Raw genomic sequence first — 83,909 nt, forward strand, 5'->3', positions numbered from 1 at the left:
GGGGGGCCCGCGCCCCCCCCCTGTCCCCCCCACCCCCCGCCCCCGCACAACCAACAAAAACCCGGCCGGCCCCCCCCCCCCCCCCCCCCCCCCCCCCAAGACTCGAAAATACTGCAAGCGCGGGCAGACAGGTTTGCCCTATCCCCCCAACAAATCCTCAATCATCACCGGCAGCTTCCTCACGCGCACGCCGGTCGCGTGATACACCGCGCCGGTGATCGCCGCCGCGATGCCCGCCAGCCCGATCTCTGCGATACCCCTTGCGCCGAGTTCGTTAAAAACGGTATCGGGATAATCGAGAAAGGTGACGTCCATCTTCGGCGTGTCGGCGTTCGTCGCGACCACGTAATCCGCGAGACTGCTGTTCACCGGCGCGCCGCTGCGCTCGTCGTACACCGTGTGCTCGAACAGCGCCATGCCCACGCCCATCACCACCGCGCCCTCGATCTGGTTACGGCCCGCACGCGGATTCAGGATCTTGCCGCCATCGATCACGGTCACGACACGGCTCACGCGCAGCCGCGCCGTCAAAGGATCCCACGTCACTTCAGCGAAGTGCGCACCATAGGAATGGATCGACCACTTCTTCTTGAGCGGATCGTTGAAGCCGCCTTTCGCGCTGCCGCTGCCCGACGCCGCATGCAGCTTCGCCGCCTCGAGAATCTGCGCGTACGGCACGCCGCTACCCGGCGGCTGATCCTTGCGATGCACGTGCCCGCCCGTCATCGCGAGTTCCTCGGGCTTCGCGCCGTTGAACGGCGAACCTTCGGTCTTCGTGGCATGCGTGAGGAGCGTCTTAATCGCGCCGCGCACCGCATCCGATACCGCCGGAATCACCGAAGCCGTCGCCGCCGATCCACCCGACACCGGCCCGAGCGGCAGCGCCGTATCGCCGAGACCGACTTCGATCTTGCCGAGCGCGATGCCGGTATGTTCCGCGACCAGCTGCGCGAGGATCGTATAAGTGCCGGTGCCGATGTCCTGCGTGCCGCACGCAATGCGCGCGGTGCCGTCGGCGCGCAGATCGACGGTCGCGTCCGCCGAGAAGCGCAGGCCCGGCCAGCTGCATGCGCCCAGGCCCCAGCCGAGCGTGAGGCCGTCCCGCTTCATCGAGCCGACTTCCGGCGTGCGCTTGCTCCAACCGAATTTCTCCGCGCCGGTGGTCAGGCATTCCACGAAGTGTCGCGATGAAAACGGCAGGCCGCTGCTTTCATCGACCTTGGGCTCATTGCGCAATCTCAGTTCGACCGGATCGATCTTCAATGCGACGGCCAGTTCGTCCATGGCGCTTTCGAGCGCATACAAACCCGGCACCGCGCCGGGTCCGCGCATCGACGTGGGCGAGCCGACGTTGCGCTTCACCGTGCCGCCCGTGACGCGCAGGTTCGGCACGCTGTACATCGACGGCGTGGCTTCGCCGCAATCTTCCGCGTACTCGTCGGCGAGTGCCGCGTGATTCACGAAGTCATGCTGCAAGGACACGAGCTTGCCGTCCTGCGTCGCGCCCAGCCGGACGCGCTGTTGCGTCGTCGGCCGGTGGCCGACGTTCTGGAACATCATCTTGCGCGACAGCACGAGCTTGACGGGCCGTTCGAGCTGCCGCGTCGCGGCCGCCGCGAGCAGCGAATGCGGCCACATCCACAGCTTGCCGCCGAAACCCGAGCCGAGGTAACGCGAGATCACCCGCACCTTTTCCTTCGGCAGGCCCAGCATCTGCATCAGCGCGCCCTGATGATTCGAAACAGCCTGGCTCGTCTCGTAGAACGTATAGCCGTCGCCGTCCCAGTGCGCGACGGTGGCGTGCAGTTCAATCGGATTGTGCGTCTCGACCGGCGTGACATAAGTTTCGTCGATCTTCACCGGCGCGCTGTCGAACGCCATGTCCGGGCCGCCGCGTTCGCTGTGCGTGTCGAGCTTGCCGCCGTCATCGAGCGCGGCGCTGACGTCGTGCGGCGTCTTGTCGTAACCAACCTTGACCGCTGCTGCTGCGGCGCTCGCGGCCTCGAAGGTATCGGCCACGACGAGCGCCACATACTGCCCGTAATAGCGAATGACGTCGTCTTCGAACGGCGGACGGTTTTCATCGACCATGCCGGTCTCGATCGAACCGCCCGCGAGCCGATAGAAGCGGCCGATATTGCCGCGGTGAAGAATCAGTTGCACGCCGGGCATGGCCTGCGCGGCGGCGAATTCGAGCGACGTGATCCTGCCGCTCGCAATGGTGGCGCCGACCGGCACGGCAATCAGCATGCCGGGCAGATCGACGTCCGAGGTGTAAGTCGCGCGGCCGCAGACCTTCAGCGGTCCGTCGATGCGCGACTGGGGCCGTCCAATGACGGACGGCGTGGTGTCGGGCGCGGTGGACATAGTCAGGTTTCCTTGGTCGGGTTCAGGACGCTTGCGTGACGAGCTTGAGCGTATGCACGATGCAGCGCTTCGAGAGCTCCACCTTGAAGCCGTTCTCGCTTTGCGGTCTGGCATCGGCAAGGGCGGCATCGGCGGCGCGGCGGAAAGTCGCCTCGTCGGGCGCTGCGCCCTGCAACACCTGCTCCGCTTCGCGCGAGCGCCACGGCTTCGTGCCGACGCCGCCCAGACCCACGCGCGCATGTTCGATGCGCCCGTCCTTCAGCGCGACCACCATCCCCGCCGACGCCAGCGCGAACTCATACGATGCGCGATCACGCAGCTTCAGATACGCCGACCGCGCGCCTTGCGGCAGCGGCGGCACGGTGACGTGCGTGATGAGATCGCCGGCGTCGAGCACGTTCTCGCGATCGGGCGTCGTGCCCGGAGTCAGGAAGAACTCGTCGACGGGAATCGCGCGCTTGCCGCCCGTGCCTTCCACGTGAATGGTCGCTTCGAGCGCCTGCAACGCGACGCACATGTCCGACGGATTGCTCGCGATGCACGCTTCACTCGTGCCGAGTATCGCCATCATCCGGTTGAAGCCCTGAATGGCCGAACAGCCGCTGCCCGGTTCGCGCTTGTTGCAGGGCGAGGCGGTATCGCGGAAATACACGCAGCGCGTGCGTTGCATGATGTTGCCGCCGGTCGTCGCCATGTTGCGCAACTGCACCGACGCGCCCGCGAGCACCGCCTGCGACAGCACCGCATAGCGTTCGCGGATCAGCGCGTGATGCGCGAGGTCCGAATTGCGCGCGGTCGCGCCGATGCGCACGCCGCCATCGTCCGTTGCCTCGATGGCATCGAGCGGCAGGCGGCTGATGTCGATGACGCGCATCGGCCGTTCGACGTTGAGCTTCATCAGGTCGAGCAGCGTCGTGCCGCCTGCGAGAAAGCGCACTTCGGCGCCTTGCTGGGCCGTATGCGCGAGCGCGCCGCCATTGATCGCGTCGCGCATGTCGCGCGCGCGGGAGAGCTGGAACGTTTCCATGATGCTCTCCTTATTTGGCCGGCGTCTTGCCGGCGCGCACCGACTGGATCGCCATGACGATGTTCTGATAGGCGCCGCAGCGGCACAGGTTGCCGCTCATCGCTTCGCGCACGTCTTCGTCGTTCGGGCCGATGGGTTCGTCGAGCAGCGCGACCGCCGACATCAACTGGCCCGCCGTACAGTAGCCGCACTGATAGCCATCGCATTCGACGAACGCGGCCTGCAGCGGATGCAGTGCCTCCACTTCGCCGATGCCTTCGATGGTCGTGACGGTATCGCCATCGCATGCGGCCGCGAAGCACAGGCATGAGTTCACGCGGCGTCCGTTGACATGCACGGTGCACGCGCCGCACTGGCCGTGGTCGCAGCCTTTCTTCGTGCCGGTCAGATGCAGATGCTCGCGCAAGGCATCGAGCAATGTCGTGCGCGGATCGAGCGAAAGCGTATGACTGCGGCCATTCACGTTGAACGTGACGCTGGCGGGCGCAGCCGGCGTCCGGACCGGGGCCAGTGCTTCAGTGCGGGCGGAACTGGGCGTGTCTGCGTGAATGGTTTTGGATTGGGGGACAGGGCGTTGTGGCATCGGGCATTCTCCAGGGATAGCGCGTGGAAGCTGCACTGCATGGCAAAGACCGCCCGGGCAGGCGGCCAGGCGTGAGAGAGCGAAGATGGAGCGAGAGCGTGACGGCGCGCGTCAGGCGGAGAGCGGGCAGCCGGGGAAGAGTCTGCGCAGGGCGCGCAGGACTTCATGTGCCGCAGGGACGCGTGTGATGACGCTCTAGCCAACTCAAGCCAGTATAGGCAGCGGACGCGAAACTTTCTCGACTGCAAGCTTGCGCGCGCGGCCGGTCTTGCGCAGGCGCACGAAGCATGCCCGGCGTCGAGCTTCAGTGCGGGAACACGGCGCGAACGAAAAGATAGAAGAGATAGACGCCGACCGTCGTGAACGCAACGAGCGCCACGAGGACGAGGAACAGGCGCACAGTCATCTGCATGGCGTCAGTCCAAAAAAAAGGCCGCTTGCGCGGCCGGAAGGAGGGGTGGATCGGTCAGGCTTCAGGCTAAAGGCGCATTCTTAAGTCAGACTTAAGTGCGCCACTCTTTCGGGCTGGCCGGGCCATTCTCCTTCCTTTGCCAACTCGATGCAGCGAACTTACCGCAACGCTTCGCTATAACGGTCGCGCAGCGGAATGATCGTCAACAGTGCCACCGCGCTGCCGAAGATCACGTAGTAGCAGATCGAAAGCGGGTCGCCGGTGCTCATCGTGAGCCATTGCACGATGGCCGGTGCAAAGCCGCCGAAGATCATCACCGCGACGTTATAGCTCACCGAGATGCCGGTCGACCGCACGCTCGAGGGCAGCAGCTCCGAGATGAACGCCGGATAGCAGCCCTGGAAGATGCCGAGGTAGGTCATCAGCAGCGCCTGGCAGACGATCAGCATCGGCAGGCTCGGATGCGCGGTCAGTACCGCGAAGATCGGATACGCGGTGAGCAGCGACAGCGCCAGCGCGGTCAGCATCAGCTTCTTGCGGCCGATACGGTCCGACAGGCGCCCGAAGAACGGGCAGCACACGAGATACACGAGCGCGCCGATGGTCGAGCTGATGAGGCCGTCGGTGAGCGCCATGTGCAGCACGCGGGTGGCGTGGGTCGGCAGATAGAGCAGGAAGATATACGTGCCGATGGTGCCGAACACCGTCAGGCCAAAGCCCGCGAGCACGGAGGTCCAGTGCTTGGTGGCCGTGTCGCGGATGGGGCTTGAGCTCAGTTCGTTCTTCTGCGCCTTCTCGACGAACACGGGCGATTCATCGAGCTTCGAACGCAGATACAAACCCACCGGCACGATCAGCAGACCGACCACGAACGGCACGCGCCAGCCCCAGCTATTGAGATGCTCGGGGCTCAGCGTGCGTGTCAGCACCGCGCCGAAGAACGAGCCGGCGAGACTCGCGGCCGCCTGCGCGACCATCTGGAAACTGCCGAAGTAGCCGCGCTTGTCGGCGGGTGCGTATTCGACGAGAAAGGCCGTCGCGCAGCCCACTTCGCCGCCCGCCGAGAAGCCCTGGATCAGCCGGCCCAGCAACATCAGCAAGGGCGCGGCGATGCCGATGGCCGCATACGTCGGCGCGAACGCGATGATCGCAATGCCGACCGCCATCAGCGAGATGGTGAGCGTGAGCGCCGACTTGCGTCCGACGCGGTCCGCCACCGCGCCCAGCACGATGCCGCCGAGCGGCCGCGTCAGGAAGCCGACGCCGAAGGTGGCCCAGGTTGCAAGGAGCGAGATGGTGGGACTGGTGGCGGGGAAGTAGAGCTTCGAGATGATGACGGCGAAGAAGCCGTAGACCATGAAGTCGAACCATTCGAGCGCGTTGCCGATGGTCGACACGACGATTGCTCGTCGGCCGGACAGGTTGAGCGCGGCGTTCTGTTCGGCCGCGTGGGCTGCAGGAAGTACGGTGCTCATCGAATGCACTCCGTGGGCGTGGGGCGATTGATCAAATGCCAGACTTTATTGGCCGACGACAGCCGTGTATCCGGCCTGCACCGGGTAGGCGAGCAGGCCGCTGCAACCCTCAAACATTACGCCTGGCTGAAATAAGAAAATATAGAATTTCTGAACTGACACTCAAGGAAACCTGATTGAACGATCGGGTTTGTCCCTAGCCACGATGAGCAACATCCGCTTTCTGCGCACCTTCATTGCCGTCGCGCGCTACGGCTCCTTCGCTGCCGCCGCCGAAAAGGTTGCGCTCACACAAGCCGCCGTGAGCATGCAGATGCAGTCGCTCGAAGACGATCTCAAACGGCCGCTGTTCGATCGCGTGGGGCGGACTAACCGCCTGACGAGCATCGGCAAGCAGGTGTTGCCGCAGGCGGAGCGCATCGTCGCGCTGTACGACAGCATGCGGCACACCGGTCTCGATGACGAGATCGCCGGCTCCGTGTCCATCGGCGCGGTTGATTCGGCCATGGGCGCGCTGGCATCGGTCGTTACGGAATTGAAAGGTCAATACCCGAAGCTCGATGTGCGTCTCTTCACCGGCAAGGCGCTCGCGCTCGCGCCGCAAGTGGAGGCCGGCGAGATCGATGCGGCGGTGATCGTCGAGATGGCGGGCAAGACGCCGGCCAGTCTCAACTGGACGCCGCTCTATTCGGAACCGCTGGTCGTGATCGGCTCGCCGGGCGGCGCGGCCTCGAGTGCGGCCGAGATGCTGGCCAGCCGGCCGTTCCTGCGCTTCGACCGCGCACAGCGCACCGGCGTGTTGATCGAGCGGGCGCTCAGGCACAACCGCCTCGTGGTGAACGAGTTCCTCGAACTGAATTCGCTGGAAGTGATCGTGGAACTCGTGCGGCAGGACGCGGGCGTGTCAGTGGTGCCGCTGCTCGAATACGGCTCGTGGGCAAGCGACCCGGCCTTGCGCGTGATGCCGCTTGCACGGCATACGCCGCGCCGTGTCGTCGGCATGCTGGAGCGCAAGATCCACGACCGGCATGCGGTGATGAGCGTCGTGCAGGAACGCATCCGGTTGCGGTCGCATGGCGCAATGCCGCTCGCGAACGGGACGTGACACCCAAGCTTTGCTTAAGTGACGGACAAGAAATATCAGCTTTCCCTGTGAATTGCGGCCACTGACAATGCTCGGGCAAGCTCGCACGTCCAACCATCACTGAAGAGGAACGCATGTCGATCATTCCCGAGATCGCCGCAAGCCGCGCCACGATTCAATCCATTCGCCGCGATATCCACGCGCATCCCGAACTCTGCTACGAAGAGGCCCGCACCGCCGAACTCGTGGCGCACACGCTCGAAAGCTGGGATATCGAAGTGACGCGCGGGCTGGGCAAGACGGGCGTGGTCGGCGTGTTGAGGAAGGGCAGCGGCAAGCGCGCCATCGGCTTGCGCGCCGACATGGACGCGCTGCCCATCCCCGAACTGAACACCTTCGCGCATGCGTCGCGTCACGAGAACAAGATGCATGCGTGCGGTCACGATGGCCACACCGCCATGCTGCTCGGCGCCGCGCAATATCTGGCGAAGCATCGGGACTTCGACGGCACGGTCGTCTTCATCTTCCAGCCCGCGGAAGAAGGCGGCGGCGGTGCGAAGGCAATGATCGAGGATGGTCTGTTCGAGCGCTTCCCGGTCGATGGCGTGTTCGCGCTGCACAACTGGCCCGGCATGCCTGCCGGTGAATTCGGCGCGCGTGTGGGCGCGACGCAGGCGTCGAGCAACGAGTTCGAGATTCGCATCGAGGGCGTCGGCGCGCATGCCGCGATACCGCACGATGGCGTCGATCCGGTGTTCACTGCCTTACAGATCGGCACGGGCTTGCAGAGCATCGTGACGCGCAACAAGCGCCCGGTCGATGCCGCCGTGCTCTCGATAACGCGCATGCAGGCGGGTCATGCGATCAACGCAATACCCACTACCGCGACACTCGCCGGCACGGTGCGCACGTTCTCGACCGAGGTGCTCGACCTGATCGAGACGCGCATGAAGGAGATCGTCAGCGCGACGGCGGCGGCGTATCGCTGCAAGGCGGAAGTCAGTTTCCTGCGCAACTATCCGCCGACCGTCAACACCGAAGCCGAAACGCAGTTTGCGCTGGGCGTGATGCGCGACATCGTCGGGGCGGAGAAAGTGAATCCGAACGTCGATCCCACCATGGGCGCCGAGGATTTTTCATACATGCTGCTGGAGCGGCCCGGTTGTTATGCGTACATCGGCAACGGCGTCGGCGCGCATCGCGAACATGGGCACGGCATCGGTCCCTGCATGCTGCACAACAGCAGCTACGACTTCAACGACGAACTGCTGCCGCTTGGCGCCACCTACTGGGTGCGGCTCGTGCAGGCGTTTCTCGCACGTGCCTGACCAGGAGAGCGCACATGTTTTCATCGACCTATCGCGAGGCGCGTCAGCGTTTCCTCGACTCCGCCGCCGAACGCCGGCTGACCGTGGATACGCGCGTGCTGGAGGGCGTCGCCGGACTTGAAGGCGAGCTGCTGGCGACGGATGTCGTGCGCATCGGGCCGCGCACGGCGCGGCGCATGCTGGTGCTGACCTCGGCGACGCATGGCGTGGAGGGCTTCTGCGGCTCGGGCGCGCAGATCGCATTGATGCGCGACGACGGACTGGCCGCGCTGATGAAGCAACTCGATGTCGCGTTGCTGCTCGTGCATGCGATCAATCCCTATGGCTTTTCCTTCCTGAGCCGCACGACGGAAGGCAATGTCGATCTGAACCGCAACAGCATCGACTTCGCAGCGCCCTTGCCGCAGAACCCGGGCTATGCGGAACTGCACGAACTGCTGATCCCGGCCAACTGGCCGCCCGACGAAGCCAACGTTCAGGCCATTCGTGGCTATATCGAAGAGCGCGGTGAGTGGGCGTATCAGCAGGCAGTGACGACGGGCCAATACACGCATCCGCAAGGCCTGTTCTATGGCGGTGCGGAAACTGCATGGAGCACGCGCACGATGCGCGAACTGCTGACGGAGTACGGCGAGGGCTGCGCATCGATCGGCTGGATCGACTTCCATACGGGACTCGGGCCGAGCGGTTTCGGCGCGAAGATCTGCGTGGGCGATGTGCCGCGCGCGCGTCGCTGGTGGGGCGCGGACGTGACGAGCCCCGCGGACGGCACCTCGATTGCGGCGGATATTGCCGGACCGCTGCTCGATACCTTGCGGCAGACGTGTCCGCGTTCGGCCAATGCGTCGATCGCGGTGGAATACGGCACGGTGCCGCTCACCGAGATGCTCGACATGCTGCGCGCGGACCAATGGGTGAGGCAGCATGCCGATGCACCCGATGCCGTGAAGCACGCGATCCGCCAGCAGATCCGCGCGGCCTTTTATATCGATGACGATGTCTGGCGCGGCCAGATTCTCGGACAGGCGCGCGCGGCGGTGTTGCAGGGGTTGTACGGCCTGTCGCGCGAGTGCTGATCGAAACGGGCCGCACACGCCGCTGCGGCCCGCTGCATCACAGCGACATGCAGCCCGCCAGGATCACGCGCCAGCCGGGCTGTTCCGGCTCATGTTCGGCACGCTGTCCGTAGATTTGCAGGATCAGCTGGCCGTCCTTGGCGAATGCTTCGAAGCTCGTGACATAGCCGCAATCGGACGGCTTGCTCACGATCCAGCAGCGTTCTATCTGCGCATGCTCCACGTGCAGACGATATTGCTTGTTCATGACGTTGAGGTACTGAGCGTCCTTCATCAGCTTCTCGACCTTGCCCGTCGATATCTGCACGCAGCCCGCATTGCTGACGAAGATCGCGAGGCTCACGTCACGCAGCTTCGATTCCGTGAACACTTCCATCAGCGAATCGGCGGCGACTTCGCGCGCGAGGTCGGGCTCTACGCAGCGATAGAGTTCCTGACGGCTCTTGCCGTGCTTGCGCATCAGGAGATAGAAGTCGTGCGGATCGGTCATCGCACGCCATTCTTCGCTGATCGATTCATTGGACGCGCTGGGAAGGCTATGCGGCATGGCGCGAGGAGAGACCGGTTCAACGCGCGCCGTGACGCTCTCGTCTGCGCATCGATGCCGCTCCACGAGTGCCTTGAACGCCTGCATGTTCGTATCCTGCGTCGCATAGATCTTGTGCACTGCCTTTCCGGCATCGTCGAAGATCTGGATGGACTCGAGCGTACGGTTCGGCTTTTCGTCGCGCAGGAAAAAGAAGTGCTTCCAGTGACGGAAGAAGATCCGCAGATCGAGACCGCCGGGATTGAGAACCAGACCCGCTTCGGCCGATACGCTCATCTGCCGATAGCCGTTCAGATACTGATTCGTGAACACGCCGGTCTGAACGCTGATCGCATGTTCGTTCCTCGTGATGCCGCGCACTTCGCCGCAGGCTTCGAGCGCCGCGATGAACGCCTTCACGTCAGGCACGTTCAGCGCAATGGCATCCATGCCGACGCGTGCGCGCATCATCGTCAACTCGTCGATCTGAATATCCCGGGCGATGTCGTACGCATACTCCTTTGGGATCCTGTCTTTCACTGCATCGATGATTTCGTTCATTGCCTCTCCCTTGGTCATGACGGATGACAACGAGATTACGCTCAAGGCGTGGCTAAGGGTTTCCCTTTAGCGCTTTGCTTGACGAAACTTAAAAGGCTCACGTTAAGTTGCTTAAAGACAAGAAAAGAAGTTATTTCGAAATGTCTCAAACCTGCTTAAAGACTAAGCAATTTGCTATTGATCGTCATTGCGAAGGGCATAAGAATGATTGGCTGAAAGGAAGTTGATAGATGAACTTCTTTAAGCGGCCGCAAGGTCTTCTATTCCCGTCTGGAGCAACTCATGCAGCTCATTTCCCGTCTGATTCGAATCCTTTCCGTGACCGCTACGGCCGGCTCGGCGCTGATGGTCCTGTCCACCGCGCAAGCGAATACGCAGGCTGCCGCCGACGTCGCCGCGCAAGCCGAGCCGCAAGCTCACACGCTCGACATGAAGGCAACCGTCGTGAAGGTTCACGCTGATACGAGCAGCGTCGAGGTGAAGGGTCCGAAGGGACGCGTCGTGGTCATCGAGGTGGATCCCGCCGTCGCGGACGTGAAGAAGCTCAAGGCCGGCGACGAGGTCCACGTGTCCTATCGTGGCGCGCTGTTGATTTCGGCCGATCCGGTGGATCCGAAGGCCGCCGAGTCGCGCGTGATCGCCGACGAAACCTCGCCGGCTTCAGGCGGTGTCGTCGTGAAGAAACACGGCGTGCAGGTGGTGGCGGTGGTGCAGAAGATCGATGCGGCCGCGCGTGAGGTCACGCTGGCCGGTCCGAAGCACACGGTCACGGTGCAGGTGGCGCCCGACATGCCGCTCGACAAGATCAAGGTCGGCGACCGCGTCACGGCCACCTACGTCGCGGCCACCGCCATGAACGTCACGCGCGACGGGCACGTGGTCAAGTAACCGCACAGGGGCGCGTTGCGCCGAGCGTCACATGTTGGTCCAGGACGAGCACCAGCCGCGTCCGGCCACGAGCTTGTCGCCGAACAACGTGCAGCCGCCCCATGCATCCGTCGCTTTGCCCTGGAACAGCGAGCAGTTGGCGCACGTCTGCTCGGCCGCGTAGTTCGCGTACTTCTTCTTGTCGACCTTCGCGGCGTTTTCGGTGTAGCCAACGGCCACCGCGGCCGGGTCGGATTCGCTCAGATGGGCGGCATCGGCCCGGACGCGCGTGAGCCACAGCGCGGGCAATGCGCCTGCGCCGGCAATCATGAAATTACGGCGGCTGATGGGTTTCATGGTGAACCTTTGTATGTGTGGGGAGGTTCCTGCGCGCCAGTTTTTCCTGTCTTTTCCAGCACTTGGCGGCAAGCGTTTGCGAATCATACGGCCGGTCGTTTTTTTGTGAAGGCCTTGAGGCCATTCTCATGCAACGCGCAGGCTACGTCGCTTAATCCGCACGCTGCTAAACCTTTGCGCGCCGCGGCCGTAATCAGGCAGAACGCGTTTGCAACTGCGTGAATCATGCCCGCGGCGCCTTGGCTGCGGATCAATTCGAAGGAGAAGAACCGTGAGTGGAATGGACTGGATGATGGCAAGCGTGTATCTGACGGGACTGGTCGGCAGCACGCTGTTCATGAGTGCGCTGGCGCGGCGCAGCCTGAATCGGGTGGAGGAACACGGCCACTAAGTCTTTCAGTTTGCTTGTGCCAAGCTTCTTCGTTATCTGAATACCGCCTTTGCGCAGGCGGCGCAAGACGGGTCGAGAGATAGTCCCGCACAAGCCGCAAAAACAAACGCGCCGGGCGATCGGCTCGAAAGCCCATCGCCCGGCGCGTCATTCAAATGCTTCCGGCGTCTTAGTGAAACAGCTTGACGGCCTGCGTCAGGGTATTCGTCACGCCCCATGCAAGCGGGATCAGCACATAAGCCCAGAACAGCACCAGCAGTCCCTTGTTCGACGAACCGCCTTGCTGGATATCGTTACGCGAATTCATTGCGAATCTCCTTTCTTCAGTCTCAGCTCGCGGTCTGCGCCGACGTGTTCATGTGATGCTTCTCGTGCACGCGCGTCACGAGCAGGTTGCAGACGAAACCGATCACGAGCAGGACAGCCATGATGTGCAGCGTCATCGTGTAGGCATCCGCGCCGGTGACGCCGTGGGCGACCTGATAGGCGCGCACATAGTTGACCAGCACCGGACCCGCGATGCCCGCCGCCGCCCACGCAGTGAGCAAACGTCCATGAATGCCGCCGACGAACGCCGTGCCGAACATGTCCGCGAGATAGGCGGGGACGGTCGCGAAGCCGCCGCCGTACATCGACAGGATGATGCCGTAGGCCAGCACGAACAGCGCGATGTTGCCGGCGGTCGCGAACTGCGGCACGAGGAAGTACAGCACGGCGCCCAGCACGAAGAACACGAAGTACGTGTTCTTGCGGCCGATCCAGTCGGACGCCGACGCCCACACGAAGCGCCCGCCCATGTTGAACAGCGAGAGCAGCCCGACGAAGCCGGCCGCCGCACCTGCGGTGATCGAGGTCTTGAAGCTTTCCTGGATCATCACCGAAGCCTGGCCGAGCACGCCGATACCCGCCGTGACGTTCAGGAACAGCACGAGCCACAGAAGATAGAACTGCGGCGTCTTGAGCGCCTGGTCGATATGCACGTGGTTCTTCGTGATCATCTTGCTGGCGGTGACGGGCGGCGTCCAGCCGGCCGGTTTCCAGTCCGCCGGCGGAATGCGGATGGCGAGCGCGCCGATCGTCATCGAGATGAAATAGAGCACGCCGAGCACGAGGAAGGTTTCCGCCACGCCCGCGCTGGTCGCGCTCTTGAAGTAGTTCATCAGCGCGACGGAGCCGGGCGCTGCGATCATCGCGCCGCCGCCGAAGCCCATGATCGCCATGCCCGTGGCCATGCCGCGGCGGTCCGGGAACCAGCGGATCAGGGTCGAGACCGGCGACACATAACCGAGCCCCAGTCCGATGCCGCCAATCACGCCATAGCCGAGATACAGCAGCACGATCTGATGCAGATAGACGCCGAGCGCCGAGACGAGGAAACCGCCGCCGAAGCAGCAGGCCGCCGTGAACATGGTGCGGCGCGGGCCGACCTTTTCGAGCCACTTGCCGGCAAAGGCCGCCGAGAGGCCGAGAAACACGATGGCGAGCGAGAAGATCCAGCCGAGCGTCGTCAGCGTCCAGTCATCCGGCGCGGACTTGGTGATGCCGATGATCTTCGTGAGCGGGGCGTTGAACACCGAGAATGCATAGGCCTGACCGATGCACAAGTGAACAGCGAGGGCGGCAGGCGGCACCATCCAGCGCGAGAATCCGGGCCGGGCGATGGTCGCCTCCTTGGAGAAGAAAGTTGTCGGGCCGTGGGCGGCCCCTTGATTGATTGTGCTGTTCATGGTGGTCTCCGTGGCGCGTCATGCAAGCACGTGCGCGCGCATCGTTACTGAGGTGCAGACGCCGGGGTCACCGGTGCAGCAGCCCGCCGTGGTTCATGCAGGCGCGCGATGCGGTTTGCATCCTGCGTCTGCAAGGCCATTTCGCGCCGCAAACATGCTGCGAAAGCACATATGCATGCGGCGCTTTGCCACGGCTGGGCATGAACATAGACAACTGTGAAAGGCTTTGCAATATGAACACTCGTGCCATAAGCGTTTGCCCTCAGCGCAAGGCACTTGCCGGTGTGGCGCATCGCTACAGCCGGGCGCAGGTGTTCTGAATGTGAACAGCACAGGATCGCCCCGTACAAACCCTGAGCACATCGCGCTGAGCCGCATGCCGGCGTGGTCGGCGAACCCGCGATGCGTGCAGCGCGCTCATGGCATGGAACTCGCAAACCAGAGCGACCGGCGCCGGTCAACGGCTGTGCCGGCCCGTTCACGTCGACATGCGAGGAGCACACAGAATGAATCACGCGGAGATGCAGTTCCTGAGCACGGAGTACCCGTACAAGAAGCAATACGGCAACTTCATCGGCGGCAAGTGGGTTGCGCCCGCGGGTGGCGAGTACTTCGACAACATCTCGCCGATCACGGGCGAGCCCTTCACGTCGATCCCGCGCTCGCGCGAGGCCGACATCGAAGCCGCGCTGGACGCGGCGCACGCCGCCAAGGTGGCTTGGGGCAGGACGTCGGTCACCGACCGCTCGAACGTGCTGCTGAAGATCGCGGAACGCATGGAGCAGAACCTGCAGCGCCTCGCGGTGGCGGAATCCATCGACAACGGCAAGCCGCTGCGCGAGACCATGGCCGCCGACATTCCGCTGGCCATCGACCATCTGCGTTACTTCGCGGCGGCGGCGCGCGCGCAGGAAGGCGGCATTTCGGAGATCGATCACGATACCGTCGCGTATCACTTTCATGAGCCGCTGGGCGTTGTCGGACAGATCATTCCGTGGAACTTCCCGATCCTGATGGCGATCTGGAAGCTCGCGCCGGCACTGGCCGCGGGCAATTGCGTGGTGCTCAAGCCCGCCGAGCAGACGCCGGCTTCCATCCTCGTGCTGATGGAAACCATCCACGACCTGCTGCCGCCGGGCGTTCTCAATGTGGTCAACGGCTTCGGTCTGGAGGCCGGCAAGCCGCTCGCATCGAACAAGCGCATTGCGAAGATCGCCTTCACCGGCGAGACCACGACGGGCCGTCTCATCATGCAGTACGCCAGCCAGAACCTGATTCCGGTCACGCTGGAGCTGGGCGGCAAGAGCCCGAACATCTTCTTCGAGGACGTGCTGAACGCCGACGACAGCTTCTTCGACAAGGCGCTCGAAGGCTTCACGATGTTCGCGCTGAATCAGGGCGAGGTGTGTACGTGTCCGTCGCGCGCGCTGATTCAGGAATCGGTCTATGAGCGCTTCATGGAACGCGCGCTGAAGCGTGTCGAGGCGATCTCGCAAGGCCATCCGCTCGACACTAAAACGATGATCGGCGCGCAGGCTTCGCAGGAGCAATTGGAGAAGATTCTTTCGTATATCGATCTCGGCAAGCAGGAAGGCGCCGAGTGCCTCTCCGGCGGCGAGCGCAGAAGCTTCGACGGCGAGCTGAAGAACGGCTACTACATCAAGCCGACCGTCTTCAAAGGCCATAACAAGATGCGCATCTTCCAGGAAGAGATCTTCGGACCGGTGTTGTCCGTGACGACTTTCAAGACCGAGGAAGAGGCGCTCGAGATCGCCAACGACACGCTCTATGGACTGGGCGCCGGTGTATGGACGCGCGACGGTACGCGGGCCTATCGCTTCGGCCGCGCGATTCAGGCGGGACGCGTGTGGACCAATTGCTATCACGCCTATCCGGCGCATGCGGCGTTCGGCGGTTACAAGCAGTCGGGCATCGGGCGGGAGAATCACAAGATGATGCTCGATCACTATCAACAGACGAAGAACATGCTCGTCAGTTATAGCGACAAGCCGCTCGGCTTCTTCTAAAGCCTTTCCGGCAGTCTGTGAGGCCGCCGTCGATTCCGGCGGCGGCCGTTTTCAAGGACGGGGACATCATGAGCGAACAGGACGTGCAGCGCGTGACGGCGACAGCGGCCGCCCAAGAACTGATCGAGAAGCTCAAGGCCGAACATGGCGACGTATTGTTTCATCAATCCGGCGGCTGCTGCGACGGCAGTGCGCCTATGTGCTTTCCGGTGAACGAGTTCATGGTCGGCGGATCGGACGTGAAGCTCGGCGCGATCGGCGGCGTGCCGTTCTACATGACCGAATCGCAGTATGAGTACTGGCAGCATACGCAACTCATCATCGATGCGGTGCCGGGGAATGGCGGGATGTTCTCGCTGGAAAGGCCCTCCGGATTGCGGTTTCTGACGCGTTCGCGCTTGTATAGTGATGACGAGAATGCGTGGCTCGAGAAGCATCCGGTAGAAAAAGTGGAATAGACATGACGATGCGTATCGTCGTCTGTGCTTCACCGCTGGAAGCGACTCCTCACGAAACGAACGCGCACGAAACAATTCCGGTTGCCAGCGATGCCTCGCCCGATTGAAAACTATCGGCTCGGGTTATCGCTTCCTGTTTGATGACTTCGCACTCAATGCTCTGCATCAATAAAGTCATATTCTGATGCAGGCTAAAGGCATATAACTTCCCGACTTCACTATGGGCGTCAGGCGAACTCCGGCTCGCCAGGCGCGTGAAGCATTGCGCTTCTGGTGACGAAGTTGGCGTGCGAGGCTCCGCACTGCAAGCATGAACTTGCTCTCGGTGAGGCCCTTCTCGCGTCGAGACCTGTTTCATCTTCTACGTCAAAGAACGAGATGTCGCAGGCGGTGCCGTCAAGGTTCGGCGTGCCACACCGAGCCTGAATATCCCGAACAGGAGAGGGTTCATGGCTGTGACTACAAGCTTTCCCGGTGTCTATGTAACGGAAGATCAATCTCCAGCGTTATCGGTCGGGACCGCTTCGACCACGGTTCCGCTGTTCAGCATGCACTATGAGTTTTCCGGCACTGCGGTAAGGTTCGAATGCTGGCTCGATGTCGTCAATTATCTCGGAACCGGTCTGGATCTCGAAGATGCCGCAACAGCGGGACTTCGGGCTTACTTCGATGCAGGCGGCGGGCCTTGTTATGCCGTCTCACACGACTACCTCGAAAGGGAGGCTGGCAAACTGTCCTCAACAGTCAATCTGATCGTCGAGAACAGTTTCGACATTCCCCCTGAATTCAAGGATCTGAAGTCAGACGATGGAATTTTTCTGATCCTGGATGGACCCAAGGACGAACTCACCACCGCAGACCGCCCGACGCGCTATGGCAAGAATGCACTGGCGGCCGTCTACTATCCCTGGATCAGAGCGAAGTGGACCAAGGCTGACATAGCGCCAAGTGCGGTCATGGCAGCGCTTTACTGCAAGAATGATAAGAACCGCGGAGTATGGAAAGCGCCCGCCAATATGCCATTGCCCGCAGGTTTCACACCGAAGTACAAAGTATCCGATGATCTCCAGGGGCGGTACATGTCGGCGCCGGCGATCAACATGATTCGTACATTTCATGATCAGAACCCGGTCGTCTGGGGCGCACGTACGCTGGATGAGACCGACGAATGGCGATATGTACCGGTACGGCGTCTGTTCATCAGTGCCGAGCGCGATATTCGAGCTGCGATGAACGCCCTGATGTTCGAACCCAATATGCCGAACACCTGGGAGAAGGTGAGATCGGCTGTCACCAGCTATCTCCGCGGCCTCTGGCAGCAGGGTGGTTTGACGGGCATCTCCGAGGAAGAAGCGTTTTTCGTGCAGATCGGCAAGAACGTCACGATGTCGCAGGACGATATCGAGCAGGGAAAGATGATCATCCGTGTCGGCATGGCAGCGACACGGCCTGCGGAATTCATCATCCTTGAGGTTACGCAGAACGTGCAAAGCGCTTGAGGCCTGTCTACAAACCGGCTGTTCATTGCTTGCGGGCGGGCGCGTAGACGGAATGACCTCTCTTGGCACGCATGACGCACGCCATTAACCGATGTGGAAAATGAAAGATGAATGAGACGACAACTTATCCCGGCATCTATGTGTCTGAGAGTGCATCACCAGCAGTCAGCGTAACCCGCCTTTCATCCTCCGTACCGTTGTTCTGCATGGGAGACGATTTCTCGAATGAACCGGTTCGATTCGATAACTGGTTCGATGTCGTCAACTACCATGGCGGAAACGTCAAGACCGGCGATCAGAAAACGTGGGCGCTTCGTGGCTATTTTGAATGCGGCGGCGGCCCTTGTTATGCAATCAACTTCAGGCATCTGCTGGAGGGTGTAAAAACGCTGCAAGGGAGAATCAGCCTGGTCGTTGCAACCGCCAATGACCTCACGTCGAATATTCAAAGCATCCTCGATGTCGATTCCACTCTCTTCATTATCCTTGACGGGCCATATGAGGAGATCACTGCGGCAGGGTTTGACGCCGGCTATGCAGCCACGTCCCACGCCGCGATGTACTACCCTTATCTGCGCGCAAGCTGGACGACGAGCGATATTCCAGCGAGCGCGTTGGTTGCCGGTCTCTATTGCCGGAACGACGCTACCCGAGGAGTCTGGAAGTCGCCGTCCAACCTCCCTCTGCCTCGGGGTTACACGCCGAAGTTCAAAGTCTCGGACGACATCCAGGGGCTGTACAACCAGGGAAAGGCCATCAACATGATCCGTTCGTTCGGCGACGAGACGCCCGTAGTGTGGGGCGCGCGTACGCTCGACGATACGGACGCCTGGCGCTACGTGGCCGTACGCAGGCTGTTCAGCAGCGTCGAGCGCGACTTGGGGAGTGCAATGGAGCAGATGCTGTTCGAGCCGAATACGCCTCTGACCTGGGAGAAGGTCCGCTCGGCAGCCGTCAGTTATCTGCACGGATTGTGGAAACAAGGCGCACTGGCCGGCACGTCGGAGGATGAAGCCTACTTCGTACAGATCGGCAAGGAGGTGACGATGCTGGACGCCGACATCGCGCAGGGCAAGATGATCATGAAAGTCGGCCTGGCTGCCGTGCGGCCCGCCGAGTTCATCCTCCTCCAGTTCACCCAGAGCATGCCGGGAAGCTGACAGTCACTCCCAGCGCGGCGGCCGCTTTTCAATGAAAGCCTGCGTACCTTCGAGCGTAACGTCTTCCATCATGTTGCACGCCATCGTCTCCGACGCCAGCGCATACGCGTCCTCGATGCCGCTTTCAAGCTGCCGGTAAAACAGACCCTTGCCGGCCGCAACCGCTTCACGCGGCTTGGCGGCAATGCTCGCTGCAAGCTTGCCGACTGCATCATCAAGCTCGCCCGGCGGAGCGACGCGGTTCACCAGCCCGCGTTCCCGCGCCGTGGCGGCATCGATGAATTCGCCGGTCACCAGCATTTCGAACGCCGCCTTGCGCGACAGGTTGCGCGACAGCGGCACGCTCGGCGTTGCGCAGAACAGCCCGAGATTCACGCCCGATACGGCAAAACGCGCATCGCTCGACGCCACCGCCAGATCGCACATCGCGACCAACTGGCAGCCCGCCGCCGTCGCAATGCCGTGCACGCGCGCGATCACCGGCTGCGGCATCTGCTGGATCGCGAGCATCATCCGCGAGCAGCGTGCAAAAAGCGCGTGATAGTACTCACGCGAAGGCTCGGCACGCATTTCCTTCAGGTCATGCCCTGCGCAGAACGCGCGTCCTTCGCGGGCCAGCACGAGCACGCGCGCCTCTGACGACGCCACTTCCCGCAACGCGTGTTCGAGCGCGTCGAGCATGGCTTCGGACAGTGCATTGAAGGCTTCCGGCCGGTTCATCGTCAGCCGGACCACTCCTTTGACGCCATACGCATCGTGTTCCATTCGCACCAGTTCGCTCATGCATCCGCTCCTTCAGAGATTGAGTGCCGCAACCGATCCCGCGCGCTTGCGCAGTTCGAACTTCTGGATCTTGCCGGTCGAGGTTTTCGGCAACTCGCAGAAATCGATCGCACGCGGCACCTTGAAGCCCGCGAGCTTCGACTTGCAATACGTGATCAATTCCTCTGCGCTGACCTGCGCGCCTGCCTTGAGCTCCACGAATGCGCAAGGCGTTTCGCCCCAGCGTGTATCCGGCTTTGCAACGACGGCCACCGCCAGCACCGCCGGATGCCCGTACAACACGTCCTCGACCTCGATGCTCGAAATGTTCTCGCCGCCCGAGATGATGATGTCCTTGCTGCGGTCCTTGATGCGCACATAGCCGTCCGGGTAAGCGACGGCGAGATCGCCGGTATGGAACCAGCCGCCCCGGAACGCTTCTTCGGTTGCGGCCGGGTTCTTCAGATAGCCTTTCATGGCGATGTTGCCGCGGAACATGATCTCGCCGATGGTCTCGCCGTCAGCAGGCACCTGTTCCATCGTGTGTGGATCGCGCACGGTCACGGCGTCCTGCAAGTGATAGCGCACGCCTTGCCGGGCATTGAGATGCGCGCGCTCGTGAACATCGAGCGCGCTCCATTCCGCTTGCTGCGCGCATACCGTGGCGGGGCCATAGACTTCGGTCAGGCCATACACATGCGTCAACTCGAAGCCCATGCGCTCCATGCCTTCGATCATCGCGGCAGGCGGCGCGGCGCCTGCAACCATCGCATGCACTTTCTGGTTGATGCCGGCTTTCCATTCGTCCGGTGCGTTGACGAGCAGGTTCTGCACGATCGGCGCGCCGCAGTAATGCGTGACGCCTTCGCTGCGGATCAGGTCGAGCACGCCTTTCGCGTCGATGCGTCGCAGGCAGACGTTCACGCCCGCGCGCGCCGCGACCGTCCACGGAAAGCACCAGCCGTTGCAATGGAACATCGGCAGGGTCCACAAGTACACGGCGTGCTTCGGCATGTCCCATTCGAGGATATTGCTGACGGCATTGGTGTACGCGCCGCGATGGTGATACACGACGCCCTTCGGATTGCCCGTGGTCCCCGACGTGTAGTTCAGGCAGATGGCATTCCACTCGTCCGAAGGCGGCGACCACTCGGATGCGGGATCGCCGCTCGCGAGCAGCGCCTCGTATTCGATCTCGCCGATGCGCTCGCCGGGGCCGGTGTATTGCGGATCGTCGATGTCGATGACCAGCACGCTCTGCGGCACGTCTTCGAGCGCGCGGCGCATGACGTCCGAGAACTCGCGGTCCACCAGCACCGCCTTGGCTTCGCCATGCGTGAGCATGTAGCCGAGCGTGGCGGCGTCGAGGCGCGTATTGAGCGTGTTGAGCACGGCGCCCGACATCGGTACGCCGAAATGCGCTTCGACCATCTCGGGCGTGTTCGGCAGCATCGCGGCCACGGTATCTCCATGACCAATGCCGCGCGCCACAAGCGCCGACGCGAGCCTGCGCGTGCGCGCATAGGTCTCGGCCCAGGTGCGTCTGAGATTGCCATGCACGACAGCAGGGCGTGCCGGATACACCGACGCGGCGCGCTCGATGAACGACAGCGGCGTGAGCGTCGCATAGTTGGCGGCGGTTTTGGGCAGGCCGTCTTCGTACATGCCGGTGGACATCGTGATCTCCGTGTGCGCAAGGATGCGGGTGATGGCAGTCTCACCCAACTGTATTAGCTGATTGTTATGATGCCCGCGAGCGGCATCGGGCTGATGCCCGACTCGCTCATGGTTTGCCCTGATCAGGCGAGGTCGTCGAGCTTCACCTCGAAGCCGCGCTGCACGCCCGGGCGGGCGAACAGCGTGTCATACCAGCGCTTCACGTTGGGGAAATCGTCGAGGGAAACCTGATGGCGCTCGTGGCGCCAGGCCCAGCCGAGGATCGCGAAGTCCGCCACGGACAAGGCGCCGGCGACGAACTCCACCTGACCCAGGCGGGTGTCGAGCACGCGATACAGGCGGCGGGTTTCATCGGAATAGCGCTTGAGCCCGTAGCGACGATCGCTTTCCGCCTCGACCGCCCGAAAATGGTGCACCTGGCCCGGCATGGGTCCGAAGCCGCCCATCTGCCACATCAGCCATTCGAGCACCGGCACGCGGTCGCGCAGGCTTGCCGGCAGAAACTTGCCGGTCTTCTCGCCGAGATAGAGCAGGATGGCGCCGGATTCGAAGACGCTGATCGGCTGAGTGCCGGGGCCGTCGGGGTCGATGATCGCCGGGATGCGGTTATTCGGGCTGATGCGCAGGAATTCGGGCGCATGTTGTTCGCCCTTGCCGATGTTCACCGTCCTGACGCTGTAGGGCAGCTTCATTTCTTCCAGCGCGACGCTGATCTTGCGTCCGTTCGGTGTATTCCAGGTATGCAGTTCGATGGTCATGGCGGCGTCCTTGTCTTATGTTCAGCTCAGTGCGGGCGCGACATGGCGTTGAAAGCCCGCGCGTTGCGTCACGCCGATGTACCAGCGTTCGAGGTTGGGCAGCGCGGGACGGACGAGTTCCGCGATCCCGAACCAACGGCGGGCATAAGCGCCGATCACGATATCCGCTAGCGTGAACGTGTTGCCTTCGAGATAGTCGCGGTCGCGCAAATGAGTGTCGATGACGCGCCAGAGTTTCTCCACTTCGCTTGCAGCGGCGCCGAGCTGCGCCGTGTTGCGTTCTGCGGCGGGGGTGCGGACGTAGCCCCAGAAGAGCGCGCGTTCGGCGGGCTGCAGGGTGGACAGTGACCAGTCGAGCCAGCGGTCGGCGCTTGCGCGGGTCTTGGGATCAGCAGGATAGAGCGAGTCTTGCGAAGCGTATTGCATCGCCAGATAGCGCAGGATCGAGTTGGATTCCCACAGCACGAAATCGCCATCGACCAGGGTGGGTACGCGGCCGGTCGGATTCATGGCGAGATAAGCGGACTCGTTGTTGCGGCCGTACTGCATGCCCGCGTCGATGCGGTCGAAGGGAAGATTCAGTTCTTCACAGCACCACAAGACTTTCTGCACATTGACGGAGTTGGCGCGGCCCCAGATTGTGATCATCGGGTGGATCTCGTTGAGTGGAGAAGTATCGCTATCTTAGCCGCGTTCGGATCAGCCAGGCTTCGGCCGGCCTCTGCCGGTTCTTGCCAGTACGAAAAGCGCGCCTCGATGTGCTGTTCACTGCTCCAGAAAAAACATGTTGTCGCACCGCACACGCGCCGCCTCAACATGTGAAGTTATCTACAGTTGTTTGCCATTCTTCCGATTCGAATCGCGCCTTCATTACTCGGTATTCGATGCTTGATTAGCGATACTGATGCACTTCGTTTCCGATAACTTCAACCAATAAAACAGCGCCTCTCTCCGTTGGTTTAGATCTATCCGAACGTTCGGTTCGGACGATCGGAGAACGCTTGAAATTCAATCAGCTATCACCCACAGGTGACATTGTAATGAGCGTTAAGCGCCTGCTTCGCGCCGATTCATGATGGCCTTGTACCAACGATCACTCAGCAGAGTGTGCGGCGCGTCACGAAAACAGGAGCTCGAGAAATGGCGACAACTTCGGCACAAATGACTTCGTCCTATCCCATCCCGACTTATCGATTCATCGTGTCGGTTGGGAGCGAGGATATTCCCTTCAACAACGTAACGGGTCTCAACATCACGTACGAGACCATCGAATACAAGGACGGACTCGGCAACTGGTTCCGGATGCCCGGTCAACTTCAGGCTGTCGATATCACGTTGAAGAAAGGCGTATTTCCCGGCGACTCGAGGCTGTATGAATGGATCAACCAGATCGCGCAGAACAAGCTCGAGAAGAAGGATCTGACGATCAGCCTGACCGACACCAGCGGTACGACTCCCCTCATGACCTGGACGGTCGACAACGCGTTCCCGAAATCGATGACGTCGCCTTCGCTGGACGCGACGAGCAACGAAATTGCGGTTGAAGAGCTGTCGCTGATGGCGGATCGCGTGACGTTGAAGATGGCGGCCTGAGCGAGGAGCTTTCCATGACTGTTGATACGAGTTATCCCGGCATCTATATCCAAGAGGACGCGTCTCCGGCGCTGTCGGTCAGTCAGCTTGCAACCGCAGTACCGCTGTTCTGCATGAAGGAGACCTTCGGAACAAGCGTCGTTCGCTTCAGCAGTTATCTGGACATGGAGCGCTTTTTCGCGGGCAAGCCGAATTTCGAGGACGCGAGTGTGTCGGGCCTCCGCGCCTACTTCGAATCCGGCGGCGGACCTTGCTATGCGGTGTCGTTCGAGAGCGTTCTGGAAGCTGCGGATCTGTGGCGGGATTCCATTACGCTGGTCGTGGCCAACGGCAATAACATCACCACGTCGGTGGGCAATATCACGGATCTTGCTGCGTCGCTGTTCGTCATTCTGGACGGGCCGAGCACCGAGATCACCGACGAGAAGGCAGCGAACGGTTATACCGCCACGCCGTTCGCGGCCGTGTACTACCCCTGGCTGACGGTGGCATGGAGCACGGCGGACATTCCGCCGAGCGCTGTCATGGCCGGTCTTTATTGCAGGAACGACCGGTCCCGTGGCGTCTGGAAGGCGCCGGCCAACCTGGCTGTGCCGGGCGGATACACGCCGAAATACATTGTCAATGAAGACCTGCAAGGAATGTACAACACAGGTCGTGCAATCAACATGATCCGCACCTTCAACGACACGGGGCCGCTCGTCTGGGGCGCACGCACGCTGGAGGACTCGGATTACTGGCGTTATGTGCCGGTGCGCCGCCTGTTCAACAGCGTCGAGCGGGATGTCAGAAGCTCGATGAACTCGATGGTCTTCGAGCCCAACACCCCGCCCACGTGGGAGAAGGTGCGTTCGGCCATCAACAGCTATCTGCACGGCTTGTGGCAGCAGGGCGGCCTTGCGGGTGCGTCGGATGAAGAAGCCTATGTGGTGCAGATTGGCGAGGGCGTCACGATGTCGAAGGACGAGATCAACCAGGGAAAGATGAAGGTTCTCGTAGGACTGGCTGCGGTCAGGCCGGCGGAATTCATCATCCTGCAGTTCACGCAGGACATGGCTTGAATTCGCTTCATTCGTCGTAGCCGATTCACGTTTGTCGAGGGAAAGATTCCAATGGCCGAAGTTGTCTCTTATCCGGGTGTTTATGTAGCGGAGGATGCTTCTCCCTCGATTTCTGTTAATCAGTCGGCTACTGCGGTGCCGGTGTTTATTGGTTACGTGTTGAAGACTGACGGCAGCAAGTTCACAGAGTTCGAATGCCTTCGCGTGAATTCATGGTTCGATTTCTGTTCCATCGCTAAAGCCAACGCTTCTGCGAACGTTTCCTTGGACTCCACGTTCGACGAGATGACCGGAGAATACTCGTACCACGTCACCGAAGAGTGGTACCTGTCATTCGTATCAATCGGCATTCAGCACTATTTCGAGAACGGAGGCGGCGCCTGCTATGTCTGCCCGCAATATTCCGAATCCGATGGAAGCGAGCTTCCTGCGGCGATAAAAAGATGCCCGGAAATCACATTGCTGGTGGTGATCGGCGATGCACCTTCTGACCGCGATCAAACGTATGGGTACCTGAACACGCTGCTGGGATCAGGCTCGAACTATTTTCTTATAGCGGAATCGATCGACGGATCAACGGTGCCCTCTACTGTGCCGGAATTCACTGCCGCGTATTACCCGTACCTGAACAGGGACATTCGGGCGTTCATTCCCGGTTACGCTGAAATCCCGGTCACGGGTTATCAGGATCAGGCAGGCAACACAGTCGAAACGGTGGCGGAACTCAAGTCGATCAATCCGGATCTCTACCGGAGAATCTCCGTCGAGATGGCTTCTCATTTGCCGACGGAAATCGCAACCACTCCTGTCGCAGCAATGGCCGGCGTCTACTGCTCAGTAGACCGGGCGCGCGGCTGCTGGAAAGCACCGGCGAATGTTCCCCTGTATGGCGTGCTGTCACTGAACAAAGCAGTCACCAACGCCCAGCAAGCCACGATGAACTGCAAAGGCATCAACGTAATCCGCGAAGTATCAGGCCGCGGCATTACGCCATGGGGCGCACGCACAATCGCCGGCGCCGACTCCAATTCCGACACGAGCTGGCGCTACATCCCCGTTCGCCGCCTGTTCAACAGCGCCGAGGCGGACATCAGAAAGTCGATGCAGACCATGATGTTCGAGCCGAACACAGCGCCGACGTGGGAAAAGGTGCGCGGCGCGATCGACAGCTATCTGTTCTCACTGTGGCGCAACGGCGCGCTGGCCGGTACCGCGCCTGAAGAAGCGTACTTCGTGCAGATCGGTGAGGGCGTCACGATGAGCGACACCGATATCGCCGCCGGCAAGATGATTGTCAAGGTCGGCATGGCGGCGGCCCGGCCCGCTGAATTCATCATCCTGCAGTTCACGCAGGACATGGCTTGAGCATCCGGCATCCGTCGCAGCCGTATTCACATTCCTATAGGGGAAGATTCCAATGACCGAAGTTGTCTCGTATCCAGGCGTTTATGTAGCGGAGGATTCTTCTCCTTCGATCTCCGTGAATCATTCGGCCACTGCGGTGCCGGTTTTTGTCGGCGATGTAAAGAAGATCGACGGCAGCAATTTCACGGAATTCCAATGCTTTCGCGTGAGTTCATGGCTTGACTTCTGTTCCGTTGCCAAAGTCAACGCTACCGCGAGCGTGGCTTTGACCTCCACGGTCGACGGGGGTAACTATTCGTATGTCGCGAACTACACGAGTAGCCTGCCTTTATTCTCAATCGCCATCAAGCATTATTTCGAAAACGGGGGCGGCGCCTGCTATATCTGCCCGCAGTACGACGTATCCAAAGGAAGCAAGCTCCCGACCGCGATAAAGAACTTTCCGGAGATCACGTTGCTGGTGGCGGTCTGCGACGAGTCTGCCGACCGCGATGCAACGTATTCAAATCTGAACGCGCTGCTTGGCTCAGGCTCGAACTATTTCCTGATTGCCGAGTCGGCCGACGGATCGGCGACTCCCTCGACCAAGGGCGAGTTCACCGCGGTGTACTACCCGTCCCTGATCAAGGATATCCGGACCTTCGTACCCGGAGACGCGGACATTCCAGTCACGGGCTACAAGGACCAGTCCAACCACGCTGTCAAGAACGTGGCGGAGCTCAAGTCGGTCAACCCGGACCTCTACAAGACGGTTTCTGCCTCCATCGCTTCGAGCCTGCCGACGGAACTTGCGATCACGCCGGCCCCCGCCATGGCCGGCGCGTATTGCGCGGTGGACCGCGCGCGCGGCTGCTGGAAGGCGCCGGCCAATGTGGCCATGTATGGCGTGCTGGCCCTCGACGCATCGGTCACCAATGACCAGCAAGGCACGATGAACAGCAAGGGCATCAACGTGATCCGCGACCTGCCGGGCCGTGGCATCACGCCATGGGGCGCGCGCACGCTCGCCGGCGCCGACTCCAACTCCGACACGAGCTGGCGCTACATCCCCGTTCGCCGTCTGTTCAACAGCGCCGAGGCGGACATCAGAAAGTCGATGCAGACCATGATGTTCGAACCGAACGTCGCGCCGACCTGGGAGAAGGTGCGCAGCGCCATCGACAGTTATCTCTTCTCGCTGTGGCGCAGCGGCGCGCTGGCCGGTATGGCGCCGGAAGAAGCGTACTTCGTGCAGATCGGCAAGGGCGTCACGATGAGCGACACCGATATCGCCGCCGGCAAGATGATTGTCAAGGTGGGCATGGCGGCGGCCCGTCCCGCTGAATTCATCATCCTGCAGTTCACGCAGGACATGCCGGCCTGAGCCATTGCGACGACCTGTGCGCATCTGAGGAGAGTGTTTCCATGAATGGCATCGAACAGCCCGGCGTGAGCTACAGCGCGGAAGTCCTGACCGGGGAGCCCGCGCCGGAAGATACCGCCGTTCCCGTCTTTATCGGGTACACCGAGAGCGGGCCGCAATGGTCGCTCAAGGCGATCAATTCGCTCGCCGAGTTCCAGGCTGCCTATGGCGGCCCCGCGCCCGAAGGCTTTGTTCTTTGTCATGCGGTCCGGCATTACTTCGACAACGGCGGGAGAACGGCGTATGCGCTGTCGCTCGGTCCGTATTCCAGCCTGACCGACTTGAGCCGCAATGCCTTGCTCGACGCACTCTCGGACGAGCGCATTGTCCGCTGCGTCCTGGAAGAGGAGCGCATCACGCTGGTCTGCATGCCGGAAATGATGCGCCTGTCCGATACCGACACGGATGGCTGGGCAGAGGCGTGGTCCGCCGTGTCGCGGATCGTCCAGGCGCGTCGCGGCCTGTTCGGCATCCTGGACACGCCGGAGGACCCGGCCATGGCGCGCGCGTGTCTGGACCGCTTCGTCAAGCAGCAGGCGGACGCGGCTCAATGGACCGGCGCGTACTGGCCGCGCTTGCAGACGGACTACGTCGACGACGCGGGTGCTGCCATCACCGTGCCGGCCTCGGCGGCCGTCGCGGCGGTGATGGCGGTGGTGGACGACGAATACGGCGTCTGGTGCGCGCCGGCCAATGTCGCGCTGTCGCGTGTGGTCACGCCGACGCGTCCGTGGCTGCAATCTTCCGGCTTGTTCCAGACTTATGGCGCGTCGATCAACCTGATTCGCAGCTTTCCCGACGATGCCGTGCGCATCTGGGGATGCCGCACGCTGATCCAGGATGCGAGTTCGCCCTGGCTATACGTTCACATCAGGCGGACCTTGTCCTGGATCGAAGCCGAGGTCCAACAGATTGCCCGGCCGTTCATGTTCGAAGCAAACATCCTGCTTACCTGGATTCGCTTGCGCGGCATCGTGCATATCTGGTTGCGGGAGTTATGGCTTGAAGGCGGACTCTATGGCGAACAGGAAAGCGACGCCTTCTTCATCCAGATTGGACTTGGGGAAACCATGAGTCAGGATGATATCGATCAGGGGCGGATGATCATGAACATCGGCGTGGCCGTCGCCTATCCGGCGGAATTCATCGAGGTGAGCCTCACGCTCGATACCCGGTCGTCGCTTGTTTCCTCACTGGAGAGCATCTGATGGAAGGGCGCTTTTACGAACCGTCGCTTTCGCATCATTTCTCGGTCCTGTTCTTTCTCAACCGGATACCGATTCCCGACATCTTCGACATGAGATTTCAGAAAGTGGGCGGCCTGTCCCGCGAACTGGGCGTCATGACGCACAACGAGGGCGGTGAGAACCTGCGCAACCAGTACTTCGCCGAAAAGCTGACGCACGGCTCGCTGGTGCTCGAGCGCGGCGTCATGACGCTGACGCCCTTTACTGCGTTGCTGAGCGCTCAATTCGCCAGCGGCAAGATCATGTATCTGAACGCCGTCATCACGCTGTTGCATCCCGGGATCATGCCGCTCACGAACTGGCTGGTGACCAAGGCGGTCCCGGTGCGCTGGCAGACCGGCGACCTCAACGCGAAAGGCAATGAAGTGCTGATCAATACGTTTGAACTGCGCTACCGCGACATGATTCCGCTGGGAGTGAAACTCTGATGCTTGAAATTCGCGAGTTGATCATTCAGGCCCGGGTCACGGCGGGGGAGAGCGGCGAGGCGGAAAGCGAGCCGTCGGGGCGCGATTTGAGCGAGCGCATGATCGAGATCATTGCGCGGCGAGTCGTGGAATTGATGCGGGAACGTGAACTGGAGCGGCTGCAATGAGTCTTCGACCGAAGAGGCCCGTCAAGCTCAAACTCGAATCCTTCAACAACCGGGATGGCGATGGGCCGTCGCTGCACTTCCAGGCGATGTATAACCCCGATTCGGTGAGTCTCGGATTTCACACGAACTTTGCATCGGACACTTTCATCAACTCGAACTGGAAGAACAACCGGTTCGTTCAGACCAAGCCTGGCGGGCTGTCCCTCGAATTGCTGTTCGACGCAAAGATGCCGGGCAAGCGGATCGACATCGACGGGCAGCTGCACAAGCTGCGCAGGCTCTGCTATGACGTGGACGAGACGCACTGTGAACCGCGCTACATCAAGGTGGTCTGGGGCGAAATGAAGTGGAGCGGCTCCGGCTATTTCTTCGGGCGCCTGCAAAGCCTCTCGGTGCGCTACACGCTCTTCGAAAGAGACGGCACGCCGCTGAGAGCCACGGCGACGCTGCAGCTCGCCGAGGATCAGAGCTTCAAGAAACAGCTTGCCCAGGCGATGAAGAATTCGCCTTCGAAGGCGGTCGCCGCCGCTAAGGCGGCCTCCTCGCTAGCCTCAATAGCGAAGAAGGTGTCGGGCTGGATGAAGAAAAGCCCAGGTTATCTGAAGATCGCCAAGGACAACAACCTTGACAGCATCGATGGCTTCAAGGCCGGCGACAAGCTGAAGATCGAATCGGACAAAGGGAGGCACTGATGCGCGCGAGCCCTACGGTCAAGGTCCGGGTCGGCAGGTGGAATCTGCGGTTCCTCAAGCTCAGTGCCGAGCGCGTGGAGATCCTGCATCGCATCAACAGCATTCCCAGCGCGCGGGTAGTACTGACAGTACAAGGCAATCCGCTTCAGGAAATCTTCAAGGACGAGATACTCGAGCTGGAAGTCGGCCGGTGCGTGGCCGGTCAACCTGTTGAACTGACGCTGGTGGACACGGACAAGAAAGAGCATCTGATGTTCAAGGGCGTGATCGAGCAGCGGACCATGAAGGCTGGCCGGGAACGCACCGAATTGACGCTCCGGCTTCGGCACAACCTGGAGAAGCTGCGCAATTCCCATCGGTCACAGGTGTTCCAGAACATGCCGGAGGCGCTGGTGATGACCAGTCTGCTGGCCTCGCAGCAGATGCTCTCGGTTATCAGCGACATGGATCAGCTGTGCGAGCAACTGGTGCAGTTCGACTGCTCGGACTGGCGTTTCATCCGCGAACGTCTTAGCGCCAACGGCGTATGGGCGTTTCCGGCTCCGGACCGTGTCGTGATAGCGGCTCCGAAGTTCTCGGCGCCCACGCTCACGATCAGACAGCATGCCGCGGTGGACGATGAACACGTGCTGATGGAGGACGCAACCTGGACTTTGAGTGAGCGAGCTCAGCCGGAAAAACTGAAAGCGTCCACTTGGGACGATCATCAGCAGCGTCTCGACACCGTCACTGCCGATGACCTCTCTCTCGGCACGGGCGCCTTCGACAGCACGCGCGGCAACACCATCAACTCCGCATCGTGGCAATTCAACTACAGCGCTCCGCTAGGGCTGAAACGGACGACGGCGCTTGCGCGCGGACTGTTGCTGCGCCTGCAGGCGGGGCGTGCGAGCGGCGAGTTCAAGATCAATGGCACGGCCAAAGTCGTCCTGGGCGATACGGTTTCCATTGAGGGTTACGGAAGTTCCTTCGATGGCAAAGGCATCGTGACTGCGGTCCGGCATCACATCGACAGAGAGGCAGGCTGGCGCACCACGCTGACGCTCGGATGCGACGACATGAGCAGCGAGGACGTGCCGCCTGCACAGGTCAATGGATTGCACATCGGCGTCGTCAAGAACTTCAAGAAGGACATGGGCGGCATGAACCGGCTGCAGGTTCATCTTCCCGTCCTCGGCGACAAGAGCGACCCGTTGTGGGCGCGTCTCGCCAAACCCTACGCAAGCGACATGAGCGGCTTCTGCTTCTATCCGGAACCGGGCGATGAAGTGATCGTCGGCTTTCTTGATGGCGATCCGAGTTTTCCCGTGATCGTCGGCTCGATGCATAACCCGAAGAACCGTGCGCCAATCGATCTGGACGCGAAGAACGACGCGAAGGCGCTCATCGTCGGCAAGCAGGGCATGTCATCGCAACTGCTCTTCGATACCGGCGAACCGCGTATCGAATTGAGTTCTCCGCAGGAGCAGCTTGTCTTCAAGAAGGGTTGCAAGATCATGTCGACAAGCGGGCTTGCGCTGACGAGCAATCAGCTGAAGCTTTCAGGGGCAAGTTCGGTCTCCGTCGAGAGCATGTCCGTCAACTTCGACCAGAAGTCGACGCCGCCTAAAAAGTCCTAGTTATCCAGAGGTGATTTGCATGATTGATGACTCTGTACTGACCAGCATCTTTGGTCGCGGCTGGGCGTTTCCGCCGGCGTTTTCGCCCGAGGAGGGCGTGGTCATGTCGGAGGGCGTCGAGGACGTCAGGCAAAGCTTGCGCATCCTCTTCGCCACGGAGCCCGGCGAACGGATCATGCGGGAGGAATACGGATGTGCTCTGTATGACGTGATGTTCAAGAACATCGACAGCGAGCTGACCAGCGAGATCAAGCGGCGCATCACGGATGCGGTCCTGAGTTGCGAGCCGCGCGCGAATCTCACTGACATTCTTGTCGTGCAGGCGGAGAGCAATCGAAGCGCGGTTGAAGTGGGCGTGACATATCGGCTGCGCGGGAGCGAGATCGATGAATACATGTCCGGAACGCTGGATCTGAATCAGGCCATGAGGGGAGACTTCCTGTGACGACGCCAATCGTGTGCGATGGAGATCAGCTGATGTTCGAGCCGATGTTCGGCCCGCGCCAGGTGGTGCTTTCGGCGCCGGCCTCGATTACCGGCACGGGGATCGCGATGATCGGCAAGCGGCGCATCTGCGTGACCGGCGATGAAACGCGCGCGCTGTGGACTGCGCAGTATTTCATGCCCGGTCATAGCCCGGGCACGGGCACGGTCCGGATAGTGAAGCTTGACTCCAGTCAGAGCGCGCCGTTCGTCAAAGGGCGCACGCCTTTTATCCTCAAAGGAATGCAATTCACGGCGCAGTTCACGCCGACCGTGCCGGCCGTTCTCTCCTCGCCGCCCGGAACGCCGGATTCGACCGCGCCCAGCAGCGGGCGTGGCGTGTTCATGCCGCGCCAGTTGTTCGGGTGCGCGTGATGCAAACAGGATGAAGCGAAAGAGCAAGGAGGATGTCATGGGTAAGACGACGGTGAACGGGCTAAGGACAGGACATGGCGGACATTAGTCATCTGACGAACAAGCTTGTCCCCTGTGGGGCAGGCGAACGCTTCCGTCTCGATGGACGAAGCGACGAACAAGTACTACAGCAGTTGAAGGACTACGCTTCGCTGATTCCTTTCGATGCGTCGCATAGCTGGGCCGATGTGCTGTTCACAGCGGGCGCGACGCCGGCATCGCTGGCTGAAGTCTTCAGCCAGCCAGAGAAAGCCGATGGCAAGTTGGGCCCTCAGCAGGCGTTCATCCTGGCATTCATGCAGATGCTCAAGACGCCGCGTGCGCTGCTCAATGCATTGCCATACGCGCATCGCGAGATGTACTACCGTGACCTGCTGGGTCTGAAGGAAGCGCCGGCGCGCGCCGACAGCGTGGCGCTCGGCTTCGCGCTCAGCCAATCCGCGCGTGAATGTTTTCTGGAGGCAGGCACGCAGTTCGACGCCGGCGAGATCGATGGCGTGAAGCTGCGCTATGCACTCGATCGCTCCTTGCTGGTCAATCCGGGTGTCTGGACGGATTTGCGCTGGAAGATCCCGGGCGAGGGCAGCGCGGCGCAGACGTGCATTGCTTTCGATCAGACCCAGGCCGACTGGAACGCCAATGGCGTGCGGCTGTTCGATCCGGAAGCCACGCAGACGCCGGTGTTCGAGGGCCGGCTCGTGGCGTCGGGCGCGCTTGCCGCGCCTGCGGGAAAGCGCACCTTCACGATCACGTTCGAGAGCGCCGTGAGCGCGACTGTTGTCGCGTCCGCTCAGGTGAGCAGCGAGGACGGATGGCTGCCTTTGAACTTCTCGACGCTCTCCTCGGACAATTTGACGATGACGTGGTGGCTGGGCGACGATCAGCCTGCCATCGTGGCGCCGCAGGACCTCGACGGGCTGACGTTCGATGTCGCCGTGCTCAGGCTCGGCAATGACGCCGGCGCTCAGGTGCCGGCTGTGAAGTCGCTGAGCCTTGTTGTGGAGGGGGACAGCGCGCTCGCTTACGGCACCGACACCGGCGCCGCTCCGCTCGATGGGGCGAGCTATCCGTTCGGCACGATGCCGGTTACGGGCGCGGGCTTCAATCTCATCGCGCCGGATTGGTGCGGTCAGGCTGCGTCCGCCACGCTCACCGTCACGCCTCGCTGGGTGGGTCTGCCTACGACCAACTTCACGAAGTGGTACACCAATTACAGTGATGCGCCTGAGCAAAATGGCGACTTCAAGGTCCAGGCGCTACTGATGTCGGGCGTCGAACGTGTCGTGCTTTCCTCCAGCCCGACCGATGCGAGCAAGACCGCGCCACAGTCGCTGTTTACAGGCGGAAGCGAAGCAGCGCCAGTTGCGGCTGCGCTCGCGGTTGCAGTACCAGCGGGGCTGGCCGCGCTGAGTGACGCCACATCGAATCCCACCGACTGGCCGCGCTGGATTCGCTTCGAACTCTCCGGACGCGATTTCGGTCACCAGGACTATCAGAAGCTCGCGGGCAGCAAGACGCTCAATCCGCCTTATACACCGCAGATGAACGGTGTCGGGGTCGAGTGGAAGATCCAGGTCGCGGAGTTTGCGCAATACGTGCTGACGCCCTTCGGTTATGACGGCTCTCCGGATGCCGCGTCCACGGAAGCGGCGCAGGCGTGTCTTTATCTGGGCTTCACGGATGGAACGCCGGGTGAAACGATTTCGCTGTATTGGGAGATCGACAGTCCACAGGGAGTCGAACCGGAATGGCAATACCTGAATCAGCAGAATGACTGGGTGAGCCTCGCCGATACGCTCGTCGACGGGACGAACGGTCTGCGCGACAGCGGCATCATGAGTGCGATTCTGCCGCACGACGCGTCGGACGCCGCTGCTCAGATGCCTTCGGGACGTTTTTGGCTGCGGGCGCTGGTGGCGAAGCCGACGTTGGATATGAACGGCGGTGAGGTTGTGGAGGAGGCTGCTGATGAACCCACGACGGATGCTGATGCGGACGCCGGGACGGATGCTGCAACGGATCCTGCTGCTGACGCATCGACAGACGATGCCGCTGATGCCTCAACAGATTCTGCTACGGACCCCGCTCCCGAACCGGCTCCCGAACCGGCTCCCGAACCCGCCCCAGAACCCGCCCCGGAGCCCGCCCCTGCACCCACGCCCGAATACGCTTACGTGTGGCTCAAAGGCATTCTGGCGAACGGCATGACCGCGTCGCTCCAGTCTCCCGAGAGCGCGCCGGCGAGCCACTTTCTTATCCCACTCGCGGCATCGACGATTACCCGGCCAGTGCAGCCTGTCGCCGAGCTGGCGCCGATTGTTCAGCCCTGGCCATCGAGCGGTGGCAAGGCAGCGGAGACGCCGGCGCAGTTCATGTCGCGCAGTGCGGAACGTCTGTTTCATCGCTCGCGCGCGCTGACGTGGCACGACATGGGCTCGCTCATCAAGGCCCGGTTCGACAACGTGTTCGAAGTCGCAATCCCGCCAGTGGACAACATCACCGACCTTCCCGCACCCGATCCCCTGAACCTGCTCATCGTGCCCATCACGGAGCGAAAGGATAACGACGATCCCTTGCGGCCGCGCCTGAGTCAGTCACATCTCAATGCGATTCAGGCCTATGTGCAAGGCATGGCTTCGACGTGGGCCAGGATCGCGGTCGTGAACCCGACTTATCGGGACGTGCTGATCGCCTACGACATCTCCTTCAATGTCAATTCCGACTACGGTTATCGCCAGCTTCAGGAGAAGCTCGAGAGCCGCTACATGCCGTGGATGCAGGGCGGTCAGCGCGGCCTCATTCTCGGCAGCACGTTGGACTTTTACGACATGGTTGCCTTCATCGAAGCGCAGCCGTTCGTAACGGAAGTGGTGAACATGACGCTCGATGGCGACTGGCTATCTATTCATGCTGCAACGAACGAGGTGCTGATCCTGACGTGGACGGGTACGACGCAAACGATGCCAAAGCTGGCGAACCATGGCAGGAGGAATAATGCTATCGAAGCGTGATGTGTTTGAACTGGTACAGGACGACATCCATTTCGATTCGCTCTGGGAACGGGCGAGGGAGACCGTCGAGCAGTTCGGCGGTCAGGTCTGGACTGACACGGGCGAGCACGATCCGGGCGTGACTTTCCTGCAGGGCTATGCGTACGGCGCATCCGACCTCGGTTACCGGCATACCTTGCCGCTGGTCGATCTGCTTACGCCGCCGCTGGCCGAGCAGACCGAAGGGGGCGGCGTGTTTCCGGCGGAGTTCGGTCCTCATCAGGCGCTGACGTGCGGGCCGATCACGCTTGAGGATTACCGCCGCGCGCTGCTTGATCTGACGGACAGTACTGGAAGCTATTTCTTGTTCCGCAACGTGCAGTTGCTTCCACTCGATTCGGATGGGTCCGATGCGCGGCAGCAGGATTATCGCTACTACTACTCTCCGCAAACTCTCGAGTTCAGCTTCAAAGCGCCGAATGATAAGGCTGCCGTCAAGTACTGGCTTCGCGGTAACTATTCCCTGCGGTTTGAGCGAACACGCGAAGCGCTGGTTAATACCAGTGAACCGGATAAGCAGTTGCACGCGTTCTTGACTGACCACCGGAACTTGTGCGAGTCGGTTACGCACACCATTTGTGAAACATGGCAGAAACTCAATCCGTTAGTCGAGATAGAGTTGAACGAACACGTGCAGGATTACGCGGCTGTTTTTGCAGAACTTTATCGCACGGGTGAGGATTATGTTTCGCCGCGCGTGTCGCATGAAACTGCCGATACACTGGAAGGCCGAGGCGCTTCAGCAACTGAAATCTACGATGGTCCCTGTTTGTCCCATGGCTGGCAAAGCCGGCTGCCTCCGGCAACGGATTACACAGTCCATATTTCCGTAAACCTTAGTGGTCTTGCCGCCCGCTGGACCCGAATAGCGGGCGTCAAGAGTGTCCGGTCGATAAGAACCGAGCAGGCAACGAGTGATCCCGGGTGGGAGTGGCGATCCGACGTAGGATACTATCCGCTGCTCTGGGGCGACGACCCGCTGACCAAGATGACGAGTTCCGTCAAGCTGATTACCGCGGACGGACGATATGTGACAGCAACGAAAGCAGAGATCGAGGCAAAGCTTGCATCGACGCCGGTGGAAGACAACCCGCCGAAGGTGCTGCCCTACGGAAAGGTACGCGACGTCGCGCAGTATCACCCTGTCACCGACAAGATGCCTGCCTGCTACAACCTGCAGTTGCCGCTGAACGCGGGTGGCCCTCAGGCGCTGTACCAGTTTCTGCTGCCTTTCGAACAAGCGATGTCGAACAGTTGCCGCCAGTTGGCCATGCTGCCGGCATTGCTCTCGTTTATTCGCCAAGGCGAGACGACGTGGGGTGCGCAATGGCCCTATGCCGAAGGCAGTGCGGGTGACGGGGCGCATTCCGCGTACAAGACTGACCTGATTGAGCACAGCGCGTCTGCCGCGGTCGACGGGGTGCAGGAACGGAAGCTGATCGATCATCTGCTCGGCTACTTCGGCACTGAAGCGGCTTCCCCGATGCTGGACACGTCCAAGAGTGAGTTTCTGACGATTCAGCAGTCCGCGTTGAGTCAAATCACTACGCTGGCCTATCAACGGGCGAGCATACGCGTGGATCAGGTGTCTGCGTTGCAGAAACGAATCGCTGCGCGCATGGGATGGGGACAGGCACTGTTCGACGATGACGTCGACATGGGTGCGCTGCCGTTCTATCTGGTCGAGCATCGTGCGCTTCTGCCGCAGAAGCCTTCGTCCCTCTACGACAGCCCCATGACGCCGGAGCAGCTCACGCTTTCCGCCGACAACCGGATGCTGACCGTCGTTTGCAGCCACGAGCATTCGCTTGACCAGATGCTGAAGGGACAACTGATCGAGTTCACCTACACGAACGAGAGCGGTACGCACGTGGCACAGGGTGGGATCGTGGATAGCTACGATTCTCACGCTTATACGTTTTCAATCGATCTGACGGCGAATCCGTTTCTGAGAGTGGTGCTTGAACCAATCCTGACCGCACAGGACAACAAGAAACTCACTTGGAATAACGCCGCGTCGTGGCTGAAAAAGATCGTCTATCCGCTGCGATATGGTCCCGGCACATCGGAAACGCCGGGCCCCGAAGTCCAGTTGACGATTCCGGACGACTTCCCGTTTCCTTCCTGTCTCCAGAAGGGGGACACGGTTTCGATCAACTCGATTACTCAGCTGGGTATTGAACCTTGGTCGATGAAAGTTGAGGTCGTGAGCGTGGACCGGCTTGCCGGGATGCTGTCGATCAAGCCTGTGGTCGGCGAGCAACAGGCGTTGCCGGCGGTATCGGCGCAAGAAAGCTATGCCTGGCACGCGCTCGACAGTACCGACCGCTTTTCGATGATCGTGAGCCTGGTGCTGAATCGCAACATGTTGCCGCAGAACGGCGACGTCTACGCGACCGAAGCGTGGATCAAGCGCTGCGTGCAGGCGGAGTTGCAGGCGCATATCAGACTGATGATTCACTGGCTCGATGAGGACGAAAGCAAACCGCAGTCGTTCGGCAGCTTCGCGTTGAGCTATGCCGCGTGGCAGAACGCGCAGACAGTGACGAGCACATCGACTTTCCAGATCACGTGGAAGCTTGGGCTGGGGCGACCGCCAGCCGGACTTAATACCGGCATCGGAGCTCTCCGAATTGCGACGCCGGAACAGAGGGACGCCGTGCTCGGGCCGGATGGCGACCAGTGGAATATCGACGTGCTATTTGAGAACGCGCTGTTCTTTGTTCCAGAAGATGTTTTCGGAAAACGGAATGGTTTCAATTGAGGTTTAAGGCACCATGGAAAACGAAACGAACGAACTGACAGGTGATTCAGTCTCCGACAGCAATAGGATGACTACCGCTGAACTGAAGGTCCGCTTCGAAGCCGGATCAGTACCGCTGAACACGGACTTTGCTGCACTAATCGAAATGTCCGAGTGCGGACGCAGGGCTATCGGTAAAAGTGCTGATCAGACCAGCAATACGATTGGAGTGGGTTTGCAGATCGCCGTGGATAGCAATGCCGCCAACAAGGGCAAGCTCTCAGCGAAGCTGAGAAAAGGCCTTCTTTTCGACAACGGCAGCATCAGGGCGGGTGATGAGGCCGCAATCCACGTCGAAGGCAGCACCATGAACGTCAAGGTGGGTATCGGTGCCGGAATCGCCAACGACTCCGTGAGTGTGAAGGCCGACAAGTACATCAAGGTCAGCTCGTCCGGCGTGAGGGTCGATACCGACGCACTGCTTCCGCGCGGCATGATCTTGATGTGCTGCGGAACACGACGCCGGAAGGATGGCACTTCTGCGACGGCTCCAAGGTGACTGTCGCCGATGGCACTCAGGTTGCGTTGCCGGACCTGCGGAAGCGCTTCGTTCTGGGATCCCAGACGCTTGGTGATTTGCTGGCTTGAATAAGGGAGGCGCAAATTGGGGGATTCGGGCTATCAGGTGACAACGACTGCTAAAGCGTGCGTGTGAGCGTAGAAGATCACGTTCTGTCACGGTGAACCCAACCTACTGCCAACTTGCCTACATCTTGAAAGTGTAGCAAGGCGACGTGATGAGTACCTTCATCCAACGAAGCCCGTTACTTGTCGACACACCCTTTGAACAAAAATAAAGCGCCGCGTGCCAGCCGAATAGCGGACGCATAACACGCTGATGTTTTTCCAAATGGATCCGGACGACAGCGACCCCCAGTCGTTCGGCTGATTCGTATTGAGCTATGAAGTGAAACGAACTTAATTGAGGAATAAGGTACTATGGAAAACGAAGCTAACCAACTGCCAGGCGACTCAGTTTCCGATAGCAACGGGACAACCAGCTCGGAACTGAAAGCCCGCTTCGACGCCGGATCGGTACCGCTGAACACCGACTTCGCTGCGCTGATCGACATGGCAGAGTGTGGGCGCAGGGCCGTGGGCAAGAGTGCTGATCAGACTAGCAACAAGGTGGGACAGGGTTTGCAGATTGCGGCGGATAGCGACGCCGCCAACAAGGGCAAGCTATCCGTGAAAGCGGACAAGTACATCAAGGTCAGTGATTCCGGCGTGACGGTCGACGTCAATGCGCTCTTCCCGATGGGCATGATCGTGGCGATGAACGTCGTTAATGAAAGCGATATTCCGGCTGGTTGGGCACTCTGCGATGGCCGTGCTGTCACGATGAGGAACGGGAACACCTGGCACACTCCAGACTTGCGGGACAGGTTCATCATCGGCGGCATGCCGGGACAGATAAGCAGAAAGGGTGGGTCGGCTTGGAATTGGGCGGATTCCAATAACACGGCAGGATCTTTCTCTTCAACTACAGATTCAAATACTTCGAATATCGAGATCGGAGACCATACTCTTAAAACGGAGCATATTCCCCCCCATGTGCACGAGTTATCCTTGCAGCTAGGCACACTCCATTATCAGTACAGCGATATGGGCGATATGAAAATGTATTGTGAGGGCGGCCCGCCCATTTTCACTGGGGCCACCGGAGGTGGGGAATCCTTCAGCCACCATGTAACGGACAGCAAGCATTCGCACACCGTTTCCGTGACTCCGCCTTTCCAGGTGCTCGCCTACATCATGAAGCTCTAGCCACCCGGCTCTCGCTCATCCGATCCTGATTACCATGCGCACGACCATCCAGAGCGTCTCGCTAATCGTGGACACGCGCCACGATATCCACGCTGCGGTGACGGACCGTTGCGCAAGGCTGTTTCGCGGCTCGTTAAAAGAGGATATTTCCAACCTCGTGAATGAGTACTTTCATCGCGAGAATGATATCCAGATCGCCGAGTTGCATCTGGATATCGGAACCCTGCGGCGCGACGAGATTGACACGGTCATGCCGAAGCGGATTCTTGCGGAATTGCGGCAGGCGCTTGCCGGACATGCTATAGCGGAACAAATCCACGCGGCCGAGTCCATGGAATTCGAAGAAGCGCGCAATCCCCCTATTGACGTCTTCGCCCGCGAAGGAGAGCGGCCTGCGCCATCCGATACCGAGCCAAGCGCTATCGACTTGCCACAGCACGACATCCCCTCGCAAGAACGCGTGCTGCAATCCCACTCGGTGACTCTGGCTTTGCTCGAACAACACCTTGCGTCCTTGGGCCAACACGAGCCGCCCGAACGAATCCTCACCTGGCTGGCTCCAGCGTGCCTGCATCGCGAATCGCGGCAGTTCCTGCTGGAACGCGCCAGGACGATGCCTGAAGCTGCTCATGCACTGGAAGTGCTATCGGGCGAAACGGAGGCTACAGAACTAGCGATCTTCCTCAAGGCTCTAATCTGGCTCCGAAACAATCCGTCCTTCATTCATTCAAGCCAGGTTCCCGAGTTACCGGACATTCATGAACTGAAAGGCGCGCGCTTAAGCGAAACGCTCGCATTCATGGAAAAGTCCTCACACGCGGAGATACGCAGCTGGCAAGCCAAGCTATGGCGCCATGAAACCGTGCGCGCCAGCCTACGAAAAAGTCTCACGCAAGCGGAAACGCGACGGCTGGAGCGCCTGGCGCGCGCCTATCCCGAACGCCGCATCGCACAGCGACCCGAAAACGAAAGCGCGACATCAAAAGTGCAGTCCGTAGCCGGCGCAGGCCTGATCGTTCTGTGGCCTTTGCTGCCCGATCTTCTTCGCAGTCTGCACCTCTGGGACGGTGAACGATTCGCAAGCACTGACGCGCAGGAACAGGCAGCCGCATCGCTCGACTGGCTCGTCTGGCAAGACGCCGGAATCGCGCTGCGCACGCATGGCTTTGCTTACCGTCTGTGCGGCCTGGCAAGTCTCACCGATGAAGAAGACGACGACCCACCCGAACCCCCGGAGGAACAGACCAGGACACTGCTGGAAAACTGGCTTTCCCAGCTGCCGATGAAACTGCCCAGTTGGAAATCCCTTCAGCCGGAAGACATCCGCGCGCTGTTCCTGCAGCGTCCGGGTCAACTATCCACGCAAGGCCCCGTGCCCGTGCTGACGATAGAACCGCAACCCTTCGACATCCTGTTGCGGGATCTGCCGTGGCCCTTGTCCACCGTGGTGCTCCCGTGGCTCCCGAAGCCGATTGACGTGAACTGGCCGATACCGAACCTCGATACGAGGATGTTCTGATGACTTCACCGCTCATAGTCGACCCTGTGGAACGGCAGCGTTCCGCCGATGCCTGGAATAGCCTGATGCACGAAGTCGAGCGCATCGACTTGTTGTTGCAGCGCGAATATCACGTGCGCATGGAGCGGATGTGGTCGGGCGACGTGTGTCTTTCGCGTCAGGATATCGAGGCGCGACTCGACGCCCCGCGCGGCATTCCGTGCTGGATGGAAGCGGAAGATCTGGCAAGCGAACGCTCCTCCGGCGTCAGCGTGCTGTCCGAGGCTGACGCGCCGCTCGACCAGCTCGTAGCGCGCTTCGGTCTAGACCGGTTCGAACGCGAGATCATCCTGCTCGGCGTGCTCCCGCATCTGGACACACGCTATCAGACCATGCTGGCGCTGCTGCAGGGAAAGGGGCGTCACTATCCCACCGTCGAGCTCGCGCTGAACCTGTTCTGTTCATCGTGGGCCGAACGCCACGCCGCGCACAAAAGCTTCCTTCCGCAAGCGCCGCTGCATGAACATCAACTTTTGGTGCCCGTCCATCCCGGCGATGCCGCGCGCGATGGCTGGGGCCGCACGCCGCTCTGCACGTCGCTGGAGGTGTTTCACTTCCTGCAAGGCAATCGTTTGCAACCGACAGATTTGCAATCATTCTGTCGATGGGAACAAGCGCTCTCCGCGCAAGCCGGCGATGCACGCATCACCGCGCTGATCGACGTCCTGCGCAACGCGATCTTCGATAGTTCGTCGCCGGCCGTGGTGACGCTGCGCGATGCCGTCGAGAGCGAGGTAGTCAGTGCACTCGCTGCCTACCGGTGCGGCGCGCTCATCATCGATGTGCAGCGCCTGCCGACGGAGGAAGAGCCCGCGTCCTTCCGCTTCGCACAGGCCCTGCGCAACGCGCGGCTGCATGATCGTGCAGCGGTCATTCGCGGTCTGGAAGGCGCGGCGGCAGCCGTGCGCGACACACTGCTTGCGCAACTCGCGGCCTGCGCGCGCGGCGCGGCGGTGCCGATCCTGTGTCTGGAGGACCGTCGCGCAAGCGTGCTTCGTCTCTCCGGCGTTCCTCACGTCACCTTCGACATGCCGCCGCGCACGGCACAGGAACGGGCCGCGGCGCTCGTCGAGCAGGTCGGCGACGCAGCGATCGACGCACTGGCTCTCAGCCGCCGCTTTGCCTTCCAGCCGGACGAACTTGCGCAGATCGGCTGGGAAGCGTCGTTCTATCGAAGCCGGCGCGCGCCGGATGCAGAAACCAGCCAGAGCGACTGGACCGAAGCACTGCGCCATCGCGCGCGGCAGAACTTCGGCAACCTGGCGACGCGCGTCGAACCGCAGCGTACTCCCGCTGATCTCATCGTCACAGCCGACATGCGTCTTCAGCTTGGCGAGATCGTCGCGGCGGTACGGCATCGTGAAGCCTTGCTCGAGCGAGGCTTCCTCGAAAAGATTCATTACGGCACCGGCATCAGCGCGCTGTTCCATGGCCCCTCCGGAACCGGCAAGACGATGGCCGCGGAAATCCTCGCCGGACAGCTGTGCACGGATCTCATCAAGGTGGATCTGTCGAGCGTGGTGAACAAGTACATCGGCGAAACGGAAAAGAATCTCTCGCGCATCTTCGACATGGCCGAGGCCGACGCAGGCGTGCTGTTCTTCGACGAAGCCGACGCACTGTTCGGCAAGCGCAGTCAGGTCAAGGACGCACACGACCGTCACGCCAACATCGAGGTGTCGTATCTGCTGCAACGCCTCGAAGCCTTCCCCGGTCTCGTGATTCTCGCGACCAACAATCGAGGCCATCTGGATGAAGCCTTTATCCGGCGCTTCACCTTTGTGACACGTTTCGTGTATCCGGACCCGGCGCTGCGGGAAGTGATGTGGCACGCCATCTGGCCGGCGCAGATGAAGGTGGATGACGGCATCGACTTCGCGGACCTCGCCAGACGCATCGACGTCACTGGCGCAAGCATCCGCAACATTGCTCTGCTGGCGGGATGGCTCTCGATGTCCGAGGACTCGCCGGTAGTCAGGAAACATCACATCGAGCAGGCCAGCCTGCGTGAACTCGCCAAATCAGGGCGCTTGAAGATCTAAGGAGCAGTTTCATGGCAGACATCATCGCGTCCGATACAACCATCCTCAACCTTAACCAGGCCATCTACGATGCGCTGGCCGAGTATGTTCCCGTCGATGTCGATTCAGGCGTGTCGATCATCTTCGATCTCCCCAATGTCGACAATCCGCCATCCGAGCCCACGCTGAGCGTGTTTCTCTATCAGATCTCCGAAGACCTGCAGATGCGCACGTCTCCGGGACGCATGACTTCCTACAACGCGGAGACGAAGCAGTCCACCGTCGCGCCGGGATGGGTGAACGTGTGCTGCAACTACATCATCACGTACTGGGACATGGGCCAGAACGAGATCATCAGCCCCGGCAGTCCCGGCAGCGCGCCGGACAACCCGTCGCTCAAGGTCATGAATCAGGTGATCAACGCGCTCATCAACAATCAGGAGATCGGCGGCATGCCCGGCGCCTATGCGCGCATGATTCCGCCCAAAGCCGAGTTGAACAGTCTCGGCAACTTCTGGCAGTCGCTCGGCAACAAGCCGCGCCTTTCGCTGAATCTCTCGGTGACGGTGCCCGTCGTTCTGACTGACAAGCAGAAGATGGTCGCAAGCGTGCAGGAGACGGAAGTCAAATCGCAGCAGCCGCCGTTCGACGAGGCGGTCTGACGGCAATGAACGTTCGGCGGTGAGCATCGCGGATGCCGGAAGGGACGTGATCATCGCCTTCATGCATCCAGCGGGGGCTATCGATGCTCGTTTCAGAAGCAAACGTCTTGCGGAACCGGAGACCTTCAGGGCATTCGCCGGCCGCGAGTGCGTGGATCGTCGAACATGGGGAGGAGGACGCAGACGAGCCCGTAGCGGCCGCCGCCAGCGAGAAGCCCGAGGCCGCGCTGGCGGGGATGCTGGAACGCTTGCTTGTTCCCACGGTGATGCAGATCGCTGGAGGCGTATTCCAGCATGCGTTCGTCGCGAATTGCGCGCTGGAGCAACTGGCGGAAATCAGGAAGAGCGACGCGCCATGGGATCAACAGCTTCTTCAAACCGCGCGGCTCGCCACATCGTTCGAGGAATGGCTGCCGTCTTCCGTCAGGCCAGGCATCAAAGGCATGACGCAGCGACTGGAAGATGCCATGCATCTCTGGCAGGCGTTCCGGCGTGTGCTCGCCAGCCTGCAAGCGCTCGATGACCCGCGACGCCCATGGCTGCAAAGAGCCGAAGACTGCATCGGCGTGCTCGACCGCGATGCGGACTGGCTTCCTTCCAACGTCCAGCGTACGCTCGGCCCGCTCAGAAGGGTTGTTCAGTATGGAAAGGCGATCCAGGAACTGCGCTGCCTGTTGCAAACGACGTCCGATGAGGTCTTGCTCGAAGCGGGCGGCTCGCGCCTGGGACTCGACGCAGTCCTCGACGAGCTGGCTGCGCAATTGCCCCCCGTTCTTGCGAGCCGGCTCGAGGCGCGCCGTGAGGGCCGCGACGCGCTGACGTTCTGCCGGACCGAGACGGAGCGCGCGTGTCTTGCTTATCAGCAGGTCAGTCAGAGCGGGACTTGGGAGGAGACCTTCGCGGCCGTCGGCGGCTGGCTGGGGAATGACGCATCCGATGATGGCGACGCGCTCGCCACGATCCGGCAACAGCTTGATGCATTCCGCTCCGCCTACGACGACGTCTGCGCGCTCCTGTCCGGCTCGGCGAACTTCGAACTGCGTCTGCTACGCCTGGCGGACTACCTTCAGTCCGTGAATGACAGTGTCTCGCGAACGTTCCTGGCGGAGCGGCTCCATCCTGCCATCGACGCATTGACGGGACTATTGCGCACCTCCGCCGCGGCGAGTTCGTTCTATCAGGCGTTCCTGGCCATTTACCGCAATGACTCGCCCTGGCAAGGCAAATTGCAGAACCTGCGCGACCTGATGGAGCAGTTCGCCAGCGCCGGCCTTGCCGATTGTCCTGCTTCAGTGCAGGACGTCTTCGGGCAGATGACCAGCGTCATGCACATCTTGGCCGAGCTTTCGTCGCTCGGGCAGGCATCCGGTGCGCGCGAGGTAATTGGACGCGTGGCATCCGTCGTGAACCGGCTCGAAGCGCTTCTGCCGGCTTTGGAGGCTTCACTGCCCGATGGTGCGATGGCGCGAGTGGATGGCATCTTCCGCACCGTCGAGTGGTTGACCCGACAGATCCAGACGCTGTCCGAGCTTCCCGAAGACGCGACCCTGGCCGATTACCTGACGCGCTTGTTTCAGGAGGGCGATGCGCCGTCGTGGCTGCCGACGTTCATGCAACCCTTGTCGGCGTTCGGGCATCAGCTCGGTGAAGCGCTGCAAGCCTATGAGGACGCGCAATGCCCGGCTTTCCCGCGTTCGGGGCCGTTGAGCGAACAACTGAACTGGGTCATCGCAGCGCTTCAAAGCGACAAGCTGACCGATGCGACCGTGAAGCTTCTGCCCGCCAGCCTCGCGCCGACGGTGCGCCTGAGCCGGGGCTTGCTGATGCGCGTGAATGCGTTTCCGGTTGAAGCTTCAGCGGTCGAACGCGCCAGCTGGCTCTTGACCGAGCTTTCCGGACCGGATGTCCGGGCGCTCCTGAATGACCACGGAGGCTCGCAGTCGGGTGTGCTGGGCGAATACATCGCAGATGAGGATTTCCACAAGTGGCTCGACCTCCTGCACCATCTGATGAAGGGAAGACTGGAGGCGGGCTGGTCGGGCGGCTTGATGGCGGCGATGCTGGAACATTGGCGAACTATCGGATCGGCTCTTTGCTCGGTTGCCTTGCGTTACGTCCCGGGCGGCTTGTTCATCAAGCAGGTTCGTTCCTGGGTACACCGGGTCCGGCCGCAAGAGGACTGGATGGCGACGGCGGATGACTTCATCAGGATCGTCGCAAGCGATATCAGGGAGGACGTGTCGAGCGGCCGTTTTGCGATGCTCCAGCTCTTTCCCGGCGCGACGGCGGAAGGTCTCGACCATGCAGCCAAGGCGATCCGGCACTTCACGCTGGATTCGGAGCAATGGGACTGGAACGCCCTGACGCAGGAATATGCCAGGGACTCTGCCCAGCAAGTGCTCTTCGATGCACTCCTGCTGGTACGGCTGACGTGGTCGCTGCATCGGCTGGCGACGTCGGACCCGCTGATCCGGGATGCAACGCTCCAGAGTTTGCAACGAGACGTCGAGCATCTTCGGCTGTTGGGCTGGCGCGGCATGACGTCGCTCGAGCACCTGCTGCCGCTGGTTCCCGACCTCTGGGCCTTGCGCGGACGAATCAATCTCGAGTCAGCGAAGACCAGCAACTGGTTCGAGTGGGCCGCCGCCGTGTGCGGGGCGCTCGCGAGATACGACACACCCGCCATACAGCGTTTCAAGCAGAAGCTCGAAGAGCAGACCGAGGCCCTGCTGGCGAACGCGCTTCAACAGACGCTGGCATCGTTGTCAGGCGGACTGTTCGCGGAGCACATCGCTGACAGCCCTGATGAGATGCGGTTGTCGGTGATTCCTCCGCAACTGGCCCAGCGGTGTGCGGTCGCGGAAGAGGAGGATCAGGAAGGCTTCGTCGTGAGCGAGGAGCGCCGCTATGTCCGCGACGATGGCCGGCTCTATCTCGTGCGCTGGGATAGCGACGAGCGTGCCTGGTCGGTCGTTACCGGCGACCGCCTCAATGATCGCGCCACGGGCCTTCCGCTTGAGCGGATCATGGGCCGCTGGTGGGTCCGGCCGCGCTTCGCGAAGCTTCCAGGCGGAGGGTTGTTCAGCTGGATCTCGACCACGCCAACAGCAAGCCCGACAGCTGTGTCGTTTTCGACCGAAGCACCTGGCGCCATTCTGGCCGTCAATGCGCATGACAGCGACTCGCCCGATGCATTCGTCTCGAACAACCTCGAATACTGGACCGAAGAGGGGGAAGTCAGACTGCGCGATTTCGTTATCATCTCCGGCGAGAAGGAGCAGTCGAGCGGCAGGGTGAAATGGGCGGTCGGCCTCACGGGCGCATTCCTGTTGTTCCTGACATCCGTCTATGTCTGGAGGGCGTTCCGCAGGGGCGCAGTGCCCCAGCCGACACTCCGGGCCAACGACAGCAGCGCGAGCACGAAGGCCGAAGGCGAAGCGCTGGTGATGGAAGGCGCGCAGGCGTTCGAGATGGTCGAGATGGTCGAGATCGTCGATTCGCAGACCACGGTGGACATCGAACAGCCGATGCCCGGCGTCGAATCCAACGTGGAAGGCGTTCCGGATACATCTGCCGTCGCGGAGCCTGTGCGCGAAGAACGCGCGGCCTGGCGGCCGTCGCGTGGCGAGATGGCGGCGCTTGCGGTGCTCGGCGGCGCGTCGCTCGGCATGATGGGCTGGGCGTCGTTCAACGCGTGGCAAGGCCGCCGCTCGCAGGCGCTGGTGACGGCAGTCGATCTGGACGCGGCACGCGAAGTCACGAGGCGCGAATTCGAAATCGTCGTCGATGCGCCGTTCGACACTCACGCTTCTGAATCCGCCGGACGCGAACGCCGAAGTGCGAATGGCGCGCGCGGCGCGTCCGCGATCGGGCAATGGCCGCTGCCGCGCAACGCGGAGATCGATACCGCCTTGAGTGCCGAAGTCGCGCTGCGCTTCGATCCGAGAGACAGCTATAAGCCACGCCGAGGAGACTTCGGCGCCTCGCATCTCGGCGGGGTGTATTGGGACTCTCCGGGAGCGAAGGCTTATCTCTTCGTGGCGGATCGTTACTGGCGGTTCATATACTGGAGAAAGAAAGGCGAGTATCACAGGGCGTGGATTGAACCCGAGAACGAGCGGAACACATCTCTGGACATCAAGAAGCGGGACGACGGCATGTGGTCGCTCGTGGATGCGACCACAGCCACGCAAGCCCCTGTCGTGCAGCCGGCGACGAGCAGCATCGATGAAAAGGCGCTCGTCGCAATCAAGGCATGGGACGCCGAAAAATCCTTCAAGTACGCCGAGCAGGCCGCGGGAATCGAAGGCCGGGTCTATACCAACTGGGACGGCGCTTATCTTTATGCAAGCGGGAATTACTGGCCAGCCGTAGTAATCCACGAAAACCTGATCCGGGTACTGCAAGAGAAGCGGACCGGGGCACAGGTGCTATACCTCAGGCGTCAGGAGCCGGGTAGTCCATGGAAGCTCGCGAGGGTGGTCAAGCCGGAGAGTCTGCCGGTCAGAATTGCGGTCTCGCCAGATCTCGCTGCGCGAGCCAAGGCGGTGCTCACTGGTGAGCCGTGGACGTCAGCGTGGACACCCGACGAACTTCCGTGCATGTTCCGCAAGTCTGGATCTGAAGCGAAGTACCTGCGGATCGACGACACCCTGTATCGATGCAGTGAAGTCGATACGAAGTGCGTCAGCCATTTTCCGGAGCGGCTCCTGACGCTCGTATGGCGGCTAGAAGCTGACGCGGCGACCATGGCGGCTGTTCCGTTGCTGGCCGGTCAGGACACGAGCGGCGCCTGGCAATCCATCTTGAGCGATCGGGACGGTCGGTATTGGATTGAAGAGCGCGTCAGGTCGTCGAGGGCACTCGAGCGACACGTGGCGTCCCTCCCGGTCATGTCCGGCACGCCCGAAATCTGGCAACTGGCGCCGGTATCGCCGGGGCTCTATGCGACCGTAAATTGGATGCGGTATCTCCGCGTCGGGGGCAGGCTGTATCCCTGCGTCAAACGAAATCTGGATCCTCGGGCATTTGCGAACCAGGCTCCCGAGACGGTGATGGATGTTCAGGGTGCTTATGCAGGTTATGTCTCGGGTCGGGGTTGGGCGCTTTTCCGCACCGGGGCCAGCGGCAAGCTGGAGCTCGTGCAGGTCGAGGATGACACCGCCACCGGCTTCGGCGCGCTCCCTTCAGTCAGCAGTGAACTCGCGCAGCGTGTTGAAACATTCGATACGGCGCACGCGCTTCGCTACGATAGCGCGGGCATGGGGCATGCAGGCGTCATCTATGCGGAGGACGGACAGCTCAGCATCAGCGTAAATGGCCGCTACTGGCTATTCACGCTGCTTTCGCCTCACATGGGGATCATCTTCGGCGATTCATCGGGGCAGGCGTCCTGTGTCGTGACCATCTCTGACGGGCAATGGCAGGCTTACGGCGGCAGCGCGACTTCCCTTGGCTTGCAGGATGTTCTCGCGATCGGTATGTATCACGGGTTTGGCGCCACGCTGGAAGCAGCCGTCGGCAGTGACGCGCCGACCACCTGGTCCCAGACGATCGAACTGCTCGACAACGCGGCGGACAACGCGTTCCATGGCAGTTACCAGAAGCCGGCGAGTCACGAATTCAGTCAGGCGCTGAGTTTGAAGTTCCAGGTTGCCTACCTCAAGTCGATCTCGGATTCCTCCGGGAAGCTGAGAAAGACATTGCCGGCTCCCGACATGAGCGAACTCAACAAGAAATGGGATGCCGAGACCATCAAGCGCTATTGGCCACTCTTCCAGCCGGATCAGGAGTCGCTGACCGATCCCGACTTCACGGAGGTCTGCGCATTGCGCGGCGTGACGCCGTTGCAAGTGGGACAACAAGCGGAAAAATTGAAAGTCCTGAGAGCGGATCTGGTCGACCGGAAGGCACTGGCGGACACGAACGTTGAGACATCCAAGCGGGAGTACGATAATGCCGTCACGCTAGACGCGGCCTCTGTCACCCCTATCCAGGCCTTGCTTACGAGCAACACCGTAAATAATGCGAAGCTTACCTGGGAATATTGGAAGGGTGAACAAGCGCGTCTTAAAGTTCTACAAGACGAGGTTGAGAAACTCGTGCGGGATCAGGATGTGCTGGTCGATCTGTATTTTGAGAACCCGTTCGTCGAAGGTGTCGCTGTCGGCTTTGAAAGAGAGAGGGCAGCGCTCGAAGCGCTCAAACGCCAGGCACCGACAGGTAGTCACTGGCGGTATGGGCTCACGTACACCGATCTGATCGCGAAGCTTACAGCTGAGATGTTCCGTGAATTTTCGCGCGACAGCGAGAGCGGAAAGTTGCAGGTCATTGACGCAGCTCGCCTCTATCTGCAGCAGCAGTGCGCCAGCCTGGACGAATATGCGGCCTTGATTGGGAGATTGTCTTCGGTGTCTCCCAAACAGCGCTCCCTTGCATGGCGCGGAGATTATCGCGACACGATAGCCGCGCAAGATCTGGCCGTCATACTGGTCGACTCCTGCATGAATGCGGTCAATGACGAAGAGCGTGCCGAGGGAGTGCGCGTCATTACCGCCACGCTCTACCATCTTGCGAAGACGGGAAGCGATCCTCTTTCCATTGATGTCGTCTCGCTGGAAACAATTCTCGATGAATTCGAGACGGAAGCCAGAAAGCTGAATCCGCTGCGCACACCCGAGCGTCCCAAAAATTTCCTTTCGTTGTCTCAGTTCAAACCGACTACCTTGACGGATGGTGATACTGCTTTCTACCAGCAGTTCGTCGAGTACGAGACCAGCGGTTCAATCGACTACGAGGCCGCATGGATCTCGAACTTCATGCTGGTGAAGTTGCCATTGACGATTGACGATTTTTACGAGATCAAGCAATCCTATTTCGTCGATAACACCGTCTTGGGTCGTAGCGACATCCTGATCAAGCTGAATAGTGGACAGTGGCTCGTCGCGTATTGCTATCGCGGCGGCCTTATCGATCCGCGAAGTAATGTCTATCTGTACACCGATGATGAGATGAGGCTGATCCAATACTGGCAGAAACTTCCTTCTATCAGCGACGGCTACAGGTGCTCAGCAACCTGGTCAGGTACCAATCTGGTCTTCGAGAAGCCTGTTTATACGCTGAAGCATGAGAGCACCGTACCCCTGAACGCAACAAAAGAGTTGGCGCAAGAACTGGCACGGCTTGGCCGGCAACATCTCGTCCTCGTCAAAAAGGAGTTGAAGGCTGCGCTATACGGACCGGCCTGGTGGCAGCTTTTCGCCAATCTCGTGCCGTTCTGGGAGATGGGCTATGGCTCATGGGTCGATCCGGAATACGAAGTCAGTGCAACACAAGTGATACTGGACGTCGTGTCAGTCCTCTTCGTAGTTATTCCTGGGGGGGCGGCGCTGTTGCGCGCAGGAGCGAAAGCAGGCATTGGGATGATTATCATGCAGGGCTTGCGTCATGGGCTGAAGGGCCGGGCGCTTCTCAACTATGTCGCCCTCCAGGTATCCAAGCTGCTTCCCGCATTCATGCGGACCGGCTTCCTGCTGATGACCCGGATGTTGCTCGAAATCATCTCGCCGATTCCGCTTCCAACGAGGTCTTCGTCCTTCCGGGTCAAGCCCGTGAAGCTCGGCAATGTTGCAGGATCGGGCGATACCGCTTTCGTTCGCAGTCCGAGTGCGATCATACCCACGGAGGCAAACAGACTCGCTTTCACCCCGTTGAATGACGCTTTCCAGATGTCGCCAGTGCAGCGACCTTCGGGCGTGTACATGCCGACGGATTTGCGCGGCAACCACTTCCTGCCGCCAGGCGCGCCGAGTCCCTCTGGAAACCGGCTCATGCTGGAATTCGAGCCCAGCCCGTTGGGCACCCGCTTCCTGCCTCAAGCCGAGGCAGGTCCGTCGAGTGCCGCGCTTGCTCCGAGCTCAGACCTGGGTCTTTCTCTGGTCCGGGAGAACATCGATCAGGCCAAGCCGTGGAAATACGTTCTGAAGATTGACAGGAAAAGCTATGGACTCGTTTTCGACCAACAGTCCAATCAGTTTCGTTTAGTCTATCCAGACGATTGGTCCCAGCCCGGACCTCTTGTTTATTACACCGCCGAGGGATGGCGACAGGCGCCGATGCTTGGCGCCGCGCGCGCGGCCTCCGAAAGCAAGGCTATCCTGCAGAAAGATCCGGGCCTAAGCCTGGTGCGCGCGCGCGTGCTGAGAGGCCAGGTGCGTGCCGGACGCAAGTCGGGACGAGAATCGCTGACCGTGGCGCTGAAAGTCCTGCACGATCCGGAAGCACGCCCCTCAGTGGACAAGCTTCTGGACATGTTCATGGGACAACATTCGCCTGCACTGAAGAGCGAACTGGATATGAAAATGCAGGGTTCTCTAGTCGCGTTGAGACGTCTGAGATCCTCCAAGGACGTTTTTTACAAAGTGACTTATCCAGGTGATTCCAAAGCAAGGATGTCGGTTCCGCGCGGCGGAGAAAACTTTGAGCCACCGCAAGTCCTTAGTACGTCCTGGTACGGCAGAACAACTATGAGTCCGGCGGATAATTTCGGAGGACGCAAGCCTTACATGATGACTGTCTATGCCGGTGGCGCGCAGGAAATGCAGGATCTGGCACATCAAGCTTATCCGCAGGCGTTTGCCCGGACCATGATTCACGAGACTTACCATATGGTGAACAAGTCTGTCATCGACATGTATCCTTCGATGACTCATCGAGGCTATCACGTGGAGGCGCTTGTCGGCAACGCAACGGGTTTCATGAAGACCAGCGATGCCGCTGGAAACGTGGTGAACCTGCCCATCAATGATCTGGTGAGGCTGCCCGAATACGACGGAGCAGTGAAATTCTCACTGCCGTTCCTGCTCGAGAATTACAAGCCCTACGAATATCAATACATGTTCATCAAGCCGAACGGCCATGTGAATGTAGACGATCTCGTAGGCGTCTTCAGAAACAAGTCCGAATTGGGCGATGTCTTGCGGCACGCGAGAGACAATATTTCGCCTGCAATGAAGGAGAACCCCGACAGCTACAGCTTCGTCGTGGAAGGGCTCGAAAAGATCCGTAAGCGGCCTAACGACATCAAGAAGTTCTTCGACGACTACGATCAAATCCTGAAAGACGGGCCAACCGACGAATCCGAGTTGATATGGCCATATTGACGAGGCGAAGCAGTTGAGGAAAGCGTCGTAACGGTCCTTACTTCTGTTTTGCTGCATCGCAAAAGCAAACGGCACGTGCCGCCCCCCTTCCTCGTTATCACTGATTCATTCGCCGCACCCCCCGGTGTTACTGTTCATCGGCAAATCCTTAATTGCTGCATGTGTCTGGCTTGCGTCGCTCCACAAATCGAAAACAACGCGCTTTGCGCGGCCACCGGAAACGTCGCGATTCCGGTCGACAGGAGGCTGATGATGTCCAAGATCAAGACGTGGCGGGGATGCCGTACCGTGGCTGCCATGAGCGCAGTGATTGGAACGGGTCTCGGCGTGTCGCCGGGCACGCATGCGGCGGGGGAGCCGATCAAGATCGGCGTCATCAGCGAGGAGTCCGCGGTCGCGGGCGCTTCCATCAGCAAGGCCGCCCAGCTCGCGGCGGAAGAGATCAACGCCCATGGCGGCGTGGACGGCAGGCAGATCCAGATCATTGCCTACGATGACCACTCGTCGGCGTCCGACGGCGTGCGCGCCTTTCAGCGCGCGGCCAGTCAGGACAAGGTGGTGGCGATCATCGGCAGCTACATCAGCGAAGTGGCGCTCGCCATGGAGCCGTGGTCAGCGCGCCTGAAGATGCCCTTCATCACGCCGGGCGCCGCCAGCAACGAGATATCGAAACGCGTCCACGACGATTACAACAATTACAAGTACACCTTCCACGGCTGGATGACCTCGGCGTTCATCGCGCAGTCCATCTGCGACTTCTCGCACGACATTCTCGTGGGCGAGTTCAGGATGAAGACGACGGTCGTGATGAGCGAAGACGCCGCCTGGACCAAGCCGCTCGACGAACGCTTTCTCGAATGCCTGCCGAAAGCCGGGCTCAAGGTGCTGGACCATATCCGCTTCAATCCGGATACCTCGGACTTCACGCCGATCTTCAATCAGATCGAGGCGAAGCATCCCGATACGATCACCACCGGCATCAGCCACGTGGGCGTGCAGCCTACCGTGCAATGGCATGACCAGCAGGTGCCGATCCCGATGACCGGACAAAGCTCGCAAGCCACCACGACAAGCTTCTGGAAGGACACCAATGGCGCGACCGAGGGTGTTATCACCGCATCAGCGGCGGCGCCGGGCGTCGCGATGACGCCGAAGACCGTTCCCTTCGTGGACGCTTATCAGAGGCACTTCGGCGGCGTGTCGCCGGCTTACGACGGCTTCACGAGCTATGACCTCGTGTACATCATCGCTGATGCCATTCACCGCAATCAAGGTTCGACGGACCCGGACAAGATGGTCGATGCACTTGAGAAGACCGACTATGTGGGCACAATCGGACGCTGGCAGTTCTATGGCAAGAACGATCCGTTCACGCACGCGCTGAAGTACGGCGAAGGGTATATCACCGGCATCAACCTGCAATGGCAGAACGGCAAGCAGGTTGCGATCTGGCCGAAGTCGGTGGCGAACGCCAAGGTCAAGTTCCCGGCTTTCGTCAAGGTGCAGGCAGCGGCGAACTGAGGTCCTCCAAGGCGGACGAACGTGCGCGTCCGCTTCTTTCATGCTTTCCGCGGGGACCGGTTCCACCTGAACATCGATCCGACAAGGACCGCCTATGCTTGCGCTGCAGATCCTCATCGATGGTTTCGCGATCAGTTCGCTCTATGCACTCGGCGCGCTGGGCTTCACGCTGATCTTCGGCGTATCGGGCGTGCTGAATCTCGCGCATGGCGGCGTCATGCTCATCTCCGCGCTGCTCGGCTGGGCGCTCGCGGGCGAGGCCGGCCTCGGCACGTATCTCGGCACGCCGCTGGGCGTGCTTTGCGGAATGATTGCCGCCTACATCACATACTTCATGGTGGTGCGGCCCATTCAGCGCTCCAGCGCCATTCCGCGCGAGGAGAAAGAAATCTTCGTGCTTACCGGCACGCTGCTGTGGGGCATCATGATTCAGCAAGGCATGGCCTGGCTGTTCTCCGACAACCCCGTCACGATGCGCCCGCTGATTCCCGGGGTCACGAGTCTGGCGGGCGTGCGCGTGCCCTATAACGAGATCATGATCGCCGTGGTGTGCTGGATCGTGATCGGTCTGCTGTGGCTGTTCGTGAACCGCACAAAGGCGGGCAAGGCGCTGCTCGCGGCGTCGATGAATCCGCGCGGGCTCACGCTGCTCGGCTTCGAACTGTCGCGCATCTATCTGCTGGCCTGGACGCTGTATGGCGTGCTCGCGGGCGTGGCCGGCGTGCTGCTGGCGTCCTTTCTCGGCGTCAGCACGAACAACGCCGGGCAACTCACGGCGAGCGCGTTTTCCATCGTCGTGCTGGGCGGCCTCGGCAGTGTGTCCGGCTCGTTGCTGGCGGCTTATGTCGTCGGTTATCTGGAGACCGTGACCGCGTATCTGATCGCGCCGACATTGCGTCCCTTGCCCGCGCTGCTGTTGCTCGTGCTGGTCGTGTATGTGCGGCCGCAGGGCTTTCTCGGGCGACGCTGATCATGAAGATTTTCGGAGGCTCGCGTCTGATTGTCGTCGCCGTTGTCCTTGCGGTGATCGCCGCGACGCTGCCGTGGTGGCTCACCGGTTATATCCTCGGCGTGCTGACGGTGGCGTACTACTTCGGCGTCTTCGCGATGTCATGGGACCTGTTGTTCGGCTTCGCGGGCGAGGTCAACTTCGGACCGACTTTCCTGATCGGCCTCGGCGCCTATTCGGCCGCGATTCTCAATGCGCATGCCGCAGCGCCCATTGCCATCTGCGTGATCGCCGGCGGTCTCGTCGCGCTGGTCGGCGGTCTGCTTCTCGCCGTGCCCGCGCTGCGCCTGCGCGGTCCGTACTTCGGTCTCGTCACTCTGGTGGCGGTGCTCCTGCTGCAAAACGCCATCGTGATCTTCGCGGGCATCACAGGCGGTGAGATCGGCATGATGGTGCCTGACGTGATGTCCGTCGATGCCAGCAACAACTACTGGATCGCGCTTGCCTTCCTGATCGTCTGCGCGATCATCCTGTTCGGACTGTCGCGCTCGGCCATCGGGCTGATCCTGCAAGCCAGCGGTCAGGACACGGTGGGCGCACAGGCGCTCGGCTTCAACGTCGTCAAGCACAAGCTCGCGGCCTTCTGCATCAGCGCGGTATTCTCGGGCGTCGCGGGCGCGATGCTCGTGTTCTATCAGGGCACGGCTTCGGTCAGCACCGTGGTCGATATCGGCATTGGCGTGCAGATCATCATCGCGGCCGTGCTCGGCGGCAGACGCACCATTCTCGGCGCGGTGCTGGGCTCGATCTTCCTGATCGTCGCGGGCGAGTTTCTAAGGCCGCTCGGCCAGATCAATACGTTCGTGGTCGCAGCCGTGGCGCTCGCGGTCATCCTGTTCTTTCCCGATGGCCTGCTCGGCAACCTCCTGCGCGTGAGGGAACGCGAATGATCGACGACGCGAACCGCGCGCCTCTGCTTGCCGTGCACCGACTGACCAAGCGTTTTGGCGGTCTGGTTGCGGTGAAGGACATCAGCTTCGACATCCGGCCGGGGGAGATTCTTGGCCTGATTGGACCGAACGGCTCCGGCAAGTCGACGGTCATGAAGCTCATCATGGGCATCGAGCGACCGAATGCGGGCTCCATCCAGGTCGACGGTGTGGAGATGGCCGGCTGGCTGCCGCATCGCATTGCGCGCGCGGGCGTGGGCATCGTGTTCCAGCATTCGCGGCCGTTGCATCGCCAGACCGTGCTGGAACATATCAAGCTGGCGCTGTTGCCCGATTCGCTCGTGAAGCTTGCGGCCGATCCGCATGTCGACCGACGGGCGCGCGAGATTGCTGAACGCGTGGGGCTGGGCGGCGTGATGCATCGGCATCCGGCTACCTTGCCATTCGCGGATCTGCGGCGCATGGAAATGGCGAAGGCGATCGCACGCGATCCGCGTGTCGTGCTCGTCGACGAACCCTTTGCCGGTCTCACTGCCGCCGAGTCCGAAACATTTTCCGAACTGATTCGCGGCTTCCGCGCGGAGGGGCGCGCGGTGCTGCTGGTCGATCACAACGTAAGGAGTCTGGCGGCGCTCGCGGACCGGGTACTCGCGATGTATCTCGGCGAATACGTGGCCGAAGGCACGGCGGACGAGGTGATGCGCAACGAGACGGTGCGGCGCGTCTATCTCGGCGGCAAGATCGAGGCACGCGAGCGTGTTACGCAGGTGGCGAACAGCAGGCCCGAGATTCTTCGGGTGGAGAATGTGGGCGTGCTATACGGCAAGGCGCGCGCCCTCGACAGCGTGAATCTGCACGTTCGCGAGGGCGAGTTCGTCTCAGTAGTTGGGTTGAACGGTGCGGGCAAGACAACCTTGTTCAATGCCATCTCGGGACTGGTGCCGTACCAGGGAACGATACGCTATGGCACGCAGGATCTGAAAGGCATGAGCGGCGCGGCGATCGCGCGCGCCGGCATTGTCCAGTGTCCTGAAACACGTGAGCTATTCGGCGACATGACGGTGCGCGAGAACCTTGATCTCGGTGGTTATCATCTCGCCGACAAGATTCGCGCAGATCAGCTTGAATGGCTCTTCGAGCTGTTTCCCATATTGCGGGCACGCCAGGCGCAGACTGCGCGCACGCTGTCGGGCGGTGAACAGCAGATGCTCGCCATTGCGCGTGCGCTGATGATGCAGCCCAGGCTCCTCATCCTCGACGAACCCACGCTTGGCCTCGCACCGGTGATACTCGAGCAGTTGTCGAAAGCGATGGAGTTATTGCAGAAGACAACGCCGATTACCGTGCTGCTCGGCGAGCAGAACGTCACGTTTGCATTGCCGCACGCGGACCGTGTCTATGTGCTCGAACACGCGCGGGTTGTGTGGGAAGGCAGCCCGGCGCGCTTCGAGAAAGAGATGGGGCACGGCTTTCTCGAAGCTATTCCTTCCGGCATTACGGGTGGCGTGCGAGCGAAGGCTTGATGCGTTGCGCATCTTCAACCTCATGACCTCATCTCCCTCAGCGGTTTAAATTTGACTCGCGGTCCTCTTCGTTCCTTTCCAAACAGAAAGCTATCAGACGCTTAAGTCTGAATCGTCGCATTGTTATATGCGTTAAGTAATCTCGCTGATCCCCTTCATCATGCACGGTGCGCGTCGCGTGGAAAAGTTATCCGCATCCGGATTCGAACCAATCGGCTGAGCGCGTTTCATTGCAAGTGCGGGAGCATGGGTGGATCTGTATTTCGAAGATGAAGGTTTGAGGAATCGCCGGGCGTCATTATTCGACCGGCGCGTTCAAGGTACGGGATGGAGGGTCGAGCACGCCGGGCCGGATGTGATCGAAGAGTCCGAACAGGTCTCGCGAGGCGGTCAGGCCGGCCTCCAGCAGATGTTCGAACAAGTACTGGTTCGCGCCGTGCTGCAAGTGGCGGGGGGCGCTTTTCATCATGCGCTCGCTGCGAAACACGCTTTTGAGGACGTGGAAGCCATCTGGTCGAGTGCCGCACCGTGGGACGAGCAATTGATCCAGCTGGCCGATATGCTGCCGCGCTATGCGGAGTGGCTTCCCGGGTGCATGCAGTCGCGCATTACCGCGACTGCCGATAACCTCAAGGGTGCGATCGGCATCTGGCAATGCGCGAAGAATGTCGGCGAGTCTCTGCGCCGCGTGGACGAGCGCGGCGGATCATGGATGGACAAGCTGGACAGCTCTCTGCGTGCGCTGACACGCTTCGAACGTCGTCTGCCGGCGCGGATGCAGCCCATGCTGGCCAGCCTGAAAAGGATCATGCGTTACGCGGATGCCGTGCGCGAATTGCACGGACGACTTCGCTCCGGAGAAAACGAATCGAGCGAGCGGAGCTGGGTCGGCCCGCTCGCACGCAGTCTTCCCTCCGAACTCTCGCGCATGCTTCTGGAAGACGCGGACTCATCGACGCTGATGCGCGAGGTCGCGCGGGCCTATGAGGCGTTCGAGGCCGCGCGTCGCGGCGCGTCCGTGAAAGAGGTTGTGGAGGCGCTGAAAGACTGGGCGGGCGCGAGACCAAGAGAGACGCTGGATTACCTCGATACCATCAGGCGTCACATCACTGCGTACCTTCATGCCTATGAAGCGATGAGCGCAATCATGAGCCGTCCCACGAGTTTGCGCGCGCGTCTGGAAGGATGCGCCGCCTATATCGCGGAAGAATGCTCTCCGGAGCTGAAGCATTTGCTTCCCGAGCGTGCGTTCCCGGCTATCGATCTTTTCGTTGGCTTGACCCGGGGCTATGCCGCGGCGCGAGGCTTTCATGCATCGGCGATGGCCATTACCCAAGCCGACCGTCCCCTGAATGAGAAGCTGACTGGATTGATGCAGGCGATCGATCGATTTGCGGCCGCTGATCTTAAGCTACTGCCTCAAAGCGCGCGAGACCTGATTTTGAGGGTGTCGCAGGTATTGCGCGTGACGGCTGCGGGTTTCGCCATCGGCCAGGCAGCGAATGCTCAGGAGACGATTCCGCGTTTGCGTGCGATTGTCGAGCAACTCAGGGGCTCGCTGCCGCATTTGCTCGAAGTGCTTCCCGAACGGTCCGGAGACTCGACCGAGTCCGTGGTGCGTGCACTGGACGTGATGGTACGACAGTTCGAAACGCTTTCGCGCCTGCCTGCAAGCCCCGGATTCGAGGATGTCATGCAATCGTTTCTTCAGGATCAGGGCGCGACGTCCTGGCTGCCTGAATTCATGCAACCGCTGCTGCAAGTGGCGCGTCAATTGAGCAGACTGCTGCCGGCATGGAAAAGTTATCCGGATTCCGGATCGCTTGCCGACCAGCTGAGCTGGACCCTGGAAACGCTGCAGAGCGAGCATCTTACTGACGAGACCCTTGGACGGCTTCCTGACAGCGTCGCCGGGATTGTTCGGCCCGGTCGCGTCGTGTTTCTTCGCATGACGCGCTTTCCCGTCTCGGCGCCACCGGTCGAGCAAGCGCAGTGGCTGATGTGGCAGCTCTCGGAACCCGAACTGGCGCATCTGCTGGAGGCCGGCGGCCTACCGGTGACGGAGTGGCGGAGGGCGTTCATCAGCGACGAACATGTGGGCGCCTGGTTCGACGCATTGCTCGAGCTCACACAGTGCAAGTCGTGGACGGCCGCGGCGAACACTGTGTTCAATCTTGCATCGCTGAGTCATCTTCCGGCGGCGGCGCTCTCGACCCTGGAAGGTGCGCTGGCCTATGTCCCCTTCGGCACGCAGGCGAAGCAAATCCTGCACTGGGTGAAGAGCACTCAGATCGCAACGACCTGGAAGCAAACGGCGCGCAACTTCTTCAGCACCGTCAAGAAGGACGTCACGGACGATCCCGCCGCGGCATTCCGATGTCTTCCCGGCGCGACGCCCGCCGATCTTGCAAGAACCATGACACTGGTGCAACGCCTGTCGATCTATGCCGATCATTGGGATTGGGCGGGAGTGTTGTGCGATCTCCGCGAGTCCTCGGAGTCGAAGGTGCTGTGCGATGCCTTGTTTGCCATGCGGCTCGCGTGGTCCTTCCAGGCGCTGGCCCGCGCGGATGTGGAGGAACGAAGCGAGCGACTGGAACGGCTCGAAACCGATGTGCGCAAGTTGCACATGCTGGGCTGGACCGGCATGAACACGCTGGTCCATCTGTTGCCACTGTTGCCTGCGCTCTGGGAACTGCGTGGACAGGTCCGGATTGAAACATCCGGAGCGCAGAACTGGTTCGACTGGATCGCCGCGATGATGCGTTCACTCGCGGACAGTGACACACCCGTCGTTCAGCGGCTGAGGACAAGAATCGAAGAGCAGACGGAGGCATGGGTTGCCGGTGCGCTTCAGGACGCCATCACGTCGGTGTTGGGCAAGGCCTGCGCCACGACCATCAGCGGTGAATCCAGCGGGGCAGTGCTGGCGCCTCTTGCGGCGTGCTTTGCGCGTGATGTATCGCTTGCAGGCGCGGAGGAAGACAGCCAAGGCATCTTCCGGGTGGATGGACGCTGCTACGTTCAGTCCGACGGACACGCGTTCCCGGTGAAATGGGATTCGGAAGAGCGCGCGTTCTGCCTGATCGTGAACGAACGAGCGGTGAATGAACATGGACAGCGGCCGCTTGTAAGGATGATGGATCGATGGTGGACAAGGTGTCGTGTGCGAGGGGGCAAGGGCGGCGGACCGGTTCCGATCCCGCAACTGGCCGAAGCGGACATCGACGCCTTGCCAGTGTTTGCGGATTCGGAAGACATCCTCGAGGCGCGCGGGATCGAATACTGGAATGAGGACAACCAGGTCAGGCTGCATGACTTCGTCATGGCGTCCGATGAACAGGACTTGTGCGCGCGCTGGAAGCCCATCGTGGCGGGAGTGGCGGGCGGTTTAGGGCTGTTGGGCGTGATCGGGTACTTCTGTCATATGGCGATCGGCCGGAGGCGCTCAACGGTGTCCGGCGATCAAGACAAGGAGGTCAATGAACCCTTGGCCGAACCGGCTATACCGCTCCAGGATCTGACGGAAGTAGGCCCCAGTGAGGCGTCGCAGGAATCGAGCGAGTTGCTCGACAAGCCAGCGGCAACGCAGATAGTACCGGGCGATGTTGTAGAGGTTTCACCCGGCGCTCAGGTTGCGCGATGGCGCCCGACGAAAGCCGAGTTGATCGTGGGCGGGCTGATAGGGAGCATGTCGCTGGCTGCGGTGGGATGGGCGTCCCGTCAGGCGTGGCTAAGATATAGCCGGTCCACCGGCGCTGTGGATGATGCGGTTCTGAGCGTCGCTCATCAGGCTGCTGCGCGTCAGATGGACATCGTCGTCGATGTGCCGTTCGATGCCAGCGCGCTTCATTCGGGTCATGTGGTTTCCAGGCGGCAGGCGGTACCTCGGGGAGCAGCTGCGCAGGATGGTTCTATCGAATTTTGGGCCTTGCCGCGCTATTCGGAGGTAAGTGATCACCTGACGGCCACGGTCCTGGAACGTTTTACTCAGTCGGCCCACTACAGACCGAAGAAGGGTGACTTCGCGACGATTGTGTTCGTCGGCTTATACTTAAATGCACAGCACAGCACAGCCGCGCGTATTTCTTCATTGCGGGGCGCTATTGGCTGTGCGAACCGTTGGATCCCAATACGGCGAAATCGTACGGTTTCGACAATATCGTTTGTAGAGTCAGCTCTTCGAACACCGCCGACAAAACAATATTTATCGAGAAGAGAGATAAGAAATGGACCCCGATGCTTGCTCCCACCAGGCCGGTGCCCGCCGTTGCGACAGAGAGTTATCTCGATCCATCGGTGTCGAGAGCAATCAAGCGCTGGTCCGTCGAAGAGGTGTTTCACTATCCTCATGAGGCTGCAGGCGTTGAAGGACGGCTATATACCGATTGGGACGGTGCCCATTACATTGTGATAGACGGAAAATATCGCTCCGCTACGGTGTTTCACCCCAATCTGCTGTGCGTCTTTGGCGACGCGGGTGTTTCCGCAGAAAGGTTGTATCTCAAACGGAACCCGGCCAGCAAGATCTGGGAGATTGCAACGGTCGTCAGGCCGCAGCCCATGCCCAGAAAGTTCTCCGACGATCTGATAGCCCGAGCAAAGGCATTCCTGATCGGAAAACCTTCGGTGACCGATCTGGTGGAGGACGAGTCACCGGGCATGTATTACACCGTTGGATCCCAGGATCAGAAGTTCTTGCTTCTTGATGGTCTCTACTACAAGTGCAAGAGAGTCGAGAACGACTTGTTCAAGTATCCGGGAGGCAGCTATCGCGAGATATGGGAGATTCATAACATCGACGTGGCTCCCTATCGGGATCCAATTCATGCGGCACTGGACGAAAAAATGAATTGGCGGTCATTGATTCATAACGATCGTAACCAGTTCTGGCTGGAGGATATCGAGTACGTGTCCATCGCTTTGGCGGATCGTGTGACGGCTCAAGTCATCCCTGTAAACATCAATTATCCGGCCGCAGCGTCGGCTCTTCTACCGGGAAAATTCGAGTCCTACACTCGAGCCCCATTGTTGAGAATCAGAGGAAAAATCTTTATCTGTGAGACGGTCACCATTCCATCCGAAGATTTTTCAGAAAAAACTTTTTATGAAACGATCAAGATCGGCGACCAGTACGCAAGTTTCAATAGCCCTTTCTGGGTGCCGCTGCAGAAAGACAAGCAGGGAAAATGGGTTCTGGAAGAGAGCAGCACAGCGGTATCCACGGCCGATAGCGGCATCTTCTCGGTCAGCAAAGGCGTGCAGGGCATTGTCGCGTCTTTCGATCCCACCTATGCTTTCGCGGACGAGAAGACCGGCATGGGCGTGGACGGAAATGTGTACTTCCACGATGATCACTTGTATCTGTGCATTAGTGGAAGATATTGGCCGTTTTCGCTTCTGGCGCCTCACCTGGGCATTGTTTTCGGCGATGCCGGACGAACCAGAATGTGCACGTTGGTCAAGTCCGGAGGAGAGTGGACTGCTGTCTCCAGTGCTCCGATGTTCGCGGCGATGAGCGAGCTGTTCCAGACAGGCTTGTTCCAGGGCCTCAATAATTCATTGAGTACGCTTCTGGGAAGAGACGGATTTACAACCTGGTCTCAGGTGCTCGATGCGCTTGACTACTCGGCGGATCACGAAATTTATGAAAGTTATCAACACCCGGAAAGTGAGAATTTCAGGAAAGCGATGAAGCTGAAATTTCAGACTGCGTTTCTGAAAAGCATAACGGAAGAGAGGAGCGCCGGATTGAGTCCGTCCAGACGTGCAGTCGGCGTCGACGCCAGTCGGCATTGGAACTCGAAGGATCTCGGTCGATATTGGAAGTATCTTACGCACGAGCGCGAGGCATTCGACGATATCGATTTTCGCGAGGCTTATCTCGTGCGCGGCTCGTCGATTGATAGAGCGGCCGCGCTTGAGACGGCGCGAAAGCAAAGGGACACGGTGGTGGCTCAGCTTGAGCCCGCCATCAAGGCGAAAGAGAAGGTGGAGGAGGCGCTACGCGTGATTCCGGGGTGGGAAAAAATGGAACTGCAAAAGGCATATTGGGAAAAAGAAATTTCCCGGCTCACGGCACGGCGCGACGCGTTCAACATCACCATTATGGAGCTCGAAGAATGGCTGAGCAGTTTTAAGGACAATGTTTTACGCAGCCGGAGTCGCGCTGGGGTATGCGCGGGAGACTGCTGAGCTGAAGTCTTTAGCAGGTACGAGCGCAAGCTCCAGTCACTGGCTATACGGGTTGATGTATAACGGGCTGATTTCCGACGTGGTCTGCGAGATCATCGCTCAAGACCGCGTTGATCCCGCAGGGGCGCAACTGGCGGTTCTGGAAGGTGCTCGCCTTTATTTGGAAACCCAGTGGAGCATTCATCACAATTTCTCGGACCTGCTTGCAAAGCTGGCCCGCCTGCCTGAGAGCCGTTATTGGTTCAAGCCGAAAGGGGATTACCGCGACATCCTGTCAGTTGAACATTCGGTCAAGGCTTTGGCTCCCGATATCCTTCCTGCCATCAATGGCGTGGAGCAGGTCGCCAGCGCACAGGTTCTCTCCGCTCTGGTCTATCACCTTGTCACGTCGAACAAGCGTGCGTCTTCGGTCAGCGCCGGCGCCCTGGAAGTGATTCTTATGAAATTCGATCTGGCGAAACGGGATCTCAATCCGTGGAAAGAACTCGGAGAGCCACCCGCGAATTTCTTTTCCCTTTCACAAATAAAGCCGAGTTCGCTGACTGGCGGTGATATCAAGTTCTACGACCAGTTCGCAGACTACGATGACCTGGGCTTCATGAGGTACGAAGCCGCGTGGTTAGCCTCGTTGAAGATCGTTGGGGCCGGACTGACGATCGATGAGTTGTTCGATGTCAAGCAGGTTTATATGATCAACGACACGGATAATGACTGTCGTGAGGTCTATATCAAGCTGAGAAGTTCAGAATGGTTGGTGGTCACGCTTTACATTCCGTTCGGAGCGAGTGCTAAGGTTGATGTTTGCAAAAAGATGCCGGAAAGTGAACTCAATAACGAAACACTCAGCTATAAATACATTCACCCAAAGATCGGGAATGGAGAATATTGGTCCGGGGAAAGGATCAACATACCGCCGAATCATTGGACTTTCAGCATGGGCCCGGAGCTGGATGAAGAACTGAAACGGTCACTGCCGTCGGGGACAACAGTTTTGACAGTGGTGACTCGGCTGTTCAAAGACTCGCTCTTTGATACGGTCGAGATAATGAAAAAAGGCATGTACACCATGTCCAAGGCGAAAGCGTCTGTGCCCCCTCTGCCCTTTTTCGGCGAGTTATACATATGGTTCGTGGACCGTCACTACAGACCATCGTTCGAGGAGGTCACGCTCGATGTCGTGATGACAGCCATGCTGGTCGTACCCGGGCTCGGCGAGCTGTTCGACGCGGGGGCTTCTGCAGTCGTGCGGATCATGTCGCAAGGCATCCGAAACGGCCTGACTGGTACGGCGCTTCTCCGGTACACGGTGTACGAAGCGGGCGACCTGGCAGCGGACGGGGTCATACAGACGGCTAAGGCGTTCGCCGTCATGATCATCGACTTCCATAGTCCGGTTCCCTGGCGTTCGCTGAATCCTGGGCCCGCTTTCGAAGCCGCAAATTTCGGTCGGGCAACAGTCTTGAAAGATCAGGATCTGTTCTTCGGCGCGAGCGTCTACCTGCCCCAGGATACGATCGATATCGTCTTCAAGAAGATAGACGACGAATTCAAGCTCGTGGAGAGTCAACTTCCCGCAGGCAAGCTCGAAGCGGTTCATGCCGTGTACAACGGCTCTCAGGCCGAGCCCGTCGCCAGTGCCTCGACGAGCGCTGCGGCAGGCGCTTTTGCAAGCGCATCGACAAGCACGGATACGAAGCTCTGGAAGGTGGTGGGCAATGAGAACCTGAAGAATCTCTATTTGCTCGAACAGAGTGGCAACCGCTATCTGCTGACATTCGACGGCGCGCGCAATCAATACCGTCTGGTGAACCCTGCCGCCCCGACGGAAGCCGGTGAATATGTCTATCACACCGATCGTGGGTGGCGACAGTCTCCTCCCAAGTCGCTCAAGGGATTTCCCTACGAAACCAAGCCAATCCTGCATTTCGATACCCGCTTGACGAAGGAGCGCGGCAACGAAATGCGCGCCCTGATCCGCTCGAGCCGCGATGAAGGCCGCAGGGTGCTGACGAGCGGGCTGGAAACATTGCTCACGCAGGAATCGGACGTCGACAAGGTACTCGATATTTTCATGGGCGGCCATTCACCTGAAATGAAGAAGGAGCTGACGACCAAAATCAACGCGTCGGTCATCGCGCTCGAACAGCTAAGGCCGTCTACGGATGTCTCCTACGACCTGGGTGATCTGAGGGACAGCACCGCCGTCATGGGAACGGTCGCCGGGCCCAACCGGGTGCCGCCGCGAGATATCGTCACGGCGTCGTGGTCGCCGTCAGTGCGACTCACGCCGGCGAAGAACGTCGGCGGCGAATCCGTCGTGCTGATGGTGGCGTACTCGACTGGCATGAAGGTTTTCGAGAACCACTTGGCCGAGAGCTTCTCGGAGGGCATGGCGCTGACCATGGTTCATGAGAGTTTCCACGTGCACAGCAAGTGCCCCTTCGACTGGTATGCGAAGCTGGAGCAGGGTGGCATGGATGTGAACAACCTGATTTCCTATGCTGGCGGCCACCTGAAAGAGGCGGGAGCAGACGGGCAATTGAAGAATCTCAGCATCGATACCTTGTTGTCGGACCACCGGTACGACAGCCGCGTCAAATTCACGCTCGCCTATGCACGCAATCCGCCGAGCGTCAAAGACTCGGTCTACCGCTTCAAGACGGCTCAGGACGTAGAGAAGGCGTTCGAAAACAAGGAACTGGTTCGGGGCATTCTCAATGACACGTTGACGAACTTGTCGCCCAAGATGGCCTCGAATCCGGATAGCTTTGCCCTGACGATGTACGCGCTGAAAAACCTTCGTTCCGATCCGATCAAGATGAAGGAGTTCATTCGAAGGTATGAGAGCTTGTTCAACACGGACAAGGCGGAATTTGAGTCCTTGAGCTGGCCTTTCATCCAGCGCCCCGTTTAGCGCACGAGCAAGCTATAGCGCGTGCGCTGGCGAAAGCTTTCACCGGGCCGGAGCACGGCGTCGCTTCTTGCCGGACCGTCCATATTGATGCCATCGGGAAACCCGCCGGCTTCGAGACACAATCCCGCATGTTTTCGGTAGCGCGCTCCGCCGCGCGCCGCTTCGCCTTCAAGATGATTGCCGGTATAGAACTGCAATCCGCGCGCGTCCGTCGTGACCCGCAATTCGCGGCCGCTCGATGCGTCATACACCGTGGCCGCATCTCGGAGATCCTGCGACTTGCCGTCGTGCAGCACGTAGCAATGGTCGAAACCTCCAGCGAGTTTCACTTGCTCATTGGATTCATCGAGTCGCGCGCGAATCGACTGCGGCTGACGCAAGTCAAACGCCGTGCCGGACACGTCTTCGCGGGCAATGGGTATCGAGCCCGCGTCGATCGCGAAGTACGCATCCGAAGCTATCGTGATCTCGTGATCGCGAATGTCGGCCTCCGGCGCCACGCTGCCGCTCAGGTTGAAGTAAGCGTGATTCGTCAGGTTGAGCGCGGTGGGCGCGTCGGTGCGCGCTTCGTAGTCGATGGATAACGTGCCGTGTGCATCGAGCGCATAGCGCACGCTCACGTCGAGATTGCCGGGAAAGCCCGCTGCCCCGGCATCCGAATGCAAGCTCAGGATCAGTGCGGCGCCGTCGATGCGCGCCTGCCACATCTTCCGATGAAACCCCGCCGAGCCGCCATGCAGGTGGTTCGCGCCTTCATTGCGCTCGACCTGATAAGCGACACCGTCGATAGCAAAGCGCCCGTCGCGAATCCGGTTCGCCCAGCGCCCGATGATCGCGCCCATGAAGGCCGTGCTGTGCAGATAATCGTCGGGTGCATCGTGGCTGAGCAGCACGTCGGCGATATGGCCGTTGCGGTCGGGCGCGCGCCACGAGACCAGGGTTGCACCGAGATCGCTGATATCGATCTGCATGCCGCTCTCATTGCGCAACGTAAAGAGTTGAGCACCGCCCCAGGGGCGCTTCGTGATGGAAGTTGATTGTGTCATTCAGGCTGAACCTCAGGGACGGGCGGCGACTTCATCGAGATGCAGCAGGAGATCGGCGGGATCTTCATAAACGCGCAGTGCGCCCGAACGCTCGAGTTCGTCGCTGCCATATCCGCCCGACAGCAAGCCGACGCCCAGCGAGCGGCAGCGGCGCGCGGCAAGCATGTCCCAGATGCTGTCGCCGACCACGACCGTATTCTCGATCGGCACGTTCAGGCGCGCGGCGGCGGCGAGAAACAGATCCGGGTCCGGCTTCGCATACTTCACCTGGTCACGCGTGACGACCACCTGCTTCGACGGATCCACGCCCAGCGCTTCGAGATTGAGCTGGGCGGTTTCCATGCGCCCGCTCGTCGCGATGGCCCAGCGCGTGCCAGCCTGCGTCAGTGCATCGAGCAGTTCGCGCGCGCCCGGCAGCGGGCAGACCTGCGCGCGCAGCCGCTGGTAAGCCGCCGCATGCAGCTGACGCAGCCGCTCGACGCGGTCCGGACTGATACTGCCATGAGTCTCGCGCAGCAGCTGATTCGTGAACAACCCGCCGCTCATGCCGATCTTGCGATGAATGCGCCACACCGACAACTCGATGCCTTCCGCATCGAGCGCTTCCTTCCACGCCAGCACATGCTGATAGACGCTGTCGACCAGCGTGCCGTCCAGATCGAACAGGAAAGAGGTTTCGATACGCATGTTCCGCTCCTTGTGAATGGGTCCGCTCTTGCCATCATACGCATTGATGCAGGTGCGACCCGGCGGCCGGCTCGTCGTGGATGCGATAATGGATGTTTGCGCCGCAAGGCCACCCAAGCGCGGATTCTTCGCGCGATATACCAGTTTTTTGCATCGATAACGCATGACGGAGCCCATCTTGACCCGCATCGACAATCCCTCCCGCGATCAGGAGGCAGGCGTGGCCGACTCCACGCAAGACACGACCCGCATCGACGACACGCGCATCGGCGCGGTGCGTCCGCTGATTTCCCCCGCGTTGCTGCTCGACGAACTGCCCGTGACGCCGGGCGTGCAGACGCTGGTGGAAGAATGCCGCGCGGGGATCGCCCGGATTCTGCACGGCCAGGACGACAGGCTCGTGGTCGTCGTCGGGCCGTGTTCCATTCACGATCACGATCAGGCCATGGAATACGCGCGCCGCCTGAAGACGGTCGCGGAGAAGCTGCGCGACGATCTGCTCATCATGATGCGGGTGTACTTCGAAAAGCCGCGCACCACGGTGGGCTGGAAGGGCTATATCAACGATCCGCGCCTCGACGGCAGCTTCCGCATCAACGAAGGTCTGCGCCGCGCGCGTGAGCTTCTGCTCGACATCAGCGAGCTCGGCCTGCCGACCGCCACCGAGTTCCTCGACCTGCTGAGCCCGCAGTACATTGCGGATCTGATCGCGTGGGGCGCCATCGGCGCACGCACGACCGAGTCGCAGAGTCATCGGCAACTGGCGTCGGGCCTGAGCTGTCCCATCGGCTTCAAGAACGGCACCGACGGCGGCGTGCAGGTGGCGGCGGACGCCATCGTCGCGGCGCGCGCCAGTCACGCATTCATGGGCATGACCAAGATGGGCATGGCCGCGATCTTCGAAACGCGCGGCAACGACGATTGCCACGTAATCCTGCGCGGCGGCAAGAACGGGCCGAACTACGACGCGGATAGCGTCGGCGAAGCTTGCGCGTCGCTGGCGAAGCTGGGTCAGCGCGAGCAGGTCATGATCGACTGCTCGCATGCCAATTCGAACAAGTCGCATCTGCGCCAGGTGGATGTCGCGCAGGACATCGCGCGGCAACTCGAAGCGGGCGAGCGCCGCATCACCGGCGTCATGATCGAGAGCCATCTGGAAGAGGGCCGTCAGGACCTGAAGCCGGGCGTGCCGCTCAGGCATGGCGTATCGATCACCGATGCCTGCCTCGGCTGGACGCAAAGCGAACCGGTGCTGGAGCTGCTCGCGGAGGCCGTGCGCAAGCGGCGGGCGCGCTGAGGGTTCCATTGAGGCACGCAGTAACGGCGATATTCCGCTAGTACCCGAGGGGAGCCGGAAGGCGGCACGATTGTCTTGCAATCACCCGCCTTCATCCGGAGCACCTCTCATGCTCGTTTCGAGCGCCACCTCGAGCAACGCCGCCTTCACCGCAGAAGGCGACGATTCGCCCAACCCCGAATCCGCGAATCCCGCGCAACCGGCCGAAGGCGCTTCACCGGCATCTTCCGACGAGGTCGAGCTTCCTCGCGCGGAGATGTCGACCCAGTCGCAGCTCGTTCCCGACGAATCCGCTTCGACGCGCGTCAAACGGGACGACTCCAGCGAAAGCTCCGACGAAACGCTCGCCTCCGCCGATGCCTATGCCGACCATGTCGTACAGCTCGGCCGGGAACAGCCGTTGAGCACGACGGAGCTGGACGAAGCGCGCTGGAGCGCGGTGCGTTCCGTGCAGGCCAGTCACAGCATGCTGGCCGACTCGCAGACCGCAGATGCCATCGGCAACACGATACTGGATGCACTGAACCGGTCGCCGACCTTCCAGTCCATGGTGAGCTATAGCCAGCGTCATGGCGGCGAACGGCTGGGCGACCTCGACTACCGCAACGAGTATGACTACCGGGCCGGGTTCCACGGCGAGGAACGCGCCATCCGCAGCATGACGGCTGACTACCTGCGACGCCAATCGTCCACGGACATGCCGCTCCAAGTCGACGTCAGCGCCCATTCAAGAGACGAGTATCAGCCGCCGTGGGTCAATGTCGGCGTGGTGCCGAATGCGGGTTCTCCGCTCATGGATGCCTGGCGCGTGGGGTTGATTCACGAACTCGCGCATCAGCTGACCGACTCGGAAGATCCTTCGATGGACTCCTCGGAAGACCGCATGGGTCCGACCGAGATCCTCGCCTACCGGGTGGCGGACGAGCTGGGCTGGCACCCTCCGCGGTTCGAAAGCTATGGAACGGAGGATCGAACGCGTTATTTCATGCATCTCGAACGCGCCGCGCTGATCGACGCGGCCGAACGCAATGCGCCCCACGCCCGGGCCTTCTTCGAACGGCTCGACGTCCTGAGCGAACACGGCCATGCCAGCCCCGACTTCCATGAACTCGAAGAGCCGGCGGCGGGCGCCGTTGCGTCCGATCACACGTATTTCCAGCCGGAGCCTGCTGGCGCATCCACAAGCAATGCGAGCTCCGTCGGCATGATCCCCGGGGCAGCAGCGCCGCACAACGTGACCCAGCCGTTGCCGGAGCAGCCGCCGAACGAGGATCTCACCCGCGTGCAGTTCAGTCATGGCGAGCCGTATTTGTTCCACTTTGCGCAGAGCACGCCGCTGGGCCCGCCAACGGGCTTCGCTAGCGCATGGGCGGCATCGAGCGCCAGCTGGGACACGCAGGGCCGCTTCTTTCGCTATGGCAAGCCGGTGGACGGCAATCCGCACGTGCGTCAGTTCGATTTCGACGATGGCAGCAAGGTCGTCATCTCCGCACACCAGCCTCAACTGGCCAACAGCGATGGCACCAACTTCGAGAAGGGCGCGATAGGCGTGGGTGCGACGGTCCTGGGCGCGGTGGCCGGCGGCGTGGCGGGCGGCCCGGCGGGGGCGGTGGCGGGTGGATCGGTCGGCGCGGCCGTGGGCGCCGCGGCGGCGGCCAAGGTTCCGTACGACCGGATCTGGCAGCCGTACGACATCAATTACTACTACAAGGGCGCCGCGAGTCCTTTCTACAGCCAGTACATGTACCCCTGGGACAGCAGCCCGGATCGCGTCAAGCTGCTGGCGCAGTTGGCGGACCCGAACCTGTACCCCGACTATGCCGACAGCGATCCCGACAACTATTGGAGCTTCTGGCGCTGGCGCTCGGGCGATACGCCGCTGAGAACCTGACAGGGCGATGGCCTGAACGGGCCGAGCGGATTTATCGATGAATGTTGAGCAAGAGAGGGTTCATGTTTGTTTCGAGTACGAGTACCCATGCCAGTGTCACGTCCCGCAACGCCGCTCCCACGCCGGATGACGACGAACCGGCGTCTGCCGCTCCGGCGAAGCCGCAGCCTGCCGACAATGTCGAATCGTCGCACCTGCCACAAGCGGGCGACAGTGAAGCGCCGGCTGCCTTCGGTCAGACGGAAGACGCACCGTCGTGGGTGCCGACCCAGGCCCAACTACCCTCCGCCGACGTGGTCCCGACCCAGGCTCAAGCGTCCTCCACCGACGTGGACCCGACGCGCGTGAAACGCGAGGACACCGATCCACCAGCGGCCTCGTCCGACGCCTACGCCGATTACGTCGTTGAAAAAGGCCAGGCAAGCCCGTTGAGCGACGCCGAACTCAACGATGCGCGATGGGGCGCGATGCGTGCCGTGCAGAACAGCCACAGCAGGCTGATCGACACGCAGACGGCCGACATGGTCGGCAACACGATGCTGGATGCCCTGGACCGCTCGGAGACGTTCCGCGACATGGTGAGCTTCGGTCTGCATCAGGGCGGCGAACAGCTTGGCGACATCGGATTTCGGAACCGCTATTACTACACGCCGCGGTTCCAGGGCGATTTCCGCAACATCCGCGACATGACGTCGATGTATCTGCGGCTCAATCCCGCGACGAACATGCCGCTCTCGCTCTACACCAGCGCCCAGAGCAGAACGCCCGAGCAGCCGCCGTACGTGAACATCAGCGCCGCGCCGAATGAGAACTCGATGTATCTGGATGCGTGGCGCATCGGCCTGATTCATGAGATCGCCCATCTGACGACGAACTCGCGGGATCCTGACCCGAATGCGCCCGACACGAGCCTGGGTCCGACCGAGCTGCTCGCGCAGCGGGTGGCAAGGGAGATGGGCTGGCAGACGACCAACTTCACCAGCTATGGCGACAACGCGCGCAGCTACCATCATCAGCAGATGCAGCGCGCTGCGCTGATCGATGCCGCCGAACGCAACGGTTCGCATGCACGGGCCTTTTTCGAACGTCTCGATGTGCTCAGCGGGAACCAGGATGCGAGTCCCGACTTTCACGAACTGGGAGAGGCGTGGCCGGGGACCTCCGCCCCCGATCACACCTATTTCCAGCCGGAGCCTGCGGGCACATCCACGGGCAACGCGAGTACCGCCGGGATGATTCCCGACGCAGCGGCGCCGCACAACGCGACTCATCCGTTACCCGAGCAGCGGCCGAACGAGGACCTCACGCGTGTGCGGTTCAGTCATGGCGAGCCGTTTCTCTTCCGCTTTGCCGAGAGCGCGCCGCTGGGCCCGCCTACGGGCTATCGGAGCGCATGGGCGGCATCGAGCGCCAGCTGGGACACGCAGGGCCGCTTCTTTCGCTATGGCAAGCCGGTGGACGGCAATCCGCACATACGGCAATTCGATTTCGACGACGGCAGCAAGGTCGTCGTCTGGGCGTACGAGCCGCAACTGGCCGGCAGCGACGGCACCAACTTCCAGAAGGGCGCGATAGGCGTAGCGGCGGCGGTCGTGGGAACCGTGGCCGGCGGCGTGGCAGCGGGACCGGTGGGGGCGGTGGCGGGTGGGTCGGTCGGCGCGGGCTTTGGATCCGCGGTCGCGGCCATGCTCCCGTACGACCGGATCTGGCAGCCGTACTGGCTCGATTATTACTACAAGGGCGCGAGCAGTCCGTTCTATTCCCAGTACATGTACGCCTGGGACGATGACTCAAGACGCGTGAACCTGCTGGCGCATCAGGCCAACGCGAACCTCTACCCTGACTATGCGGACAGCGACCCCGACAATCACTGGAGCTTCTGGCGCTGGCGCTCGGGCAGTACGCCCATACGTACCTGAACGTGCCTGAACGTACCTGAAAACGCTATCTCACCGCCGCCGCATTGAGCGCATTGAGCAACGCGAGCGGATCGAACGGCTTGCGCAGCTGGATGGCGCCGGGCAACGCACGCCGTTCGTCAGCGCTGAGCGCGAGGTCGAAGCCGGTCACGAAGACCACGCCGAGCTCCGGCGTCTCGCGCGACGCAGCAATGGCCAGCGCCACGCCCGATTCGCCCGCGAGATCGACATCCGTCAGCAGCACTTCGAAGCGCTGCGCGCGCAGCAGCGTCATCGCTTCGTCGACGCTGCCGGCTTCCGTCAGATCCAGGCCAAGCGTGCGCAGCAGCTCCGCGCTGCTGGCGCGCACCAGTTCATTGTCTTCGACGTACAGCACGCGCATGTGCGCGAGCGCGTCGTCGGTCGGAGCGTCCGGGACGTTCGGTACGGCATGTCCGGCTGTCTCGGTGGGCTGTGTCTGCTCCGGCCGCTGCCCGAGCACATGGCGGACCTTGCGTGCCAACGCCTCGTGCGTATAGGGCTTGCTCAGCAGATCGATGCCTTCGTCGAGCCGTCCGGCGTGCACGATGGCATTGTCCGTATAGCCCGACGTGAACAGCACCACGATGCCCGGCACACGCTCGCGCGCCTTGCGGGCCAGCTCGGTGCTGCGCAAGGGGCCGGGCATGACGACATCGGTGAACAGCAGATCCACCGGCACACCGCTCTCGACGATCGCCAGCGCACTCTGCGCATCCTTCGCCCGCAGCACGCGATAGCCGAGATCCGCCAGCAGTTCGACGACCGTCGCGCGCACTTCCTCGTCGTCCTCGACGACGAGAATCGTCTCGCTGCCGCCCTTCGCCGGACCCGCGTCGATGGTGGTTTCGAGATCCTCTTCCTCACGCGCGCGCGGCAGGTAGATGCGCACCGTCGTGCCGTGTCCTTCCTCGCTGTACACCTTCACGTGGCCGCCCGACTGCTTGACGAAGCCATATACCATCGACAGGCCGAGGCCCGTGCCCTGGCCTTCGCGCTTGGTCGTGAAAAACGGTTCGAACGCGCGCTCCTGCACTTCCGGCGACATCCCCGCGCCCGTATCCGTCACGGCGACCATCACGTACTGGCCCGGCGCGACATCGGCGTTGCGCAGCGCATAGGCTTCGTCAAGTGAAGCGTTGCCCGCCTCGATCGTCAGCTTGCCGTGGGCGTTCATCGCGTCGCGTGCGTTGATCGCCAGATTGAGCAGCGCGTTCTCCACCTGGAACGGATCGACGAGCGTGTTCCACAAGCCGCCCGACACGATGGTCTCGATCTCGATGCCGTCGCCCAGTGCGCGGCGGAACATGTCGTCGAGACCGCGCACGAAGCGTCCGAGATTCACGACCTTCGGCGCGAGCGGCTGGCGTCTGCCGAAGGCGAGCAGCTGCGAAGCCAGGTTCGCGCCGCGCGCGACGCCCGCCAGCGCGTTGCGCACGCGCTGCTCGGCCTTCTCGCGTCCGGCCACGTCCTTGGTGAGCAATTGCAGGTTGCCGCCGATCACCTGCAGCAGATTGTTGAAGTCATGCGCGACGCCGCCCGTCAGCTTGCCGATGGCTTCCATCTTCTGCGCCATGCGCAGCGCCTCTTCGGCGTGGCGCAGCGCGTCGGCGGTTTCGCGGTCGGCGGTGACGTCGCGCCCCACGCCATGAATGCGCCGCGTGCGCGGGTCCAGCGCGACGTTCCAGGCAATCCAGCGCCAGCCGCCATCGTGACGCATGAAGCGGCATTCGTAGCGCGCGGACAGGCCGGTGGCGCGCAGGCGGTCGAGCTGCACGGCGGCGGCGGGGGCATCGTCGGGATGGACGAGATCCATCACCGTGTGCGAATGCAGGCGCTGCGAGTCGAAGCCGAGCAGATGCGTCCACGACGGGCTCACCCGCAGCAACGCGCCTTCGAAGCTCGCGACATAGAACAGGTCCTCGCTCAGTTCCCAGAGGCGGTCGCGGTCCGCGACGGCATCGGCTACGCGGCGTTCGAGCGTTTCATTGAGATCGCGCAGCGCATCCTGCGCCTTGGTGCGCTCGCTGATCTCGTCCTGCGCGGCCTGGAAGAGGCGCGCATTGTCGATGGCGATCGCCGCCTGCGATGCGATGCCGGACAGGATCCGCTCCGCGCGCTCGCCGAACACGCCCGCTTCCGGATGCCCGAAGAACAGGCCACCGAGCACTTCGCCCGTGCGCGACAGCACCGGCGCGGCCAGATAGCTGCATACGGCGAGATGACCTTTCGGCATGCCGTGATGCGGCGCGTTGTGGCCATAGCGCGGGTCTTTCGTGATGTCGTCCGAACGGACGATGCCGTCGCCCCCGAAGGTCGGCCCGAAGACGGCGGTGTTGCGCGGCATCGGGAAGCGGTCGAAGGTGTCCTTCGGCACGCCCGACAGCGTGTAGAGCGTATAGCGTCCGCCCTGTTCGTCGATCACGTTGTAGAAGAACGAGCCGAACGCGGCGCCGGTCAGTTCCGTCGCGGCATCGACGACGACCTGCACCGCGCGGCTCAGTTCGAGTTCGCCCGCCACCGTGTTGCCCACACGGTTCAGGATTTCCAGCGTGCGCGATTCGTCGCGCAGCTTCTGCTCGGTCTCGTGGCGCAGCCGCGCCAGCCGCAGATTGCTCGCGACGCGCGCCAGCAGTTCGCGCGCGGAGAAAGGCTTGGTCAGGTAATCGTCGGCGCCCGCTTCGAGGCCGCTCACGCGCGCCTCCTCGCCGGCGCGCGCCGACAGCAGCACCACCGGCGTCTCGCGCAGGCGGTCGTCCGCGCGCACGGCCCGCAGCAGGCCGAAGCCGTCGAGGCCCGGCATCATCACATCGGAGACGATGACCTCCGGCGGCGCGGCGCGGGCCATGGCGAGCGCCGCCTCGCCGTCCTGCGCGACGCTCACCGCGTGACCAGCGGCGCTCAGCATGCGGCGCATGTAGTCGCGCAGGTCGGCGTTGTCGTCGACGACCAGCACGCGGCCCGGCTCCGCATCGGCCGGCGTCGGCTCGACGGCGCCTTCCGCGCCCAGCGGCGCGTCTTCCTCGCGCGGCACGGTGTCCGCGTCGGCGCGCTCTTCGGCGTCCGGCATCCAGCGCAGCGCGGCATCCACATAGGAGCGCGCGCGGGCGCTGGCCTCGGCGGGCGGTGTGACGGGCCGGGCGGATTCATCGGCATCGGCGTGAAGGGCGGGCAGCCGCACCGTGAAGCGGGTGCCGTCGCCCAGCGTGCTCGCGGCCTCGATGGTCCCGCTGTGAAGCCTGACCAGCTCCTGCACCATGGCGAGCCCGATGCCGCTGCCTTCCACCGAGCGTCCCGTCGCGCCCGCGACGCGATGAAAGCGCTCGAACACGCGCCCGAGCTCGTGCTGCGGAATGCCGATGCCGGTGTCGCTCACCGTCATCTCGATGCCATGCTGCGCATGATCGCGCAGCGCGATGCGGATGACGCCGTCGAACGTGAACTTGAGCGCGTTCGACAGCAGGTTCATCACGATCTTTTCCCACATGTCGCGGTCGATGTTCGCGAGCAGCGGCGCGGCCGGCACGTCGATCTCGAGGCGCAGGCCGGCGGTTTCGATCGCCGAGCGGAACAGCGACGCCAGTTCCGCCGTGAAGCGGGCGAGGTCGGTGAGCTGCCGGTGGATCTCGATGCGCCCGGCCTCGATGCGCGAAAAGTCGAGCAGGGCGTTGACGAGCTTCAGCAGGCGCAGGCCATTGCGATACATGATCTCGACGAGCCGCCGGTCCTCCACGCCGATGCGCGCCGGGCTCGCGAGCAGCTCTTCGAGCGGACCGAGCATCAGCGTGAGCGGCGTCCTGAACTCGTGGCTGATGTTCGAGAAGAAGGTGGTCTTGGCGCGATCGATTTCCGCGAGCGCTTCGGCGCGGCGGCGTTCTTCGTCATAGGCGTGCGCATAGCCGATGGCCGCGCCGATCTGCCCGCCCACCAGGTTCAGGAACGCGCGATAGCCTTCGTCGAACAGACGGTAGGGATTCAGCGCGACGATCAGCACGCCCGCCCGGCCCGTCTCGCCCGAAGGCGCGATGGGCACGAGCACGGCGCGGTCCGGCGCGACGTGCCACGCGCCCGTCGGCAGCGCCGTGCCGAAACGCTGCCGCAAGTCAGTGACCACGCAGGGCTGGTTGTCGCGCAGCACGCTCGCAAGCGGCCAGGCTTCGGCGCGGGCCGCAGGATGATCCGCGCCGATGCCGCACGCGCCGACCCGCTCGGCCGTCTCGCTGCCCGGTTCAGCCGCGAACAGCAGCGCGAACGGCATGTCGCGGGATGCGCCTTGCAGCGCGGCGACCGACAGACTGCACGCGTCGCGCCAGGTGCGGGCGTCAGCGGCGGAAGCGGCCAGTTCGCGCAACACGTTGAGCTGGCGCTCGCCGAGCACGCGCTGGGTGTCGTCGCTGTTCGCGCAGATGATGCCGCCGGTGCTGCCGTGGTCGTCGGGGATCGGGCTATAGGAGAAGGTGTAGTAGGTTTCCTCCGGGAAGCCGTTGCGCTCCATGATGAGCAGCTTCTGTTCGACGAAGGTGCCTTCGACGCCCGAGCGCGCCGTATCCAGCAACGGGCCGATGTCGCTCCAGATCTCGCGCCATACCACCGAAGTCGGCTGGCCGAGCGCATGCGGATGCTTGCCGCCGATGATCGACTTGTAGGCGTCGTTGTAGAAGAACAGCAGGTCCGGTCCCCAGCCCACCCAGATGGGCTGGCGCGACGTCAGCATGATGCGGATGGCCGTCTTGAGGCTCTGCGGCCAGTGTGCGGGCGAACCGAGGGCGGTCTGCGTCCAATCCGCCTGGCGGATGAGGGCGCCCATTTCGCCGCCTCCCAGGAGGAAGCTCGGGTCGAGCCCGTCGCTCCTCGAATCCGCGATCAGATTGTCAGCTTTCATCGACGGTTGGTCTCCTCGCCCTGTCTCGATGTGGCGACGTGAAAGGTTCAGTGCCGGACCGCGCGTGCCGCCGCGTGTGAGCACGTCCGGATTCTCGCATGGAACGGGTTTTCAATTCTGCCGTGTGCCCGTGGCAGGCGCGTCCGCAAAGGCGCTCAGGCGCTCAGGGCGCGGCGACCGGATCGAGGCCGGTGGCGCGCACCGTGTCCTGCACCTGTGGCGAGGCGAGATAGCGCAACAGCGCGCGTGCTTCGTCGGGATGCTTTGCGCCCACCGGAATGCCGGCGGCGAAGCGCGTGACGGACTGCACCTCCTCGGGAATCCGGCCGACGAACTGCGCGCCCTGCACCGGCAGCAGTTCGCTCACCTGCTGCAGGCCGATCTCGTACTCGCCGTTCGCGACGACCGAGGCCACCGGGATTTTCGGCACCATCTTCGCCTTGGCCTTGACCTGATCTTCGATGCCAAGTTTCCCGAACATCTGGTTCTGGATATACACACCGCTTGCGCTGTCCGAATAGGCGATGGACTTCGCGTGCAGCAGCGTCTGCTTGAAAGCCTCCACGCTGCCGATGTCGGGCTTCGGTGCGCCCGCGCGCACCGAGACGCCGATGCGGGAATCGGCCAGTTCGACGCGTGAATCCGGCATCACCTTGCCTTGCTTGATGAGATCGTCGAGCGCATAGCCGACCATGATCACCACGTCTGCCTGCTCGCCCCGCGCCAGACGGTTCGGGATGGCTTCGGGCGCCTTGCCCATCGATGGGCCGAGCGCGGTATCGAGCGTATTGCCGGTGGACGCTGCGAACTTCGGGCCGAGGATCTTGTAGGCCGCGGTGAAGCCGCCGGAACTCATCACGTGCAGTTCAGCCGCCTGAACAGACGATGCGGCCGTGGCGACGAATGCGCTGACAGCGGTGCCGACAGCGAATTTCCTGAAAAGCGTTTTCATGGGCGTCGAACGTTGGGAAGGGGGGCAGCCGCATTTGAACCCAAAGCGGCGCATCGGCGCAAGCGCCAGCGTGCATCGGCATCGGAACGCATTTTGCTGGACTCGTTTTTGCTGAACGTGTGGTGCAGCAAAAACGATCAATAGACCAGCCGAATTCCCGTCGAACATGTCAAGACCGATGCCCAGGACTCAACCCTTATCAGAAGCAGGCGCGCACGAAGGCTTCGACATCTATGCGTCGTATGTCGTGAATGCGACGGGCATGCATATCGGCACGCTGAAAGTCGTGAGAAAGCGCGACAAGCGAGTGCTTTATCCCTTCGACGGTTGCGAGACCATCGGCCCGTTCGAATCGAGCGAGGATGCGCGGCACGCGGCGGAAGCCCTGGGCGTGCGCATCGTCGAGGCGGATATCGCGAATCCCGAACCCTGAAGGCGCTGCACGTTGTCCTGCGACATCCATTGCCAAGCCGCCGACGCGGTAAGAAGCGCCGCGTCATGCGTGGCCGGGCGGCAAGTTTGGCGCGTGTGATGGGGAAAACCCCAGCGCGGCGATCGTCCTAGGACATGCGGCCCATGCGGCATGCGTCTGTATCTTGAAGCTCAAGGCGGTGCAGGGCGCGCGAATCCGCGTGCGGCACCGGGCTACTGACGCATCGGGAAGACGACCATGAGCGAACAGCACCTCACACCGCGGCAAGGCCATCGGGCGCCGCAGTTTCACGCGCCATCGCGCGGACCGATCCGGCGCGCGATGGCAGCCTCGGCCATCGGCAATGCAACAGAATGGTTCGACTACGGCATCTATAGCTACGGTCTCACCTATATTTCGGCGGCGCTGTTCCCCGGCAGCACGGCGCAGGCCACGCTGTTCGCGCTCGCGGCTTTCGCGATCTCGTTCCTCGTGCGCCCGCTCGGCGGACTGTTCTGGGGGCCGCTCGGCGACCGGCTCGGCCGCAAGCATGTGCTGGCGCTGACCATCCTCATCATGTCGATGGCCACGCTGCTCGTCGGCCTGTTGCCTTCCTATGCGAGCGTCGGCCTGTGGGCGTCCGCGGCGCTGGTCGTGCTGCGCATGATCCAGGGCTTCTCGACCGGCGGCGAATATGGCGGCGCGGCCACTTTCATGGCCGAGTACGCGCCGGATCATCGGCGCGGCTTCTGCGGCAGCTTCCTCGAATTCGGCACGCTCGCGGGCTTCTCGCTCGGCGCATTGCTGATGCTCGGCTGCTCGGTGCTGCTCGGCAACGACGCGATGCACGCGTGGGGCTGGCGTCTGCCGTTCCTGGTCGCGGCGCCGCTGGGGCTGATCGGGCTGTATCTGCGCTCGAAGATGGAAGACACGCCGGTGTTTCGTGAATGCGCGGAAGCGGCGGAACGCGAGACGCATGCGGGCTTGCCGTTGCGGGAACTCTTTGCGCAGTACTGGCGGCCGCTGCTGCAACTCGGCGGTCTCGTGGTGGCGCTGAACGTCGTCAACTACGTGCTGCTCGCCTACATGCCGACGTTCATGAAGAAGGAACTCGGCATGAGCGACAACCTTTCGTTGCTGCTGCCCCTACTCGGCATGCTGTCGATGATGGTGCTGCTGCCGTTCGCCGGGTTGTTGTCGGACCGGATCGGACGCAAGAAGGTGTGGTGGCTGTCGCTGGTGGGCATCTTCGTCGCCGCCGTGCCGATGTTCTCGCTGATGTCGCATGGCATTGCGGGCGCGCTGATCGGACTGGCGGTGCTGGGGCTGCTCTATGTGCCGCAACTGGCGAGCATCTCGGCGATGTTCCCCGCCATGTTCCCGACGCAGGCGCGCTATGCGGGCATGGCGATCGCCTATAACGTGTCGACTTCGCTCTTCGGCGGCACGGCGCCCATGGTCACCGACTGGCTCATCGGCCGCACCGGCAGCACGCTGGTGCCGGCTTATTACATGATGGGCGCGTGTGCGGTCGGCGCGGTGGCGTTGCTGTTCGTGACGGAGACCGTGGGGTGCTCGTTGCGTGGACGCGAGATTCCGGGACAGGGCGAAGGGCGGCGTGATGAGTCGCTCGACGGGCTGGGGGAGCACAGGCACGCTTGAGCGGCGTGGATTGTTCCGTTGCCACGATTGCATGTCCGGGCGAGGACACTCAAGACCCGAGCACGCGCTTCGACTTCGACGGACCTACATGCCCAGGAAGTCCGTGATTCTTTGCATCTGACGCTCCGTCAGTGCTGGGCCTCTGCCGGTGAGATACGTGCGTAGCATTTCCGACGTGATGTCCGAATAGCCTCGGGCAGTCAATTCTGCTTGCAGACTTTGGGGTGCGGGTCCTTCCCCGTCGAGCCACGCATCGATTGAGTCGGACTCCGCCTGACTCAATTTCGTATGGTCCCATTGGAACTGTACGAGTTGCTTGCTTCCCCACGAAGGTTCAGGTTGCGGAGGAGTCACCGGGCCTTGTTGCGCCGTCCTGCTGGTTCCCGGCTGAGGCTCCTGCGTGGCGCCGCTGGTCCCTGGCTGAGGCTGTTGCGTAGTGCCGCTGGTTCCTGGCTGAGGCTGCCCGGCGCCGTGGGGCTCGGGACCCGTGCGTGGTCGTTTCGTCGGCGGTTCTGCCGTATCGCGTGCGTTGCCTCCTTGGATCCATTCTTGTGCTTCAGCCGAATAGCCCCCGGGCGTGTCTCGAACCTGTTGGACCCAATCTTCCCCTATGCCGGTTTCCAGGCTGCTTTCTGCGACTGATTTGCCCAGATCTTTTCCTAGCATGATCCTGTGGTATTGCTCCTCGCTCATGGGATAACGAATTTGATCGGGCGCGCGTGCGGGCTGGATTCTCCAGGGTCTGTCTTGCGGGATGCGGTCAATTGGAAGGTGATTTTTCGCGGCATAACGCATCCCGCTGTGATAAGCGGCCAGTTCGTTACCGTCGGTGATTTCGAGTGCGACCTCCCGTAGCGATTTGCCTTCCCGGAACCCTTCGTATATTCGCCAGCCGCGCGACTGATAGATCCGATCCTTCTTCCCCCCGATTTCCAGGGGTCTGAATTTGTCGCTCTCATTCACATATCGTTGAATCCATTTCTTGGCGGTGGTGGGTTGCACACCAAGTTCGTGCGCGACCTCCCTCAAGGTTTGTCCGCTTTCATAGAGGTCGAAGGCCTGTCGCATGTCCCTGATGGGTACCCGGGGCATGCCGCCCTTCAGGCCTGTGTCCAGATCGACTTCCCAGTTGCCCTTCTCATTGATGTGCATCTTGGGTGCATTGGGCGAGCCTTCACGCGGTTGCATCTGCCAGCGATGAGCGGTGTCGTTCCAGTTCACCGGATATGTTTTGCCGTCCTGCTGGATGTAAGGCTGGCCGCCTTCGTCGCGATACAGGCCGCGGTAGTCTGGGTCAGGGGTGAGCTTGCCGGAGGGTGAACGTGAATATTCCTCGGGCACCAGCGGGATGCCTGCCGTCGAGCTTGATGGAGGGATTGCGCTCTCCGGTACCGACGTGGAGAGTTCAGGTTTCGGCGCATTGACGGGTTCGCCATGCGCATTGGCTTCCACGGGTTTGATCTCGTCGGCGGCCTT

Annotated in this window: 56 protein-coding genes; 39 read left to right on the plus strand and 17 right to left on the minus strand. The window is 61.5% G+C overall.

All coding sequences use genetic code 11. The features are described 5' to 3' along the window. Nucleotides 1-138 precede the first annotated feature (138 nt). From QCE83_RS27105 to QCE83_RS27120, 4 genes are all read right to left on the minus strand, one after another. A complete protein-coding gene (locus QCE83_RS27105) occupies nucleotides 139-2,367 on the minus strand; it encodes a xanthine dehydrogenase family protein molybdopterin-binding subunit (protein ID WP_309818556.1) in 2,229 nt (742 codons plus the stop codon). 22 nt (nucleotides 2,368-2,389) lie between these two features. Further along, on the minus strand, nucleotides 2,390-3,394 hold the full coding sequence (locus tag QCE83_RS27110; RefSeq protein WP_309818558.1) for a xanthine dehydrogenase family protein subunit M: 1,005 nt from the start codon (nucleotides 3,392-3,394) through the stop codon (nucleotides 2,390-2,392). A gap of 10 nt (nucleotides 3,395-3,404) precedes the next feature. Beyond that, on the minus strand, nucleotides 3,405-3,977 hold the full coding sequence (locus QCE83_RS27115) for a 2Fe-2S iron-sulfur cluster-binding protein (RefSeq protein ID WP_309818562.1): 573 nt from the start codon (nucleotides 3,975-3,977) through the stop codon (nucleotides 3,405-3,407). Nucleotides 3,978-4,547: 570 nt separating this feature from the next. Continuing rightward, entirely contained in the window at nucleotides 4,548-5,864 is a 1,317-nt protein-coding gene (locus QCE83_RS27120) for an MFS transporter (protein WP_309818564.1), read from the minus strand. Between the two features lie 205 nt (nucleotides 5,865-6,069). Between QCE83_RS27120 and QCE83_RS27125 the strand changes: the two genes are divergently transcribed. The 3 genes from QCE83_RS27125 (at nucleotide 6,070) to QCE83_RS27135 (ending at nucleotide 9,352) form a co-directional block, all read left to right on the plus strand. Next, nucleotides 6,070-6,969, plus strand: coding sequence for a LysR substrate-binding domain-containing protein (locus QCE83_RS27125; RefSeq protein ID WP_309818771.1), 900 nt, complete (start codon nucleotides 6,070-6,072; stop codon nucleotides 6,967-6,969). Between the two features lie 113 nt (nucleotides 6,970-7,082). Further along, nucleotides 7,083-8,276: a M20 aminoacylase family protein gene (locus QCE83_RS27130; RefSeq protein WP_309818566.1), complete on the plus strand. Its 1,194-nt coding sequence runs from the start codon at nucleotides 7,083-7,085 to the stop codon at nucleotides 8,274-8,276. A gap of 14 nt (nucleotides 8,277-8,290) precedes the next feature. Further along, nucleotides 8,291-9,352, plus strand: a complete 1,062-nt coding sequence (locus QCE83_RS27135) for a M14 family metallopeptidase (RefSeq protein WP_309818568.1) — start codon at nucleotides 8,291-8,293, stop codon at nucleotides 9,350-9,352. Between the two features lie 37 nt (nucleotides 9,353-9,389). Here the strand turns inward: QCE83_RS27135 and QCE83_RS27140 are convergent, their stop codons facing one another. Next, on the minus strand, nucleotides 9,390-10,439 hold the full coding sequence (locus QCE83_RS27140; protein ID WP_309818571.1) for a ChuX/HutX family heme-like substrate-binding protein: 1,050 nt from the start codon (nucleotides 10,437-10,439) through the stop codon (nucleotides 9,390-9,392). Nucleotides 10,440-10,721: 282 nt separating this feature from the next. Between QCE83_RS27140 and QCE83_RS27145 the strand changes: the two genes are divergently transcribed. Then, entirely contained in the window at nucleotides 10,722-11,327 is a 606-nt protein-coding gene (locus tag QCE83_RS27145) for a hypothetical protein (RefSeq protein ID WP_309818573.1), read from the plus strand. Nucleotides 11,328-11,354: 27 nt separating this feature from the next. On the opposite strand, the gene QCE83_RS27150 is transcribed toward QCE83_RS27145, so the two are convergent. From QCE83_RS27150 to QCE83_RS27160, 3 genes are all read right to left on the minus strand, one after another. Continuing rightward, nucleotides 11,355-11,663, minus strand: coding sequence for a high-potential iron-sulfur protein (locus tag QCE83_RS27150; RefSeq protein WP_309818575.1), 309 nt, complete (start codon nucleotides 11,661-11,663; stop codon nucleotides 11,355-11,357). A gap of 560 nt (nucleotides 11,664-12,223) precedes the next feature. Continuing rightward, nucleotides 12,224-12,361 carry an oxalate:formate antiporter gene (locus tag QCE83_RS27155; RefSeq protein ID WP_309818577.1) on the minus strand — a complete coding sequence of 46 codons (138 nt, stop codon included), beginning with the start codon at nucleotides 12,359-12,361 and terminating at the stop codon, nucleotides 12,224-12,226. 22 nt (nucleotides 12,362-12,383) lie between these two features. Then, complete coding sequence (locus QCE83_RS27160) at nucleotides 12,384-13,781, minus strand: OFA family MFS transporter (RefSeq protein ID WP_309818579.1); 1,398 nt, start codon at nucleotides 13,779-13,781, stop codon at nucleotides 12,384-12,386. 506 nt (nucleotides 13,782-14,287) lie between these two features. On the opposite strand from QCE83_RS27160, the gene adh reads away from it, so the two are divergent. The 4 genes from adh (at nucleotide 14,288) to QCE83_RS27180 (ending at nucleotide 18,925) form a co-directional block, all read left to right on the plus strand. Then, nucleotides 14,288-15,808, plus strand: a complete 1,521-nt coding sequence (gene adh, locus QCE83_RS27165) for an aldehyde dehydrogenase (RefSeq protein ID WP_309818581.1) — start codon at nucleotides 14,288-14,290, stop codon at nucleotides 15,806-15,808. Nucleotides 15,809-15,876: 68 nt separating this feature from the next. Then, on the plus strand, nucleotides 15,877-16,266 hold the full coding sequence (locus QCE83_RS27170) for a DUF779 domain-containing protein (RefSeq protein ID WP_309818584.1): 390 nt from the start codon (nucleotides 15,877-15,879) through the stop codon (nucleotides 16,264-16,266). 449 nt (nucleotides 16,267-16,715) lie between these two features. Beyond that, nucleotides 16,716-17,765, plus strand: coding sequence for a phage tail sheath C-terminal domain-containing protein (locus QCE83_RS27175; RefSeq protein ID WP_309818586.1), 1,050 nt, complete (start codon nucleotides 16,716-16,718; stop codon nucleotides 17,763-17,765). Nucleotides 17,766-17,872: 107 nt separating this feature from the next. Further along, on the plus strand, nucleotides 17,873-18,925 hold the full coding sequence (locus QCE83_RS27180; RefSeq protein ID WP_309818588.1) for a phage tail sheath C-terminal domain-containing protein: 1,053 nt from the start codon (nucleotides 17,873-17,875) through the stop codon (nucleotides 18,923-18,925). A gap of 3 nt (nucleotides 18,926-18,928) precedes the next feature. Here QCE83_RS27180 and QCE83_RS27185 read toward each other — a convergent pair whose 3' ends face one another. The 4 genes from QCE83_RS27185 to QCE83_RS27200 all read right to left on the minus strand — a co-directional run bounded on the left by QCE83_RS27185 (nucleotide 18,929) and on the right by QCE83_RS27200 (nucleotide 22,770). Next, nucleotides 18,929-19,708 (minus strand): enoyl-CoA hydratase, encoded by a 780-nt coding sequence (locus QCE83_RS27185; RefSeq protein ID WP_309818590.1) that lies wholly within the window; start codon nucleotides 19,706-19,708, stop codon nucleotides 18,929-18,931. Between the two features lie 12 nt (nucleotides 19,709-19,720). Further along, a complete protein-coding gene (locus QCE83_RS27190; protein WP_309818593.1) occupies nucleotides 19,721-21,364 on the minus strand; it encodes an acyl-CoA synthetase in 1,644 nt (547 codons plus the stop codon). A 122-nt stretch (nucleotides 21,365-21,486) separates the two neighbouring features. Then, nucleotides 21,487-22,122, minus strand: a complete 636-nt coding sequence (locus QCE83_RS27195; protein WP_309818595.1) for a glutathione S-transferase family protein — start codon at nucleotides 22,120-22,122, stop codon at nucleotides 21,487-21,489. Between the two features lie 21 nt (nucleotides 22,123-22,143). Then, a complete protein-coding gene (locus QCE83_RS27200) occupies nucleotides 22,144-22,770 on the minus strand; it encodes a glutathione S-transferase family protein (RefSeq protein ID WP_309818597.1) in 627 nt (208 codons plus the stop codon). Between the two features lie 492 nt (nucleotides 22,771-23,262). Between QCE83_RS27200 and QCE83_RS27205 the strand changes: the two genes are divergently transcribed. The 26 genes from QCE83_RS27205 to QCE83_RS27330 all read left to right on the plus strand — a co-directional run bounded on the left by QCE83_RS27205 (nucleotide 23,263) and on the right by QCE83_RS27330 (nucleotide 67,667). After that, nucleotides 23,263-23,715: a phage tail protein gene (locus QCE83_RS27205; protein ID WP_309818599.1), complete on the plus strand. Its 453-nt coding sequence runs from the start codon at nucleotides 23,263-23,265 to the stop codon at nucleotides 23,713-23,715. Nucleotides 23,716-23,729: 14 nt separating this feature from the next. Beyond that, on the plus strand, nucleotides 23,730-24,776 hold the full coding sequence (locus tag QCE83_RS27210; protein ID WP_309818600.1) for a phage tail sheath C-terminal domain-containing protein: 1,047 nt from the start codon (nucleotides 23,730-23,732) through the stop codon (nucleotides 24,774-24,776). A 51-nt stretch (nucleotides 24,777-24,827) separates the two neighbouring features. After that, nucleotides 24,828-26,141: a phage tail sheath C-terminal domain-containing protein gene (locus QCE83_RS27215; RefSeq protein WP_309818602.1), complete on the plus strand. Its 1,314-nt coding sequence runs from the start codon at nucleotides 24,828-24,830 to the stop codon at nucleotides 26,139-26,141. A gap of 52 nt (nucleotides 26,142-26,193) precedes the next feature. Next, nucleotides 26,194-27,504 carry a phage tail sheath C-terminal domain-containing protein gene (locus QCE83_RS27220; protein WP_309818604.1) on the plus strand — a complete coding sequence of 437 codons (1,311 nt, stop codon included), beginning with the start codon at nucleotides 26,194-26,196 and terminating at the stop codon, nucleotides 27,502-27,504. 41 nt (nucleotides 27,505-27,545) lie between these two features. Beyond that, entirely contained in the window at nucleotides 27,546-28,751 is a 1,206-nt protein-coding gene (locus tag QCE83_RS27225; RefSeq protein WP_309818608.1) for a phage tail sheath subtilisin-like domain-containing protein, read from the plus strand. After that, nucleotides 28,751-29,218 (plus strand): phage tail protein, encoded by a 468-nt coding sequence (locus tag QCE83_RS27230; protein WP_309818610.1) that lies wholly within the window; start codon nucleotides 28,751-28,753, stop codon nucleotides 29,216-29,218. The genes QCE83_RS27225 and QCE83_RS27230 overlap by 1 nt, the downstream gene beginning before the upstream one ends. Next, entirely contained in the window at nucleotides 29,218-29,385 is a 168-nt protein-coding gene (locus QCE83_RS27235) for a DUF5908 family protein (protein ID WP_309818612.1), read from the plus strand. Before QCE83_RS27230 ends, QCE83_RS27235 begins: the two co-directional genes overlap by 1 nt. Next, a complete protein-coding gene (locus QCE83_RS27240; protein ID WP_309818614.1) occupies nucleotides 29,382-30,077 on the plus strand; it encodes a hypothetical protein in 696 nt (231 codons plus the stop codon). Before QCE83_RS27235 ends, QCE83_RS27240 begins: the two co-directional genes overlap by 4 nt. After that, nucleotides 30,077-31,696, plus strand: a complete 1,620-nt coding sequence (locus QCE83_RS27245) for a phage baseplate assembly protein V (RefSeq protein WP_309818616.1) — start codon at nucleotides 30,077-30,079, stop codon at nucleotides 31,694-31,696. Before QCE83_RS27240 ends, QCE83_RS27245 begins: the two co-directional genes overlap by 1 nt. Before the next feature lie 19 nt (nucleotides 31,697-31,715). Then, entirely contained in the window at nucleotides 31,716-32,141 is a 426-nt protein-coding gene (locus QCE83_RS27250; protein WP_309818618.1) for a GPW/gp25 family protein, read from the plus strand. Next, complete coding sequence (locus QCE83_RS27255; protein ID WP_309818620.1) at nucleotides 32,138-32,554, plus strand: hypothetical protein; 417 nt, start codon at nucleotides 32,138-32,140, stop codon at nucleotides 32,552-32,554. Before QCE83_RS27250 ends, QCE83_RS27255 begins: the two co-directional genes overlap by 4 nt. Before the next feature lie 74 nt (nucleotides 32,555-32,628). After that, nucleotides 32,629-35,604 (plus strand): hypothetical protein, encoded by a 2,976-nt coding sequence (locus tag QCE83_RS27260; protein ID WP_309818623.1) that lies wholly within the window; start codon nucleotides 32,629-32,631, stop codon nucleotides 35,602-35,604. Further along, the gene (locus QCE83_RS27265; RefSeq protein ID WP_309818626.1) at nucleotides 35,588-38,407 is read left to right on the plus strand and encodes a hypothetical protein; all 2,820 of its coding nucleotides are present in this window, start codon (nucleotides 35,588-35,590) and stop codon (nucleotides 38,405-38,407) included. The genes QCE83_RS27260 and QCE83_RS27265 overlap by 17 nt, the downstream gene beginning before the upstream one ends. Before the next feature lie 13 nt (nucleotides 38,408-38,420). Further along, complete coding sequence (locus tag QCE83_RS27270; RefSeq protein ID WP_309818627.1) at nucleotides 38,421-38,945, plus strand: hypothetical protein; 525 nt, start codon at nucleotides 38,421-38,423, stop codon at nucleotides 38,943-38,945. Between the two features lie 440 nt (nucleotides 38,946-39,385). Then, on the plus strand, nucleotides 39,386-40,213 hold the full coding sequence (locus tag QCE83_RS27275; protein ID WP_309818629.1) for a hypothetical protein: 828 nt from the start codon (nucleotides 39,386-39,388) through the stop codon (nucleotides 40,211-40,213). Nucleotides 40,214-40,247: 34 nt separating this feature from the next. Continuing rightward, nucleotides 40,248-41,732, plus strand: a complete 1,485-nt coding sequence (locus QCE83_RS27280) for a contractile injection system tape measure protein (protein ID WP_309818630.1) — start codon at nucleotides 40,248-40,250, stop codon at nucleotides 41,730-41,732. Continuing rightward, entirely contained in the window at nucleotides 41,732-43,813 is a 2,082-nt protein-coding gene (locus QCE83_RS27285; RefSeq protein WP_309818632.1) for an AAA family ATPase, read from the plus strand. Before QCE83_RS27280 ends, QCE83_RS27285 begins: the two co-directional genes overlap by 1 nt. 11 nt (nucleotides 43,814-43,824) lie before the next feature. Further along, nucleotides 43,825-44,454, plus strand: a complete 630-nt coding sequence (locus QCE83_RS27290) for a DUF4255 domain-containing protein (protein WP_309818635.1) — start codon at nucleotides 43,825-43,827, stop codon at nucleotides 44,452-44,454. 83 nt (nucleotides 44,455-44,537) lie between these two features. Beyond that, entirely contained in the window at nucleotides 44,538-53,615 is a 9,078-nt protein-coding gene (locus tag QCE83_RS27295) for a hypothetical protein (RefSeq protein WP_309818636.1), read from the plus strand. Nucleotides 53,616-53,912: 297 nt separating this feature from the next. Next, a complete protein-coding gene (locus QCE83_RS27300) occupies nucleotides 53,913-55,136 on the plus strand; it encodes an ABC transporter substrate-binding protein (protein ID WP_309818638.1) in 1,224 nt (407 codons plus the stop codon). Between the two features lie 94 nt (nucleotides 55,137-55,230). After that, nucleotides 55,231-56,106, plus strand: a complete 876-nt coding sequence (locus QCE83_RS27305; RefSeq protein WP_309818640.1) for a branched-chain amino acid ABC transporter permease — start codon at nucleotides 55,231-55,233, stop codon at nucleotides 56,104-56,106. Between the two features lie 2 nt (nucleotides 56,107-56,108). After that, entirely contained in the window at nucleotides 56,109-57,035 is a 927-nt protein-coding gene (locus tag QCE83_RS27310; RefSeq protein ID WP_309818642.1) for a branched-chain amino acid ABC transporter permease, read from the plus strand. Further along, complete coding sequence (locus QCE83_RS27315; protein ID WP_309818648.1) at nucleotides 57,032-58,558, plus strand: ATP-binding cassette domain-containing protein; 1,527 nt, start codon at nucleotides 57,032-57,034, stop codon at nucleotides 58,556-58,558. Before QCE83_RS27310 ends, QCE83_RS27315 begins: the two co-directional genes overlap by 4 nt. 250 nt (nucleotides 58,559-58,808) lie before the next feature. Next, nucleotides 58,809-62,972: a hypothetical protein gene (locus tag QCE83_RS27320; protein ID WP_309818650.1), complete on the plus strand. Its 4,164-nt coding sequence runs from the start codon at nucleotides 58,809-58,811 to the stop codon at nucleotides 62,970-62,972. After that, nucleotides 62,858-64,753: a hypothetical protein gene (locus QCE83_RS27325; RefSeq protein ID WP_309818652.1), complete on the plus strand. Its 1,896-nt coding sequence runs from the start codon at nucleotides 62,858-62,860 to the stop codon at nucleotides 64,751-64,753. Before QCE83_RS27320 ends, QCE83_RS27325 begins: the two co-directional genes overlap by 115 nt. Next, nucleotides 64,704-67,667 carry a hypothetical protein gene (locus QCE83_RS27330; RefSeq protein ID WP_309818654.1) on the plus strand — a complete coding sequence of 988 codons (2,964 nt, stop codon included), beginning with the start codon at nucleotides 64,704-64,706 and terminating at the stop codon, nucleotides 67,665-67,667. The genes QCE83_RS27325 and QCE83_RS27330 overlap by 50 nt, the downstream gene beginning before the upstream one ends. On the opposite strand, the gene QCE83_RS27335 is transcribed toward QCE83_RS27330, so the two are convergent. Continuing rightward, nucleotides 67,664-68,713, minus strand: coding sequence for an aldose epimerase family protein (locus tag QCE83_RS27335; protein WP_309818656.1), 1,050 nt, complete (start codon nucleotides 68,711-68,713; stop codon nucleotides 67,664-67,666). The genes QCE83_RS27330 and QCE83_RS27335 overlap by 4 nt on opposite strands. A gap of 12 nt (nucleotides 68,714-68,725) precedes the next feature. Beyond that, entirely contained in the window at nucleotides 68,726-69,400 is a 675-nt protein-coding gene (locus QCE83_RS27340; protein WP_309818658.1) for an HAD family hydrolase, read from the minus strand. A 178-nt stretch (nucleotides 69,401-69,578) separates the two neighbouring features. On the opposite strand from QCE83_RS27340, the gene QCE83_RS27345 reads away from it, so the two are divergent. The 3 genes from QCE83_RS27345 (at nucleotide 69,579) to QCE83_RS27355 (ending at nucleotide 74,507) form a co-directional block, all read left to right on the plus strand. Further along, nucleotides 69,579-70,697: a 3-deoxy-7-phosphoheptulonate synthase gene (locus tag QCE83_RS27345; protein ID WP_309818660.1), complete on the plus strand. Its 1,119-nt coding sequence runs from the start codon at nucleotides 69,579-69,581 to the stop codon at nucleotides 70,695-70,697. Between the two features lie 109 nt (nucleotides 70,698-70,806). Then, on the plus strand, nucleotides 70,807-72,588 hold the full coding sequence (locus QCE83_RS27350; RefSeq protein WP_309818662.1) for a M85 family metallopeptidase: 1,782 nt from the start codon (nucleotides 70,807-70,809) through the stop codon (nucleotides 72,586-72,588). Nucleotides 72,589-72,650: 62 nt separating this feature from the next. Further along, complete coding sequence (locus QCE83_RS27355) at nucleotides 72,651-74,507, plus strand: M85 family metallopeptidase (RefSeq protein ID WP_309818664.1); 1,857 nt, start codon at nucleotides 72,651-72,653, stop codon at nucleotides 74,505-74,507. 25 nt (nucleotides 74,508-74,532) lie between these two features. Here the strand turns inward: QCE83_RS27355 and QCE83_RS27360 are convergent, their stop codons facing one another. Next, a complete protein-coding gene (locus tag QCE83_RS27360) occupies nucleotides 74,533-79,407 on the minus strand; it encodes a response regulator (RefSeq protein ID WP_309818667.1) in 4,875 nt (1,624 codons plus the stop codon). Between the two features lie 163 nt (nucleotides 79,408-79,570). Beyond that, nucleotides 79,571-80,359, minus strand: coding sequence for a substrate-binding domain-containing protein (locus QCE83_RS27365; RefSeq protein WP_309818669.1), 789 nt, complete (start codon nucleotides 80,357-80,359; stop codon nucleotides 79,571-79,573). 178 nt (nucleotides 80,360-80,537) lie between these two features. On the opposite strand from QCE83_RS27365, the gene QCE83_RS27370 reads away from it, so the two are divergent. Both QCE83_RS27370 and QCE83_RS27375 read left to right on the plus strand, forming a co-directional pair. Beyond that, nucleotides 80,538-80,792, plus strand: a complete 255-nt coding sequence (locus tag QCE83_RS27370; protein ID WP_309818671.1) for a DUF6723 family protein — start codon at nucleotides 80,538-80,540, stop codon at nucleotides 80,790-80,792. Between the two features lie 237 nt (nucleotides 80,793-81,029). After that, the gene (locus tag QCE83_RS27375) at nucleotides 81,030-82,433 is read left to right on the plus strand and encodes an MFS transporter (protein WP_309818673.1); all 1,404 of its coding nucleotides are present in this window, start codon (nucleotides 81,030-81,032) and stop codon (nucleotides 82,431-82,433) included. An 84-nt stretch (nucleotides 82,434-82,517) separates the two neighbouring features. On the opposite strand, the gene QCE83_RS27380 is transcribed toward QCE83_RS27375, so the two are convergent. After that, a partial coding sequence (locus QCE83_RS27380) for a helix-turn-helix domain-containing protein (RefSeq protein WP_309818675.1) occupies nucleotides 82,518-83,909 on the minus strand: 1,392 nt, incomplete at its 5' end.

It is taken from the genome of Caballeronia sp. LZ034LL (assembly GCF_031451215.1).
In the GTDB taxonomy this organism is placed as follows: domain Bacteria; phylum Pseudomonadota; class Gammaproteobacteria; order Burkholderiales; family Burkholderiaceae; genus Caballeronia.

Bases quoted from the DNA above. Each gene is read 5' to 3' on its own strand.
- QCE83_RS27105 (WP_309818556.1), bottom strand. From the start codon at position 2,367: ATGTCCACCGCGCCCGACACCACGCCGTCCGTCATTGGACGGCCCCAG.
- QCE83_RS27110 (WP_309818558.1), bottom strand. From the start codon at position 3,394: ATGGAAACGTTCCAGCTCTCCCGCGCGCGCGACATGCGCGACGCGATC.
- QCE83_RS27115 (WP_309818562.1), bottom strand. From the start codon at position 3,977: ATGCCACAACGCCCTGTCCCCCAATCCAAAACCATTCACGCAGACACG.
- QCE83_RS27120 (WP_309818564.1), bottom strand. From the start codon at position 5,864: ATGAGCACCGTACTTCCTGCAGCCCACGCGGCCGAACAGAACGCCGCG.
- QCE83_RS27125 (WP_309818771.1), top strand. From the start codon at position 6,070: ATGAGCAACATCCGCTTTCTGCGCACCTTCATTGCCGTCGCGCGCTAC.
- QCE83_RS27130 (WP_309818566.1), top strand. From the start codon at position 7,083: ATGTCGATCATTCCCGAGATCGCCGCAAGCCGCGCCACGATTCAATCC.
- QCE83_RS27135 (WP_309818568.1), top strand. From the start codon at position 8,291: ATGTTTTCATCGACCTATCGCGAGGCGCGTCAGCGTTTCCTCGACTCC.
- QCE83_RS27140 (WP_309818571.1), bottom strand. From the start codon at position 10,439: ATGAACGAAATCATCGATGCAGTGAAAGACAGGATCCCAAAGGAGTAT.
- QCE83_RS27145 (WP_309818573.1), top strand. From the start codon at position 10,722: ATGCAGCTCATTTCCCGTCTGATTCGAATCCTTTCCGTGACCGCTACG.
- QCE83_RS27150 (WP_309818575.1), bottom strand. From the start codon at position 11,663: ATGAAACCCATCAGCCGCCGTAATTTCATGATTGCCGGCGCAGGCGCA.
- QCE83_RS27155 (WP_309818577.1), bottom strand. From the start codon at position 12,361: ATGAATTCGCGTAACGATATCCAGCAAGGCGGTTCGTCGAACAAGGGA.
- QCE83_RS27160 (WP_309818579.1), bottom strand. From the start codon at position 13,781: ATGAACAGCACAATCAATCAAGGGGCCGCCCACGGCCCGACAACTTTC.
- adh (WP_309818581.1), top strand. From the start codon at position 14,288: ATGAATCACGCGGAGATGCAGTTCCTGAGCACGGAGTACCCGTACAAG.
- QCE83_RS27170 (WP_309818584.1), top strand. From the start codon at position 15,877: ATGAGCGAACAGGACGTGCAGCGCGTGACGGCGACAGCGGCCGCCCAA.
- QCE83_RS27175 (WP_309818586.1), top strand. From the start codon at position 16,716: ATGGCTGTGACTACAAGCTTTCCCGGTGTCTATGTAACGGAAGATCAA.
- QCE83_RS27180 (WP_309818588.1), top strand. From the start codon at position 17,873: ATGAATGAGACGACAACTTATCCCGGCATCTATGTGTCTGAGAGTGCA.
- QCE83_RS27185 (WP_309818590.1), bottom strand. From the start codon at position 19,708: ATGAGCGAACTGGTGCGAATGGAACACGATGCGTATGGCGTCAAAGGA.
- QCE83_RS27190 (WP_309818593.1), bottom strand. From the start codon at position 21,364: ATGTCCACCGGCATGTACGAAGACGGCCTGCCCAAAACCGCCGCCAAC.
- QCE83_RS27195 (WP_309818595.1), bottom strand. From the start codon at position 22,122: ATGACCATCGAACTGCATACCTGGAATACACCGAACGGACGCAAGATC.
- QCE83_RS27200 (WP_309818597.1), bottom strand. From the start codon at position 22,770: ATGATCACAATCTGGGGCCGCGCCAACTCCGTCAATGTGCAGAAAGTC.
- QCE83_RS27205 (WP_309818599.1), top strand. From the start codon at position 23,263: ATGGCGACAACTTCGGCACAAATGACTTCGTCCTATCCCATCCCGACT.
- QCE83_RS27210 (WP_309818600.1), top strand. From the start codon at position 23,730: ATGACTGTTGATACGAGTTATCCCGGCATCTATATCCAAGAGGACGCG.
- QCE83_RS27215 (WP_309818602.1), top strand. From the start codon at position 24,828: ATGGCCGAAGTTGTCTCTTATCCGGGTGTTTATGTAGCGGAGGATGCT.
- QCE83_RS27220 (WP_309818604.1), top strand. From the start codon at position 26,194: ATGACCGAAGTTGTCTCGTATCCAGGCGTTTATGTAGCGGAGGATTCT.
- QCE83_RS27225 (WP_309818608.1), top strand. From the start codon at position 27,546: ATGAATGGCATCGAACAGCCCGGCGTGAGCTACAGCGCGGAAGTCCTG.
- QCE83_RS27230 (WP_309818610.1), top strand. From the start codon at position 28,751: ATGGAAGGGCGCTTTTACGAACCGTCGCTTTCGCATCATTTCTCGGTC.
- QCE83_RS27235 (WP_309818612.1), top strand. From the start codon at position 29,218: ATGCTTGAAATTCGCGAGTTGATCATTCAGGCCCGGGTCACGGCGGGG.
- QCE83_RS27240 (WP_309818614.1), top strand. From the start codon at position 29,382: ATGAGTCTTCGACCGAAGAGGCCCGTCAAGCTCAAACTCGAATCCTTC.
- QCE83_RS27245 (WP_309818616.1), top strand. From the start codon at position 30,077: ATGCGCGCGAGCCCTACGGTCAAGGTCCGGGTCGGCAGGTGGAATCTG.
- QCE83_RS27250 (WP_309818618.1), top strand. From the start codon at position 31,716: ATGATTGATGACTCTGTACTGACCAGCATCTTTGGTCGCGGCTGGGCG.
- QCE83_RS27260 (WP_309818623.1), top strand. From the start codon at position 32,629: ATGGCGGACATTAGTCATCTGACGAACAAGCTTGTCCCCTGTGGGGCA.
- QCE83_RS27265 (WP_309818626.1), top strand. From the start codon at position 35,588: ATGCTATCGAAGCGTGATGTGTTTGAACTGGTACAGGACGACATCCAT.
- QCE83_RS27270 (WP_309818627.1), top strand. From the start codon at position 38,421: ATGGAAAACGAAACGAACGAACTGACAGGTGATTCAGTCTCCGACAGC.
- QCE83_RS27275 (WP_309818629.1), top strand. From the start codon at position 39,386: ATGGAAAACGAAGCTAACCAACTGCCAGGCGACTCAGTTTCCGATAGC.
- QCE83_RS27280 (WP_309818630.1), top strand. From the start codon at position 40,248: ATGCGCACGACCATCCAGAGCGTCTCGCTAATCGTGGACACGCGCCAC.
- QCE83_RS27285 (WP_309818632.1), top strand. From the start codon at position 41,732: ATGACTTCACCGCTCATAGTCGACCCTGTGGAACGGCAGCGTTCCGCC.
- QCE83_RS27290 (WP_309818635.1), top strand. From the start codon at position 43,825: ATGGCAGACATCATCGCGTCCGATACAACCATCCTCAACCTTAACCAG.
- QCE83_RS27295 (WP_309818636.1), top strand. From the start codon at position 44,538: ATGCTCGTTTCAGAAGCAAACGTCTTGCGGAACCGGAGACCTTCAGGG.
- QCE83_RS27300 (WP_309818638.1), top strand. From the start codon at position 53,913: ATGAGCGCAGTGATTGGAACGGGTCTCGGCGTGTCGCCGGGCACGCAT.
- QCE83_RS27305 (WP_309818640.1), top strand. From the start codon at position 55,231: ATGCTTGCGCTGCAGATCCTCATCGATGGTTTCGCGATCAGTTCGCTC.
- QCE83_RS27310 (WP_309818642.1), top strand. From the start codon at position 56,109: ATGAAGATTTTCGGAGGCTCGCGTCTGATTGTCGTCGCCGTTGTCCTT.
- QCE83_RS27315 (WP_309818648.1), top strand. From the start codon at position 57,032: ATGATCGACGACGCGAACCGCGCGCCTCTGCTTGCCGTGCACCGACTG.
- QCE83_RS27330 (WP_309818654.1), top strand. From the start codon at position 64,704: ATGTTTTACGCAGCCGGAGTCGCGCTGGGGTATGCGCGGGAGACTGCT.
- QCE83_RS27335 (WP_309818656.1), bottom strand. From the start codon at position 68,713: ATGACACAATCAACTTCCATCACGAAGCGCCCCTGGGGCGGTGCTCAA.
- QCE83_RS27340 (WP_309818658.1), bottom strand. From the start codon at position 69,400: ATGCGTATCGAAACCTCTTTCCTGTTCGATCTGGACGGCACGCTGGTC.
- QCE83_RS27350 (WP_309818662.1), top strand. From the start codon at position 70,807: ATGCTCGTTTCGAGCGCCACCTCGAGCAACGCCGCCTTCACCGCAGAA.
- QCE83_RS27355 (WP_309818664.1), top strand. From the start codon at position 72,651: ATGTTTGTTTCGAGTACGAGTACCCATGCCAGTGTCACGTCCCGCAAC.
- QCE83_RS27360 (WP_309818667.1), bottom strand. From the start codon at position 79,407: ATGAAAGCTGACAATCTGATCGCGGATTCGAGGAGCGACGGGCTCGAC.
- QCE83_RS27365 (WP_309818669.1), bottom strand. From the start codon at position 80,359: ATGAAAACGCTTTTCAGGAAATTCGCTGTCGGCACCGCTGTCAGCGCA.
- QCE83_RS27370 (WP_309818671.1), top strand. From the start codon at position 80,538: ATGCCCAGGACTCAACCCTTATCAGAAGCAGGCGCGCACGAAGGCTTC.
- QCE83_RS27375 (WP_309818673.1), top strand. From the start codon at position 81,030: ATGAGCGAACAGCACCTCACACCGCGGCAAGGCCATCGGGCGCCGCAG.